Here is a 110,595-nt window from a genome sequence, read left to right as displayed (position 1 = left end):
ATTGGCGTTCCAGCTCGAGGACTTCCTGATGCACAACTGGAACCGCACGGCCTTCGGCCGCGACTACGACACTTCCTCGACCAAGGACGTCGTACACATGTCGGTTGCCGCCAACATCCGCTTCCTGCGTTACCGGGTCGAATTCCACCTGGACGAGCAGCTCACCCTTTGGTCAGTCGCAGTTGTCGCAGAGGTCTGTCGCGGGCAGTTGGAGCCCGCAGGACGCGCAGACCGGGCGCTCCCGCGGCTCGGGCTTGTTCCTCCGGCTGAGGTGGGCCTTGTACTCACGCGTCAGGTTGGGCTGAGCGTTCTCGGGCAAGTCCGGGCAGAACCGCCGGTAGCACTCCAGACGCTCCTCCGCGGCGACGACCTCTAGCTGCTGCAGGTCCTCGATCCGGTCCCGGCCGGAACTGTGCAGGGCCCCTTTGAAGCCGTCTCCGACTCCGCCGTCCGAGGCCCGCACCACAAGGGAGGTCAGCCGCGGGTGGCCGTCGGTCTCACAAATGCGGATCGTTCGGTTCAGCACCCGGGACGCCCAGGTGTTCGCGAGCTGGTCGGAGGGCAGACGCGTGATGGCTGCGACCCGCTCTTTGAGTTCGGCGTAGGTGATGGTCCTGTTGTACTCGCTGGCGACCTCTTGCAATACGCCGACGGCAGCGCGTGCCTCCGTCTCGGTGACAGTGATGGCGACCGTAGTGCCACCCTGTGACTTAGTTACATCAGTCAACGTCGTCTCCGCTCGGTCGGGGTTCTCCCGATAGTTGCGACGGCTGGGCGGTTCCCTTCGCGCGTGACGTCACTCGATACCAAAATCGAATTCACCTTTCTGGTGGTGCCCGAAGCGTTCCCTGAGGAAGTTGCCCGTGCTGGTCAGTTCCGCAGATGTCTGGCGATGGCGGCTGGAATGCAGTGTGTCGGCCTGACGGGACAGGAGTTGAAGCTGCTCGTCGAATTCTTCATTGGCTGTCTTTCCGTTTGGCTGCCGGTTCTCGACCATTGCAGGCGGTATCGCGAGATACCCCCGAAGAACGGCCGGAAGGTACTCGCGGATGATGGCTGACAGCTCGTACTCGAAACGGGCATCCTTCGAAGGCTGTCGTATCTCGGCGTCGATTACCGCGTCCAACGTTTGCGATGTTTCAAGGATGGTGACGTACGCGCCCGACGGGAGCCGGTGCTTGTTCTGCTTGGCATGCGAAGCAATCCAGACCAGATCAGGGGACAAATCACTCTTGGTGTCATAGCGTCGTAGCAACAACATAACTGGATAGAGGGAGTTGCCTGGTGGGGCGCAGAGCATTGACGTTCTCGGATCGGGCGGACATCGCGGTTGGGATCCGAGCGGGTCATTCCGACCGCCCTACCTCGACGCCATCGCCGACGAACTCAACGACCGACCGAGAGCCACCCTGGGCTACCTCACACCCCGGGAAGTCTTCACCCGACTACTCACCGACAATGTTGCTTCCACCGGTTGACAACAAGACTTGCTGACGGGCCGAACGAGGGCGCATATCCCGGCGCGGGCGGAGCCTGCTGGTAGGCGGGTTGGAAGGGCGCGTGCTGCTGGGCTATTACTACCTCGCGCTGGGGCCGGTGATTCTTTCGGGGCAGCCAGAGATCGCGAAGCATGAAGCACCGCACTGCTGCCACTGCCATCGACCCAAGACCCGCTAAAGCCGTCAGGTTATAAAGGGCACTGCCCTCAGGGCCTGTGAGGGAGAAGGCCAAGATGAAGACGCCTGCATAAAGCGCGCCCTCTATCATCACTTTCTTGTTTTTCGCACCTATGCCGATGAGGAGTACGAAAAATGCAACGAAAACAGAAAAGAGGAGGGCCAGTAGTGCCTTGAAAACGTTTCCGGCAGTGAACCGTGACATTGCTAGCCTCTCGGGGGGAAGGTTGCGACGGCATCGGAAGCGTGGCTGCGTTCCAGTTGCAGTCGGGCCCGGTCGACCTGGCCCTGGAGGACCTGCACGGTCTGCTTCATCGACTGCGCTGCTTCAGCCTTGTACCGGTCGACCTCGTCCATGGCCTGAAACACGTTGTCGAAGGCCTGTTGCAGTTTGGCGGGGTCGATGGTCGCTTTCGCTGCGTTCTGGTGTATCGCGGTACCTTGAGTGCGCAGCAGCTCCGAGGTCGAGACGATCATGTCCGCGGTCGTCGAGTTCAGGGCATCGATCTGTGCCAGCACGATCTTCTGCTGTGCCAGCGCCTGCGCAACGATGACAGCAACCCGCAGTGCGGCCAAGGTAGTGCCCAATGCCCGGTCTACGCCTTTGATGAGCTCCGTGTTGTTCTTCTTTACCACGTCAAGAGCGAGATAGCCCTGTATGGATACGGCCATCTGGGTCATCAGATCCTGGTGGCGCTGGCGGACGTAGAAAAGAGCATCCGCTTCGAGGGCGGTCGCGTCGTCCGTTTTCCCCTGGTTGCGCAGTCCCACGACTCGTTCCTCGAGCCCGTTTCCCAGATGGTTGGCGAGTACCGCGTAATTCGCCAGTTGCCCCATGGCTACCCAGAGAGCGTCCCGCTCGGTCTGGATTGCCGCGTTGTCCTGTCGCAGCTCGTCCTGCCCGCCCTTGAGCGCTTTGGTGATGGCATCAAGCTGCGCTTGCGCTGACTCGTACTTCATGAAGTACCGCTCGATCGCGTTGCCTCCAGGCAGGAACCTAAAGATGCGTTTTGTGCCGGCCAGGTCGTGCCGTTTTGGGTCCAGCGCGGTGACGATCTGGCGCAGTTCTACCAGGGTATTTCCTGTGCGCGAGGCAGGGTCAGCTCCCGTGGCGGCGAGGGCGGCTGCTGGCCTGTTCAGCATGCGGTTGGAAGCGGTACCAGCCTGCTGCATCGTGCCTTCACCCAAACGAGTCAGCTGCGCCATTTTCGTCTGGAATTCCGGGCTCTGCAATGGAGTCGCCAACAAGTCATCAAGGAAGTTCTTCGCGGTCTCGGCGTGTTTGCGTTGAGCGTCTGCATCTACCAGAACCATGCCGCCGACCTTCTCCGGTTCATGGATAGCTACCTCCACCACTGGCTTCGGTGGCTCTAACACAAGAGGACTGTCTACTTCTGGATATTGGGCACTACTGAGGTCGAGTGGATTCGACATGACTTACTCCTCGGTCTCCGGAACTAGCTGAATCCTAGCTGGATTAACTAAGTACGGCGCATGGCTAAGGGTTTCGGTTCTGTAGCAACAGGCACCCCATCACCAGTTGTTATTGCCGATAGTGTTGGTACGAGTGCCGTACGGAGGACTCACCCTCCCAGGTATTCACCGGTGATGGGGTCAACTGTGCCAGCTTCGATGCCTTCGCACTGGGACCTGCCTGCGTCCGTTGACGGCTCATAGCGCAGGCAGAAAGCTTCGTAGTACGGCATGCCGTTGTTGAGAGCTGCCAGTGCTTCCTCGTAGGTGAATTTCTCCGCCGAACTTGTATCAGTAGCAGACTTTTCGGTTGGAGTCGGTTGGCTTGGGGAACTGGTGGGTAGGGCAGGTGGGGCTGGGGGACTGGCGGTTGGGACCGGAGGGGCTTTCACTGAGGGCATCGTTCCGCCTGGTTCCATGGCTACTTCCTCGCTGAGGCCGTTGGGCTGGATGGTGATGCCAGTGATTCGTTCAGGTAGTTCGGTCGTGGTGGAAGCAAGCCATCCAGTCGAGACCTCGAGCTTCGAGGCGTTCGTGCCGTTGAGGTACTGGTTGTGGAGGTCGGTGGACTTCCCGCTGAGGTCGTCCCCGACGTCTTCTTCGAGTATTGTGCCGTCGGCCAAGGTGTATCCGTACTGACCTTCGACACCGCCGAGGGCGTCCGTGTAGTTCGGGCCCCAATCGGCGACGTGGTAGACGGATAGGTCTTGGAACTCGTAGGCAGTGCCGTCTTTGTCGTAGACCGTGACGAGGTAGACGGACACATCTTCTGTGCCTTGCCTGTTGTCGATGCCGACTTTGGCGTAGCTGACGGGGTCAATCTTCAGGTCGGTCCGTAGTTGCTCTATCTCGGGTGGTCCGGCTGCGGGGATCTCGACGGTGAGCGTTGCTCCGTAGGAGGTTGTCGCAGTAAAGCTTTGGCCGAGCTCGTATGTCTCCGGGGCGTTTTCTGCCGTAGCCGAAGGCACCGTGCTGCTGACGGTGGTCGGCGCATCATCGCTTGTCGGATCCGACGAACACCCCACAAGCGAAAGAGTGGTGGCTAGGGCGAGTGCGGCCAAAGCGTTGATGCGGTACATGGATTTTCCTCGGTCATGACGGCTGAAGTATTCAGGCTACGTCTAGATTCGAGCTGAGCGGTTCAATCGGGCTGCTGAATTGAGATCCATTATTGAGCGTCCAGGCTGGCTACGCGCCAGTAGAGGGTGGCCCATGATCTGCCGAGGTCACGGGCGACGTGGGACGCGGGTTGCCCTTAGTTGGGGAGTCAGCGGACATTGGCGATCTGGCTGTCGGAAAAGAACGGGCGTTGTCCGTCGAGATCAATTCCTTAGTTCCGTCTCTTGGTGTTGGAGTCATTGATACGTTCTCACTTGATCTCCAGTTTCATTTGGGCGAAGGCTGCCATGACGTTGAAGACCATGGACCCGGTCGATGTGCCGATCTCGACGTTCCCGCCACCAAGGTTTATAGCCCGCGGGTTCACCTTCTGCACGTGAAGCTCGTCGGTCAGGGCGAGCGTGGTCGACGTTGACCGTCCTAGCGGGCCAAGGGTAGTCACGACCGAAGTGCCATGCTCTTGTACTGCCTCGGGTGCGTTGTCGAACTGGAGGCGGCGGACGCAGCCCGGTTCCGCGGTGATGCGGGACCGCTCAGGAGAACGGCTCTGTGAGAATGGGCCCATGAGCCAGACAGAGATCCGCCACCACCAGGAGTCCGTCACGATTCAGGCATCGGCGGAGAGCATCTACGACCTGGTCTCCGACATCACCCGCACCGGTGAGTGGAGCCCGGTCTGTACACGGTGCTGGTGGGAGGACGACGCCGCTGCGGGCCAGATCGGTGCCTGGTTCACCGGGCGCAACGAGCTTCCGCACCGCACCTGGGAGACCAGGTCGCAGGTCGTGGCCGCCGAGCGCGGCCGCGAATTCGCCTGGGTCGTCGGCGGCGACCGGGTCCGCTGGGGCTACACGCTGAGCCCGGCGGAGGACGGGACGGTTCTCAGCGAGTCCTGGGATTTCCTACCGGGCGGCATCGCCCTGTTCGAGGAGAAGTTCGGGGAGGATGCGCCCGCGCAGATCATCGATCGGACCCGGCAGGCGCTCGACGGCATCCCGAAGACGCTCGCCGCCATCAAGCGCATCGCCGAGTCCGGCACGTCACGTGAGGATGACCGGTCCTAGCGCGCTGACCCGCACCAGGGTCAGGCAATCGCGAACTCCAGGTAGGCGGCGGCACCGGCGGAGGCGACTTCCTGGTCCTGCTCGATGGTTCCCGTGGAGACGCCGATCGCGCCGACGATGCTGCCGTCGCGCACCAGCGGGATGCCACCGGGGAACACCACGAGGCGTCCACCGTGGGCGTCGCTCAGCCCGTGGATGGGGCCGTGCGGCCGGGTGACCTCCTGCAGATCGCCGGTCTCGCACTGGAAGGCGATGGCCGTGTAGGCCTTGTTGGTCGCAATGCTGATGCTGCCGATGTTCGCGCCGTCCATGCGCATGTGCGCCTTCAGATTCCCGCCGGCGTCGACCACCGCGATGTCCATGGGCTGGCCGATCTCGGTGGCCTTCGCTGCCGCGGCGTCGATGACGATGCGGGCTTCTGCGGACGTGATGGTCTCGAGTACTGATCCGGGTGTCATGGGTGTCCTTCGTCGTCGAAGTGGGTGGCCGGGCGGCCGCGGCCCACTCAACCACCGGCGTCCGCTGCTGGCGAGGTGGTGATTTCCCCCAGGCCGGGGGAGGGAGAACCCCCATACCCAACGCGGGAGGGCGCCCCTAGCGTGAAGGACAGCCTGACCAGGAGGAATCATTGTGGCCGTTGTACCCCTGAAAGACATCGTCGACCCGGCATTCCAGGCACGCTACGGCGTGCCCGCCATCAACATCTTCAACGACCTCACCATGGAGGGCGTACTCGCCGGCGCGGTGGAGGCCAACTCCCCGGTGATCCTGCAGACCTCGGTGAAGACCGTGCGCAGCATCGGCTCCCGCGTGCTCTTCGACTTGTGGCAGTCCATGACGCGCGGCATCGAGGTGCCCGTCACCCTGCACCTGGACCACTGCCCGGACCGCGACGTCGTCACCGAATGCCTCAAGGCCGGCTGGAACTCCGTGCTGTTCGACGCCTCCAACCTCCCGGTAGAGGAGAACCAGCGACAGACCATCGAGGTGGTCAGGGAGGCCCGCAGCTACGGCGCGCAGGTGGAGGGCGAGATCGAGGCCATCACCGGCGTCGAGGACGACCACGGCTCCGACGAGGTCTCCAAGCAGCAGAGCCTCGACGTGGCGCTCGCGTTCATCGACGCCACCGGGATCGACGTCTTCGCCCCCTCCATCGGCAACGCCCACGGCAGCTACAAGGCCGCCCCGGTGCTCGACGCGGACCGCGTCACCCGGCTCGTCGAGGCCCGCAATGTGCCGATCGCCCTGCACGGCGGCAGCGGGCTGAGCGCCGAGCAGTTCGCCGACCTCATCGCCCGCGGCTGCGCGAAGGTCAACATCTCCACGGCGCTCAAGGAGACGTACATGCAGTCCAGCCTGGCGTTCCTCAAGCAGGCCGAGCAGAACAACAAGTGGGATCCGCCGTCGCTGTTCAAGCACACGCGGGCCGACGTCGTAACCCTCACCACGGATCTCTGCACGCAGTTCGGCAGCGCCGGCAAGGGTGGCCGCTGAGCATGCCCGCCCTCATCTTCGACTGCGACGGCGTCCTCGCCGACACCGAGCAGTACGGCCACCTGCCCGCGTTCAACCAGACCTTCGCCGAGTTCGGCGTGCCCGTGCAGTGGAGCGTCGACGAGTACGCCGAGAAGGTGAAGATCGGCGGCGGTAAGGAGCGCATGCGCAGCATCCTCACGCCGTCGGTCGCCTCGTCGCTCGGCCTGCACGACGACGCCGGCACAGACGCCGCGATCCTCGCCTGGCACAAGCGGAAGACCGAGATCTACAAGGGGCTCGTCGAAAGCGGCGTCATGCCCGCCCGGCCGGGCATCGCCCGCATCGTGCAGGAGGCGCACGACGCCGGGTGGACGCTCGCCGTCGCCTCCACCTCCGCGGAACCCGCGGTCCGCGCCGTCCTGACCCACGCCGTCGGGCAGGACCTCGCCGCGCACTTCGCCGTGTTCGCCGGCGACGTCGTGCCCGCCAAGAAACCGGCGCCGGACATCTACCTCCTGGCGTTGCGGGAGCTCGGGGTGTCGGCCGACGACGCGATCGTCGTCGAGGACAGCGGCAACGGACTCCGCGCCGCCTTCGCCGCCGGACTCCGGACCGTGGTCACCGTCAGCGGGTTCACCCGCGAGGAGGACTTCACGGGCGCGGCGCTCGTCGTCAGCTCCCTCGGCGACCCCGACGGCGACCCTGTCGAGGTCCTCGCCGACCCGCACGGTGCCGGCGTCCGCGGCGTCGTCGACCTCGCCACCCTGCAGGCGCTGCTTGCCACCTCGTCCACCGGAACGGAGACACCATGAGCACCACCGCCCTCGCCGACGTCGAGTACGTCGTCCACTCCCTGGCGCAGACCGCCGTCGAGAAGGAGAAGGAATTCGGCGACCTCGACGCCGTGGTGGGCGACGGCGACCTCGGCTACTCCCTCGCCCGCGGCTTCGAGAAGGTCCTCGCCGACTGGGACTCCCTCAAGCGGGACGACGCCGCCACGTTCCTGCAGCAGATCGCCCTCGCCATCTCCAGCCGCATCGGCGGGACCTCCGGGCCCCTGTGGGGGACGGCGTTCCTCCGGGCGTCCGCCGCCGCGAAGGGCGCCGACACGATCGACGGAGCCGCCGTCGTCGCCATGCTCCGCGGCGCCACCGACGGCATCAAGGCGCGCGGCAACTCGGACCTCGGCGACAAGACCCTGCTCGACGCCCTCATTCCCGGCACCGACGAACTGGAACGACGGCTCGCCGCGGGCGCCTCGCCCGAGGAGTGCCGCACCGCGTTCGCCGCGAAGGTCCGCGAGTGCGCGGATGCGACGTCGACCATGGAGGCCAAGCGCGGTCGTGCCAGCTACAGCGGGGAGCGCAGCATCGGCTCGCCCGACGCCGGGGCGGTGGCCGTGGCCGTCATCATCGAGCGGATCGTGGCCGACTGGCCCTGACTCTTCCGTCTACCCGTCCCAACTCACAACGATGTGGAGCCCCCATGAAGAAGTTCGTCAATGATCCGCAGCAGTTCGTCCCCGAGATGCTCGAGGGCCTGGCGCTCGCCAACCCGGACACCCTGAAGTACGTGCCCGAGTACAACCTGATCATGCGCGCCGACGGCCCGGACGAGAGCAAGGTGTCGATCGTGCAGGGCTCCGGCTCAGGGCACGAGCCGGCGCACGTGATGATCGTGGGCAAGGGCATGCTCGACGCCGCGTGTCCGGGCGACGTCTTCGCGGCCCCGCCGTTCGATTACGTGTACGAGACCACCAAGCTCATGGCGTCGCCCAAGGGCGTGCTGCTGCTGGTGAACAACTACACGGGCGACAAGATGGTCTTCGAGATGGCTCAGGAGATGTCCTCCGCGGACGGCATCGAGGTGAAGACGCTGTTCATCAACGACGACGTCTCCGTGGAGGACTCCACCTACACGATCGGGCGCCGCGGGGTGGCGGGCAACTTCTTCGTCATCAAGGCCGTCGCGGCCGCCGCCGAGCGGGGCGCGGACCTGAACGAGGTCATCCGGATCGGCGAGAAGGTGAACTCGGTGACGAGGACGATGGGCGTCGCGCTCACCGCGTGCACGCCGCCGGCAAAGGGCAGCCCGCTGTTCGAGCTGGGCGAGGACGAGATCGAGATGGGCGTCGGTATCCACGGCGAGCCGGGCCGCCGTCGGGCGAAGATGATGCCGGCGAACGAGATCGTCGAGGAGATGCTCGTCCCCATCGTGAAGGACCTGCCGTTCAAGGAGGGCGACCGCGTGGCGCTCATGATCAACGGCCTCGGCGGCACCCCGATCAGCGAGCTGTACCTGCTGTACGGGCAGGCGCACAAGCGCCTCGCGGAGCAGGGCATCAGCGTGGGCCGCAGCTATGTGGGGGAGTACTGCACGTCCCTGGACATGGCCGGCGCCTCCATCACGCTGGTGAAGCTCGACGACGAGATCGAGGGCCTGCTCATGGACCCGGCGGAGATCCCGATCCGCGTGTTCTAGTCCTCTCAACGCACGATGGCGGGGCTCGCATCTTCGGTGCGGGCCCCGCTGTTCTGTGTCGTGACTGCCGATCCACGGTGTCGCTGACTGCGACGGGGGAGAGATAGCCTTACGACGGCGTGCCGCGGAGTTCGGGCGCGCATCGATCTCATCTCTCTGGGGGCATTCCGTGGATCTACTGGGCGGCATGAGCGTGGACGCTCTTCACCTCGGCACGTGGATCGTCCCCGCCGTCATCGCGCTGGTGGCTGGTTTCCTGCTCCAGCGCGCTGTCCACTGGATCGCGCTGGGCGCCGTGCTGCTCTTCGCTGCCCTCAACGCGGCCGCCGCGGTCTACGTCCTGAACACCTTCAGCGATGCGCGGTGGTCCCCGGAGGGGCAGGAGACGCTGAGCGCGCCGTCGCTCTCCGAGACGCCCATGGTCGGGGAGTTCCTGGAGCCGCTGGATTCCGCCCTGGAAGGCGTCGTGGGCGGGGTCAACGACTTCCGGGCCTTCCAGGAGGCCCTCCCCGTGGCGCTGGACTTCCTCGCACTGTCGGGGTGGGCCCTGCTGGTGGCGGTTCCGCTGGTCGTCCTCGCCGGTGTCGTCAGCTTCTTCAAGGCCCAGCGCCGGAAGGCTGACTTCCGGAAGTACCGTGCCACTGTCGACTCACTTCAGGACGAGCTCGAGCAGATCAAGCGGCAGCTTGCGGCCGGGTATCCCGTGCCTCCCGCAGGGGCCCACGTCGTCGATGTGGGACCGCGTCCGGCAGGCCGCGGCTGACCCCGTCGCCGCACACCACGCCCCTCAGGCTTAGAGGTTCAGCAGGCCGGTCGCCGCATAGGCCTCTCGTGCCGGCCCGTCCGTGAGGTGGTCGACGAGGCGTTGCGCGGCGGCCGAGCCTGCCGCGCCGGGGCCGAGGGCAACAGAGAATTCGCTGTGCTGCTGACAGTCCTCCGGCAGCGGGATCACCGTGTCGATACCCTCCACGAACAGCAGTTCGCTGACCTGCTGCACGGCGAGATCGGCTCGACCGTCCATCAGCGCAACGCCCGTGAAGCCGGAGTCCAGGGCCGTCGCGCGCGCGAGCACCGGCTCCGCGATGCCGAGCCGGGCGAGCAGGTCCCGGAAGAAAATCCCGCTCTGTCCGGCGCGAGAGAACGCGACCGACCGCGCACCGAGCAGCGCGTCGGCGAGGTCGCGCTCGGTCGCTATCGCAGGAGGCCGACCGCCGGGGGCCACGCCGACCCCGATCGCGGATCTCACGAGGGGCACCACTCGTCCACCGGAGAGGAGGCCCGCGGCGTCGAGCCTCTCCAGCGCCTCCCGGGTGGCGATCAGGACGTCCGGCGCCGCACCGGCGTCGAGCTCCTCGACGAGGAGGCTGGTCGGGAGGTACTCCGTGCGGACCGGGAGGCCGGACGTCCGCCGGAAGGCCGGGAGGACGGTGCGGTCCAGGGCCTTGCGGACGACGAGGGAGCTCATCAGGTGGACATCCGGGCGGTGCGGGGGAGTCGACACGAGTACGTCCTTCGCTGGGTCCTGCGAGGCGGGGTTCCTGACGCGGGCGGCCTTGCCCGTGTGCCAACTCTATATTGTTGCTCATAGAGATATAGAGTTGGCCGAAGGTGATAATCATCAGCGACGACGATGTCAGTGAGGACACGGGTATGAAGAGCTCCGTAGTAGTTGTGGGTGCCGGGATCGTCGGGCTCGCCACCGCGTATGAACTGGGGCTGCGCGGTCACCGCGTGACCGTCGTCGACAAGGAGCCCCGGCTGGCGGACCACCAGACCGGGAACAACTCGGGTGTCATCCACTCCGGGCTGTACTACGCGCCGGGGAGTCTCAAGGCCACCCTCGGGACTGCGGGAGCCCAGTCGATGCACCGCTTCGCGAAGGACCACGACGTAGCCGTGGACATCTGCGGGAAGCTCGTGGTCGCCACCCGGCAGGACCAGCGTCCCGCGCTCGAGGAGCTCCACCGCCGCGGCGTGGCAAATGGAGTGCCCTGCCGCATCATCTCCCCCGAGGAGGCCCGCGACTACGAATCCCACGTCGCGTGCGTGGCGGCCCTCCGCGTGGAATCGACGGGCATCGTCGACTACCGGGGAATCTGCGACGTGCTCGGGCGGCTCATCCTCGAGGCGGGCGGCGAGATCCGGCTCGGCGCCGAGGTCGTGGGAATCTCCGCCGACTCCGGGTCCGTGACCGTGTCGACCACCACCGGAGAGATCTCCGCCGACGAGCTGATCAACTGCGCAGGACTGCACAGCGACCGCATCGCGCGTCTGGCCGGCCTCACCCCCGATGTGCGGATCATTCCGTTCCGGGGCGAGTACTTCGAGCTCACGCCGGACCAGTCCCACCTGGTCCGGGGGCTGATCTATCCGGTGCCGGACCCGAGCCTGCCGTTCCTCGGCGTCCATCTGACGAGGATGATCGGCGGCGGGGTGCACGCCGGGCCGAATGCCGTGTTCGCCCTGGCCCGTGAAGGCTACACCTGGCTCACGGTCAATCCCCGGGACGTCCTCGAGAGCGCGGCCTGGCCGGGGCTGTGGAAGCTGGGCGCCCGGTACTGGAAGGTCGGCATGTCCGAGGTCGCCCGGTCCCTGTCCCGGAAGAGGTTCCTGGCCAGTCTTCGTGAGCTCGTCCCCGACCTCGGCGACGACAGCCTCGTCCCGACCCACGCCGGGGTCCGTGCGCAGGCGATGCGCAGGAACGGAGACCTCGTCGACGACTTCTCCTTCGACAGGGCGCCCCGCCAGATCCACGTGCTCAACGCGCCGTCCCCGGCGGCGACCGCCGCACTGGAGATCGGCCGGCGCATCGCCGACGAGTTGGAGGCGGGCACGCGGTGAGTCCGGACGCCGTGCGCCGCTTCGACGCCTCCCAGCTGCACGAGCAGATCGTCGCCGTCCTGCGGGCCTGGGGCATGCCGGGCGAGCCCGCGGACGCGACGGCGACCGTGATGGTGGAGACCGACCTCTCCGGCATCGATTCCCACGGCGTCTCGATGCTCATGCTGTACGAGGAGCTCCGGGCCGGGAACCGCCTGAAGCTCGACGCCGTGCCCGAGGTGGTGCGCGACGCTCCGGCCTTCGCCGTCGTCGACGGTGGAGCCGGCCTCGGACATCCTGCCGGCCTCCACGCGGTGGAGCTCGCGATCCACAAGGCCTCCGTCTGCGGGATCGGGGCGGTGGCGGTGGGCAACTCACACCACCTGGGTGCGCTCGGCCACTACGTGCGGAAGGCCGCCCAGCGCGGCCTGGTCGCCCTCATGACGACGACGACGCGGACACCGGTCGTGGCAGCGTCGGGAGGCACGACGCCGATCCTCGGGACGAACCCGATCGCGTTCGCCGCTCCCCGCGCGGGCGGAGGCGAGCTCGTGGTCGACATGTCCACGAGCGTCGTCGCGATGAACAAGGTGAAGGCCTACGCCCTGAAAGGACAGGACCTCCCGTCCGGCTGGGTCTTCGACCGGCAGGGCCGTCCCGTGACGGACGCCGCGCTCGCGTACTCGCTGCTGACGACGCGCGAGGGAACGCTCGGACCGCTCGGAGGGGCCGGCCCCGAGACCGGCGGGCACAAGGGCTTCGGGCTCGGCCTGATGGTCCAGGTGCTCAGCGCGGCGTTCTCGGGAGCCGCGCTTCCCCTGGACGACGCCGACAGCGACAACCTCGGCCACTTCGTCCTGGTGATCGATCCGACGGGGGCGGGGGAGAGCGGCGCGACCGCACGCTACGTCGACGACCTCCTCGGCCTCCTGGTCCGGGACGAGCCCGACGTCGTCCTTCCCGGCAGCCCCGAAGCGGTGGCCCGCGCGGACCGCGGCCGGAACGGCATCCCGATCCCGGAGAGCCTCCTCGAGCATCTTCGCGGGATCTGCGACAGGGCCGGGACCGACATGATCCTCACACCGCTCGGCTGACGCGCCGGCCCGCGGCCGGAGCCCGCTGCGGGTCCCGTCCTCACTCGTCCGAGGCCACGACCTGGCGGTCCCGAAGGGCGCGGCCCTTCGCGTTCTCGATGTGCGTCCGGATGGCCGAGGAGGCGCCGTCCGCATCGCGCCTGGCGAAGGCGTCGAGGATCGCACGGTGCTCGGCCGCGGTGGTGGCCGGCGCCGTCGAGCTGGTCCTGGCGTACAACCGGAACCGCTGCGCCTGACCGCCGAAGGACTTCCAGGCGTCCTCGAGGAACGAGTTGTCGGCCTGCCGTGCGATGGCCGCGTGGAACTGCTCGTCGGCCTGCAGGAAGCTCGTGACCGGGGGCTGACCGGGGACGTGCGCGCCGATCTCGAGGTGGCCGATGGTGTCGGCCAGGTGCTCGAGGAACTCCGGTGTCACCCGCAGGGCCGCCTCATGGGCGAGGGCCGGCTCGAGGACCAGGCGGGCGTCCATGATCTTCCGGAGCGCGTCCATGCTGAACAGCGGCGCCACCCGGTACCCCTTGTGGGCCTCCCGAAGCACCAGCCCCGTATGTTCGAGCCTCGCGAGAGCCTCCCGGATCGGGGTCTGGCTGACCTCGAACTCCCGCGCGAGGTGCACGAGGTTCAGCACCTCGTCCGGTGTCCGCCGGCCGTCGAGAAGCTGCCCGAGGAGCTCGTCGTGGACCTGGTCGGCGAGGGGCTGCCGGCCGGCCGGACGCTGCGGTGTCGGGCTCACTCGACGGTGAAGGACAGGTCGGCGACGCCGTCGATCCCCGCCGTCACCGTGCTCCCGCGGGTCACCGCCCCGACGCCCGCCGGGGTGCCGGTGAAGACGAGGTCACCCGGACGCAGCGTGACGGACCGGGAGAGGTGCGCGATGATCTCGGGCACCGTCCAGATCTGGTCGCCGAGGTCCCCCTCCTGCCGGATCGCGCCGTCCACGCCGAGCCAGATCCGGCCCCGGTCGGGGTGGCCCACCTCGCCGGCCGGCCGCAGCGGCGAACACGGCCCGGAGAAGTCGAAGCCCTTCGCGAGATCCCACGGACGGCGGAGGGTCTTCGCCTCGGCCTGCAGATCGCGGCGCGTCAGGTCCACGCCGACGCCGTAGCCCCAGACGGCGTCGAGGGCGTCCGCCGGGTCGAGGTCGGAGCCGGCCTGCCCCAGCGCGACCACGAGTTCCACCTCGTGGTGGAGATCGGCCGTCTGCGGCGGGTAGGGGACGGCGGGCCCGGCACCACCAGGACCCGACGGCTGCTGCGGCGCGAAGACGGCGTCGGCGGGTTTCAGGAAGAAGAACGGGGGCTCCCTGACCGGATCGGCGCCCATCTCGCGCGCGTGGTCGGCGTAGTTGCGTCCCACGCAGAACACGCGCCGCACGGGGAAGAGGGCGTCGCCGCCACTGACCGGGAGGCTGGGGAGCGTGGGAACCGGGACGACGTAGGTCATGGAGCTCCTTGCGGAATCGGTGGCCGGAGCCACGGGCGAGTGGCGCACGACAAGTGATTAACATGTTACTTATGGCAATGATGCTTTCGGCACCCCGGTCCCTCGCCTCCGAGCTCCGCGCACGTGGCGTGAAGGATGCGCGGGACGACGCGACCTCGCGGGCGGTCTACTCGAGCGACGCCTCGCTGTACCGGGTGCAGCCGTCAGCCGTCGTCTTCCCGCGGCATCTCGACGAGGTGCTGACCACGCTCGAGGTGTGCCGGGAACGCGGGGTTCCCTTCACGTCCCGCGGCGCCGGGACCTCCCTGGCCGGCAACGCGATCGGCCGCGGCGTCGTCGTCGATTTCAGCCGGCACCTGAACCGCGTCCTCGCGTTCGACGCCGAGGCGCGCACCGCCGTCGTCGAGCCCGGAGCGGTCCACGCGACGCTCCAGAAGGTGGCGCTGGCCCAGGGCCTGCGATTCGGACCCGACCCCTCCACCCACACACGCTGCACCGTGGGCGGGATGATCGGCAACAACGCCTGCGGGTCCCGCGCGCTCGCCTACGGACGCACCGCCGACAACGTGACGCACCTCGACGTCGTCACCGGGTCCGGCACGCGGCTTCACCTGGGCCCCGACGGCACCCCGTCGTCGTCGGAGACGGACGCGCTGCGCTCCCTCGTCGGCGCGGAGCTGGGCACCATCCGCACCGAACTGGGCCGGTTCGGGCGCCAGGTGTCGGGCTATTCACTGGAGCACCTGCTCCCGGAGCGCGGGTTCGACCTGCGGCGGGCGCTCGTCGGCAGCGAGGGGACCCTCGCCGTCGTCCTCGAGGCGGGCGTGCGCCTCGTGGCCGACGCACCGCACAAGACCATGGTCGTGCTGGGGTTCCCCGACATCGGGGCCGCGGGCGACGCCCTCCCCGCGGTGCTGCCGTTCGCGCCCACCGCCTGTGAGGGACTCGATTCGCGCATCGTCCAGGTGGTGCGCACCCGCAAGGGCCCGCAGGCCGTCCCCGAACTGCCGGGAGGTGCGGCCTGGCTGTTCGTCGAGGTGTCCGGCGACGACCCGCTCGAGGTGGCCCACCGCGCCGGGCTCGTCGCCGGGATCGACGCCGCGCGGCACTCGAGGATCATCACCGACGCACGGCAGGCCGCCGCCCTCTGGCGCATCCGCGAGGACGGGGGAGGGCTCGCCGGGCGGTCACCGGCCGGCGCCCCCGCGCACGCCGGCTGGGAGGACTCCGCGGTGCCGCCCGAGAGCCTCGGGGACTACCTCCGCGAGTTCGACGAGCTCCTCCTGGCGCACTCCCTCACCGGATTCCCCTTCGGGCACTTCGGGGACGGCTGCGTCCACATCCGGCTCGACTTCCCGTTCCAGCGCGACGACGGCGCGGCGGCGTTCCGCGCGTTCCTGACCGACGCGGCACAGCTGGTCGCCCGCTACGGCGGGTCTCTCTCCGGCGAACACGGGGACGGCCGGGCCCGCAGCGAACTCCTCCCGTACATGTACTCGCCCGCGGCCATCGCCCTGTTCGGCAAGGTGAAGGGGATCCTCGACCCGGACGACATCCTGAACCCCGGCATCCTCGTGGACCCCGAACCGCTGGACGCGAACGTGCGCGTGGCCGAGGCCGGACCGCTGCGGACCGGTCTCGGGTTCGGGTACCAGCACGATGCGGGCGACTTCAGCCAGGCGGTGCACCGCTGCACCGGAGTGGGCCTGTGCCGTGCGGCGCACGCGGACAACAGCGCCGTGATGTGCCCCTCCTACATCGCGACCCGCGAGGAGAAGGACTCGACCCGCGGCCGTGCCAGGGCGCTCCAGGAGATGATCAACGGGAGCGTCACCGGGAGCCCCACCGGGGCGGGCACGCCCAACTGGCGCGCGGCCGAGGTCCATGACGCACTCGACCTGTGCCTCTCCTGCAAGGGCTGCTCCTCGGACTGCCCCACGGGGACCGACATGGCCGCGTACAAGGCCGAGGTGCTCCACCAGAGCTACAAGGGCAGGCTCCGTCCGGCGTCGCACTACTCCCTGGGCTGGATGCCGCGCTGGGCAGGACTCGCGGCGCGGGCCCCGCGGACCCTGAACTTCCTCATGCGGCTACCCGGCATCCGCCAGACCGGTCTGCGCCTGGCCGGCGTGGACCAGCGCCGGACCATCCCGGCGTTCGCACCCCAGACCTTCCACGCCTGGTTCCGGAGCCGCCGTCCGTCCGGGGCGCCCACCGGCCGGCCCGTGGTGCTGTGGGCCGATTCGTTCACCGACAACTTCTCCCCCGAGGTGGGGCAGGCTGCGGTGCGTGTCCTCGAAGCAGCGGGCTACGAGGTGCGTCTTCCCGAGAAGCCGCTGTGCTGCGGGCTGACCTGGATCTCCACGGGTCAGCTCGACTCCGCACGCAGGATCCTGCACTCGACCGTGGAGGCGCTGCACCACTCCGTCGCCGAGGGCATCCCGATCGTCGGCCTCGAACCGTCCTGCACCGGTGTCCTGAGATCCGATGCCATGGAGCTGCTGGGCACCGAGGCGGCCCGTGCCGTGGCACGGTCCACCCAGACCCTCGCGGAGTTCCTCGGGACGGTGCCCGGCTACGAGCCGCCCCGTCTGGAGGGGACCGAGGTGGTGGCGCAGCCGCACTGCCACCACCACGCCATCATGGGCTGGAGTCCTGACGCGGCCCTGCTGGAGCGGGCCGGCGCCACCGTCCGGAAGCTCGGCGGATGCTGCGGGCTCGCCGGCAACTTCGGCGTGGAACGGGGACACTACGAGATCTCCGTCCAGATCGCCGAACAGCAGCTCCTGCCGGCCATCCGGTCGACGACGGAGGACGCCGTGGTGCTCGCGGACGGGTACTCCTGCCGGACCCAGATCGAGGACCTCAGCGACCGTCGCGGCATCCACCTGGCGCAGCTGCTCGACCCGGCGGCGCAGCGGCCGGACTCCTAGGCCGGGTTGCGTGGACCGTCCCGGCCCGGGAGGTCCGTGCTCTGCAGGAACCGGAAGTCGCACCCCTCGTCGGCCTGGGTCACCTCCGACACGTACAGTCTCCGGTACCCGCGGGCGGCCACCGGGGGAGGGGGAGGGCCGAGCTCGTCCTCGCGTCGCACCAGCTCCTCCGGGGGGACGTCGAGGTGGATCGTCCGTCGGCTGACGCTGAGGGTGATGGCGTCGCCGGTCCGCACCAGCCGCAGCGGGCCGCCGACCGCGGACTCGGGCGTGACGTGGAGGACGACGGCGCCGGCCGCCGTGCCCGACATGCGGCCGTCCGAGATGCGCACCATGTCCTTCACCCCCTGCGCCGCGAGCTTCCTCGGGATGGGGAGGTACCCGGCCTCCGGCATGCCGGGCGCTCCCACGGGGCCGATGTTCCGCAGGACGAGGACGTCCCCGGCGGTGACCTCGAGGGCGTCGTCGTCGATCCGCGCCGCGAGGTCCGCCGCGTCCTCGAAGACCACCGCGCGGCCCGTGTGCTCCAGCAGGTGGGCCGACACCGCCGCCTGCTTGATGATCGCGCCGCCCGGCGCGAGGTTGCCGCGCAGGACGGCGAGGCTGCCCTGGGGGTACACGGGGTCGGTGAGCGGCCGCACGATGTCGGAGGGGAAGCCGGGCCCCGCCGCGTCCAGTTCCTCGCCCACGGTCCGGCCCGTGACGGTCGGCGCGTCCCGGTGGATGAGGTCCCCGAGCTCGCGCAGGACGGCGGGGACACCGCCGGCGCGATGGAAGTCCTCCATGTAGTAGGCGCCCGACGGCTTCAGGTCTACCAGCACGGGTGTCTCGGCGCTCATCCGGTCCAGGTCCTCGAGGTCGAGGCGGATCCCGAGCCGTCCCGCGACGGCGGTCAGGTGGATGATCGCGTTGGTGGAGCCGCCGATCGCCAGCAGGACCCGGAGCCCGTTCTCGAAGGCCTGCCGCGTGAGCACGGTGCCCATCTCCGTGCCGCGTGCGGCAAGGGCCACCGCCTGGGTCCCGGTCCGTTCGGCGATCCGCACGCGGTCGGCCGTCACGGCGGGAGGGCTCGCGCTGCCGGGGAGGGCGATGCCCATGGCCTCGGCGAGGCAGGCCATGGAGCTGGCGGTGCCCATGACGGAGCACGTTCCCACGCTGCCCACGAGCCGCGAATTGACGTCGTCGATCTCCTGCCGGTCGACCTCGCCGCTGCGGAACTTCCCCCAGAAGGCCCGGCAGTCCGTACACGCCCCCACGCGCTGCCCGCGGTGCCCACCGGTCAGCATGGACCCGGTGACCAGGGTGATCGCCGGGACGCCGGCCGACGCCGCGCCCATCAGCTGCGCGGGGACGGTCTTGTCGCAGCCACCGATGAGCACGACGGCGTCCATGGGCTGCGCGCGGATCATCTCCTCCGTGTCCATGGACATGAGGTTGCGCAGGAACATGCTGGTCGGCTGCGAGAAGCTCTCGTGCAGCGAGATGGTCGGGAAGTCGATGGGCAGACCGCCGGCCATCAGCACCCCCCGCCGGACGGCGTCGAGCAGGGCGGGCATGTTGCCGTGGCACGGATTGAAGCCACTGCCCGTGTTGATGATGCCGATGACCGGCTTGTCCAGCGCGTCGTCCGAGTACCCGGCGCCCTTGATGAACGCCTTCCGGAGGAAGAGGGAGAACCCCTCGTCGCCGTAGCTGGTGAGACCACGCCGGATGCCGACGGCGGCAGCAGGTTCCGTCACGGGGCTACCGGAACGCGGGGATGCCGGTGATGTGGTTGCCGAGGATCAGCGTGTGCACCTCGTCGGTCCCTTCGTAGGTGCGCACGCTCTCCAGGTTATTGGCGTGGCGCAGCGGCGAGTAGTCCAGTGTGACACCGTTCCCCCCGAGCATCGCGCGGGCCTCCCGGCAGATCTCGATGGCCTCGCGGCAGTTGTTGAGCTTGCCCACGGAGATCTGGTACGGCTGCAGGGTGCCCGCATCCTTGAGGCGTCCCGTCTGCAGGGCCAGCAGGATCCCCTTGTTGATCTCGAGCGCCATGTTGACGAGCTTCAGCTGGGTGATCTGGTAGCCGGCCAGCGGCCGGCCGAACTGCAGGCGTTCCTGCGCGTAGTCGAGGGCGGCGTAGTAGCTGTCCCGGGCGGCCCCCATGGCGCCCCAGATGATGCCGTACCGGGCCTCGTTGAGGCACTCGAACGGGCCGCGGAGTCCCTTCGCCTTCGGGAGCAGCGCGGTGCCGGGCAGCCGGATGTCGGTGAGTTCGACGTCGCACTGGATCGACGCCCGCATGGAGAGCTTCTGGACGATCGGGGTGGCCTTGAAGCCGGGGCTGTCGGTCGGCACCACGAAGCCGCGGACGCCGTCGTCGGTCATCGCCCAGATGACGGCCACCTGCGCCACCGAGGCGAGCCCGATCCACCGCTTGCTGCCGTTGAGGATCCAGTCGTCGCCGTCCCGTTTGGCGACGGTGAGCATGCTGGCGGGATCGGACCCTCCGGTGGGTTCGGTGAGGCCGAAGCAGCCGATCGCCGAGCCGGCGGCCATCTTCGGCAGCCACTCGTTCTTCTGCTCCTCCGAGCCGTGCTTGGCGATGGCGCTCATCGCCAGGGAACCCTGGACGCTGACGAAGGTGCGCAGCCCCGAGTCGCCGGCCTCGAGCTCCATGGCAGCGAGCCCGTATTCGACGGAACTCCGGCCGGGGCAGCCGTAGCCCTTGATGTGCATGCCGAGGAGTCCGAGTTCCGCCATGCGCGGCACGATCTCCAGGGGGAACTCCCCGCGGTCGTACCAGTCGGCGATGTTCGGCTTGATGGCGGTGTCCACGAAACCGCGGACGCGGTCGCGCAGGGCACGCTCGTCCTCGGTGAGGAGGGCATCGATGTCGAGGAGGTCTGATCGTTCGGTCATGGGTCTACTTTCCGGTGGCTGCGGGCTGGAGGGTGGATGTGAAGGATGCTCCGTCGTGTTCCCCGAGGAGCGGGGGGACCCGCGTGTAGCTCGCGGGTGTCCCGGAGAGGCGGATCGGGTTGGCCACCTGTTGACTGGTGCGCCCCGTGGCGGTGTCGGTGATCTCGACGACCGGGGCGAGCCCCAGTTCCTCGGCGAGGTCGAGTGCCTCGGCAATGGAGTTGACCTTCCCGGCGGGCACGCCCGCGGCACTGAGGAGGTGAGCCCATTCGACGGCGCTCCTGGTGCCGAGCTGCCGCTCGAGCAGGACCTTCAGGGCGTCGCGGTGGGCCACACGTTGTGAGTTGTCCCGGAAGCGGGGGTCGGCGGCGAGTTCCGGGACGCCGAGGACGCGGACCAGGGACTCGAACTGCTTGTCGGTCCCGACGGCGATCGCCACCGGGCCGTCGGCCGTCAGCAGGGTCTCGTAGGGGGCGATGCTGGGGTGGGCGTTGCCCATCCGCTGGGGTGCCTCGCCGGTCGCCAGCGTGCTCGAGGCCTGGTTGACCAACCCGGAGAGCAGGGACGAGAGCAGGTTGACCTCCACGCGCTGGCCCTTCCCGGTGGCATCCCTCGAGCGCAGTGCGGCGAGGATCCCGACCACGGCATTCTGGCCGGTGACCACGTCCACCAGCGCCACTCCCACCTTGCTCGGCTCGGAGTCCTGCGAACCGGTGACGCTCATCAGCCCTCCCACCGCCTGGACGAGGAGGTCGTAGCCGGGAAGATGCGCGCCTCCCGTGCTGCCGAAGCCGGTGATGGAGCAGTACACCAGGTCCGGTCGCTGCGCGGCGAGGGATTCGTAGTCCAGCCCGAAACGCTGCATGACCCCGGGGCGGAAGTTCTCGATGACGATGTCGGCTTCCAGCGCAATGGCGAGGGCCCTCGCCAGTCCCTCGGGGTTGCGGAGGTCGCAGACCACCGAGCGCTTGTTCCGGTTCACGCTGGAGAAATAGGTGCCCACCCCGTGCTCGTCGACCGGCGGGACCCAGGACCGCGTGTCGTCCCCGGCCGGGCTCTCCACCTTCAGGACGTCCGCCCCGAAATCGGCCAGCATCATGGACGCGAACGGGCCGGCGAGCACCCGCGAGAAGTCCGCGACCTTCAGTCCCTCCAGCGGCCCGGGCGCCGGGTGTCCTCCCGGTGTGGTCCCGGCCGGTGGCCTGTCCGTAGTCGTGCTCACTGTGATTCCTCCTCCAGGAGAGTCTGCCTGCGGTCCTGGCCGGACGCAGTGACGGGGTTGCTGAGCACGCCGACGCCGGCAACGCGGCACTCGGCCGTGTCACCGGGGGTGACGTGGATGGCGCCGGGCGTTCCGGTGGAGATGATGTCCCCCGGATACAGCGGCATCACCTTGCTGTGGAAACTGATCAGGTATGCCGGGTCGTAGCGCATGTGGGACACCGTGTTGCTGCGCCTCACCTCGCCGTTGACCACGGTGGCGACCTCCATGTCGGCGAGGGTCCCGTGACCCACGGCTTCCGCGAGCGGCACGATCCGGGGGCCGAAGGAGAAGAAGCCGGGGAAGTTCTTGGAGCGGGTGAGGAACCGCGGATTACGCTGCAGGATGTCCTCGGCCGTCTGGTCCAGCACGGGCACGACGCCGGCCAGGTAGTCCAGTGCGTCCTCCGGCTCCACGTTGCGGCAGTACCTGCCGATGACGGCGGCCACCTCGGCCTCCGTGGTGGTGCGCTCGCTCTGCTCCGGGATGGGGATGGCCTCGCCCGGTCCGATGACGGTGTGGTCGCCCTTGATGAACGACGCCGGTTCCTCGGGTACACCCTCGGAGAGGTCGGACGCGTGCTCCACGTAGTTCAGCCCGATACCCCAGAGCATGCGGGGGTGGCGGTAGGGGGCACCGTAGACGGCGTCGTCGGGGCTGCTGAAGACGGCGTCCTCGGCGGTCTCCGCCGCAGCATCGAGTGCGCCCAGGTGGTCCCCCGTGAGGACGTCGAGGATGTCACCGGTGAAGCCGGGCAGGAGATCGTGCACGCGTGCGAGACCGCGTCGGGGGTGGACGACGGCCGCCGTCTCGGTGCCGGCGGTTCCCGGTCCGCCGGCCGGTGCGGCGATCGAACAGAGGTGCAGAATGCTGGGAGCCATGACGCTGCCCTTTCGAGTCGGGGACGGGGTCTAGTAGGAGCGCACCATGCCGCCGTCGCACCGGATCTGTTCTCCGGTGACGTACGACGCCGGCGCACTGGCCAGGAAGGTGACGACGGCCGCGAACTCGGCCGGGGTGCCGTACCGGCGCGCCGGGATCCCGGCCTCGGACGCGGCACGCGCCTCGGCGGGCGTGGCGCCGGTCCGCTTCGCCGCTGCCGAGTCGAGGGACGCGACACGCTCGGTGTCGATGCGGCCGGGGAGCACCATGTTGACGGTCACGCCGTCGGCGGCGACCTCGGACGCCAGGGTCTTGAGGTATCCCGCGAGCCCGGCACGGCCGAGGTTCGACAGCGCGAGGTTGGGCAGCGGCTGCTGCACGCCGCTGGAGCCGACGGCCACGATCCGCCCCCAGCCGCGCCGGCGCATGCCGGGGAGCACGAGGGAGGTGAGCCGCAGGTGCTGGAGGAGCAGCTGGTTCACGGCGGCGAGCGCCTGCTCATCGGTGATGTCGGCCGCTCCGCCGGGAGCGGGCCCGCCGCTGTTGAGGACCAGGACGTCGATCGGCCCGAAGGCCTGCTCCGCGGCCTCCACCAGGGCGGCCGGCGCGCCTTCGTCGTTCAGGTCCAGGGCGATCCCGACGGCGGAGGGCAGGCGGGCCGCCTCGGCCTGCACCACGTCCTCGCGGCGGGCGGCGAGCACCACGTTCGCCCCCTCGGCGCCGAGCGCCTGCGCGATCGCCAGGCCGATCCCGGAGCTCGCTCCGGGCACCAGCACGTTCTTCCCTGTCAGTCCGGTGTCCATCAGGCGATCTCCATTCGTACGGCGTCGAGGTGTGCGTCGATCAGGTCCGCGAGTTCCCGCGGCAACGAGGGTGAGGGCGGCCGGACGGACGCGTCGGCGATGATCCCGCGGCGGCGCAGGATCTCCTTGCGCAGGGCGAGGCCCACCCCGGGCTGGCCCTCGAAGTTCGCCAGGGGAAGCCAGGGGGCGAAGGCATCACGGGCCGCGGAGAACCCGCCGTCGGCGAAGGCCGTCAGCGCGATCTGCAGGCCTTCGGGGTGGGAGAACCCGGTCATGGCGCCGGCCGCGCCCGCGGCGAGCTCGTCCAGCAGGCCCACGCCGCCCAGCCCGCCGAAGACCGGGACGTCCGTGGACCGGGCCAGCTTCGCGATCGCGGCAGCGGTGGGGGGTGCCTCCGATTTCACGGCGACGACGAAGTCACACTGCTCCACGACGCGCAGGATCTGTTCGGCACTGATCCTCACGCCCGAGGCCACCGGGTAGTCCTGCAGCACGATGCCCGCCCCCGTGGCGCGATGGACGGCCCGCAGGTGGGCGGCCAGCACGTCCGGGTCGCCGGTGTTCGCCTGCACCATGAGCGCCGCCAGATTGCTGCCGGCGGCCGTGACGGCGGTGGTCCCCTGCTCGATGGCCACGGCGGTGGTGCGGGCGGACAGGCCGACGACGAGCGGGGTGCTCCCCGCCTCCTCCGCGACCGTACCGACGATGAGGGACTGCTCGGCAGCGGTCAGGGATACGCCCTCACCGAAGACGCCGAGGACCACCATCCCGGTGGCGTGCAGGCCCGTGTACAGCTGGACCTCGCGGCGCAGCGACGCGGTGTCGACGGCGAAGTCCGGTCCGCTGAACGGCGTCGCCAGTACCCCCCAGAGTCCGGGGGAGAGGTGGTCGGTCATCGGGATGTTCCTTTCATCGGTGTTCCTCCGGGACGAGATGGGCGGACCTGCCGGGGTGACATCGTCGGCGCGGGGTGCTCCTCCGGGCCAGCGGCGGATGCCGCCCGCGCGGCGCGGATGGTCCGTCGGCCGAGGCGGAAGGTCACGGCGGCGGCGAGGGAGACGACGGCGGCGGCGAGCCAGGCGGTCCGGTAGGAGGTCGCGGTGACGAGCAGGCCGAAGAGCAGGGGTCCGGCGGCGGCGCCGAGCGAGAGTCCGGTCTGCAGGACGCCGGTGGCCGCGGCGGCCCCCTGCCGGTTGTCGCGTACCACCGCGAAGTGGACGAGTCCGGGCCAGGTCCAGCCCGCGGAGTAGGCCAGTACCGCGCCGGCGAGGAAGGCGAGGGAGGACCCGGTGCTCAGCAGGACGTAACCGACCACCCCCGCGGTCAGCAGGTTGGCTATGAGGATGTAGGGGCTGCGCTGCGGGAAGCGGTCCATGGCTGCGCCCAGTGCTATCCGGATGAGGAGCCCCAGGAGCGCGGTGCCGGCGAAGAGGTATCCGGCCGCACTGGGCGACACGCCGGACTCCACGGCGGAGTCCACGAGGAAGACTCCCATGGCGGTGGCGGCGGCAGCGGCCAGGGCCGCACCGATGGACAGCAGCACCAGGCCGCGCCGGGGGGTTCCGCGGTCGGCCGGCGCGGCGGATTCCGTCTCCGGGCGGGGTGCCTCCCCGGCCGGGAAGGCGGTCCGGAGTGCCAGGCCGACGGCGAGGACCACGCCCAGGGCGAAGGCGTAGCGCCAGCCGAGCACGAGGGCGATCCACGGGACGGCCAGGCCGCCGATCAGGCCCGCAGCGGGGATGGAACACTGCTTGATGCCGAACGCCAGTCCCAGCCGGCCCGGGCTCACGGCCCGGGAGATCCCGAGGTTCGCCGACGGCTGGGCGAGGCCGTTGGCCAGGCCGCCCACGACGAGGGCGGCGATCAGGATCCCGTACGACGGGGCCAGGCCGACGCCGCCGAGGGCGATGGCTGCGAGGACGGCAGAGGCCGTCATGCCCTTCGCCGCGCCGATCCGCTGGACGAGCCGGCCGAGCCGCCGGGCGGTGATCCCGGAGACCGCGAACAGTGTGGCTGCTGCCAGCCCGATCCGGGCGGGTCCGATGTCCAGGTCCGCCCGGATCTGCACGGCCAGGGCGCCGACCAGGAAGGCCGGCAGGACCCCGAGGGTGGTCACCGTGACGGCCCGCAGGAGCGTGCCCCCCGCGCCCGGTGCCTGTGCGGATCTCACGCGGAGTCGGCAGGGCGAGGGCCCCGGCTTCCGGTGGCGGGCGCCCCGTCGACGGCGGTGGCCCCTGCTGTCCCGGCTCCCCCGGGGAGGGTTGCACCGGAGGTGGACCCGCCGGCATCCGTCGGGGTGTCCTTCCCATGCAGCTTGAGCCCGAGGAGGTGCACGACGACGCCGACGGCGATGATCCCGACACCGATGGCGATGTACATCGGTTCCATGACGAGCATCGGCAGCGAGCCCAGCCCCAGCAGGAGGCGTTCGGGCCAGCGGGCCGGCCCGAACAGCCAGGCGCCGGTCGCCACGGCGAGGGCGCCCACCGCCAGCAGCGAGACGCCGAACGCGAGGGCGATGGTGCCGATGCCACCCTGCAGCAGCAGCCCGACGCCCGGGCCGGAGAGCACGAAGATGAACGGGACGAGGAACGCGGAGAGGGTGTAGCGCCAGGTGAGCCACATGGTCTGGATCGGTTTGCCGCCGGTGATCGCGGAGGCCGCGAACGGGGAGAGGGCGGTGGGCGGGGAGACCTCACTGAGTACCGAGTAGTAGAAGATGAACATCGCCGCGGCGTACGCGGGAACGCCCACGTCCTGGAGGGCGGGCCCGATGATGACCCACGAGATGATGAAGCTCGCGGTCACGGGCACGGCCAGCCCCAGCAGGATCACCGAGATCGCCGAGAAGATGGCCGTCAGGAGCAGGCTCCCGCCGGCGAAGTCCACGATGATGTTGGCGAGTTTCAGGCCCAGTCCGGTGAGGGTCATGACGCCGACGATCAGGCCTGCCGCGGCCATGACGGGGATGACCGACAGGGCTCCCGTCGCGCCGGTGGCCAGGGCATCGAAGATGCGCCGGGGGGTCATCCATGACTCCCGGTCGAGGAAGCTGAGGGCGAAGGCGAGGATGGTGGCGTAGACGACGGCGCGGAACGGTGTCATCCCCATGGCCATGAACACGACGATGGCGACGAGCGAGCTGAAGTGGTAGCCGAAACGCAGCAGCAGCTTGCCCACCGGCTTGACGTCGAAGTCCACGGCCTTGGTCTTGAAGCGGCGTGCGTCCATCTCGATGGCCAGGATGATGCCGAAGTAGTAGAGCACGGTGGGGATGGTGGCCCAGATCAGCACCTGGAGGTACGAGACGCCGAGGAGGGCTGCGATGATGAAGGCGGCCGCTCCGAGGGTGGGAGGGGACATGATGGCGCCGATCCCAGCGGCGGCGAGGATGGCGCCGCCGTGTTCCTTCGGGTAGCCGGCCTTGCGGAGCAGCGGCCAGGAGATACCGCCCAGGGTGACGGTGGTTGCCACACCCGAGCCCGAGACCGTGCCCAGGAGGAATCCGGCGAGGGTCACGGTGCGGCCCGGCCCGGACTTGGACTGGCCGAAGGCGGAGAAGGAGAGGTCGATGAAGAACTTGGTTGCCCCCGACGCCCCGAGAACCGCTCCGTAGATGGTGAACAGGATGATGTAGGTCGCTGCCACGTCGGTGGGGACGCCGAAGAGCCCTTGCGTGCCCATGACGTTGTGGCCGACCAGGCGGACCCAGTCGAAGGACGAGGTGTTGAACGGGGCGGGAACGAACGAGCCGAAGGAGGCATAGGCGAAGAAGCCCACGACCACCAGTGGCACGAGGATCCCGACGGTCCGGCGTGATGCCTCGAGGGTCACGAGGATGGCGATCACGCCCATGGCCAGGTCGAGATAGGTGGGCGTGATCGCCCGCCGGAAGAAGCCGTCCCAGTCGGAGATGATGTAGAGGAACGGGACCAGTGCCACGAGCGCGAGCACCCAGTCGACGATTCCCGGGTTGTCCCCCGACTTCTTCGCTTTCGCGGATTCCGACCTTCCCCACCCCCGATAGACGAGGAAGGTCAGGGACAGGCCGATCCCGAGGAACAGCGGGAGGTAGAACTGGGTGGGCATGGGGTTGAAGACCCAGTAGAGGGCCAGGAGTGAAAGCCCTGCACCGCCGATCTTGATCAGCAGGCCAGGGGTCCCGCTGAGGCGCCGCGCAGGTTTCTCCGCCTCGTACTCGGCGATCAGCGCTTCCTCGTCGATGTACTCCTCCCGCTCCAGGGGGCTGACCGGCTCGCCCTCCTTCGGCTTTGCGAGGTCCGTCCGCTCATCCGGCGTCGGGGCCTTGTGCTTCGGGGCATGCGCCTTCACGGCGCCGTTGCCGTCTGGTCGCTCGGTCATGGTGTCTCCTTGAGATCTAACTCGACGAACGGGTTGTCGTCTTCCACTAGGCTCCACAGTTCGAGCGGCGGAGCGCCTTGCACGTGTAGCGTGCGCTGTCCGAGATCGGTCGCCGCGATCGAGAGTTTTTCGAACACCGCCGGACGCGCGGGGTCCGGTTCGACGACCCATTCCCGCCGATCGGCGTCTCCGGCAGCGGACGGGGCGCCGGGAACTGCGTAGTACTCCTCGAGCACCGCGAGCTGGTCGGCGGCGAGCTGATCCAGCACGAAGGTGCCGTCGGGCGCGAGGATGTAGCGTTCCTCGGCCCGCGTGCCGTACAGCGAATTGCGGTAGCTCACGGAGAAGCTGGTCCCGGTGAGCGGGACACGCGCCAGCTCGCCGTCGTCGTTGGTGATGCTGATGAACAGGTCCGGTTCGCCGGACGCGCCGGCGAACCCCACACCCCCCAGCATGCCGAGGCAGGTGAGGGCGACGACGACGGCGGCCGGCTTGCGCATGGCCTAGCCCGCGGCCTCGTCGAAGTAGGCCTGGGCGCCCGGGCAGGTGTCGATGTAGGAGATGTCGCCGGCAGTGGCGGCATCGAGCTCGACAGCGGCGGGGTGGACCTGGACGAGGGCTTCCTCGTTGTCGAAGATCGCCCGGGTGATGTCCTCCTGGAGCTGCTCGTCCATCGACGGGCTGGTCACGAGCAGGTTCGGTGAGGCGATGGCGGGGACGGCTTCGGTCTGGCCCTCGTAGGTGTTGGCCGGGATGTCCTCCGCGACGTAGTAGTCGCCGTACTCGGAGGCCAGGGGCTCCGCGTATTCGCCGATGGGAACGAGCACCATGTCGCCGTCGCTCGCGAGGTCGATGAGCGCACCCGTGGGAAGGCCGCCGGACCAGAATCCGGCGTCGATGGTGCCGTCGCGCAGGGCGGCCACGGTTTCCGCGGCGCCTAGCTGCCGGCGTTCCACCCCGGTCTCGGGGTCGATGCCGGCGGCTTCGAGGATGCGCAGCGCTGCGACCTCGGTGGCGGAGCCGGGAGCCCCGACGGAGACGACTTTCCCTTCCATGTCCTTGACGGACTGGATTCCGGTTCCGTCCACGCTGACGGCCTGCATGAAGTTGTTGTAGATGTTGCCGAGCGAGCAGATGTCGATGGGGTTGCCCTCGAACTCGCCGGCGCCCTCCACCGCGTCGGACACCACGTCGCCCACCGAGAAGGCCAGCTGGGCGGAGCCGTTCTCGATGAGGAGCATGTTGTCCACGGACGCGTTGGTTTCCTGCACCGTCGCGTCGTAGCCTTCGACGTTGTCGCGGATCACCGTGGCGAAGCCTCCGCCGAGGGGGTAGTAGACGCCGCCGGTGCCGCCGGTCGCGATGGACAGCGACCCTCCTTCCCCGGCGTCGGCACCGCCGCCACCGGAGCTGGGCTCGGGGCTGCCGCAGGCGGAAAGGAACAGGGCGGGCGCGATCAGGGCTGCTGCGCAAAGACGCGTCCTGCTTCGTCTCGTACTCATGGGGTTTCTCCTCTGTCGTTGGTGATTGCGGGGTTGTCAGCGAAACGGATGTGGTGGAGCGGGGCTCAGGGTCCGGGGCCCGGCGCGGGGACGTCCCCGGCCGCGAGCAGCCCGGCGAGCATGCGGTAGTAGCCGATGAGCAGGGACAGCTCCGCGACCCCCGGGTGGCCGAAGTGCTCGAGGACCCCGGCGTGGATCTCCTCGCTGACAGCGGTCTGGCGGAGAAGCGCCGCGGTGAAGTCCAGGGCGGCGCGTTCGGCGGGGGAGAGGGTGGGCGGCACAGTGCCGTTCCGGAGGTGGTCCAACTCGGTCTCGCTGACGCCGACCGTCATCGCCACCCGGCTGTGGGCGTACCACTCGTACGCCGAGTCGAGCTCCGCGGAGATCGCACAGATGACCAGTTCGCGCAGCCGCCCGTCGAGGGTCCCGCCGAAGCGCAGGACCGCACCCAATGCCTGGACGGCGTCGCCGATCGCCGGGGCGAAGAGCAGCGCGTTGAACGGGCCCGCCAGGGAGCCGTCGTCGTAGATCATCGTGAAGGCGCCGTTGCCGCGCGGGGGTCCCGCGATGGAGTCATACACGGCACGCTGCTCGTCGGAGAGCTCGGCCGGGATCAGGAGCGGGAACCGCCCTGCGGTCTGCGGCGTGGCGTGCCCGGTGGCGTCAGACAAGGGTCCGGCCCCCGTCCACATACAGGACGTGCCCGGTGACGAATGCGGCCTGCCGGGAGGCGAGGTAGAGCACCGGGCCGGTGAGGTCTGCGACGGTGCCCAAGCGGCCGGCCGGCACGAGGTCCGTGTAGTGCTCTCGAATGCCCGGCCGTCCGAGATGGGCGGTGGTCAGGTCCGTCTCGACGTAGCCGGGTGCGATCGCATTGACTGTCACCCCACTGGCTGCCCACTCACGCGCCATGACGCGTACGAGCTGGTTCAACCCACCTTTGCTCGCGGCGTAGGGCCCGTGGTCGGCGTGGGCGAGCAGGCCCGACACGGAGGAGCAGTAGACCTGCCGGCCGTACCCGGCGTCGACCATGACCCCGCCCGCTGCCCGACCGAGGAGGAAGGCGCTGGACAGGTTGACGGCCATGATCCTGTCCCAGTCCTCATCCGTGGTGTCGAGAATGGGCACACGGTTGTTGATGCCGACGGCGTGGACGAGGACATCGAGGCCGCCGAGTTCCGTCCGGGCGGCGTGCACGGCCTGCTCACAGCCGCTCGTGGTCGTGAGATCGGCGGTGACGATGCCGGCGGTGCCGGCAAGACCTGCCAGGCGTTCGGCGCTCTGATCCGCGACCATCACCCGTGCACCGGCCTCGAGGAAGGCATCGGTGCAGGCCGCGCCGATGCCGCCGGCACCGGCCACCAGCACGCGTTGCTCCTTCAATCCAAGCCAGTCAGCCAAGGGAAGCATCTCCGATTCGATGGGCGGAACGAGGTCCTTCGGTGCACCTCTCTGGAGACTGTATACAATTCGAGGGCAAAATGTAACCCTCGTCACATGCTTTCGGTCAGGAGGCCCCTTGTGGCCCGCCCTCCCGGGGAGACTCGGCTTCCAGAAACGTCCGCAGAGCCTTGACGGCGTGCTCGCGGTGCTCATCGAGCAGGAGGATGAGCTTCTCGGCGTCCCGTTCAGCGAAGGCGTCGATCATCAGGGCGTGTTCATGCTCCACCCGTGAGCGGTTGGAAGGCGTCCCGTAGTACACGAACCGATAGGCGTCGGTGGCGTCCCACAGGATCTTGATGACTCGTTCCAGACGCGGCATCCCGGCTGCCTCCACGAGCACGAAGTGGAACCGCCGGTTCGCCTCGGTCATCCTCAGCAGGTCGCCCTCGCTGCTCGCCGTCTCGACATCCCGGGCAGCGACCTTCAGGTTGTTCAGGACGGCGCCGTCGGGATTCTTCGCCAGTGCGACCCGCGCGGCCTCTCCTTCGAGGAGCTGCCGGATCCGATACACCTCCAGCAGGTCCGCGAGGGAAAGCGTGGCAACCCGATGGCCACGGTGGGGTTCATAGACGACCTGCCCCTCGGATTCGAGGGTCTTCAGCGCTTCCCGCAAGGGCACGCGGCTTACGCCGAATCGCTCGGCCAGCGCATCCTGGCGCAGGGGCTGCCCGGGCAGGAACTCGCCTGCGATGATCGCGCGCCGAAGCTCTGCGAGCACGAAGGCCTGGGTGGTGGGCGGACGTCTGGAACCTCCGGAGTTGCCACTCGTCATCAAACCAGTCCAGCCTGTTCAGTTCTCATCGTCAGCATTCTAGCTCGGGCGTGGTCGGGCCCACGTGTGTGCCCGGTGGGTCAGCTTCGGTCTTCTTGCGTGGTTCAGAGAGCGGAAATCGGAGGGTCAAAGAATGTCTCCGGAGCACATTGTCCCTGGCGATCGCCGGACGGTCTCGCCAAGCATTGACCTCAGTTGTCCACATAGGAGCTTCGACACGACGGGCCGGCCGCCGGTGTGCTAGTGACGCGCCCTGTATTCTTCGTTCACTTGTCTCATCACGATGACTGTCTGATCATTCGACGTCACCGCCAGCCCCGGGGGTCTCCATCAGTTCTTTCTCGCATTCGCCTGGCCAGAAAAAGTCCAGGCCTTTCACAGCGCGCTGGTCCACGCAGCTTTTCGCCGGGGCGGCCGCCCTCGCCCTCCTCAGTGGGTGCGCCAGTGCGACGGCCCTGGACACTGCTCCGGCGGCTACCACCGGATCCGGCTCTGCAGCGGTGTCCGACCCATCGACGCCGTCGGCCATGCCGACTCCCTCCGCGACGCCGACACCGTCGCCCACCCCGAGTCCGACGCCGTCGGACGTCGCCCCGCTGGATTCCGACACCGTTCCCGAGGCGGACGGGGTGCCCCGCGCGCCGTCGGACCAGCCTGCCTTCAACACCACCGCGCTCGCCGTGCTGGAGACGCTGCCCATCAGGGGTCGGGCCCCGAAGACCGGGTACGACCGCGAGGAATTCGGGCAGGCGTGGCTCGACGTGGACCGCAACGGCTGCGACACCCGTAACGACATGCTGAACCGCGACCTCACGGAGATCGTCCACGCCAACTCGGTGCCCTGCAAGGTGCAGTCCGGCGTCCTGGCCGATCCCTACACCGGGACCACCATCCCGTTCCTGCGCGGCCAGGCGACCAGCAGCGAGGTGCAGATCGACCACGTCGTCGCGCTCTCGGACGCATGGCAGAAGGGCGCCCAGCAGCTGACCTTCGACCAGCGCGTCGCGTTCGCGAACGATCCGCTGAACCTGCAGTCCACGGACGGCCCCATCAACCAGCAGAAGAGCGACGGCGACGCCGCGACCTGGCTGCCGCCGAACAAGGGCTACCGCTGCGAGTACGTGGCCAGGCAGATCTCGGTCAAGGCCACCTACACCCTGTGGGTCACGCAGGCCGAGTACGACGCCATGGCGACCGTTCTTGCCGACTGCAACGGCATCTTCGCGCCGACCAACCAGATCGCGCCGTCGGTCGCGGAACCGGTTGCACCGGTCGAGACGCCGGCACCGGCGCCCGTGGAACCTCCCGCTCCGGCGTCCGCGCCCGTTGCACCCGCCCCCGTCGTGCCTGCACCGGTGGCACCTGCCCCGGTCGCTCCCGCACCCGTGGCGCCAGCACCGGTGGCACCGGCTCCGGTGGCTCCCTACGCGAACTGCGACGCTGTCCGCGCGGCCGGCGCGGCTCCCATCTACGCGGGCAGCCCTGGCTTCCAGCCGAAGCTCGACCGAGACGGCGACGGGGTCGCCTGCGAGTAGCACGATGTTCTGAAGACGACGACGGCGGGGCAGTCACCTCAGGTGACTGCCCCGCCGTCGTAGTTCAGCAGGAATCTACATGCTCCACAGCTCCGCGTGGATGTCCGTCTCGTCCGACCAGTGCCGGTGCAGGGCGAACAGCTCGTCCACGATGTCCTGCGGCAGGGGCGTGATGTCCCGGCTGCAGGCGAGCAGTTCCCGCAGGTTCTCCTCGCGGCTCGCCGAGCCGACCGTGGAGACCACCTGCGGAGTGCTGTGTGCGAAGCGGATGCAGAACTCGGCCCAGCTCTCGATGCCGGAGCGCTCGAAGATCGGGGCCACCTCGACGGCACGCTCCTGGAGGTAGGGCTTCCACGCGGCACCCGGGACGTCCCGCAGCGCCTGCACGGGTGCGCCGGCAACGGTGCGCATCGAGATGATGGCCTTGTCCTGCGCCAGCAGTTCGTCCCACAGCTCGTTCGACGCGAAGCGCTGCAGCGGGTTGAGGTAGAAGATGTAGCCGTCGACCAGCCCGTCCAGGTGCCCGGCCAGCAGCGCCTTGAGCGGGGCTTCCGACGTCCACGGGAAGATCTCGAGGACGAAGCGCCTCACCAGTCCCTCGTCCTTGATGCGCTGCAGCTCGGCGAGCGTGGGCCCGCCCGACGGCATATCGTCGGCGAAGGCGCCGACGCCGGTGAGCTGCCCGATGTCGATGGACCGGATGCCCAGGGGCTCGATGTTCTCGGCGATGGTGGCGCGGACGTCGTCGGCCGTCCCGCCGCCCAGCTTCACGATCACCGGCGGGACCTTGCTGCGGTTCTCCTCGAACGCCGCGCCGAGGACTTCCAGGGCGTGGTCGTACTGGCGCGAGGTGTGGAGCCAGAGGCCGGCGTCGATCGCCGTGCGCGCCATGTGCGCCTGCTGCTCGCGGGGGACGTCGTCGTGCCCGAGCCGCGTGGTGCCGTAGATGAACGGGGGGAGGTCTGCCAGGAGTTTCATTGCCTCAGGCTACCGGTCCCACGCCAACACCCAGGCCGCGGCGTCGGGCGGGAGGAGCCCCTCCGCCGTCAGAGGCGAGGAGGCCAGCACGACGTCGCCGGCGGGGAGGCGCGCGGGCCCATCGCCCATCGCGACGGCGACGAGAAAGCGGTCCGACCGCTCGCAGACGAGCAGGCCGCCGTCCTCGACACGCCAGCTGCCGCCGTCGTCGGGCGACAGGACCTCCTTCTCGGTCAGCTCCCTCCGCAGTGCGAGGGCGGTCCTGACGAGGTGCAGGGTCGACCCGTCGCGGCCGTGATGGGCCTCGACGGAGTGCGAACCCCACGTCTCCGGCGCCGGCAGCCAGGGCTCCGAAGCGTCCGCGGAGGAGAAGCCGAACGTGCCGTCCGGCGCGACGGTCCACGGCAGCGGCACCCGGGCGCCGTCGCGTGACACGCCGCCCCGCGTCCACATCGGGTCCACCCGGGCTTCGAGCGGCACCTCGACCTCGGGCAGTGTCAGCTCCTGGCCCTGGTAGATGTACGCGCCGCCGGGCAAGCCGAGGACGGCGAGCAGGCCCGCCCGGGCACGCCGGGCACCACGGTCACCGCCGCCGAACCGCGTGGCGGACCGGACGAGGTCGTGGTTCTCGAGCGCCCAGGTGGGCGGCGCCCCGTGCTCCCTGCGGGCGGCTTCGAGGTCGGTCCCGACGGCGGCCCACACGGCCGCATCCCAGTGGAGCTTGGCGAAGGAGAACGCGAAGGCCTGGTGCATCTCGTCGTGCCGGGTATAGCGGGCGGCGCGGTGGGGCTCGAGGTTCACCTCCCCGACCAGCACCCGCTCCTGGGCGTAGGACGCGGCGAGGCGGCGCCACCGCCGGTAGACCTCGTGCACCTCCTCCTGGTCGGAGACCTGCGGGTTCGAGCGCAGTCCGTCCACCACCGCAGTGGTACTGGCGCTGTCCGGCAGGCCCTCGGCCTTGAACAGCGCGTGGGCGACGTCGATACGCAGGCCGTCGACGCCCTTGTCGAACCAGAACCGGAGCACGTCCTCGAAGTAGTCGCCCACTTCGGGATTCCGCCAGTTCCAGTCCGGCTGCTCCGGCGCGAAGAGGTGCAGGTACCACTGCTGGTCCGTGTCCGATCCGGGGTCCACCCTGCTCCAGGCGCGGCCGCCGAAGACGCTCTGCCAGTTGTTCGGAGGAGTGTCGCCGTCGGCCCCGTCCGCGAAGTGGAACAGGGCGCGCTCGGGGGAGCCGGGGCCCGCCGCGACGGCGGCCTGGAACAGCGGATGCTCGGAGGAGCAGTGGTTGGGCACCACGTCGAGGAAGAGCCGGAGCCCGAGGGCGTGTGCGGCGTCGAGCAGGGCGTCGAACTGCGCCATGGTCCCGAACAGCGGGTCGACGCCGCAGTAGTCGCTGACGTCGTAGCCCTGGTCCACCTGCGGGGAGGGCTGGAACGGCGTCATCCAGATGCCGTCCACGCCGAGGGACGCGATGTAGGGCAGGCGGGTCAGCAGACCGGAGAGGTCGCCCACGCCGTCGCCGTCGCCGTCCGCGAAGGAGCGCGGATAGACCTGGTAGACGACGGCGTCCTGCCACCAGCCCCGCGTGTGGGCGGGAGCGGGTCCGCTCACTTCGTGGCCCCGGAGGTCAGGCCCTCGACGATGCGACGCTGGAAGATGAGCACCATGATCACCAGGGGGATGGTGACGATCACGCCGGCTGCCATCTGCTCCCCGAAGGGCGCCTGGAACTCGGTGGCTCCCGTGAACTTCGAGATGGCGACGGTGGCGGTCTGCAGGTTGGGGTCGTTGACCATCGACAACGCGATGATGAATTCGTTCCAGCTGTGGATGAAGGTGAGGATCGCCGTCGTGAAGACCCCGGGCGCGGCCAGGGGCAGCAGCACCTTGCGGAACGCCTGCCACTTGGTGCAGCCGTCGATCATCGCCGCCTCCTCGAGGTCGAACGGCAGCGACTTCATGAAGGTGGTGAGGTTCCAGACCGCGAGGGGGATGGCGAAGGACAGGTTGGGCACGATCATCGCCTGGTACGTATTGATCCAGCCGATGTCCGTGAAGAGCCGCAGCAGGGGCACGACGACGGAGATGCCGGGGAACATGGACGTCGCGATGATGACGCCGAGGATGACGGACTTGAAGCGGAAGTCCAGACGGGAGATCGCGTATGCCGCGAAGATGCCGAGCACCAGCGCCGCCGTCGTCGTGATGCCGGCGACGATCAGGCTGTTGAGCAGGGCCTTGCCGAAGAGCGTGGAGCCGTCGAAGACCTTGAGGTAGTTCTCGGCCGAGAACGGCTGGGGGAGCAGGGTGTTGTCGAAGATGTCGGACGTCCGGCGGAAACTCGAGACGAGCATCCAGTAGAACGGCGACAGGCAGTAGACGAAGATGGCCACGAGGCCGAGGTACGTCAGGTACTTCATCCGGCTGCGCTTCTTCGGCCGGCGCTGCGGGGCGTCGTCGGGCGCTTCCGTGGGTGTGAGAACGGGGATCTGGGTCATCAGACGGCCTTTGCCTTCCGGGCACGGCCGACCTTGCGGAGGGCACGCACCTCCTTGGTTCCGGCGACGTCGGCGCCGAGCAGCTTCACGAACACGATGGCGACGAGCGCCACGTAGAGGAACAGGATGACGGCGAAAGCGGACGCCGAGCCGTAGCGCAGTTGATTCGATTCGTCCCACGCCAGCATGGAGAGGGTCTCGACGGATCGTTTGCCCGGCCCGATCAGCACGAACGGGAGGTCGAACATGCGGAGGGCGTCGAGGAGCCGGAAGAGGACCGCGACGAGCAGGGTGGGTTTCACCAGCGGCAGGGTGATCGACCCGAGCTGGCGCCACCAGCCCGCTCCGTCGATGCGGGCTGCCTCGTAGACCTCCTCGGGGATGATCTGCATGCCGGCCAGGACGAGCAGCCCGATGAACGGCGCCGTCTTCCAGACCTCGGCGATGATGACGGCGGCCTTCGCCTGGAAGCCCTCCGCCGTCCAGAGGATCTCGCTGCCGATCAGGTTGTTCGCGATGCCGTCGGACTGGAAGATCCAGCGCCACAGCAGGCCCGAGACGGCCGTCGGGATGGCCCACGGGATGAGGATGCTTGCACGCAGGAACGCGCGTCCCCTGAATGCCCGGTTCATCGCGAGGGCGAGGCAGAGGCCGAGGACCGTCTCCAGGGCGACGGTGGTCAGGGTGAAGAAGGTGGTGTTGGCGAGGGCGTTGAGGAACCGTGCTCCGGTTTCGCCGACGAACAGGTCGGCGTAGTTCCCCAGACCGACGAAGGTCTCGCCCTGCGCCACGAAGCCGTTCTCGTCCAGCCCGGAGGACTCCCGGAAGAGCGACTGGTGGACGGCGGAGATGAGGGGGTAGGCGATCACCAGTGCGAGCACCAGCAGGGTGGGGGAGAGCAGCATCGCCGCCATCCGGCCTTCCCCGGAGGTTCGGCCGCCGGGCTTGCGCTCTCCGGCGGGGGTGCTGCCCGGGGCAGACGGGCGCGGGCGCGCCGGGGTGGTGGTACTCATGGGGTCCTCAGGGAGTCGTCGTGGGAACGGGGCCGTGGCCGCCGGCGCGCCGGCGGCCACGGTGGTGCCTATTCGGCCGAGAGTTCTTCGAGCTTGGCCTGCATGTCGGCCAGGGCCGTCTCGGGGTCCTTCTCTCCGGTGAGGGCGGCGTACGCCTCCTCCTGGATGGCCGTGGTGGTCGCGCCGTACTGGACCACCTTCGGGCGGGGCTGTGCCTTCTCGAGTGACTCGAGGAGGGTGGGGTAGAACGGCCGCTGCTCGACGACGGCGGGGTCCTCGAGGAGCGAGGGGTAGACGGGAGCGCGTGAACTCTTGTCCAGGCGCGCCTCCGACTCCTCCTCGCTGGTGAAGAACGTGATGAAGTCCAGGGCGGTGGCCTTGTTCTCGGTGAACGGCGAGACAGCGAGGTTCCTGCCGCCCAGGGTGGAGACGCCGGGATTGTCGCCGATGCCCGGGATGGCGCTGATGCCGAACTTGTCGACGACGCTGCTGGAGCCGTCCGTCGCGGTCAGCGAGGAGTAGACGAAGGGCCAGTTGCGCAGGAACACGACGTCGCCGTCCTGGAAGGCGCGGCGCCCCTGCTCCTCGAGGTAGGTGATGGCGTCGCTGGGGACCAGGCCCTCCTCGAAGGCCTCCGTGAGCTGGGTGAGGCCCGCGAGGGCTTCCGGGGTGTCCACGGTCGGGTTGCCCTCGGCGTCGAAGACCTGGCCGCCCGCGGAGCCGACGGCTTCGGTGAAGTTCACCGTCAGGGCCTCGTTCTTGTCGAACTGGCCGGCGTAGCAGGACATGTCGGCGGCCTCGGGGAGGGCGAGGACCTTCTCGCAGGCCGCCGTCATCTCGTCCCACGTGGTGGGAGGACCATCGATGCCGGCCGCCTCCAGGAGATCGGAGCGGTGGTAGAGCAGGGCGCCGTCCGTGTAGTACGGGGCGCCGTAGAGGGTGTCGCGGTAGCTCGCGGCGTCGACCGTGGCGGGGATCATTGAGTCCGTGGGCAGGGCGTCCTCGGGCAGCGGCATGATCCACTGGTTCGCGGCGAACTCCGAGGTCCACACGACGTCGAGGTTCAGCACGGAGAAGGTCTCCGACTCGATCTGCGCGTTCTGCACGAGTTGCTGGCGCTGCTGGTCGGCGGAGTCGGGCAGCTCGATGAACGTGACCTGCTCGTCAGGGTGCTCCGCGTTCCACTTGGCGATGCTGTCCTCTGCGGCACCTGATGCGTCGCGCGACGAGACGTAGTTGATCGGACCACGGCCCTCGAAGGCCGCCGCCGCATCCTGCTCCTGCTGCGGCTCGGCGTCGCTGCCGCCTGCCCCGCACCCCGTGAGGGCGAGGACGGAGATGGTCAGTGCTGCGGTCCCGAGCAGGATGTGCCGGGCATGGCGTCGTTGCCTCATGTAGTGCTCCTTGCGAGTGGTGAATCGGATCGGACTGGTATTACGGGCGGGGTGGACCGGTGGAGCCGCGCGCGACGATCGAGTGCGGCACGATGCGCGGCCCGAGGTCACGGGCGCGCAGGAGCTTCCGGACAGCGGTTCTGCCCATGTCCTCGAGGGGCTGGGCGACGGTGCTGAGCGGTGGGTGGACGTGCTGTGACGTCGACGTGTTGTCGAAGCCGAGGACCGAGACGTCGTCGGGGACGCGCCGTCCGCGCTCCTGCAACTCGTTCACCACGGCGGCGGCCATCTCGTCACTGACCGCGAAGACCGCCGTGAGATCCGGATCCTGCCGCAGCAGGTCGTCGAGGCCGGGGGCTCCGCTGTCGTAGAAGAACGTCCCGTGGGCGACGACGGGCGTGAGGCCGGCCTCCGTCATGGCGCGTTCGTAGCCGCGCCGGCGGGGATGTGCGACGAACACCGACGACGGGTCCCCGGCCAGTAGGCCGATCCGCACGTGGCCCAGGTGCAGCAGGTACCGCGTGGCGTCGTAGGCTGCGCGTTCGTCGTCGATCGAGACGCTCGGGGAGCCGGACCTGTCGCTGATCGCGACCGAGATGATCGGGATGTTCGGTCCGAGGACCTGCCGCATCTGCTGGCTGATGACGGCGGAGATCAGGATGACCCCGGCGGCCCGGTAGGTGCGCAGCGTCCGCAGGTAGCCGTCGATGAAGACCGACTGTGATCCCGTTCGTCCCAGCATCACCGCGTACCCGCGCTCGCGGGCGGCTTCCTCGACGCCGCGCATGACCTCGGAGGCCAGGGCGTCGGACACCATGGGGGCGAGCAGGCCGATCACCGACGTCTGCCGTGTCTTCAGACCACGAGCCAGGGAGTCGGTCTCGTAGTTCAGCCGCGCCACGGCCTCCTCGACGCGCTGGCGCGTCTCCTCGGAGTAACCGACGAGACCGTTGACGACCCGTGAGACGGTGGCGGGGGACACGCCCGCGTGGTGTGCCACGTCCCGGATGGTCACCATGTGTCGCCCCTTTCCGGTTCGGCGTAAACGGTTTACGTAAACGGTTTCGTGATCTGCCGCACTAACACTAGGCAGGCATCAGCGGGATTCGTGAACGTTTCGTAAACGGGGTATCGCACCGGGGTGGCTACAGGAGGAGATGGGACTCCACCAGTCCCAGCGCAGCAATTTCTGCTCCAGCCGGACGGACGGCGTGGTTCGCGCAGGGACGTGGGGCCTGCGGTCTAGGTGCCGGGGCGGGAGGAGGAAGCAGTTGGTCCTGCTCCATCGGTGAAGTGGGTGCTGGCGGGTTCATCGGTCACCGTGCCGATGAGCTGTTCAGCGACGACGCGCAGTTTCAGGTTCCGGTGGTTCGACGCGTCCTTGAGGATCCCGAACGCCGCGACCTGGGAGCAGCGGTTCTGCCCCATGATGATGCCGACGGCCAGGTCGATGATGGTGCGGGAGGCCATCGCAGCCTGCAGATTCAGTGCGTGCTGCTTTGCGCCCTGTCCGCGCAGCATCACTTGCAGGGTGCTCCCGGCCTGCTGTGCGAAGTCGTTCACGGCGTCCTGCATCGGCTGGTCGAAGAAGCCGGGACCGTTGGCGTAGAGGTTCAGTGCCGCCGCCCCAAGCTCACCGACCCATAGGCGGGTGCCGAGCACCGAACGGAATCCGACGTGCTGGACGGCGCCGAAGAATACGGGCCACCGGAGATCAGTGGTGACGTCCTGAACATCCGTGCTCTCACCGGTGCGGAGTGCGTGCAGGCACGGGCCGTCGTCGGTGGCGTATTGCGCTTCGTCCATGAGCACGACGGCGGCACTGCTCGAGGCAACAGTAAGAACGCCGCCGTGCGCCGGCTGGTAGGTGATACCGCACTCCACGCGCACGGTGGCGCTGAAGGCCCGGGCGGCGAGGTACGCCAGTTCCTGGAGAAAGACTTCCACGCTGTCCTCGGACAGCATCAGCTCGTGCAGGGAGTGTGTGATGTCCTTCAGAACGCTGATCGGATTGTCCATGCCTGCATCCTAGGAGACAACACTCCTCCACGGTGCGCCCACTGTCCCATGGGTCACCCGCGTTCCGGCCGATCAAAAGTGATCTCGTGGCGGAGGGGAGCGCGTAGTTTCGGTGGGATGTCGTCGATGAGCTCGTTGATGGCGTGGGCGAGTTTGTCGCACTCCATGGGAGGTAGGGCGATCATGCGGTTGAGGTAGGCGTCGATCTCGTACTCGTCGACGCTGCCGGTGATCGAGAAGTAATGGAGCCACACCTCGGGCAGGGACAGACCGGCCTGCGTCATGGCATCGCCGATCTGTCGACGCTGAGCGTCGTCGACGGTGCTCGTGTGGTCGTTCGGGTTCACGGTGTACCACCGGATCGTTTCGGACGCCCATCGCGCAGGAGGACGATCCGTGCGACGTCACGCAGTGAGATGCCTTCGTCCCCGGCCCTCTCCAGGAGGTAGGTGAGGGCCTCGTCCTCGGGCACGTCGTGCTGTTCCATGATGATTCCCCGGGCGATGGCAATCGTGTCCCTGGTCCGCAAGGTTTCCTTGAACTTCTCGCTGAGGCGCTGCGGGGTGTCGTTGGCCTGGATGTGTCCGAGGAGGACCGCAGCAGAGAGCGCGAGGTGAGCCAGGATGTGCTGGTCCTGGCTCGTGAACGCGTCAGGCGTTGCAGCATAGATCTTCATTGCGCCGAGCCTGCGCGGGCCCTCCTGGAGGGGGACGCTGTAGCAGGAGCGGATGCCGGCGCTGACCGCTGACGCGCTCCAGTCATGCCAGTGTCGATCGGTCTCCGTGTCCTCGATGTACATGGCCTTGCCCTCGGACCATGCGCTCAGGCACGGCCCGTCGCCCAGGTCGTACTGGAGCTCATCCGCCTGGAGCACAAGGCGGTCGGTCGCCCCGACGCTGGTCGGTTTGTTGTCCTTGATGAGGCTCACGCCGGCGCCGACCGCATGGGGAACCGCTTCCTTGGCCGCCGCTGCCAGGGCGGAGACCGCTTGTTGCGCGGTCTGCTCGGTCAGCAGGACCCCCTGGGTGCGCCCGATGATCGGGGCGATCTCATTCAGGGATGAGGGGTCATTCATTGTTCAGCTTTCTCGGGTCGAACGACAGTCCACTGACTTCTGTCCTATCAGTTCCGCGCGAACAACTCCACTACCCGGCCGCCCGATGCCGGAATGCTCTCGCGGAATTCACTATTCCGGAATGAGGGGGAGCAGGGAATCGCCTGGCGCGGGATACCGGCCGGACCGGTACGCGGTCTCGATGATCGGTTCGAGTGCATCGAGTACCGTGCGGTTACCGGGCAGAACCACATGGGCCAGGAATTCCGATTCCAGCGTGGCGATGCCCGCCGCGACCGCTCCCAGTTTGGCGTCTATCAGCAGGGTCATGGCGTACCACGTCCTGCGGGTGGTGCGCTCGAAGTCCTTTGCCTCCGCCTCGCGGAGGACGCCTCGCGGTGCGTCGTCCCGGAGGCTCCCGGCCCCGTCTGCTCCGGGCACCGAGACAACGATGCGGAATTGCCGCCCTCCACCCCGGAAGGCGATCGCGCTCCGCTTCCCGTCGTGACCGAAGCAGACATCGGTGGCTCCGTGGTCCACCAGGGCTCGTTCGATGTGCTCCCGGGACGCTCCGCTGCTCAAGGAACCACCACGGGTGTATGGACTTGTCATGGGCTAACTATGGACCCGTTGACAACCAAAGCGGTGCTACGTCGATGATGTTTCGACCTCGGGTAGGTATGAGGGTGGCGGCGGACGGGGACATTCCGGCAATCGGAAGTCGGGTAGCGCCCGGGTAGTGGGCCGACCTCGGCGGCGTGGAACCATGGGGGAGGAACAAGGCCTGTGCATCGTGACCGGAGTGGGGGCGTCCCGTGGCACCGAGGGCTGAGCGCAGTCGCAAGGCTTCTGCGGCGGACGGGGAAGGTGCCTCCGAACTGCCCGTCGGCGTCAGTGCCCTGATCGGAGCGTTCGATGCGATGGCCGAGGACATCGACCTGGGTGTTGTCCTTGAACGGGTCGCATCAGCCGCCTGTGAACTGGTGGACGCACGGTACGGGGCGCTGGGCGTGATCGGTCCCGACCTGCTGCTGAGTACGTTCATCACCGTCGCAGTCGAGAAGGGTGAGATCGGAAGAAGCACATCACCGCCCCAGGGCGGCGGGGCCGTGGGCGTGCTGGGCGCTGACCGGCGGCCAGTGCCCCCACGCGAGCGGGCAGCCGAGTTCTCCGCGCAGCATCCGGAGGGGAGCTCCTTCCTCGGCGTCCCCATCCGGATCCGGGACAAGGTCTTCGGGAACCTGTACCTCACCGAGAAGTACGGAGGAGCAGCTTTCACCGATACCGACCGACAACTCCTCCGTACCCTCGCCGCAGCTGCCGCCGTCGCGATCGCGAACTCCTACCTGTTCGACCACTCGATACGCCGCACACGGTGGCTCGGGGGCGGCCTCGACGCGGTCCACGAGATCCTCGAGCAGACCAGCCCGGCCAGGAGCGCGGCCGAGACCGTCGTCTTTCACGGGTTGCGGGCATCGCAGGGTGACCTCGCCCTGGTTCTTCGCGAACTCGGCGATCGGCGCGGGCTCCTGTGCGAGGCAGCCGAGGGCATGGGCGCCGAATCCCTCCTTGAATCGTCCTGGGAGTTTCCGTCGGTGTTGAAGAACCTGACAGTGGTAGGACCTCCGCTGCTCCTGACTCCCGAGGGTATCGACCGACTGCTTCCCGGCTCCTCGCCTGCTGCCCCGACGACGGCGCTGTGCGTCCGTCTCGCCGGGCCCGGGGAGCGGCGATACATCCTCTTCGTCCGGCGGGCGGAGTCCCCGTTCATCGACGTCGACCATGAGATGGTCCAGACGTTCACCTCGCACGTGTCGCTGGCCCTGGAACTGCTGCAGGCCCACCGGCAGCGGGAACACGACGTGGTGTTCGGGGACCGGGACCGGATTGCCCGCGATCTCCATGACCTGGTCATTCAACGCCTGTTCGCTGCGGGTCTGAGCCTGCAGAGCCTGCGCAAACACCTCTCGAACCCTGACGCACTCGCACGTGTCGGTCTCGTGACCGCGGAACTGGATGCCACGATCAGGGAACTGCGGGATACCATCTCCTCGCTGCGACTGGTTCCCCAGCTCACACCCACCTTCAGCGCCGACATCTTCGCGCTCGTGGCCGAAACAGCCGAAGTCGATGCGCTTCAGCCTGTCCTTCACCTCTCCGGGCCCCTCGACGCCATCGACCCGACGCTGGCCCAGCACGTGCGGGCCGTTCTCCAGGAAGGCTTGTCCACGGCCCTCCGGCATGGTCCGCTACAGGCCCTCTCGATCACGCTCAAGGCCCTTCCAGACCGCCTCGAGATGGGAATCACCGACGGTGGCTCCGCGACCGCCGATCAGTCCTTCGGCCTCGGCCTGACGGAGATGCGGCGCCACGCCGAACTCTGCGACGGCACGCTGTCGATCTCGCACACCCCCGACCACCGAACGCGCGTCCTGCTCACCGTTCCCCTGGCTGCCCGGGCGAACTGAACGACGAGCCGAGCCGGCCATGGCCGTCGCCGACGACGCCAGGACGCCGGGACCAGACCAGCAGGACCCGGTGAATCCGCTGGTTCATCGCTGCACGGGTTGGTCGGATGTCCCTCCGCGTCGTGCGGTCTTCGTTCCGGGGAGTTCGCCGCTGCTGATGAGGTGGTCGGCGACCTTCCAGAGTTTCAGGTGGTTGCGCTGGCTGGCCATGGACAGCACGATGAACGCCTGCTCGCCGGTGATCTTGTGCCGTTCCATGAGGATGCCCTTGGCCTGGCCGATGACGTCCCGGGAGTTCACCGCTTCCCGTAGCTGGCGGTTCTTCTCGGCCTCGGCGAACGCGACGGAGGCGTGGGAGGCGACCAGCAGGCCGATGTTCTCGGACTCGTCGGTGAAGGCGCCGGCCCGGTACGAGTAGAGGTTCAGGGCGCCGAGGTCGTCGCCCTCGACCCACAGCTGGATGGAGAGCATGCCCCGGGCGCCGGCCTGCGTGGCGCGTTGCGCGAAGAGCGGCCACCGCGTTTCGTGCGCCATGTCGGGGACCCGGATCGTGGTGTGCTCGTAGGCCGCTTCCAGGCACGGGCCCTCACCGGTTTCCATCTGCAGTGCGTCGATGCGTGCGGGCAGGTCCCCGGAGGCGCCCCGGGATCCGATGTTCCTGCGTCCCAGGACGATGCTCACGGAGCCTTCGTCGACCCCGGGGATCAGGTCGATGGCGGCGTGGACGAACCCGGCGATGATCGCGTCCGAGTCCGTTTCGCGCTGCAGGGATCGGGCGAGCTCGGCCAGTTCCGTGGCGAGATCGCGTACCCGTTCGCTGCCGCCGTGGTGGGACGACGGCATACCCCTCTTCACCCTGAGCTCCACGCCCATTTCACACCTTCTAGCAATGGGACCATGACCGATACGGGCGGTCGGGCATTATTTTAGTGCTCGTCGTTGTCGCGCAACACCCGCACGGGCGTGCCCCATGAGAAGATCCGGAACGGACCGCAGCGGGACCCGCTGATCGGCACACAGCTGATCGCATCGAGCGAGGACCCGTGGGCGCCGCGAGCGACGTGATCCCGACGCGACCACGACGCTCGTCGACCAAGCTTCGTCTCTGCTCGCCCGAAAGGACACCATGACCTTCGACACCGACGCCTTCGAGCTCACCGATGCCCACACCACTGCCATGCACGAGCTGTACCGCCACCTGCACGCTCATCCCGAGCTCTCCATGCAGGAGACGCACACAGCCGCGTTCATCCTCGAGAAGCTGAACCACCTCGGGCTCGAGACGTTCCTGTGCGGCGGGACCGGCGTCGTCGGGATCCTCCGCAACGGCGACGGACCCGTGGTCGGCTACCGTGCCGACACCGACGGCCTGCCCATCGCCGAGGACACCGGGCTGGACTACGCGAGTACGACGACGGGCACCCTCGCGGACGGCACGGAGGTCCCCGTGATGCACGGCTGCGGCCACGACACCCACGTGACCGTAGGCCTCACCGCCGCACAGCTGCTCACCGAGAACCGCGACGCCTGGGCCGGCACGGTGGTGTTCATCTTCCAGCCCGGCGAGGAGACCGGCGAGGGCGCGGAGGCGATGGTGGAGGACGGGCTGTGGGACAAGGCGCCCGTGCCGTCCATCATCTACGGGCAGCACGTGTGGCCCGGCGTGAACGGCACGGTGAACATCAGCAAGGGCACGGCCATGGCGATGGCCGACTCCTGGAAGGTCACCGTGCACGGCCGGCAGGCGCACGGGTCGCAGCCGGACGAGTCGATCGACCCCATTGTGCTCGGCGCGCACATGGTCGTCCGGATCCAGACGATCGTGGCGCGCGAGGTGCACCCCATGAAGTCGGCGGTCGTCACCATCGGCACCTTCCACGGCGGCCTGAAGGAGAACATCATCCCGGCGTCGGCGGAGTTCACCGTCAACGTGCGGACGTTCGACGTCGACGTGCGCGAGCGCGTGCTCGGCTCGCTGCGACGCATCATCGGCGCCGAGGCCACGGCGTCGGGGGCGCCGGAGCCCGTGATCGAGGAGATCACCAGCTTCCCCCAGTGCTACAACGACCCCGCCGCCACCGAGGATCTCATGGTGGCACTCGGCGAGGTTCTGGGCGAGGACGCCGTCATCGAGTCCCCGCCCGTGATGGGCAGCGAGGACTTCGGCCTCCTCGCCGAGGCCATCGGCGTGCCGAGCGTCTACTGGTTCTTCGGCGGGCACCCGCAGGGACTGCTCGACGGCGACGGCCCCGTGCCCGGCAACCACTCGCCGTACTTCGCACCGGCCATCGAGCCGACGCTGACCACCGGCGTCCGGGCCGCCATGACGGCACTGCTGTCGAAGGTGGGCACTGCGTGAGCGGTGCGCTGCACGAACTGTCCGCCGTCGAGCTGACCGGTGCCATCCGCAGTCGCGAGGTGTCCGCGCGGGAGGCGCTGGACGCGCACGTCGCCCGGATCGACGCCGTCAACGGGCGCATCAATGCGGTGATCACCGAGGACCGTGAGGGCGCCGTCGCGCTCGCAGCCGCGGCCGACGAGCTGACGGCGTCGGGCGCGGACCTGCCGCCGCTGCACGGGCTGCCGATGACGCACAAGGACACGCACAACACCCGGGGCCTGCGCACCACGCAGGGCTCGACGATCTTCCGGGACTTCGTGCCGACGTTCGACGACCTCATCATCGGGCGCCTGAAGGGGGCCGGAGTGGTCACGACGGGCAAGACGAACGTGCCGGAGTTCGCCGCCGGCTCGCACACGTTCAACGAGGTGTTCGGGACCACCGTCAACCCCTACGACACGAGCCGCAGCGCCGGCGGCAGCAGCGGGGGAGTGGCGGCGTCGATCGCAGCCCGCATCCAGCCGCTGGGGGACGGCAGCGACATGGGCGGCTCGCTGCGCGTCCCGGCGTCGTTCTGCAACGTGGTCGGGTACCGGCCGTCGATCGGCGTCATCCCGTCCCTGCCCACGCGCAACGCCCGGGCGTGGCTGAGCCGCAACGGGCTGATGGCGCGGGACGTCGAGGACATCGCGCTGGGCATGACGGCGATCGCCGGGGCCGATCCGGCGATCCCGTTCGCCTACCCCGTGCGGGGCTCGTTCGGCGCCGGGCTGCAACGGGACCTGACCGGTCTGCGGATCGGCTGGTCGCCGGACTTCGGGCTCGACGTGCCGGTGGACCGTGAGGTGCTGCGCGTCCTCGAGGGGCAGTTGCAGGTCTTCGCGGGACTGGGGGCGATCGTCGAGGAAGCGGCACCGGACCTGCGGGATGCCGACCAGGTGTTCGGGACCACGCGGGCGTTCGACTTCGTGCTCGGCCTGGGCGACCTCGTCGCCAGGCACGGGGAGGCCATCAAGCCCGAGATCCGCTGGAACGTGGAGCAGGGGCAGCGGCTGACGGCTCAGGAGCTCGTCGACGCCGCCGTCGCCCGGACCCACCTCGACGCCGGTGTGCGCCGCTACTTCGGGCGGTACGACGTGTTCGTGAGTCCGGCCGCGCAGGTGCTCCCGTTCGACGCCGCCGAGCGGTATCCGACGTCGCTGAACGGCGTCGCGTTCGAGACGTACCTCGACTGGATGCGCTCCGCCTGCCTGATCTCCGCGACGGGTCTGCCCGCCGTGTCGGTGCCGGCGGGGTTCAGCGCGGACGGCCTGCCGGTGGGGCTGCAGATCGTGATGCCGCACGGCAGCGACGTGGAGCTGCTGCAGGTGGCATACGCGTTCGAGCAGGCGACGGGCTGGGCGAAGCGGGCGCCGGAACTCAGTCCCGCCAGTGATCGGGAGCATGCAGGTCCTCAGGGATGAGCGTGCGCGAGTCGCCCCCGGCGGCCTCGAGCTGCGACTGCGTCAGATAGAGGGCCCTGGCGAGATCGGCGCCTCCGAGACGGGCATCCCGGAGATCGGCACCGAGGAGATCCGCCCCGGAGAGGTCGCACTCCCGCAGGTCGGCGGCGATGAGGTAGGTGCCTCGGAGGTTCGCTCCCTGCAGTGGTCGGGACCTGAGGTTCTGACCCATGAGATCCGCGCCGGGAACGAGCGTGGCACCGAGATGATCGTCCCCGGTCGCGAGATAGGACGCTCTGACCTCATCGCTGACGTCCATCAGCGTCGAGCGCACGCGCGCGTGAAGAGAACCGAGGTCCAGGGCGAGCACCTGCTGGGCCCCATCACCCATGGCGCCCTCGATGACTGACCGCAGGTCGTCGACCCGGTGCAGGGTGTCCGGGTCGTACGTCCTGCTGCCGGCCTCGGCCAGGTACCAGAGCATCTCGTGGAGCTGCCGGATCACCGTGAACGCCGCGAACATCTCCAGCGCCGTCTCTGGTGCCTCCCTCCAGCTGACACCGCGGAAGAGATGCTGCGAGACGTTCTGGCCGGCGCCGAAACAGTCGAAGACCGTGCACCCCCGGAAGCCCCGCGGCCGCAGACGATCGTGGATGGTGCAGGAAAAGTCGGAGTCCAGGTTCCGGCAGGGAGATCCTGCGGGCTTGTCGACGGCGAAGTCCGCCGAGCGGGAGAAACCGAGGGCTGTGCAGCAGAGCGCGAAACAGCTGCTGCAGTCCGGACGGAGGTCAGTCCTGGCCAGCGGCGAGTCAGCTGCTGGGTTGGGTGAGGTGGAGGGCATGGAATCTTCTCTGGGTGAGTTCGGTGAGGGACCGGGTGTGAGGGGAACTCGCGGGGGAGTTCCCTCCGAGGGCGCACGAAATCACCGCTTCCGGGGGAAGCGCACGGGAACCGCTGCCTGAACTCTGGATCACAGAGAGAAGAAGAATGTCACTCCGGCCAAAATACCACCCCGGATCACCGTGGTGTGGTGGGTCAGTCCTCCACGCGAATGCGCCGGGCGAGCTGGGGATAGGCGTAGCGGACCGATGTCCCTGCTGACGCCGGTCCGGTCGCGTAGACCTGATCGCCACCCCGCTTCGACCTCGAGTTGCCAGGAGCTGGCATAGGACGGGGTCAGTGAGACGCCGTGCCCGGGGTGACCTGCCCAGTGAGGTAGCGGGCGCTGCGTGGTTGGTTCACCTGTTGATGAGGTGCCACAGGATCACGTCGTGGGCGTGCTTGGCCTTCTCATCGCCGCGGAAGTCGGCTTCGAAGGCCTTCGATCCGGCCGACACGGCGATCGAGGAGCTGGATGCGAACTTCCCGAGCATCGACTTGTTGGTCAGCATCGATACCGCCTGGATGTTCCGGTAGGGCAGGGAGGTCAGGGCCACCTTGTTGCCCACGAAGCTCTTGTCCTGAAGGATCACCCGCTGGTTGGTGAGTCCGATAAAGCCCGTCCCGACTCCGATGCAGTCGTAGACGGCAACGGCGTGCTCGCCTTGCAGGAGTCCGGACAGGATCATCTGGAGCTGTTCCGGGCGGTCGTGGATGATCTGGGTCATACGGCTTCCTTCTGCGAGTTGGTCGGGCGGACGGTCCTGACGACGGAGGGCTCCCGGGCATCCTTGACGATGCGGATTCCTGCTGCTTCGGCCTGGGCATGGCACCACTTGGTCAAGCCACCGGGTGCGAGATCGGTCAGCTTCACCTCGCCAGTGAGGTGTTGGCCCACGAAGGAGCCGAACAGGCCGATGTGGACGCCGCTGCTCTTGAGCTGGCCGTCCTGCAGGGCGGCGAGGAAAGCATTCCGGAGATTGTCCGACGTCGGCTTGGACGCGGGTACGAGGCGGGTCACATGCCCCTTCAGGTGACCCGAGGCTGAGGTCTTTGCCGCCTTTATGGCTGGCGCCGGTGGCGCGGATTTCGTCGCCTTGGCGATGAGCGAGGACGGCACATCATTTCCCTGCGACAGCAGGGGCGCCGGAACAAGCGTGGAGGCTGAGATCGGAGCCGGAGCCGCCACTACCGGCTGCGGATCGAGCAGTGACGCCAGTTCGAGGTGCAGCGCGGCCAGTTCGCGATGGATGGCTGCAATGCGAGGGGAGGGCGCAGCAGGCACTGCAGCCGGGGGATCGAGCTTCCGGCGTACAGCCGCAGGCACCGAGCACCGGAAGAGGTCGGCCAGTGTCCCGGCCAGGACGAGCTGCTCCGGTTGCGACGAGAGAATCAGGGGTGTCGGTGTATAGCGCCGCTCGATGGTCTCCACCAGTCCCTCCAGTGACCCGTGTACGGCGCCGAAGCGGAGACGCTCGACCTCGGTGCCGGGGCCGATCTGTGGCGAGTACACGCTCTGATAGGGATTGATGTCGTGCGGATCGAGCGCTGGGAAGTGCAGCGGTGCCACCGTGAGCCTGAGCACTCTGCGGACGGCGTCGAGCTGTCGGGCCACCTGCTCGACCGGATTGCCCACCGTCGTGCCGCCCGCGAGGACCCACGGTTCACCGACGTCGCTGACTCGCTGCACCCCGGCCGGGAACCGCTTCCACTCACTGAGGATGAAGGTGCCCTTCAGGGAGTTGTAGAACAGCCAGTCCACCTCGGCGACCGGCAGGGGCGGGGCGTCCGCCCGGCAGTTGCTGAACGCCCATACATGATCACCCAGCAGCTGATGCAGGCGGGTCACCTCGGCCCGGTCGGCTGTGTGCGCGGCGGTGTTCTTCGAGGGGAAGTGCAGCACGGGAGGACTTTCGGGTCGGGAGGGTCAGAAGGGCAGCGCGCCCACGGCGGACGCGAGGGCCGCCGGCATTGCGAGCAGCCAGCCGACGCGCCGCCGTCGTGCCTGTTCCACCAGCCGGTGCAGGGCCTCGAAGGAGCGCGCGACCTCCGCGGGGTCACGGAGCTCCGACGGCGCACGCCGCCAGGTCGACGGCTGCGCTGCGGCCGCTGCCAAGAGGGCGACCTGCTCCTGGGTATGGACGACAGGTCGGCGGGTGATCCAGCGCAGCAGCTGGCGCTCGGTGAGTACCGCGACGGACCGGTGCTTCTCCTTCACGGTGACCTGCTGCGCGCCGACGACGACGATCGCGGCCTCCGCGGTGACGTGGTGGCGGACCGCCGCCGAGAGGAGCTTCCCGGCCCGGACCGCCTCGTGCTCGGAGTTCCGGAGGTAGGGATACCGTGTCCCGGCGACCATGAAGGTGCCCTTCGCCGTCCAGATCTTCTGGCCGGGGTGTCGCTTCGTGTTGAGGGTGAAGACCCCCGTGGGTCCGATGACCACGTGGTCGATGTCGGCCGACCTCTCGCCGACCGGAACAGCGTGCAGGACCGTCCATTCCGGGCCGAGGGCGGAGAGGGTACGTCCCACCGCGCGCTCGCCGAGTGCACCCCAGTACCAGGGGCGGCTCGCGGCATCGAGCAAGGAGACACCGAAGAACCGGGCGACGGCACCCCGCGCGTCACTGCTGCCGCGCACCGCGAACAGTTCCTCCATCACGGACTGGCCGGGGGCCCGGCGCCGCAGGAGGCCGAGGCCCTCCGGCTCGATGTAGCCGGCCTCGCTGTCCAGGGGCTCGGCGGCAGCACTCATGGCGTCGTCCTCGTGCACATCCGGGTCCCCGTTCGCCTACCGCTCCACTCACGCATCCTGGCGATCGGGGCAGGCTGAGCCCCGCCCCGATCACCTCGAACCTATCGGTCGCGGTTCAAGGGCCGGTCGCGCCGAGGCGCCGTTTGTCGGCAGGATTACGTCAGCATTTCCGCACCGACCCACAGGGCGGTCCTTCGGGGGAGGAATGACCGGTGGCGGCTAGGCTGTCCAGGGCCACCGGAACGGGTGGTGACAGCGTCAGGGAGAAACAGTGCACGGTCTCAATTTCACGGCGATCGACTTCGAGACGGCGAACAGCAAGCGCGGCTCGGTCTGCGCCGTCGGGCTGGCGAGGGTGATGGACGGCGTCGTCGTCGAGTCCACGTCGTGGCTGATCAGGCCGCCGCGCGCCGTCAGCGAGTTCTCCCCGATCAACATCGGCGTCCACGGCATCCGCCCCGCCGACGTCCGCACGGCACCGGGCTGGGCGGAGAGCCTGCGGCGCATCATGGATTTCTCCGGGGAAGACCCGTTCGTGGCCCACAACGCGCCGTTCGACCGTTCCGTGCTTCGCGGAGCGTGTGCGGAGTCGGGGCTGGCTGCGCCGGAGAACCCGTTCCACTGTTCGGTGGTCCTCGCCCGCCGGCTCCTCGGCCTCGAGGTGAACAAGCTGCCGCACGTCGCCAAAGCCCTCGGCCTCGGCGGGTTCAAACACCACGACGCCGGGAGCGACGCCGAGATCTGCGCCGCCGCCGTCGTCGCGATCGCGCGCATGCACGCGCTGCACTCCCTGGACGTGCTGTGGCCCTCGGCGGGACGCGCGTCGTCGAGCGGTGCCCGACGAGCCTGAGGGACCGGCCGAGTGCCTCATCCGCCCCGGCCGTGCACCGGTCTGGCGTTCGCCGGCGGCTCCCCGACCTCGTGGACCGTGTGGTCGCCGCACGTGATCGTGGTGACGTCGGCCCGCTCGATACGCGACACGGCGAACCAACGCATGGCGTCGCGTAGTCGGCACCACCCGACGAGGTACCACTGGCCGTTCCTGGACGCGAACAGCACGGGCTCGACATCGCGGGTGGACGTGGTTCCGTCCTTCGAGGTGTAGAGGATGCGGACCACCCGCTGCTCGGCCATCCCTTCCTCCAGGGCCGACCTGATCCTGCGCGACGAGGAGGGGATCGTGGTGACCCACACGCGGCCGGCCAGCTCGTCGGCTCGTGCCCTGGTCCTGGGATCGAGGACATCCAGGATCTTCTGCACACCTGCTGCGGCGAGGTCCGCGTACGGAGCATCGGGTGCAGCGGACACGGCCGCCATGAGAGCCACAGCCTGCGCCGGGGACAGGCTGACAGGTGGCAGGGACGCGCCTGACGCCAAGCCGTAGCCGCCGCCCGGACCGGGACGCGACCATACGGGCGCGCCACTGCTCTCGAGCGCCGCGAGGTCCCGCTTGACCGTGCGTACGGACACACCGAACTCTCGCGCCAGCCGCTCGGCTGAGCAACCCCGCGATCCGTTGCGGCGCAGCATCTCGGAGAGGGCATGGAGCCGCTGGACTCGCTTCACGAGTGGATACCCGCCATATTCATGACACAAATAGTGACATGCCGTTGTCCAGGACGCCTGCGAGGGTGGTGACATGACAACGACTACGAGCAGTCCGCCCATCATTCTCATCGCCGGCCACTGGCTGGGCGCGTGGGCCTGGGACGACGTCCTGGAACACCTGAACGACGGCCGAACCAGCGCGATCGCGATGACACTGCCCGGTCTCGACGAGAACGACCCAGACCGTGCGGCGAGGAGTCTCGACGATCAAGCCGCAGCGATCCTGGACCTCCTCGCTCGACTCGGGGTCTCCGCGGATCAGCCGGCGGTCATCGTCGCCCATAGCGGGGCGAATGCCCCCGTCAGCCTCGTCCTCGACCGGTGCCCTGAGCGTGTCCAGCGAGTGGTGTGGGTCGACTCCGGCCCTGTGGCGCCGGGAAGTGCCTTCGCCCCGGACCTCCCCGAGGGGGTGGAGGAGCTGCCGCTGCCGTCCTTCGAGCTCCTCGGGCAGCAGGCGAGCCTCGAGGGCCTGAGCGCAGAGGCCCTCGAACGGTTCCGTGCCCGAGCTGTCCCCGAGCCCGGCCCCGTGCTTCGTCAGCCCGTCGAGCTCACGAACGATGCCCGCCGCCAGGTCCGGACCACCCTGGTGTGCTGCTCGATCCCGAGCGCGCAGATGCTGGAGCTGGCCCGGGCGGGCCATGCCATGTTCGCGGAGGTCACGACCGTCGAGCACCTCGACGTCGTCGACCTCCCGACGGGGCACTGGCCCATGTGGAGCCGCCCGCGCGACCTCGCCGAGGTCATCCGGTCGGCGGCTTCCCGAACCGACTGAACCGCACACGGTGGGACGGGATCAGCGATCACCGCGATCCCGTCCGCACCCCGGACCGGACCTACGCCGTCAGCTGCCGCTGCCGCCCGGTGCGCTCCCGCCACCGTGACCAGGCCGTCGGCAGCCACGAGCACAGGGCCCAGTAGGCGACGCCGACGGGCAGGCAGCCGACCACCGCGACGACCGGCCCGAGCGGCATCAGCACCGGATAGACGAGCCAGTGCGTCAGGTAGATGTACAGCGACGCGGCGGCCAGCCAGCCCGTCACGCGGCGCAGGACCGAGGGCACGGGCAGCGCCGGCACCCAGGTGATGAGCAGCAGGCCCACGATGATCGTCACCTCCCGCAGCGGGTGGTCGAAGAAGCCCGGCACGGTCAGGACGGCGACGGCGGACACCAGCAGGCGGCGGGGCATGCTGTCCGCCCGCGCCACCGCCCAGCCCAGCAGAAAGAGCCAGAACACGGGCAACGGCTTGGGCAGGCCGGGATCCACGATGTCGTACCGGCTGAGCAGCGTGACCGCCAGCAGGCCCAGCGCGAACCCGAACGGCACACGGCGCTCCAGGCGGTCCAGCCAGGGGATCGCGAGGAGAGCCATGACGGCGACGAGCACGTAGACGAGCATCTCCACGAACCAGAAATGCCACTCGCTGGTGACCTCCTGCGGCCCCACCATCCCGTTGAGCAGGAAGATGTTGGCCACGCTGTAGTCGTCCGTGACCACGTACGCGAACGCGATGAACGCCACGGACGGGACGACGATCCTCGCGAGGCTCCGGGCGTGGCGCCGGAGCCGCCCGGTCCGCGTCCCGGTGAGCTGGAACCGGGCGAAGTTGAAGCCGGCGATGACGAAGAGCAGGTGCGCGGTGTGGAACGTGAACAGCTCCACGTGGGCGGCGACGATGCAGACGGTCGCGACGGCGCGCAGCACGATCGAGGGCTCCAGGAAGGAGACGAGGCGACGGCGGCGCCGGGGCGTGCCGCGGCCGGACAGCTCCCCGACGGTCCGGAGGTGCCAGTCGGCGGGGAGCCGGCCGAGGGCCGCCTCCAGCCGGACCGACAGCGCCACGTAGGAGAGCGAGTCGCCGTCGAGCGTGACGAACGTGTCCGTGGCGCGCACATCCGGGCGGTCGAGGCACTCCGCGTAGATCCGTGCGACGTCGGCGGGCCCCTCCCGGCCGGGACGCTCCACCGGAGCGTCGGGCTGAGGGATTGCGAGGCGGAGGACGGCGGGGTAGTCGATCTTCCCGGTGCCGAGCCGGGGCAGGCTCTCCACTGGGTGCACCCCGACGGCGGCCCGGGGCAGCCCGAGGTCCGCGGCGAGGATCTTCGCCAGCATGCCGCCGTCGTGCTCGCCCTCGACCGCGATCACCAGGCCGCCGTCGTCGGAGCCGGCGACGGCCGCGACGGCGCCCAGATCGGCGAGGATCCGTTCCACCTGCCCGAGGTCCACCCGCAGCCCGGCGATCTTCACGAAGCGGCTGCGTCGGCCCACCACCTCGTAGAGGCCGTTCGGGTGCTGCCGGGCGAGGTCGCCGGTCCGGAGTTCGTGCACCTCGCGCCCGAGGGCGAAGTCCTCCGGGCTCTCGGCGTACCCGAGCATGACGTTCGGCCCGGAGTAGACCAGTTCCCCGTGCGGCAGGCCCTCGACGGGATCGATGCGGAAGGAGCCGCCGGGGATCGGCACCCCGATGGTCCCCGGGTGCTCCGCCGCGAGGTCCGGCGGGAGGTAGGCCATCCGGGCGGTGGCCTCCGTGGCCCCGTACATGACGAACAGGTCCCAGCCCCGCCGCTGCCCGGTCTCCGCCCAGAACCGGACCTTCTCCGGTGCGAGCCGCCCGCCGGCCTGCGTCATGTAGCGCAGGCTCGGCAGGTCCATGTCCGCGAAGCCCACGCGGTCCAGCAGATCGAAGCTGTAGGGGACGGCCGCGAACGAGGTGGCGCCGCGTTCGCGGACGAGGTCCCAGAAGCAGGGGTCGACGACGGACAGGTCCGTGAGGACCAGACCGGCGCCGCGGGCCAGATGACTGTTGACCACGGACAGCCCGTAGCAGTACGAGAACGGGAGGGTGGTCGCGGCGCGGTCGTCCGGCCCGATGCCCAGGTACTCGGCGATGGACCGCGCGTTCTCCTCGAGGTTCGTCCGCGAGAGCCGGACCAGCTTGGGGGAGCCGGTGGACCCCGACGTGCTGACCAGCAGCGCGAGGTCGGGGTGGAGCGCGTGCCGGGTGCCGGGCCGGCGCTCGTCGAGGTCGAGGGAGCCGTCTGCGGTCCGGAGCACCACGTCGGGGTCGTAGGCGGCCACGAGCGACTGGAGGGCGGCCGGCTTGTCCGCCGGCACCAGCAGCAGGGGATGGCCGGCCGTGACCGCGGCGAGGTACGCCACGAGGGTCTCGACGTCGTTGCGGGCGGCGAGCAGCACGAGCCGGCGCTCCGTGCCGAGGCGGACGACGACGTCGTCGACCCGCGCCGCGAGCTCGCGGTACGAGAGTACGCCGTCTGCGGTGAGCACCGCGGGCCGGCCGCCGTGGCGGGCGAGATCGGTGAAGGTGGCCTCGGAGAGGTGCGGGTCGATGCTCACGGGACCACCGGGGGCCGGGGAGCGTTGCGGGGCGGCGTCGTGACGGCGCGGTCGCCGACGAGCAGCGTGGGGGAGGTGCCGGGGGCCACGGTCACGGTGACCGCCGTGCCGACGGGATGGCGCACGTCGTGGGGCTGCCAGGACCGCAGGGTGCGCCCGGAGGCGAGCGCCACGTGGTGGAGCACGAACGCGCCGTGGTACTCGACGGCCGTGACGTGGGCGGTGGCGTCCGGGGCGGCGCGCAGGGCCACCTCGTGGGGCCGGAGGACCACGTCGACGTCCACGTCGCTGTCCGCCCAGCCCGGGACCGTCGACACCACGCCGATCTCGCAGGTCAGCAGGGCGCGGTGCACGTGGGCGGGCAGGAAGTCGGCGTCACCCATGAACGAGGCGACGAAGCGCGTGGCGGGCTGCTCGAAGACCTTCTCCGGAGCATCGGCCTGCTCGATCACGCCGCCGTTCATGACGACCACGCGGGTCCCGACGGACAACGCCTCCGTCTGGTCGTGGGTGACGAGTACGCCCGTGGTGCCGGTCTCCCGCAGGACCGCCACCGTGTCGCGGCGCACCTGGGCGCGCAGCGACTCGTCGAGGCTGGAGAACGGTTCGTCCAGGAGGACGACGGCGGGGCGCGGCGCCAGCGCGCGGGCGAGGGCCACGCGCTGCTGCTCACCACCGGAGAGCTCGTGCGGATACCGCTCCGCGAGGTGCCCCAGCTGGACGAGGTCCAGGAGGTCGCCGACGCGCTTCCGGCGCTCGCCGCGCGGCAGCCGGTCGAGGCCGAACGCCACGTTCCGGGCGACGCTCAGATGCGGGAAGAGGGCATGGTCCTGGAACACCAGTCCCACGCGCCGGCTCTCCGGGTTCACGAACCGCGAGCGGTCCGCGACCACCTCGCCGGCCACGGTGATCCGCCCGGCGTCGGGCCGCTCGAGGCCTGCCACGAGCCGCAGCGTCGTCGACTTGCCGCACCCCGAGGGGCCGATCAGGGTGACGAGTTCCCCCGCGGGGATGGCGAGGTCGAGCGACTCCACGCCGCGGGCGGACCCGTAGCGCTTGGTCACCCCCTCGAGGGTGAGCGCCGGTGGGGCGCCCGCAGGGCCGGGACCGGCCGGCGGTGCGCTCTGCATCTGTGCCGTCACTGTCCCTCCTTTCCGGACGTGGTCCCGAGGACGTCGCGCCGCCGGGTCTGGCGGACGAGGACGAACACGGGGATGATGGCTGCTGCCACGATGACGAGGGCGGGGAGGGAGGCCTTCTCCCAGAAGTTCTCGCGGGCGAGCTCGTACACCCACACCGACGCCGTCGTGAACCCGAACGGCCGCAGGAGCAGGACGATGGGCAGTTCCTTCACGGCGTCGATCACCACGAGCATCAGGGCGACGGCGACGCCCGGGCGGGCGAGAGGCAGGTGCACCCGGCCGAGGATGCGTCGGGGGCCCGCACCGAGACTGAGCGCGGACGCCGTGACGGCGGGGCTGATCTTCTCGAGGCTCGCGCTGACGGACTGGTAGGCCGGGGCGAGGAACCGGATCACATAGGCGTACAGGATGCCGATCACCGAGCCGGTGACGATCAGCCCTGTCCCGCCGGGGACGCCGGCACGCTCCAGGGCGGTGTCGAGGGTGGCGAAGGACAGCAGGACCCCGATCCCGATGACGGCGCCGGGCACCGCGTACCCGAACGTGGTCAGCTGCGCCGCGACGGAGACGACACGGCCTCCGCCCATCCGGACCGCGTGGCCGATGCCCAGGGAGATGGCCACGCAGGCGACGGCGGCGATCGCCGCGACCAGGAGGCTGTTGGCCAGGTACTCGGCGAAGCGCGGGTCGGCGAGGAATCCGGCATCGGCGGCGATCTGGCCGAAAGCCCAGATCAGCAGCTGCCCCACGGGGATGAGGAACCCTGCGGACAGGGCCGCGAGGCAGGCCGCCGTCGCGCCCCAGGCGCGAGCACCCCGCAGGCGTTCGGGCTGGAAGCCCTGCCGGCGCCCGCCCTGCTGGTGGTAGCGGGCGCGGCCCCGCAGTGCCCGCTCGGCGGCCAGGACGGCCACGGCGAACAGCAGGACGAGGACGGCCAGCTGCGTTGCGGCGTGGAAGTCGAACGTGCCCTTCCAGACGAGGTAGACGCCCACCGAGACGGTCTGCACGTTGAAGTACTGCACCGTGGCGAAGTCGGTCAGCGTCTCCATCATCACCAGGGCCAGTCCCGCCGCAAGGGAGGGCCGGGCGAGCGGCAGCACCACGCGGCGCAGGGCCTGCCCGCGCGTGGAGCCCAGGGTGCGGGCGGCGTCGTACGTCCCCGAGGACTGCTCGATCAGCGCCGACCGCGCCATGAGGTAGACGTACGGGTACAGGGAGAGCGTCATCACGAGGATCGCGGCGGGCAGCGAGCGGACCTCGGGCACCCACACGTCCGTCCCGAAGACGGCACGGAGGAGGGACTGCACGGGGCCGGCGACGTCGAACACGGACAGGAAGACGAACCCGAGGACGTAGGCCGGCACGGCCAGGGGCAGGACGAGCAGCCATACCAGCACGTTCCGCAGCGGGAACCGGTAGGCGGTCACGAGCCAGGCGAGGCCCCCGCCCACGAGCAGCGCTCCCGCGCCGACGCCCAGCATCAGGGCGAGGGTGGTGAGGATCATCGGGACGAGATCCCGCGGCGGGGCGGTGCTCCCGAGGCTGCCCAGGCCGTCGACGACGACCGCCAGGACGGGGGTGGCGACGACGACGGCGACGGTGACGACGAGCATCGACCAGGCCGGCCGGCCGACGCCGTACGCCCGGTACCGACGGCGGGGCGGCCGCGGCTCGGCGAGCGCCGCCGTGTCGGTCACTTGTATCCGGCCTCGGCGAGCAGGTCGACGGCGTCGGCGTTGAGCGTGCCGTAGGCCTCGGCGTTGAGCGGCATGCGCGTGAACTCGCCGAAGGCCGCGATGACCGGCTCCGGCTCGACGGTCGGGTTGACGGGGAACTCGTGGTTGGCGTCGACGAAGGCGTTCTGGCCGTCGGTGGCGAGCCACTCGATGAGCTTCTGCGCGTCCTCCGCGTTGTCGGAGCCCTCGACCACGCCCGCGCCGGAGATGTTCACGTGCGTGCCGGCGCCCTCCTGGCTCGCCCAGAACAGGTCCACGTTCAGGTCGGGGTTCTCCTCGAGGGTCCGGGCGAGGTAGTAGTGGTTGTTGATGCCGACGTCGCACGTGCCGGCGTCGATGGCCTCGAGCAGCAGGATGTCGTTGCTCATGATCGCGACGTCGTTGGCCACCCAGCCCTGGACGATCTCGAGGGCCCGCTCCCGGCCGTGGAGGTCGATCAGGCTGGCGACGAGGGACTGCGTGTAGGCGGAGGTGGCGTCCCGCATGCAGAGGCGGCCCTTCCACTGCGGGTCGGCGAGGCCGGCGTAGGTGTCGGTCGCGTCGAAGGCGGCAGGGTCCACGGCGTCGGGGTTGTACGTGACGGTCCGTGCGCGCAGCGCGAGCCCGTACCAGCGGCCCTCGGCGTCGCGCAGGTCGTCGGGGACGGCCTCGTCGAGCACCGGGGAATCGGTCGCGGCGAGTTCGCCCTGGCGTGCGCCGTTCCAGAGGTTGCCGGCGTCGACCGTCATGAAGACGTCCGCGGGCGTGTCGTCGCCCTCGGCCTTGAGGCGCTCGAGGAGTTCCGCGTCGTCACCGGTGATGAACTCGACGGTGATGCCCGTCTCGTCGGTGAACTGCCCGAACGCACCCTCGAGGTCGTAGTGGCGCGCCGAGTAGATCTGCAGGTCGGCGGAGTCGCCGCCGATGGCGCTGCACCCCGTGAGGATCGAGGTGAGGGCGGTCAGGCCGACGAGGGTCTTCGTCAGGGGGCGCGCGTGCATCAGGGTCTCGTCTCAGGCAGTGGGGGAGTCGTCCGGAGGGCCCTGCCCTCCGCTACCAAGGGTAGCCTAATCTAACTCTGCGGTGCCATTCGCCCCGTCAGCTCAGGATGTCCTTCGTGCTGAACCGCCCGTAGGCGAGGCTCCCGAACACCGCGATGTAGCCGAGCTGCAGCAGCGCGTTGTCGAGGAAGCTGGTCCAGACGAGGGGTTGCCGCAGGAAGTCGCCGAAACCCAGCCAGTAGTTGGTGAACAGCCAGGGGTGCAGCCATTCGAGCTGGGGGAGCGCGCCGAGGATCTGCGCGACGGCGGCCAGGGCGGCCGTGGCGGCCATTGCCCCGACGGGGATGGTGGTCAGCGTGGAGATGAACAGGCCGATGGCGCTGAGCCCCATCAGCGACACCGTCACGTACAGGGCGAGCAGCAGCAACCGGCCGAAGTAGCCGGCGATGCCCACGGTGTCCCCCGACAGGAGCGTCACCGGGCCCACGGGGAAGAGCAGCGCCCCGATGATCGCGCCGGTGACCACCACCGTCAGCGTCGCGACGAGGCAGAACAGCGCAGCCCCCGCGTACTTCACGAGCAGCAGCCGCAGGCGTCCGGCCGGGGCGACGAGCAGGTACCGGAGGGTGCCGAGATTCGCCTCGCCGGCGATCGTGTCGCCCGCGACGACGCCGATGGTCAGCGGGAGGAACAGCGGGATGGCCACGGTCAGCGCCGTGAGCGACACGAACAGGCCGTTCTGGGTGATGCTGTCGAGGAACGCGGGGCCGCGGCCGCTGCCCGAGCCGTCGGAGGCCACACGCACGACGACGGCGATGAGGATGGGGATCAGGGCCAGCGCCCCGATCATCGCCCACGTGCGAAGCCGCCGGAACAGGATGGTGATCTCCGACAGGACGAGCGAGAGGCCCAGTGAGCGTTCAGCCGGCAACGTCGAACCCCTCTCCGGTGAGGGCGACGAAGCGGTCCTCGAGCGAGGCGCCGCTCGCCTCGAAGCCGCGGACCCGCACGTCGGCGTGGACCAGGGCCGCGTTGACCGCCTCGGGCAGGAGTCCGGGGACGGCCAGTTCTGCGGCGACGACGTCGTCGCGCCCGTGGGGTTCGGGGTGGAGGCCCAGCCCGGAGAGGATCCGGCGGGCGTCGGCCACATCGGGCGTGGTGACGCGGACCCGGACGGTGCCCTCGGCGCGCAGTTCCTCCAGCGAGCCCTGGGCCACGAGCCTGCCCGCGCTCATCACGGCGACCATGGTGCACATCTGCTCCACCTCGGCGAGCAGGTGGCTGGAGACGAAGATGGTGGTGCCGTCGTCGGACAGGGAGCGGATGAGGCTGCGCACCTCGCGCGTGCCCTGCGGGTCGAGGCCGTTGGTGGGTTCGTCGAGGATCAGCAGGTCCCGCGGGGCGAGGAGCGCGTTGGCGATACCGAGGCGCTGCTTCATGCCGAGCGAGTAGGCGTGGGCCCGCTTCGTCGCCGCGTGGCCGAGGCCCACGCGCTCGAGGGCGGCGTCCACGCGCCGGTCCCGCGTGGCCGGGGAGGTGTGGCGGTCGGCGGCGTCGAACCGCTGCAGGTTCGCGCGCCCGGATAGGAACGGGTAGATGGCGGGGCCTTCGACGAGGGCCCCGACGCGCGGCAGGACGGTGCGCGCCTCCTTCGGCATGGCGCCGTCGAGCAGCCGGATGTCGCCGCTGGATGCCTCGGCGAGGCCCAGGAGGACGCGGATGGTGGTGGTCTTCCCGGAGCCGTTGGGGCCGAGGAAGCCGAACACCGTGCCGCGGGGGACGGCGAGGTCGACGTCGTTCACCGCCTTCTGGCGGCCGAATACCTTGGTCAGTCCGCGCGTCTCGATGGCCAACGCACCGGCGCTCACCCGCGGACCCGCGGCGGGTGAGCGGGGCCCCTGCGGATCACCGCTGGGCTGCGGCGACGAGCTGGTCCACGCCGACGGCGCCCGCGAGGACGCGGCCGTCGTCGGTGATGAGCACCGAGACCAGGGAGGTCTGGAGGGCCCTGCCGCCGTCCACCTCGGTGAGGGCCTGGTCGAGCAGCGCCCCGGCTCCGGCGACATCCTGGGGATCCATGCCGGGCTTGATCTCCATGATGTCGGCCATCCCGGCCGCCTCGCCGCTGCCCGGGGCGACCCCGAGCTCCGCCGCGGTGCCGGCGGGCAGCTCCACGATGGCGCTCCAGCCTTCGCCGAGGACCACGGGCTCGTCCGCCGCGGCGGGCTGGTCCTTCGCCTCCATGCGGGCCTCGACGTCCTCGACCGTGGGTGCCTCGGTGACGGTGGCGCCGGCGGGCGGCGTGAACTCGAAGACGCCGGCGTCGGGGGTGCTGAAGTCCACGGCGCTGAAGCCGGCCTGGAACGCGGCGTCCTCCTGGCCCTTGGCCTGCACGGTGACGCTCAGCGGGACGCCGGTCTCGGAGTCCACGGCGACGGCGATGGAGCCGATCAGGGTCGCGGTGTCCTCGGGGGTCAGCCGCAGCTCGTAGGCGCTGCGGCCGGCCACGCGGCTGGTGCCGTCGACGGTCACCTCGGTGGTCGGATCGATCTCTGCGAGGAATACCTCGGCGAGCTCCGCGGGGGTGCGGGGGACGTCCTGCAGCTCGGGGTGCTCGACCGCCTTCTCCTGCAGTGTCGCTTCGAGCTCCGCCGTGGCGGACGCGCGGTCGGGCAGCACGGCGTGCGTGGCCTCGTTGGTGCTCGAGTCGTAGAACCAGACGTCGTCCTGGTTGACGACGACGTTGCGCTCGGCGAGCTGGTCGAGCACCTGGACCCGTGCGCGGTCCGGACCGTCGACGTACACCTGCGCGGTGTGGTCGGCGGTGAGGAGTTCGAGCGCCGTGGTGGTGGGGTCCGAACCGGACGTACCGCCCGGGGGCGTGGCCATGCTGATGTCGGGCAGTCCGAGGTCCGAGGACTGCTCCACGGTTCCGGAGTAGGCGTCATCGGTACTCGCGGCCACGAACTCGAGCAGCTCCTGCGCGGTCTTCGCCGGGAGCTGCGGCTGGGCTTCGGCGACCGCGGATCCGCCCACGGCGGCGGCGACGATGACGACCGGGACGATGCCGGCGGGAAGCCAGCGCCAGTTCTTGTTCATGATTGAGCCTTCCGAACGAATCTGTGCCCCATCTGGCGCCTACGCTACACCCGCAAGCTGGACGTTCCGTGGGCACGGGTACTGCATGAACGAGCGGGACGGCCGGGGTGTGCCGGGTACGACGAAGGGGCGGCCGGAGCCGCCCCTTCGGTGCTGCGCGAAACGATCAGTGGGTGACGCGACGGCGGCCCGAGAGGCCCTCGGCGACGCCGATCAGGAGCACGGCGGCGATGACCGAGACGATGAAGCCGAGCACATTCAGCTCCATGATCTGTCCGGTGCCGAGGAAACTCGCGATGGTGCCGCCGATCAGCGAACCGACGATTCCCAGCAGGAGCGTGGCGATCAGGCCGAGGTTCTGCTTGCCGGGCTTGATGAGACGGGCGAGTGCGCCGATGATGAGGCCGGCGATGATGAATCCGATCACGATGAATCTCCTTCTGGGGGCCCGCGCTGCGCGGGAAGTGTGTGGTCCTGCCGGTCGGGATCCCCTGCCGGCCGCGCTCCGGGCCATAGGGCAACCCCGGTACGCGCGGCCGTGGTCCTTGCCTCCGGCATCGATCTGAATCCATCATAGAGGAATGCAAAGCCTACTGAGTACTTCGGATGCATTTCCGTAGCCACCGGGTGCGGTTCAACGGCTCCAGCTCCGCCGGCCGGACAACACCCCGGGGTGCCGCCCGGATTCTCGGCCTCCTGGTGGGATGGCTGCTGGTGCTGGTGGGCCTCGCCGCTCTCGTCCTCCCGGGGCCGGGGTTGCTGGCGCTCGTCGGCGGGCTCGCGGTTCTCGCCCAGCAGTACGACTGGGCCCGCCGCTGGCTCCGGCCGGTGAGGCAGAAGGCCTTCGCCGCCGCCGCCCAGGGGGTGCAGAGCAGGCTCGGCATCACCTTCAGCTTCACCGGAGCACTCGTGCTGGTGCTGCTCGGGGTCCCCTGGGTGGTCCAGCCGTCGGTGCCCGGCTGGTGGCCGCTCGAGGAGCGGTGGTGGTTGCCCGGCGGGTGGAGTGCCGGATCGAGCCTGATCCTCTCCGGTGTGCTCGCCGTCGCGTTCATCGTCTACAGCATCCGGCGCTTCCGCCCGGATCCGTGACCCGACGAAGTGGATTCATCCGGTCGAAGGGTGGCAGCGCGCCAACTGCTAAGCGTACTGTCGAAAAAGAGCAGCACCCCATAGCCGGAACCGATCGAAGGAGAGAATCATGTCCAACGCCCGCGCCATGCTCGACACCTATCCGAAGGATCGCGACGGTTTCGACAGCGATCTGCTCGCCCGCTGCATCGAGGCCTGCTTCGACTGTTCCCAGACTTGCACCGCCTGCGCCGACGCCTGCCTGGCCGAGGACATGGTCGCCGAGCTGCGCAGCTGCATCCGCACAGATCTCGACTGCGCCGACATCTGTGCCACGACCGGACGGGTGCTGTCCCGCCAGACGGGCTACGACGCCGGCGTGACGCGCGCCCTGCTCGAAGCCTGCCGGACGGCCTGCAAGACCTGCGGCGACGAGTGCGCCGGGCACGCGGAGATGCACGAGCACTGCAAGGTGTGCGCCGAGGCGTGCCGCCGGTGTGAGGAGGCGTGCGCCGCCCTGCTCTCGTCCATGTCCTAGGCGCAAGCCGTGTGGTTCGATTCGTGGGCGAACATCGCCCGCGTCCTCATCGTCGGTGCTGTTTCCTACGCCACCCTCGTCGGCTTGTTGCGGCTGTCGGGCAAACGGACGCTCGGGCAGCTCAACGCGTTCGACTTCGTGGTCACGGTTGCCCTCGGCTCCACCCTGGCGACGATCCTGCTCAGCGGGGACGTCGCATACCTCGAGGGTCTCGCCGCCCTGGCCCTGCTCGCGGGACTGCAGCTTGCGGTGGCCTGGATCTCCGCCCGCTGGCCCGCTGCGCGCACCGCGGTCACCGCCAGACCCGTGGCGCTCCTCGTGGACGGGGAGTTGCAGAAGGACGAGTTGCGCCGGAACAGGCTGACGGAGTCGGAGGTCCTGCAGGCCGTCCGCGGCACGGGATCGGGTGACGTGTCCTCGGTCGCCGCCGTCGTGCTCGAGACCAACGGCAAGCTCAGCGTCATCCCGGCCGGCAAGCTCGGGAGCGCGTCTGCACTCAAGGGCGTCCTGAGCTACCCGGACGGGGGAGGATGAGTCCTTCGACGACGGCGACGGAGGGCACCGGGCGCGTGGGCCTCGACCGGGCCGACGCGGTGGCGCAACGACTCGACAGGCCCATGGGCCTTCTCGGTGTGATCTTCCTGTTCGTCGTGCTCGGACAGTTGCTGGCGACGGATCCCGGCATGATCACGACCTTCACCGTGCTGGGGTGGGTGTTCTGGGGGATCTTCGTCGCCGAGTTCCTGCTGCGCGCGTACATCGCCGGCTTCGGCAGGACCTTCTGGAAGAGGAACTGGTGGCAGGTGGTCTTCCTCCTCGTGCCGTTCCTGCGCTTCTTCAGGGCCCTGCAGGCACTGCGCCTGGCGCGCCTGGCACGCTTCGCCCGCTTCGGCGGCATCGTGTCCGCCGGCGTGCGCGGCTCCCGATCAGCCGGTCGGTTGCTCTCGAGCCGCATCGGCTGGCTCGCAGCCGTGACCGCCGTCGTCATCCTGGCCTCGAGCCAACTGCTGTATGCCACCGGTTCGCACGGTTCCTACGCCGATGCCCTGTTCGAGGCCGCGATGGCGACGATCACGGGATCGGGCCTCACCCCGACCACCCCGTTCGCGCGGATCCTGCAGGTACTGCTCGCGGTGTACTCCGTGGCCGTCTTCGCGACGCTCGCGGGGTCGCTCGGCGCGTTCTTCCTGCGTGGGTCCGATCCGGCGCCAGGAACCACCGGGACCGATCCGGCGCCTGGGGGCGTGCGGTGACGTTCCAGGAAGGTATGGAGCTCGCCGGCAAGGCGATCGACGTGGCCGGCGTGGCGGCCATCGTCATCGGGGCGATCGTCGCCACCCTGATCGCGGGCATGGCTCTGCTGCGCCGACACGGAGAGGACCGCATCTACAGCAGGTATCGCCAGCGGCTCGGCCGGTCGATCCTGCTGGGCCTCGAACTGCTCGTGGCCGCGGACATCATCCGGACCGTGGCGGTGACACCGACGTTCGAATCGGTGGGTGTCCTGGCGCTGATCGTCCTCATCCGGACGTTCCTGAGCTGGTCCCTCGAACTCGAGATCAGTGGGCGCTGGCCATGGCAGAAGGAGCCCGCGGCGTCGGGGCGCGCCGGCGGATGAGCGCCGCAGGCCGCCGCCGGCGGCCCTCGCTACGCGACGACGCCGCGCCCCGATCCGGGCGCGGCGTCGCGGGTCCTCCTACCGTTTGCCGTACTCCAGGCGCGTACGCTCGAGCGTGCCCTGAGGCTCGGCCGGGGCCGCGCCGGACTCGGGTTCGGCCGGCAGTGCGCGGGTCGTCGCGTAGAGGTACTTGCCGTCGACCTCGACATCCGCGGGCTGGGGAGCCTCGCGGAAGAGCACCGCCTCCTCGGTGCCCGCCGGGATGACCGAGATCCTGTTGGCGAAGAGCTCGGCGACGAAGAGGTTGCCGCGGCGGTCGAACGCCAGTCCGGTGGGCGAGGTCAGCCCGGAGACGACGAGCTCGACGTCACCGGACTCCGGATCGAAGCTGCGCACCGATCCGAGCGTCGGATCCTCCGGAACCCCGGGCAACGACGTCAGGTAGAGCAGGCCGTCCGGACCGAACTCGATGTCCGTGGGGACGGGCTCGGAGTTGTAGGTCCGGCCGAGGACACACTCTGGCAGCTCGACGCCCTGCTGCGCCTTGACGGAGGCGAGGAGCTCGGGTGTGAAGGTCGTCGCCACCGGCTCCAGGACCGTCGCGTCGGCTGTGTCGCGCCGCGTGTCCACGGTCCAGATGACGTTGGCCCCGGCATCAGCCACGTACACGTAGCGTCCCGAGTGGGATGCCGCTGTCGCATAGGGGTGCGAGTAGACCTCCCCGCCGTGCGGCAGGACGAAGGAAAGCACGTCCGGCGGGAGCTGTTGCGTGAGTTGTTCCGTGCAGTCAGCAGGAAGGTCCTGGAACCCGTACTCGTTGCCGCCGTCGTAGTTGTTCTCGGTCTCGAGCGCGGCGAGGTCGGCGATCACCCGGGGCGTGCCCTTCTCCAGGACGCTGAGGTTCGCGACGAACGGATCGTCGGGGCTCATCGGGCCGCCCGCGCTTTCCGTGAAGTACACGTCGCCCTTGTTGGTGGACACGCCGCCGATCTCGATGCCGGGACGGTCGAGGAGCGTGGTGGCCGTCCCGTTGCGGTCGATGCCGGTCAGCTTGCCCACGAAGTTCTGCGAGACGTAGGCGGTGTTGCCGCGGCCGGTCGCCACCCGGAGCGGGCTGACGAGTCCGGTGGCGACCTCGGCCGTGTCGCCGGCCGTCACTGCTCCGCCGCGGTGGGCGGAGACGGTCACCGCGGGGGACGCCGTGGCGGCTCCGGCGGTGGACAGGAGGACGGCGGCGAGTGCCGCCGCCACGATGGGCGTGCTTCTACCCTGCATGATGGATGTCCTTGGGGTGCGATGCATGTCGAGACGCTGTGGCCGGCCCCAGCACCGAGAAGCGGCGGGTGGGCCGCTCGTCGACGAGCGCGGCCCCGATGTCCAGGGGCATTCGCGCACCTGCCATGGTAGGACCACGCCGGAGGAGTGTCGACGGTCCCACGGCCCCAAAGGGGGTGCCGATCAGCCGGAGAGGTCCTGGATCCGGTCCAGAAGCTCGCGTGCCTTCTCGTCCGCGCCGGCCTCCGAGTGCAGCCGAGCGGCGGCGGCGAGGTGGTGGGCAGCCTGCTTCGGTGATTCGCGCGCCGCGTAGTACAGGCCGAGGCACTCCTCGAGATCGGTCTCGGCTACGTAATCGAGCAGATCCCGCTGGTTGATCAACCCCTTCAACAGGCTCTGGGCCGCGTCGAGGTCGTCGGTGAGGAGGGCGTATCGGGCCTGAGCGAGTTCCAGTTCCTGCCGGTGAGTCGTCGTGCCTACGAGCTGGAGCCCGAGCGCCGCGTTGTCGAGCGCGGTTCGGACGGAGTCGTCCACGATGCCGGCGTGCAGCTTGTAGTCGGCGCTCGCCCGGTGGAACTCGGTCCAGGCCTGCAGGTCCGCCTGCGGCAACAGCAATTTGCCTGCGAGCCCGTGGTACGTCTCGCCCACCTCCACATCCCCCCGGCGGAAAGCGACGTTGCCGATCGCCCACGCTCCCTGGGCGATGAGGAGGGATGGAGCGGGAGATGCCCCATCGGTGATGTCCAGACTCGTTGCCACGTCCCACGCCTCGTCCAGTTCGCCTTTTACCGAAAGCGCGGCAATGAGGATGAAGGCCGCCTGCAGGCGGGCCGGCGCATGGTCGGGGAGCCCGCCGGTCAGTTCCACCGCCCGGCGCGCGAGCTCGACGGCTTCGACCAGCCGTCCCGAGCTTCGTGCCACGACGGACAGCCGCCCCTGGACGATCGACCGCAGTTCGGGCGTGGGAGACATCAGCGACGACCTGTCCATGGTCAGCAGGACATTCTCCGCCTCGTCGAGCCGGCGCAGGCCGATCAGCGATTGCGCCTGGAGCATGGACATGTCCCACCAGACCGGCGCGTTCCGCTGCTCGAACGCGATGCTCGCGGCATGCTCTGCCTCGCACGCCGCCAGGCCGTCGTCGCGCATGTCGCGTGCGTAGTTCGCCGCGAACACGGCGGTGGTGAGGGCCGGCTGATCATCGGCGGGAGGCTGCTCGACCCACCAGGTCAGGGTGCGGGGGTCCATGCCGAGCCGCGCGGCGAAATGCTGCACCATGTCGGGTGTGGGTTGGCGCAGGCCGCGCTCGAGCAGGGAGACGAAATGGGTCGAGTAGACGCCGTCGCCCAGTTCGGCCTGCGTGAGTCCCGCCGTGGTGCGCGCCTGGCGCAGCATGTCGCCGAATCGCATGTCGTTCATCCCCCATAGAAAGCGGCCACGTCGGCCTGCTCCCAGCGCGACCCGTTCCGTGACTCCCCTTGTCTAGCAGATGCCACGGACGATCAGGAAAATCAGTCGTCGTCCTCCTCAGCCGAGCCGACTGAGGTACGTGGAGAAGCCGGCCGGCACCCGGCCGACGGTGCGCGACGACGTCGTGACGGTCAGCGCGCCGGACGCGGTCCACCGTGCGCCGTGCGCCTTGGCGCGCTCGACGAGGCTCACGTCCTCGTCCTGCTCCAGCGGGCCGAACCCGCCCAGCTCCTGGTAGGTGGTTCCCCGGATCCCGAGGTTCGCGCCGTGGACGTGGTGGTGCCCGTCGTCGGGCACGTAGGCATCGGACCACAGCCGGAACCGTTCGCCGTTGTCGGGGGTGAGCGTGGGGCGGACCGTCCCGAGGACGAGGTCGTTGTCACTGCCGAGGCGGTGGTGCTGGAGGAGCCAGTCCCGCGGCACCGTGGTGTCGGCGTCGGTGTTGGCGATCCAGGTGCGCAGTGGCAGGCTGCGGGATTTCGCGAGCGCGAACCTCGCGCCGGCGTCGCGCGCCGCCCCGACCGAGCCGAAGCTGCCCGAGATGACGGAGATGCCCGGCACGGTGCGTGCCTCGGCGGCCGACCGGTCCGTGCAGCGGTCGAGGACCACGGTCACGGAGACGAGGATCCTCGGCACCGTGCGCAGGAGGTGCGTGCGGGCCGCGTCGAGCGAGGTGAGGCAGGCTGCGAGCCGCTCCTCCTCGTTGCGGGCGGGCACGACGACGGCCACCTGGCCGGGGATCACACCAGGCCCTCCCGCCGGGCGACGGACAGGGCGGTCCCGGGGACGAGGATCTCGAGCAGGAAGTCCTCCTCGGTGTGGAGGGAGAGCGTGGCGAGGCCCGCCCGCTCCCGCACGCGCTGGTGGACGGTGTCCCCGTCCAGCTCCCAGCCCTCGATGGGGTGGCGCCAGTGGCACAGGACCAGCACGCCGTCGTCGTCGAGGGATGCGCCGATGAGCCGGATGACCTCGTCGAGCTGGTCCGAGGACAGGAAGTAGCCGGTCTCCGAGAGCACGATCAGGTCGAACGGCCCGTCCTCGCGGGGCCAGTCCCGGGGGACGGTGGCGAGCCGCGCGGTGGCGGCGGCGTGCTGGATGACGGCCTCGTTGGTGCGGCGCACCGCCGTCTCGCTGGTGTCGAGCGCCAGCAGGTTGTCCGACACCGCGGCCAGGTCCTTCGTGAGGGCTCCCACCGAGGACCCGATCTCCAGCGTCCGGCAGAAGCGGCGTCGTGGCAGGCTCGCGACCGTGAGGGCGCGCTTGCGCTGCTCGTAGAACCGCTCGGCGACCTCCCAGGGATCCGCCCGGTCGCGGTGCAGGCGCTCGAAGGTCGACGGGCCCCCGGTGACGAAGAAGGACTCGAAGCTGCGGCTGAAGTGCTCGAGGACGCCGGGCGTCAGCAGCACCTCGTCACCCGGCGCGTCCGACAGGGGCTGGGTCTGCGAGGCGTGCGTGGCGAGGGCGGAGCCCTTGCGGGCGTGGTCGTCGGCGGCGAGGTGGTGCAGCGACAGGTCGGCGAGCTGTTCGGCCTGCTCCTCCGCCGTTCCCCAGTGCCAGAGCCAGATGGGGTACTCCAGCAGCGTGACGCCGTGATCCTCGCAGAATCGCGCAGCGGCGGCACCGACGGCGTCGTGATCGGCGTGCCCGTCGTGGCGCCACGGTGCGGCCACCAGGGTTCGGGCGGTCTCGCCGTCCCCGAGCTCACGGGTCAGCACCGCCGCGACGTCCTCCGGCGTGATGCCGCCGTCGGGCAGCCCCTCGAAGGTGATCCGCGCGGCCGGAGCCAGGACCTGGAGCGCGTTCGTCACCTCGCTGCGCCGCAGCTCCGCGAGCTGCCGCGGCGAGTAGGTGGGGGAAGAGGGGTGGGAGGCCTCTCCGTCGCTGAGGACGACGACGTCGCACTGCACGCCGTCACGTGCGAGCCGGGCGAGCAGGCCTCCGGCGCCGAGGGTCTCGTCGTCGGGGTGCGCGGCCAGGAGGACGAACCGGGAGGGCAGCCGCCCGTCGAAGAGTTCCTCGATCTGGAGATCCCCGCCCGGTTCGCGGTCCTGCTCCCAGGTGCGCCAGTGGCTCTCGGGGGTCCCCTCGCCGTCGTGCGTGAAGCTCACCACGCCGCACCGCCCTGCTCCGACGCCTCGAGGACGCGCCGGCCGAGTGAGGCGTCGTCACGCTCGGCGTGATGCTGGCGCAGGTAGAGGTGCAGGTCCGCGACGCGGGCGGCGTGACGCTCGTCGAAGGCCAGCGGCGCGGGGCCGAGAGCGTGGGCCGCAGCCTCCAGGACCCGCTCGGCGCCGTCGAAGGACAGGGAGCGCACGCGGGCCGCGAGGAGCGCCCCCTCCTGGCCGCCCGCCCGTCCGTCGTCGACGGCGTCGGCGGCGGCGGCGAGCGCCGTCCGGATCCCGTGGAGCGCGGCGTCCACGCGGCCGAGGTGCAGCAGCGCGATCTGGTCCGGCGCACGGTGCCGTGAGGCCTCGACGAGGGTGCGTGCAATGCCCAGGGCGCCCCCGAACCAGCAGGCCGCGACGCCGATGCCGCCCCACGCGAAGCCGTCGCGGGTGAGGTACCAGTCGGCGTCGCCGACCGGGACGGCGGCCGCGTCCTCGAAGCGCACCGAGCAGCTGGTCACCGCCGCGAGGCCGTGGCTGATCCAGGCGCCGGCCGGCTCCGGGATGACGCCGTCGGCGCGGAGGTCCACGGCGAACGCCCGGCGCTTCCCCTCGCGGACATGCGCGGTGACGATCGCGGCGTCGAGGTGATCGGCGAGGGAACACCACGGCTTGACGCCCGTAAGGGTCCATGTGCCGTCCGGTCCCTCGGACGCCGTGAGCGCGACGCCGGGCGCCTCCGCCGCGAAGACCCCCCACGTGCCGGCGGGCAGGCCGGCCGGTCCGGCGGGGGAGCCCATCCCTGCCTGGTCGAGGATCGCCAGGGCATCGAGGTGGGGTTCGACGACGCGCGCCACGGTGAGGTCGGCGGCGGCGAGCGTGGTGAGGAGCTGCCAGGTGAGGGCCGTCCTGCCCGATCCCGGCAGCGGGACCGCGGTGCCCAGTTCTCCGGCGAGGGCCAGGGCCCGGGGCAGGGAGCCACGCGCGGCATCGACCCGGTCGGTGAGGAAGTCCAGCGGGTCGCCGTCGGCGTCATGGCGCTCGGCGTGCTCCGGCGTCACAGGGGAGGATTCGTCGGAGCGCAACATATCCGAAGTCTACTGACGCGCAGGGCCCCGCGCGCACCGTCATGGCGCCATCCCCCTGATGGGACGCATCTCCCGGGATGATGGCCATGGCCGCCGATGTCACCTCGCACGGGTGAGGTCCGGCGGCGGCGCCGGTAGGAAGCTGGCCGGGTCCGTTCTGACAGGAGGTTCGTGATGCAGCGAGCGGGGACCGCGGACACCTCTGCGCAGCTCACCGGGGCGGGGCGGCCGACCGCGTCGACGGCCGCGGTCGGCAAGGACCTTCGGAAGCGCGTGCCCCGCCGGAGTCACGGCGAGTGGTCCGCATCCCCGGACCGAGCGAGCCCGCTGGAGATCCTCCGCGACCAGGAGAAGGATCGCGTGCCCGAGCTCCTCCCCCTCCGGCACGAGCGGATGGCCGCGTCCCCGTTCGCGTTCTTCCGCGGTGGCGCAGCCATCATGGCGGCGGACCTTCGGGAGACCCCGGTCACCGGGCTGCAGGTCCAGCTCTGCGGAGACGCGCACATCAGCAACTTCGGCGGCTTCGCGTCCCCGGAGCGGCGCCTGGTCTTCGACGTCAACGACTTCGACGAGACACTGCCGGGGCCGTGGGAATGGGACGTCAAGAGGATGGTGACCAGCGTCGAGATCGCTGCCCGCGACCGCGGCTTCGGCGGGGCGGAAGGACGCGCCGCCGTCCTCGAGACGGCCGGGGCCTACCGGGACGCCATGAGGTCCTTCGCGGCGATGACCCCACTGGAGGTCTGGTACGCATCGCTGGACGTCGAAGCACTGCTTCCGGACATCGAGGAGAACCTCGGCGGCCATGCCGCGAGGGACGCCGGCCGCCGGATCTCCCGGGCGATGGGCAAGGACAGCGCACGGGCTGCCCGCAAACTGACGGAGGTCGTCGACGGCCGTCCGCGGATCGTCGACGAGCCTCCGCTGGTGGTGCGCCTCCAGGACCTCCTGCCCGATGTCGAGGCGCAGCAGCTCGAGGAAGGCATCCGCGGCATCATCGCCGACTACCGGCAGACCCTTTCCCCAGACCGGCAGGTCCTGCTCGATCATTACGTGTACGAGGACGTCGCTCGCAAGGTCGTCGGTGTCGGCAGCGTCGGGAGGCTCAGCTGGATCGTGCTGCTGATGGGTCGTGAGCACGCGGACCCGCTCGTGCTGCAGCTCAAGCAGGCCGCGTCCTCGGCGCTGGAGGCCCACCTCGGGCCCAGCCGGTACCCCAACCACGGCGAACGGGTGGTCCGGGGCCAGCGCCTGATCCAGGCCTCGAGCGATGTGCTGCTGGGCTGGCTGCGGACCGCGGGACTCGACGGCATCGAACGCGACTTCTACGTCCGCCAGCTCTGGGACTGGAAGACCTCCGCGGACCTGACCACGATCTCCGCATCGGGGCTCGCGGCCCACGCACGCCTCTGCGCCTGGACACTCGCGCGGGCCCATGCGCGCACCGGCGACCCCACCGCGATCGCCTCCTATCTGGGACAGGGAGCGGCCTTCGACCACGCCCTGGCCGTCTTCGCCGCCGTCTACGCCGACCAGAACCAGCGGGACTACGACGAGTTCATCCGGAGCGGCGGCGACAGCCCGGTCGGTGGGCGCTGAGGGGCAGACCGCTCAGGCCTCCGGCGGCAGCGCCTCGTGGTGCTCGAGCCCCTTGGTGCGGCGATCCTCCTTCATCTCCGCCTCGAAGAGGTGGCGCTTGCCCTCGACCAGGGAGTCGCGCGCCTGCTTCTCGAAGGACTTGAACTCGGAGTAGTAGTGGTCGTCGTAGTCCTCCATGATCTGGAAGGTCCACCGGCCCTCGATCACGTTGCGGCCAATGATCTCAGTGGCGAGTCTGTCCGCGAGCTCCGTGTGCCCGGCCTTGCGGAACAGGTCCTCGGCCTCGGAGAGATTGAGGTCCGCCTTGCCGGTGAGGCGGTGGAAGCCGTAGAGGTAGCCGCGCGCATGCTCCACCACCTCGAGGGCTTCGGAGAGTTTCCCGAGGGCCTCGACGGTGAGGTCGGAGACGCCGTCGGGGCGCTGGTGGGTGGAATCGGGACCGGGAGTGTCTGGGGTAGCCATACCACGTACCGTACCCACCCCCACCGACGTCCAGACAGCCTTTCCCGGCCCGATCGCGCGGCGCGGCTACCCCAGTTCGGGCTTCGCGACCACGGCGATGTCATCGTCGCCCGCGCCGGCACGCTGGGCCTCGGTGAGGGACTGCAGGAGCGCCGTCACCGCCGGCAGGGGGTCGGGGGTGGATCGCAGCACGAGCCGGGCATCCTTGGCGAGCAGGTCCACGGAGAACTGGGTGTCGCCGAACGAGCCCTCCGTGATGACGGCCCCCTTCATTCCGGCGATGGCGCCCAGGCCCGTGCCCTGCAGCAGGTCCAGGACCGCGGCGGCGTCGAGCCCATTGGCCCTGCCGAGGCGCAGTGCCTCCACGAGCCCCTGGAGCGTGACGCCCAGGGCGAGGTTGGCGAGCAGCTTCCCGGTGGCGGCCTCGGCGGGCGACGCCAGGCGGCGCACGCGCCCGGCGTCGCCCCACAGCGCGGCGAGGGGTGCGACGACGTCGAGATCACCGGTCGCGCCGCCGAGCAGGACCCCGAGCGTCCCCGCCCGCGCCGGGGCGAGGCTGCCGATGACGGGCCCGTGGACGTACCGGATCCCCGCCGCCGCGGCGTAGTCGGCGAACTCGCGCGCGTCCTCGGGGGAGACCGTCGTGACGTCGAGCCAGACGGCTTCGGCCGGGATCGCGAGCCCGGAGAGCACCACGTCGCGGACGGCATCCGGTCCGAAGAGCACCGTCAGCACGACGTCGGCCCCCTCCACCGCTTCCTCGGCCGATCCGACCGGGATGGCACCGGCGTCGTGCAGGCGGTCGACGGCGCTCGCCGTCCTGTTCCAGGCCGTGACGTGGTGGCCGGCCTGCAGCAGGTGCAGGCCGAGTTCGTGCCCCATGCGTCCGACGCCGAGCAGTGCGATCTTCACAGTGGTCCTCCGGAGAGTAGGTGTGCCGGGACGGTTCGAGGAGTCAGTCGGCGCTGACCTGGTGGCGGAAGGTGTCCCGCCGGACGTGAAGACCCCAGAGGAGGTCCGCGAGGATGTTCGGGTCCTTCTCCGGATCACCCTCGACGATGCGGCCGCCGATGATCAGCTGCGAGACGTGGATGCCTTCCTCACCGAGCACCTCGTGCAGCAGTTGCGCGTAGGCGGCCTGGCCGGCGAAGGCCACCGAGGTCCCGGTCACGGAGCGCCCGGGCTTCACGGCGGAGCCGCCGTTCACGAAGAGGATGGTGCCCCGGTTCTCGCCGAGGAAGCGCATGCCGGGCACCACCTGGTGCACGGCGGCCACGGGTCCGTAGATGGAGAACTCGACCGGGCCCCTGAGGTCCGCCGGCGTGGTCTCCAGGACGGGGCGCATGAAGTCCTTCTGCGGGAGGGGACTGTACTGCAGTACCTCGATGGGCCCGAGTGTCTCGGTCGCCGCTTCGAGGGCCGCGGCGATCGATTCGGGGTCGCGGACGTCGGCCGCGAAGCCGCGCGCCTGGATGCCCTCCTTGCCGAGGTCCTCCGCCAGCGCGTCGAGCTTGCCCTGGCTCCGGGAGATGAGGGCCACCGAGAAGCCCTCCGCTCCGAAACGGCGTGCCACCGCGGCGCCGAGGCCGCGTCCTGCTCCGATGATTGCGAGTGTAGTCATACCGGGTGCAATCGATCAGTGTGCTGAATAATTCCGACGCTCGGCCCCCGCCCGGATCATGCGGTGCCTCAGCGCAGCGTCCCGAGGATGGTGCGCTGGATGACGACGGCGGCGGCGCCACGCGCCCACTGCGCGAAGTCGGTGGGCTGCCGACTCAGCCGGACCGGCGACGCCTCCGGGTCGCGGTAGTAGTCGATCGCGGCGTGCAGCGAGGGTGCCGCGGCGTCGGCGAGGTCCATGCCCTCGCCGGAGAGGATGACGAGGTCCACCATCGTCAGGTTCGCGACGGCGGACACCAGCAGCCCGAGGGCGGCGCCCGCGGCCTCCACGATGCCGCCCGCCACGGGGTGCCCCTCACGCGCGAGCGCGAGGATCTCCTCGTAGGAGCGCTGGTCGCCGGTGGAGGCGGCGAACTGGGAGCAGATGGCCGGGATGGTGAGGACGGCCGACGAGCACCCGCGGTGGCCGTCCATGCAGCGCGGTCCGGTCGGGTCGAGCGGATAGTGGCCCACGAGGCCCAGCCCGGCATCGGGCGGGGCGATGACGACGTCGTTGATGACGAGCCCGTATCCCACGCCCGCGCCGACCGTCAGCACGGCGAAGTCCCTCTCGCCGCGGCCTGCGCCGAACCACTGCTCGGCGATGGTGAGGGCGACGACGTCGTTCTCGACGACGACGGGCAGGCCGGTCCGCTGCTGCACGAGGTCGGCGAGGGGGACGTCGCGCCACCCCAGGAATGGGGCGCGGAGCACGGAGGAGTCGGCGTTGACCCTGCCCCCGATGCTGATGCCGATGCCGCTGAACTGCCCGATCGGGCCGAGATCGGCCACGGCATCGACGATGGCGCCGACCACGTCCTCCACGGCGTGGCCCGGCAGGGCGCGCTCGCCGGTCCCGACGACGTCGGCCTTGAGGTTCGTCGCGACCGCCGACGCGGTGTCACCGGTGAGTTTGACGCCCACGAAGCGGTGCGCGTCCGGACTGACCTCCAGGGGGCGGACGGGGCGTCCGATGGAGGCCGTCCCGGCCTCCTCCGATTCGCGGAGTACCCCGGCGTCGAGGAGCGGCTTGCTCAGGCGGGTGAGGCTGGCGACCGACAGGCCGAGCCGCGTGGCGAGGTCACCGCGTGAGATGGGACCCCGGATCAGGACCTCGCGCGCCAGGGCCCGGGCGGGGCTGGAAGGGGCGAGCGAGGTGACCGCGTCCATGGACATCCGTTCCGGAGGGAGTAGTTATTTCCAAAATACAGCTAAACAGGCAATCCGGACGCTCCTCCCCGGATCGAATTCCTGGCAACGCGCGCTGTGAGTGACGCTTGACACAGCTGTTAATTCTATCGTAAAAATAAATTGTGCCGCTGAAATGCACGCCTCGCAGCCGGCCGCTCATCAACACCGCACGAAGGAGAGCCTGTTGTGAAGCTTCCACCCGGCCCCGCGCCGCGCGCCGTCCGATGCCTGGTCGGAGGGACGGCACTGGCGCTGGTCCTCTCCGCCTGTACGCCCCAGGACGACGTCGTCACACTGGATTTCTTCCAGTTCAAGCCCGAGGCGGTGGCGAACTTCGAGGCCATCATCGACCGGTTCGAGGCGGAGAATCCCGGCATCCGCGTGGTGCAGAACCACGTCCCCGACGCCGACACCGCGATCCGCACGCTGCTGGTGAAGGACAAGACCCCGGACGTCCTGACGCTCAACGGCAACGGACGGTACGGGGAGCTCGCCGAAGCGTGCGTGTTCGCCGATCTCTCCGACCTGCCCGTCGTCGAGCAGGTCCGTCCGGCTGTCAGCGACATCGTCAGCGAGCTCGGCTCCTGCAGCGCTGACGAGGTGAACGCGGTGCCGTTCTCGAGCAACGCGAGCGGCATCCTGTACAACAAGGACCTCTTCGCGCAGTACGGCGTCGAGGTCCCGACCACCTGGGACGAGTTGCTGGCCGCCGCCCGGACGTTCGAGGACGCCGGCGTTCCGCCGTTCTACACCACCCTCAAGGACGCCTGGACCGTGAGCCCGGCCTTCGTGAACCTCGGCGGGGCCCTGCAGCCCGAGGACTTCTTCGACCGGCTCCGCGCCGAAGGATCCGAGGTGGCGTCGGGTGAGGTGTCCTTCTCCAAGGACTACCCCGAAGCCATGGAGAAGCTGACGACGCTCTACGGCTTCGGACAGGACGGCGCCGCGAGCCGGGACTACAACGCGGGCAACGCGGCTTTCGGGGCGGGGGAGTCCGCGATGTACATGCAGGGCAGCTACGCCATCCCCGCGATCCGCGCCTCGAACCCGGACGCCAACATCGGGTCCTTCCCCTACCCGGCCACCAACTCGCCGGAGGACAGCGTCGTCGTGTCCGGTGTGGACGTCGCCGTGTCGGTCGGACGCGACACCGAGCATCCCGCGGAGGCGCGGGAGTTCGTCGAATTCCTCATGTCGCCGGAGGTGGTGCAGCAGTACGCGCAGGAGCAGAGCGCCTTCTCCCCGCTCGCCACGGGGGCCGACGCCACCGACCCGGCGCTGGCCGGCCTCGCGCCGTACTTCGAGGACAACCGGATCATCGGGTTCATCGACCACCAGCTACCCGCGAGCCTGCCCCTCCCGCAGTACCTGCAGGAGCTCGCGCTCGGCGGCTCGGTGGAGGACTTCCTGTCCGTCATGGACCGCGAGTGGAGCAAGATCGCCGCCCGCACCATCCCCAACGAGAAGGACTGACATGAGCACCGAAGTGAGCCGACCCGCCCGCCGGGGCACGCCGCCTCCTGCGCTGCGGCAGGACCGGCGGGTGCCGAGGGCCTTCTACCTGATGGTCCTGCCCGCCCTGGCGCTGTTCGCGGTGTTCCACACCCTGCCATTGCTCACGGGCATGTTCTTCAGCCTCACCAACTACGCCGGGTACGGCGAGTGGTCCTTCGTCGGTCTGCGGAACTACGCCAACCTGTTCGGCGACGACCGCATCTACGGCGCCTACGGGTTCACCTTCCTCTTCGCGATCGTGTCCACGATCGCGGTGAACATCATCGCGCTCGCGGTCGCGATCGCCCTCAACGGGCGGATCCGCTTCAAGACCGGGTTCCGGGGGATCTTCTTCATCCCGAACATCCTGTCGATCCTGATCGTCGGGTACGTCTTCAACTACCTGTTCTCGAACTCCGTGCCGGCGATCGCCGAGGCACTGGGCATCACCTCCCTGACCACGAGCATCCTCGCGAGCCCGGACACAGCCTGGATCGGCGTCGTGATCCTGTCCGTGTGGCAGGCGGCAGCGTTCAACATCATCATCTACCTCGCCGGGCTGCAGACCATCCCGACGGAGCTCTACGAGGCGGCCGCACTCGACGGCGCCACCCCGTGGAAGCAGTTCACCTCGATCACCTTCCCGATGATCGGTGCGTTCTTCACGATCAACATGGTGCTGAGCCTCAAGAACTTCCTGCAGGTGTTCGACCAGATCATCTCGCTCACAGCGGGCGGGCCGGGCACCTCGACCGAATCGATCTCCGTGCTGATCTACCGCGGGGGCTTCCAGGGCGGGGAGTACGGCTACCAGACCGCCAACGCCGTGATCTACCTGTTCGTGATCATCGCCATCTCATTCATCCAGCTGCGCATCCTTCAGCGCCGGGAGGCCTCGTTCTGATGACCGCCACATCGCAATCCGCGAGCCGCCGCGTGCTCGCCGACGCCCGGCCCGACGACGTCGCGCAGGTCCACCGGCCGGACCGCCGCCAGGTGAACTGGTGGCTGACCGCGCTCGTCGCGGTCTGCTCCCTCACCGTGCTCATCCCGCTCTACCTGACCGTGGTGACGGCGCTCAAGACGCCGGACCAGCTCGGCGGGACGGGCTTCGGGCTGCCGACGTCGGCCCGCTGGGAGAACTTCGCCGAGGCATGGACGCTCACGAGTTTCCCCCGGGCACTGCTCAACACCGGCCTGGTCACCGTGGGCGCGGTGCTGCTGACGCTCCTGACCAACTCGATGGTCGCCTACGCGATCGCGCGCAACCTGCACCGCCGGTTCTTCAAGGGCCTGTACCTCTACTTCATTGCCGCCCTGTTCGTGCCGTTCCCGATCATCATGCTGCCCGTGGTGAAGCAGACCGCCATCCTCGGACTCGACAACCAGCTGGGCTTGATCCTGCTCTACACGGTGTACGGGCTGTCGTTCAACATCTTCGTGTACGTCGCCTACATCCGGTCCATCCCGCTGGAGCTGGAGGAGGCCGCACTGACCGACGGCGCCTCGACCTGGACGGTCTTCTGGCGCATCATCTTCCCGCTGCTGGGCCCCATGAACGCGACCGTCGGCATCCTCACGTGCCTGTGGGCCTGGAACGACTTCATGCTGCCCCTGGTCATCCTCTCCGAGTCGTCCGCACAGACCCTGCCTCTGGCACAGTTCATCTTCCAGGGCCAGTTCAATACGAACTACTCGGTGGCATTCGCCTCCTACCTCATGGCAATGGCACCGTTGTTGATCGTGTACATCTTCGCGCAGCGCTGGGTCATCTCCGGCGTGATGCGCGGATCCTCGAAGTAACCCCGTCCGAACGACCAACGAAAGGGACCACCTTCGTGACCTCTACCGTCAATCCCGCCACCGACTCCGCCGTGGACGCCACCGCCGGACTGCCCGACGACGCGCTCGCGGAACGCATGCAGGATCCGGACTGGTGGCGCCAGGCCGCCGTGTACCAGATCTACCCCCGGAGCTTCGCCGATTCCAACGGCGACGGTATCGGTGACCTGAAGGGCATCACGTCCCGCATCCCGTACCTCAGGTCCCTCGGCGTGGACGCCGTCTGGCTCAGCCCCTTCTACCCGTCCGCGCTCGCCGACGGCGGGTACGACGTCGACGACTACCGCGACGTCGACCCCAAGCTGGGCACGCTCGAGGACTTCGACGAGATGGTCGCCGCCCTGCACGCGGCCGGCATCAAGCTCGTCGCGGACATCGTGCCGAACCACACCTCCGACCGCCACGAGTGGTTCAGGGAGGCGCTCGCCTCGCCCAGGGGCTCCGCCGCCCGTGCCCGCTACATCTTCCACGACGGGAAGGGTCCCGACGGGTCGGAGCCGCCGTCGGACTGGGACTCCGTGTTCGGCGGGCCCGCGTGGGAGCGCATCGAGGACGGCCAGTGGTATATGCACATCTTCGCCCGGGAGCAGCCGGACCTGAACTGGGACAACCGGGAGGTCCGCGACGACTTCCTGAAGACCCTCCGCTTCTGGTCCGACCGCGGCGTGGACGGCTTCCGCGTCGACGTGGCGCACGCGCTCACCAAGGACATGACCGAGCCGCTGCCGTCCAAGGCCGAGCTCGGCCCCGAGGGCGGCAACAACCGGGGCAAGCACCCCTTCTGGGACCGCGACGAGGTCCATGAGGTCTTCGCGGAATGGCGCACCGTGTTCAACGAGTACACACCGCCGCGCACCGCCGTCGCCGAGGCCTGGGTCCACGCCGACCGCCGCGCCCGCTACGCCAGCCCCGAGGGGCTCGGCCAGGCGTTCAATTTCGACCTCCTCAAGGCCGACTGGAACCCCGGCCAGTTCCGCGACATCATCACCAAGAACCTCGCCGAGGCGACCGCGTCGGGTGCGTCGTCGACCTGGGTCTTCTCCAACCACGACGTCGTCCGCCACGCCACGCGCTACGGCCTGCCGCCGGTCGGGGACGACGCCTCGGAGGGCAAGGCCGGGCAGGGCGGCCAGGGCGGTCAGGACGGCTCGGCCTGGCTCATGAGCGGCGGGCAGGAACCCGCCCTGGATCGTGCGCTCGGCGAGCGGCGGGCCCGCGCCGTCTCCCAGCTCATGCTCGCGCTGCCGGGCTCCGCCTACCTGTACCAGGGCGAGGAGCTCGGCCTGCACGAGGTCGCCGACATCCCCGACGAGCACCGGCAGGACCCCACGTTCTTCCGCAACAGGGGCGTCGACGTGGGCCGTGACGGCTGCCGCGTCCCGCTGCCGTGGACGCGGGACGGGGAGTCGTTCGGCTTCGGGTTCCAGGGTGCGCACCTGCCGCAGCCGGCGTGGTTCGGCGAGTACGCCGTCGAGGTGCAGGAATCCGACCCCGCCTCGAACCTCAGCTTCTACCGCCGCGCGCTCGCGCTGCGCCGTGATCTGCAGGGCGAGGAGGACTTCGAGTGGGTCGACGAGCCCACCGCCGACGTCCTGCACTTCACGCGCCCGGGCGGCTGGCACTCGGTAACCAACTTCGGGTCGTCGCCGGTGGACCTGCCCGAGGGCACCGTGCTGCTGAGCAGCGCACCGCTCGAGGACGGCAGGCTGCCGGGGGACACGACCGCCTGGCTCGTCCGGTAGGTCCCGACGCCCGACGACGGCGGGTCGCCCTGTGCGGGGGCGCCCCGCCGTCGTCGTCCCTGCGGGCGTTCCGCCGCGGCGGGTGGCCAGACCCGTGGTGCAGTTACCCCGGGTCTGCACCGCCGCGCCGGGTGTCCGCCCCCGCGCCGGGTGTCCTCGCGCCGGGTGTCCGCCCCCGCGCCGGGTGTCCGCCCCCGCGCCGGCCGTCGGCCGGATGACCCCGGAGCGGGCCGTTCGTCCGCAGGGGAATCGGTTGCGACCGGATTCGGTGCCTCGGAATACTGGGGGGACGGCATACGCGAGGGGGAGGGCGGCGTCATCGGCAGGTCACAGGAACACGAGGAACGGCTTCGCAAGGCCGCCCAGTACCGTGCTGCCCAGGGCGACGAGGGCGCCGCCATGGCGGAGCTGGAACGCCAGAACGACGACGGGCCGCCGGCGGACGGCGAGATGGCGCCGCTGCGCCAGGGTGAGGACGAGGCCAGACGCGCACGCCTCATCGTCGACCGTGCCGTGGCGCGCGGCGACTTCGACAACCTGTCGCTCGCCGGCAAACCCATCCCCGGCCTGGGAGAGGCCCACGACCCCGACTGGTGGGTCAAGGGCCTGATCCAGCGCGAGAACATCACCGGCCTGGGCCCCCGCGCCATCCTGCTGCGCGCCGAGGACGCCGAACTCGACGGCCGCCTCGACCGCCAGTACACCGAGCGCCAGGTCCGCGACCTCCTCGAGGACTTCAACTACCGCGTGGTCGACGCCAGGCGCCAGCTCCTCGGCGGCCCGCCCGTCATCACGAAACTCCGCGACGTCGACGCCGAGGTGCAGCGCTGGCGTGAGCGGCGGGCGGAAGCCCGCCGCGCCGCCGAGGCCGCGGCCCCGCCGGCCCCGCCGAGGGCATCGTTCTGGCGGAGGCTCTGGCGGGGCGGCACCTAGTTCGGCGCTGCCCCGGCGTCCTGCCGGGCCTTCGCCGCCGCGATGTCCGCCTGGTAGTGCTCGTAGCCGCGATAGCGGACGGCCTCGATGATGACGCTGAAGATCACGAGGTCGAAGACCACCCATGCGATGTTGACGGACGTCCCGAGGATGTCCGCGTGCCCGAGGGACAGACGGACGACGCCGACGACCGCCGCCGCGGCCAGCAGCCCCATCGCCCAGAGCTGTGGCTTCACGAGGTCCCAGCGCAACGCGCCGTCCTGCTGCAGGGTCTTCGGCGTCACCGCGAAGTCCAGGTCGCGGCCCAGATAGACGTTGCCGAACGCCGAGGTGATGGACCGGATCCAGACGGGGAACAGGGCGAGGGAGTACTGCTGCCCCCGCCAGGTCCTGACGCCCTTGCCGACGACGGCGAACAGCAGCTGGTTGACCAGCAGGAACGGGATCAGCCGGACGAAGAACTCCGTGCTGATGGAATTCACCGGGAGGACGCCGAAGAGAAGGTAGATGATCGGCGCCGCGATGTAGACGATCGCCGCGAACCCGGAGAGGTAGCTCCACATCGTGGCCCCGTACATGAGCTTCTGGGCGAAGGACAGGCCCTTCTGGGCGAACGGGTTCTCGCGGAACATCACCTGCATGGTGCCCTGCGCCCAGCGCAGGCGCTGGGTCAGCATGGAGCTGAGGTCCTCGGGGGCCAGCCCGTCGGCGAGCTTCTCGTGGTGGTAGGCCGACTCCCACCCCAGGGCGTGCAGCCGCATGCACGTGGCCATGTCCTCGGTGACGGAGATGGTGGCCATCGGCATGACGGCCTGCGCCTCACCGGAGCGGTCGGCGTCGACCGACTCGATGAGCACGCGCACGGCGTCGATCGCCGCAAGCGGGGACCAGGAGCGTTGGGCCAGCTGGTCGAGGGCGGTGTCGTCGACGACGGCGAGGCCCATGGCGCCCGCGCCCTGCACGGTGTCGTCCAGGCCCTCGATGCCGAGGTCGGCCAGGGAGGCCAGGTCGTCGTGGAACGCGGCAATGTCCCGGGCCACCAGGGTGCGGGTCACCGCCACGACCCGCTGCTGGAACTCGTAGGTCACCTCCGAGATGCCGTCGCCCCTCTGCAGGCGACGGCGGACCCGGCGGAGGTCCTTGGCCACCAGGTCCAACGCCTCGGCGACCCGCTCGTTGTCCGCGCCGAGGTTCTTCTTGGCCTTCGCAATGACCCGGTCGGAGGTCCTGAGCGCCTTGTGGAGGGCGAGCTCGATCTCCGTGACGTAGCGGGAGACCCCGAGCTGCATGAGCGCCTCGCGGCGGATGACGGCGTTCGAGCCGCAGAAGAACGCGGCGTTCCAGCCGTCCTTGCCCTGCTGGATGGGCCCGTAGAAGAGCGGCGCCTGGCTTCCCAGGGGGTCCGAGTCCGGCACATTGACGAAGACCTGCGGGGTCTGGACGAGGGCCATCTTCTCGTTGGTGAAGTACCCGAGGGTCCGGTCGAGGAGGAGTGGGTCGGGAATCTGGTCCGCGTCGAGGATGACCAGGAACTCGCCGTCCGTGGACATGAGGGCGTTGTTCAGGTTGCCGGCCTTGGCGTGCCGGGGCATGTCCTTCCAGTCCGCCGAGCGGGTGATCCACCCGATGCCCTCCGCGTCCGCGGCGGCCCTGACGTCGGCGCGGTTGCCGTCGTCGAGGATCCAGGTCCGGTGGGGGTAGCGGATGGCCTTCGCGGCCCGCGCCGTGGTCAGGACGAGGTCGAGCGGCTCGTTGTAGGTGGTGATGAAGACGTCCACGGTGAGGCCCGCGGGCGCCTCGGGTGGCTCGCGCCGTTTGAGCCGCCACACGGTGAACCCGAACAGCAGCGAGTCGATCAGGGAGTACGTCTCCGCGAGGACCAGGGGGATGGCGATCCACCAGGCGTCCCAGTTGATCGAAAAGAGCCACCGCCAGGCGATGTAGTTCACGCCGAGGACCGCCGTCACGAGCACGATGGCCCGGATCAGCAGGGCGCGGCCCCCGAAGGAGTCCCTCCCGCGTGAGGGCTCGACGTTCGGATCCCTTGTTCCTGTCCCCACAGCAGCACATTCCACTTCTGCTTCGTGCACCCAGGCACTGTCGGTGACTTATGTGCGCCGGGTCGGCCGCACTGAGACGCTCACCGGGTCACGGAGGACCATGAAGCACTGGAACCAAAGTACCCGAGGGAACACCGGGCGGCCGGGTGGCGCTACATGTCGGCGTAGCGCCTGGCCCGGCCCAGCGCCTCGCGCAGGCCGTCGGCGTCGAGCACGGCCCCGTAGGCGGGCGTGTCACGCTGGAACCGCCAACCCTCGGCGAGGGCTCCGGCGTCCACGGCGTCGAAGCCGAACTCGTCGAGGAGCCCGACCACGGCCTGCTTCGCGTCGGAGTCGTCCCCGGCGATGGGCAGGGCGCGGCGCCCGGGTGTGCCGGCGGGCGTGCCGTCGGTGGTGAGCTGCGCGAAGTGGATGTTGTTGAACACCTTCACCACGGAGGATCCGGGAAGGTGGCGCTGCACGAGGCCGCTCGTCGTGGTGGTCTCGTCCTCGAGTTCCTCGATCCGGCCGTCACGCTCCGGATAGTAGTTGCAGGTGTCGATGACCAGTTTGCCGGCGAGGGGCTCCACCGGGACCGCGTCGACGCTCTTCAGCGGGACGGTCACGACGACGACGTCGCCGTCCTTCGCCGCGTCCTCGGCCGTGCCGGCGCGGGCGGCGTCGCCGAGCTCGGCCACGAGGTCCTGCAGCGTCTCGGGGCCCCGCGAATTGCTCATGATCACCCGGTAGCCGTTGGCGACGGCGAGGCGGGCGAGCTGGGATCCGATGTGGCCGCTGCCGATGAAGCCGATCGTGCTGCGGGGGACGACGGCCTGGTTCGTGGTGTTCTCACTCATGCCTTGCACAACCTCCCGGGGGCGGCGTTATTCCTCACCCGGGCGGGGGTGTCCACACGTAGAACTTCTCCGGCCGGCCCGCGGATCCGTACTGGGGGACGATGCGCGCCTGCCCCCGCGCGACCAGGAACTCGAGGTAGCGCCGGGCGCTCACGCGCGCCATGCCGAGCCGGGCCGCGACCTCGGACGCCGACGTGCCCCGGCCCTGCCCCGCCAGGTCCAGCACGACGGCGTCGAGCGTCGGCGCGGAGAGGCCCTTCGGCGGTGCGATCGTGGTGGTCGCGGCCGGCGTCACGCCCCCGCCGGTCCCCGTCGTCGTGCGCAGGAGCTGGTCGATCCGCTGCTGGTCCAGCGCTGCCGAGCTGTCGCCGGCGTGGGCGTCGAGCTCGCGCCGGTACGCCACATAGTGGTCCAGCCGCTGGTTCAGGACCGCGGCGCCGAACGGCTTCACGAGATAGTGCAGCACCCCGCCGGCCACCGCGGCCCGCACGGTGTCGAGCTCGCGGGCCGCGGTGATCGCGACGACGTCGAGGGGCTCTCCCGGCCGGTTCCGCAGCGCCCTGAGCACCTCGATGCCCGACATGTCCGGCAGGTGGATGTCCAGCAGGACGAGCCGTGGCTGCAGCTCCTCCACGAGCTCGAGGGCGTGCGCTCCGGTATGCGCCGCCCCGACGACGTCGAAGGCGCCGTGGGCCAGCAGGAACCCGGTGTGGATGCCGGCGACCTCGCGGTCGTCGTCGACCACGAGGGTGGGGATCAGCCCGGCGGTGCTCACGGCACCTGCAGGGTGGCGCGGGGGACATCGGCGGAGGAGGGGGCGAGCCAGACCGTGAATTCGGCGCCGCCGAGCTCGGCGTCGTCGACGACGACGTGCCCCGAGCGCCGGCGGGCGATCCTGTCAACGAGCGCGAGGCCGAAGCCGCGCGTACCGGCCCGGCCGCCGTCCTTCGTCGAGTAGCCGGAGGAGAAGATACCGGCGGCGTCCTCGGGCCGGACACCGGGCCCGTCGTCGGAGACCGTGATGCGCACGCCGTCGTCGGTGGTCGCGAGGTGCACCCCGACCCGGCCGTGACCGCCGTCGGCCACGGCCTCCAGGGCGTTGTCGATCAGGATCCCGAGGACGGTGACGACGTCGGTGGTGCCGTCGGGCGCGAGCGTCGAGGTGTCGTCGATGGACAGCGTGATGCCCTTCTCCGCGGCGATGGTGCTCTTGGTCATGAGCAGGCTCGCGGCGTCCGCGTCCCGGATGCCCGGGGCGATCGAGCCGGAGACCAGCGCCCCGCCGTGCCCGGACCGCGTGATGAAGTCGACGGCCTGTTCCGTGCGGCCGAGTTCGAGCAGGCCGGAGATGGTGTGCATGCGGTTGGCGAACTCGTGCGCCTGGGCGCGGAGGGCCTGCGTGGCGTCGCGCTCCCCGTCGAGGTCGGTGAGCAGCTGGTGCAGCTCGGTGCGGTCGCGAAGGATCATCACACGCCCCACGCGGACGCCGTCCACGAGCGCGTCGGAGGTCCGGGCGAGCAGCACGCGCTCCCCGGAGAGGACGGTCTCGTCGGTGTCCGCCGGATCGGTGAGGAGTCGGGCGAGGGCAGGTTCCACGACGTCCGCGGCGGGCCGGCCGGTGGCGTCGTCGTCGAGGTCGAGCAGCCGCTTCGCCTCGTCGTTGAGGAGCGCGATCCGCTGCTGTGCGTCGACGGCGACCATGCCGTCGCTGATCCCGTGGATCATGGCGTCGCGGGTCTCGAGGAGGGAGGCGATCTGCTCGGGCTCGAGCCGGTAGATGCGCCGCCAGACCAGCCGTGAGACCCAGATCGCGCCCGCCGACCCGACCAGCGCGGCGACGATCAGCCAGGCGAGCAGGCGGGGGAGGTCCTCGTACAGGTCGGCGTCGAGCTCGGCTTCGAGGACGCCCACCGACGCCGTGCCGATGATCTCCCCGGTGGTGGCGCCGCCGGCGTAGACGGGGACCTTCACCCGCCAGGATTCGCCGAGCGTGCCGGTCTGCGTTCCAACGAAGACCTCCCCGGAGAGCGGGACGGAGGGATCGGTGGAGACGGGCTCGCCGATCAGGTCCGGGTTCGGGTGGGAGTACCGGATGCCGTCGGCATCGGTGACGACGACGTACGTCACCCCCGTGGACTGGCGGATGAGGTCGGCGATCGGCTGGATGGTCGCGCTGGGGTCGGCCTGGTCGAAGGCCTCGACCACGGAGGGCAGCTGCGCGACGGACTGGGCGACGCCGACCATGCGGTCCTGGTACTGCTCCCGGATCTGCAGGCGCTGCATCGCGACGGCGGTGGATCCCGCGACGGCGACGATCACGAGCACGACGGCCAGCTGCAGCAGGAACAGCTGCGATCGAAGCGGCATCGTCCTGACCATCCCCATAGTGTGACACGCGCGGACGCGTCACAGGCCTCCGCTTCCCCCGGGTGCCCGTGACCACAAAGACCACTACGAGCACTACGACCGCATGCTTTACCCTCGTCCCGGCGGCTTCCTAGCCTGAGACCAGCAGTGGTGACCCGCATCACATCCGCACCCCTCTCAAGGAAGAGAACACCCATGACGATCGATCGCACAACGGCGCGCCGTTCGACCCTCACCGCCCTTGCCCTCGTCTCCGCGCTCGCCCTCTCCGCCTGCGGTTCCATGACGGAGAGCACCACAGCAGGGGACGCGGACGCGACCATCGACAAGCTCAACATCGTGGTCCCCGCCGATCCGGGCGGAGGCTGGGACCAGACCGGCCGGGCCATGGAGACCGACCTCAAGGAGAACGACCTCGTGGGCAACGCGTCCGTCGTCAACGTCGGCGGCGCCGGCGGCACCAACGGCCTCGCCAAGCTCGCCACCGAGACGGACCCGAACACCCTCATGGTCATGGGCTACGTCATGGTCGGCGCCGTCGAGACCAACAACGCGGCCAACCGCATCGAGGACACGACGCCGATCGCCCGCCTCACCGAGGAGCCCCTCGTGATCGTGGTGCCCGCAGATTCGCCCTACCAGACCGTGCAGGACCTGCTCGACGACATCGAGGCCAAGGGCCAGGGCGTCTCCATCACGGGCGGTTCGGCCGGCGGCGCGGACCACATCCTCGCCGGATCCGTCCTGAAGGAGGCCGGCATCGCGGCCGACAACCTCAACTACATCCCCTACTCGGGCGGCGGCGAATCCCTCGCGGCCCTGCTCGGGAACAAGGTCAATGCCGGCATCTCGGGTGTCGGCGAGTACGCCGAGCAGGTGAACTCGGGCAAACTGCGTGCCCTCGCGGTCTCCGGCGAGGAGGCCGCACCGCAGCTTCTCGACACCCCCACCCTCACGGAGGAGGGCATCGACCTGGTGCTCACCAACTGGCGCGGCGTCGTCGCCCCCGGCAGCGTCGACGACGCGCAGGCCGAGGCCCTCACGCAGCTCGTCACCGACCTGCACGCCACCGACACCTGGAAGGCCACCCTCGAGGAGAACAACTGGGCCGACGCCTTCCTCGCGGGTGAGGAGTTCGAGGCCTTCCTCGACGAGGACATCGCGAGCGTCAAGACGACCCTCACCGACATCGGGCTGCTCTAGGCCATGAGTACCTCGGTTCAGAACGCGGGGAGCGGCACGGCGGCCGCTCCCGGGAAGCCGATCGGCGAGCTGGTCTTCGCGCTCATCATCGTGAGCATCGGCGTGCTCGGTTTCGTGGCGGGCGCCGGCATCCAGACGCCTCCGTCGGCCAGCGACATCGGGCCACGGGCCTTCCCGTTCGCCGTCTCCGCGCTGCTCCTCGTGGTGGGGGCGGGCCTGGTGTTCCAGGTGCTCCGCGGCCACCGGGGTGCGGCGGACGAGGGCGAGGACGTGGACCTGGAGGCCAGGACCGACTGGCTGACCGTCGGGAAGCTCGCGGGGTTCGTGCTGCTGCACGCCTTCCTCATCGTCCCGCTCGGCTGGCCCCTCGCCGCCGCCATCCTGTTCTTCGGTGCGGCCTGGTCCCTCGGCGCCCGGCCGTGGTGGCGCAACCTGGTCACCGCCGTCGTGCTGGCGCTCGTGCTGCAGTTCGTCTTCGCCGGACTCCTCGGCGTGTCGCTGCCGCCGGGCTTCCTCGAAGGGTTCGGTGTGTTCGGTGGATAACTTCTTCCTGCTGATGGAGGGCTTCGCCACGGCGATGCAGCCCATCTATCTGCTCTTCGCGCTGGGCGGCGTGCTCGTCGGCACCGCCGTCGGGGTCCTGCCGGGCATCGGCCCGGCGATGACCGTCGCGCTGCTCATGCCCATCACCTACAGTCTCGAGCCGACGGCGGCGATCATCGTCTTCGCCGGCATCTACTACGGCGGCATGTACGGCGGATCCACCACCTCGATCCTGCTGAACACGCCCGGGGAGTCGTCCTCGATCGTCACGGCGCTCGAGGGCAACAAGATGGCCAAGGCCGGCAGGGGAGCGGCAGCGCTCGCGACCGCGGCGGTCGGCTCGTTCGTGGCGGGCACCATCGCCACGGTCCTGCTGAGCTTCGTGGCACCGTACGTCGCCGCGTTCGCCGTGCAGATCGGCCCCGTCGAGTACGTGGCCCTCATGGTCGTCGCGTTCCTGACGGTCGGTGCGCTCCTCGGATCCTCCGTGCTGCGCGGCCTGGCGTCGCTCGGTCTCGGCCTGTTCATCGCCCTCGTCGGGTTCGACGCGCTCACCGCCCAGCAGCGCTACACGTTCGGCAGCCCGTTCCTGGCGGACGGGATCGACGTCGTCCTCGTGGCCGTCGCGCTCTTCGCCGTGGGCGAGGCGCTCTACGTGGCCTCCCGCCTCCGGCACGGCCCCATCAAGGTCATCCCGGTCACCGGCGGCTGGACCAGCTGGCTCCGCAAGGAGGATCTCCGACGCTCCTGGAGGCCCTGGCTCCGCGGCACCCTGATCGGGTTCCCCGTGGGCACCATCCCCGCGGGCGGTGCCGACGTCGCGACGTTCCTCTCCTACGCCTCCGAGCGCAAGCTCGCGAAGGGCGAGCACAAGAAGCAGTTCGGCAAGGGGGCCATCGAGGGCGTCGCCGGTCCGGAGGCGGCGAACAACGCCGCAGCGGCCGGTGTGCTCGTGCCGCTGCTGACGCTCGGCATCCCGACGACGGCGACCGCCGCCATGATGCTCGTCGCGTTCCAGCGCTACCAGATCCCTGTCGGGCCGCAGCTCTTCGAGTCCAACAGCACGCTCGTGTGGGCGCTCATCGCAAGTCTCTACGTCGGCAACCTGATGCTGCTCGTGCTGAACCTGCCGCTCGTGGGCATCTGGGTCAAGATCCTCCAGATCCCGCGGCCCTACCTGTATGCGGGCATCCTGGTGTTCGCGGTGCTGGGGGCGTTCTCGGTCAACTTCACGCCGATCGACGTCATCATCCTGCTGATCGTGGGCATCCTCGGGTTCTTCATGCGGCGCTTCGGCTATCCGATCGCGCCGATGGTGGTGGGGCTGATCCTGGGGCCCATCTTCGAGAGCCAGCTGCGGCGGTCGCTCGCGATCTCCCAGGGGGATCCCGTGGCGCTCGTGCAGTCGCCGGTCGCGGCGACGATCTACGTCGTGCTGATCGTCATCTTCGCGCTCTCCCTCCTGCTCAAGCGGCGGCAGCGCCAGTTCGAGGCCATGGTGGCTGCGAACGCCGACGCCTCCGCCGTCGTGCGGAGCACGGCATCCGACTCCGCGTTGGCGGATGCGGTCCCGACCACCGCGACGTCCGCGGACCCGACCGATCGAGAGGACACCGGCCGATGAGCACGATCGTGGTGGGCTACGTGCCCAACGCACTCGGGGAGGCCGCCGTCTCCGAGGCCGTCGAGGAGGCGCGGCGCCGGCAGGCGGACCTCGTGGTCATCAACACCACGCGCGCCGACCGCCTCGTGAACCCGGCCTATGCGGACGACGATGACGTCTCGAAGCTCGATGCCCTGCTCCGGGCCACCGGGGTGCCGTTCTCGGTCCGCCACAGCATCTCCGAGGCCACGGCGGCCGAGGAGGTCGTGGACACCGCGGAGGAGCTGGGCGCCGAGCTCATCGTCATCGGGCTGCGGCACCGGACGCCGGTGGGGAAGCTGATCATGGGCTCGACGGCGCAGACCATCCTGTTGTCGGCGCGCTGCAACGTCCTGGCGGTCAAGCTGCCCTAGCGGGGGCTTCCACCGTCGAGAGACTCCGTGCGCCGGGCGGTCCCTCGACTGAGGGCGAGATGGCCACCGAGGAAACCGGCTCCCGCCATGACGGCGTTCCCCGCGAGGCCGAGTCTCGTGCCGAGGGCGAAATGATCCCGCCTGCGGGCGATCAGCGACCCCAGGAGGAGGAAGACGGCGATGTCGGTGCCCAGTGCGTGGACCGCAGCGATCCGGCGCTCGGTTCCTTCCATGCCCGCCCAGTCGCCGGCGCCGGAGATCGCCGTCGGCACGGACGCCACCACCCCGGTGCCGACCAGCAGTGTGGCACTGCTGCGGGCGGATTCTCCACCACCCAGATCGAGGATGGATGCACTCAGCCAGCACCCGAGCGTCACGTCGGTAAGCACAGGATGGATCGAGTGGCCCAGAACGCCGGTGTGGAGGGGGCTCCGCCGTGCCCAGCCGATCACCGGGCCGTAGATGATTTCCTGTGCCCGGGCCACCTTCTCCGACACAGGGCTGGCCCCGACGGACCTGGCTATTCGCTGCGGAAACGGCAATTCCTTCACGCTGCAGGACGCTAGGCGCGCTCGGCACGGCAGGACAGGGCCGTAGGTCCTGCAGGGGTCGAGGAGCGGCCCGCCATCATGCTGCTGCCGGGTAGAGGATGAGGTCGATCACCGAGTGCATCGGTCTGGGAGTCCTCCTGGACATGGCCATCCTGGGCCGGGATGCTCCGGGCAGACGTGTCCCGGGCAGTGGCGGCGAGGTCGAGACGTAAGTGTGGCCGGTGGGGGTGCGTCGTTCGATCCCGTTCGCCGAACCAGGCATAGTTCGGGACGACCAGCCGGTGGCTTCCTTGATGTAGTTGCAGTTCTCGCACAGCCCCTGCCCACCATCGGCACTCGTGGTACCGGTGAGGCGCCACGGGACGACGTGGTCGGTGTGCCTGATCGGCGCATCGCAGTACGGGGTGCGGCAGGTCGCGTCCCTCGCGGCGATCAGGCGGCGCAGTCCGGGCGGAAAGAGCCGGGCCCGCGATTCCATACCCACCAGTTGCCCGGTCTCCGGTGCGGTATAGAGCCGCCGGAGCCAGACGTGTGCGGCGCGCCCGTCGAGCGTGCCGGACCCATCGGCGCCACGCTTCTCTGCATGTTCCCGGAGGAGGTCGCGGGCGATCTGCGCCGGGACCGGACCGTAGCCGGGCAGGTACGCCGGCTCACTGTCGCCCTGGAACAGGGTGCGGTCGGTCATGATGAGGTGCACGTCGGCCTTCACCGATCCGGCGGGCGCGCCGGTGACCCGTTCGACGAGGGCATCGGCCATGAGCTGCCCGCGCCCGAGCCCGCGATTGCTTCCGGCGGTGGTCAGGGTGTCGGCATGACGGGACAGGGCCGAGTAGGCACTGATCGCCTCGGTCGCGGGAAGCAGGGCAGTCAGGTACGCCATGGCGTCCGGGGCCGGCCGACAACTGACGTAGCGCTCGCCGACCGCCTTGCGGGCCCTTGCCACGGCGGCCGCCGGCTCGAGACGCAGGGCGATCCTCCGGGCCCGGTCCTTCACCCCCTGCGTACCGACGCCCTCGAGGGCTCCGCTGTCGGCGGCCAATGCCGTGTCCACGGCATGCCGGTTCTCGGCGCTGAGGCAGATGGTCTCGCGAACGATCAGGGTCGCTCGCCACTCACTGATGACCCCGGATTCCAGGGCTGCGAGAGTCCGGGGCATATCGGCGACGAGCGTTCGGGCCAGTCCCAGCAGACGTGACCCCTGGTGCGGGGATTCCCGCCTCGCCAGGGCGACTTCGGCGGCCACGCCCCGACCCCGCTGATCCGCAGGCACGCCTGCGGCAGCCTCCGCTCGCCGTCGGGCAGTATCCAGGTCCAGCGCCGCACGGGCCTGCGCAGCCGCGGCTGCGCACTTCAGGTCCTCGAGAGCCCGCAGTTGCGATACGAGTGCTTCCTCATGACCTTCGACGGGTTCCGCGGGGGAGGCCGCCGTCGCGGACACTCGAGCCGACGGTGTCCGGGGATCGAGCGCCCTGATCCACCCCCGCACGACGGAGGCGGCTGCACCCGGCGCACACGCACCGAACGGAGATTCCCGGACGCCTTCTTCGGACATGTGTTCTATTTTACGGGACATGCCCTAGAACACAATAGCGAATGACTCGTTCGTGGATCTCCGATGCCGCGCGTCCTGGAGCTCGGCCTCAATCCGTGCGGAGGCTCCGCCAGGGCACCAAACTGCCCGTCGCGTCGTGGTTCCAGGCCTGAGGACACGACTGGATCACGTCCGGCCCCGGCACGGACGGACGCACGAGCAGTGCGGCGCGGTGCCGCCCCGGGAATGCGGGAGGGTGACGCCGCGCTGCACAAGGCATGACAAAGATCGGGTTCCTGTCCTTCGGGCACTACCAGGACGTGAGGGGCTCGCTCGTCCCCACCGCGCGGGAGTCGCTGGTCCAGGCCATCGACCTGGCCGTGGCGGCCGAGGAGCTCGGTGTCGATGGCGCCTACGTGCGCGTGCACCATTTCGCCCCGCAGTATTCGGCGCCGTTCCCGCTGCTCGCCGCGATGGCCGCGCGGACGAAGACCATCGAACTGGGCACCGGGGTGATCGACATGCGCTACGAGAACCCGCTGTACATGGCCGAGGAGGCCGCCGTCACCGACCTCGTCAGCAACCGGCGCCTGCAGCTCGGGATCAGCCGGGGGTCGCCCGAGACGGCACTCGACGGATGGCGCACGTTCGGGTACCTCCCGTCCGAGGGCTCCGACGACGCGGACCTGGCACGCGACAAGGCGGCGCTCTTCCGCCACGCGATCGCCGGCCGGGGGATCGCCCAGCCCAACCCGCGGATGTCGGGCAGCGTCGGCAGGCTCCCGATCGACCCGATCTCGCCCGGACTGTCCGAACGCATCTGGTGGGGATCGGGCACGCGGGCGACGGCCCGGTGGGCGGGGGAGCAGGGGATGAACCTGATGAGTTCGACCCTCCTCACGGAGGACACCGGCGTCCCCTTCGACGAGTTGCAGGCGGAGCAGATCGAGGTGTTCCGCACGGCCTGGTCGGAGGCCGGGCACGCATGGGCCCCGAGGGTGTCCGTGAGCCGCAGCATCCTCCCGATCGTCAGCGAGACCGACGAGTACTACTTCGGCGTCCGTGCCCAGCGCGAATCACGGGACCAGGTGGGTCTCCTCGACGGTGCCAGGTCCCGTTTCGGCCGCAGCTACATCGGCGCCCCGGACGTCATCGCCGAGGAGCTCGCGGCCGATGCCGCCGTGCAGGCCGCCGACACGCTGCTGGTGACGATCCCCAATCAGCTCGGCGTCGACTTCAATGCGGCGCTGCTCGGGAACATCGTGCAGCTGGTGGCTCCGGCGGCCGGGTTGCGATGAGATCGCCTCCGGGCTTTTCCCCGGCCCGATCCTCCGCTACCGTAGAACAATAAGCATGCTGATCTTCTTGGGGGACAGCATGACCAGGGCCTCGAGGAGAGAAGCCGTGCACCAGGTCCACCGGGAGCTGTGATCACAGCGCCGGTGGCAGCCGGCTTCTCCCCTCGGGGACATCCGGCGGGACCGGGCAGCGAGCGTCATCCCTCCAGGAGTGCACGGGCTGCAGCCTCCGCCCCTTCCGCCTCTTCCACCGAACGTTCGGCGGTCTCCGTCTCGTGGGCGAGGGCGCTGCGCTCTTCGTCGACATCGGCCAGCTCGCGGCGCAGGGTGCCAAGGCGGTCCTCGAGGTCCTCGATCGAAGCGGTGACACCGTTCCGCCGCACGTCGATCCGAGCCGATGCCTTCGCCGCTGCCGCCAGCCGCTCCCTCGCGCCGGCGACGGCCTCGCGCGCCGCGGCCAGCTGCGCCTCGGCCTCCCTCCGCCGACGCGCCGAAACCTTCCGTCGGGTCGGCCGCTGCTGCTCGCCGTCCTCCGCCGACCCGGACGCTGTCCCGGAGGCCGGCCCGGACGTCGCATCAGCGGCAGTCGTCGGCGGTGTGAAGGGGCCGGCGACGGCGCCGTCGAGGTCCACCGGATCCCACCCGCTCGCCTCGAGGGTGCGCACGAGCCGCCCGGTCAGGACGGCGGCTGCCGCCGCGGGGTCGGCGAGGGCGGCGCGCAGGGTCTGTTCGACGCCGGGCAGTGCCGCGGGGCCGACGTCGTGCCCTGCTTCTGCGGCGGCGTCCAGCGCCTGACGGGCGACGTCGGCCAGGAGGCGCTGTCGCCGCTGGCCCAGCGCATGCACCTGTGCCCGGTCGAGGCTCGCCTGGGCCTCCCTGAGGGACGCGGCGAGTTCCAGCACCTGCTCCACCTCCCCGCGTCGGCGGTCGACGAGCACGTTGACGAGCCACGCGGCCGACGACGGCTTGGGCAGCGCGCGCAGGGCTGCGGCGAGGTCCCGGTCGCCGTCCTTCGCCGCGTCCTTCGCCGCGGCGTTGCGCGCCTGCGTGAAGCGGTCCAGCGGCAGGACGTAGAGTGCTGCGCTCCGTTCGGCCAGGTCCATGACCGCTGCCTCCTATCCGGGTGCCCCGCTCGGCGCACCCTCCGGTGCGAGCTCCTCCAACCGTCCCACGGGGAGGGCGATCCAGCCCTCCCGGCGCGCCTGGTCCCGGTACTCCTCAGGGACCGGGTGGGTCCGGCCGAGGGCGTGCGCCCGGGCGGCGAGGGCGGCGATCACGGCGTCGAACGCGTCGTCCGAGGAGACCAGGAGCTGCCGGGTGGCACTCCCGAGGTCCAGCCACGGGGCCCGAGCCAGGATCCGGTCCAGCAGGGCCTCACGCACGCCGCCGTCGCTCTTGTAACCGCGCGTGTCGAACCCCCACCCGCGGAGCGTGGCCGCGGGATAGACCTCGACGGCGGTGCCGCCGCCCGAGCGGTCGACGGGTGTGCCGACGGCGTCGCCGATCGCGTCCAGCAGCACGGCGCAGTGCATCGCCGTGAGGCCCAGCCGGTCCGTGGCGACGCTCAGCGGCCACCGGCCGGTGATGTCCCGGGTGGCGCGGTCCGTCGCGCGGTAGGAGAGGCGGCGGCGCCACGCCAGGCCCTCCTCCCTGCTCCCGTCCACGCGCAGCCCCTCGGCGTGGCGCGTCACGAAGGAGACGAAGTCGTCGGGCCACCCGAAGGCGCAGTCGATGCCGAGGCGGTCGACGTCGGGGGCCACCCGCGCGATCGCGGCGTCCGGGACCCCCAGGCCCACCTCCACGGTGGCCGCGCGCCGGGACCAGTCGATGACCGCGAGGGCGGTGCCCTTCGATTCTGCTGCGAGATCCACGCCGGCTGTGAGCACGCCCGATTATAGGCATCCGCGGGGGCGCTCTCCAGTGGTTCTCCGCTCCTGTCCCGGACCGCGGCATGCGGGTGGTAAGAAATGATCACGCGAAGGAAGGGAGAAGAACTGATGGATGCACGATGCCCCAGCTGCGGTTCCACGCTCGTCGAACTCGGTGAGGACCAGTGGCCCGCCGAAGGGCCGGTCCCGCCCGGCACGCTCGCCGTCTTCCAGTGCGAGCAGAACCACCGGATCACCGTGGGAACGAGCCAGGTGCAGGCCTAGTCGTCCCGGGGCCGAGCGCTTCCGGCGTCGTCGATGATGCGCGTCAGTTCGTCGCGCAGCGCCACGGCCTCGTCGAGGGTGAGCCCGAGCTGCTCGCCCTGCTCCACCCAGCCGACGCTGACCAGCGGCCGGCCCCCGGCGTCGGTCGAGGAGGACAGGCCGATCGCGAGGGCGCGACCGCCCGTGTGCGTGACGTCCCCGACGATCAGTTCGCCGCCGTCGTCCCCTGCAACCGCCATGACTCCTCCATCTCCGTCCGATCCTGGTGTCCCATGCTAGGCACGTGCGGAACGGAAGTGTCCACCACGTCCTGCACGGAGGACGGTTCGCAGCGCCGGTTCACCCCGCGTCGGCCGGACGGATCGCCAGGTTGGGGTGCAGCAGCTCGAAGCCGTCGTCCGCGAGGGCATTGCGGTCGATGTCGTCCGGCAGCAGCACCACGGTGGCCCTGCTGTCGCGCATCACCGCGCCCGCCGAGCCGGGTGCGAGCGGCGTGCATTCCAGGCCCACGCCGATGCCCTCCTCCGCGAGCAGGCAGACGGTGTCCTCGGTCGCGCTGCCGGCGGTCGGCCGGGCCGCGAAGTACTCGACGCCGTCCTGCTCCGCGAGGAACCGGGTGGTCGCCAGATCGATGCCGTCGAGATCCGTCCGGATGGTCAGGACGTCCTGGTCCGTCTGGTCCTGCTCCAGCACGTCGATCACGGGCCCGCCCGTGCAGCCGGACAGCCCGAGAACCGCGCCCGCGCATGCCGACAGGAGGCGGACTCTCGTGGTCGGGCGCATGGATCTCCTCGGCGCGGCGGGTCGGTGGGTGGTGCCTCCAGCCTAGCGAAGCCGCGGCCCCTAGGCTGGGCCCATGGACTCCTCCTCCGCCCTGGCCGGACGCACCTACGTGGTCACCGGCGTGAGCCGGCGCCAGGGGATCGGCTACGCCGTCGCCTCCCGTCTCGCCGCCATGGGCGCCAGCCTGTTCCTGCACCACTTCGCACCCCACGACGCCGAGCAGCCCTGGGGTGCCGACAGCATCGACGACGTGGTCGCCGGCATCCGCGGCACACTGCGGGACGGCGCGGACCTCGCCCACGCGGGCATGGACCTCGCCGAGCCCGACGGCGGCGAACGGCTCGTCGCGGCGGCGGCGGGCGCCCTCGGCCATCTGGACGGCCTCGTCTGCAACCACGCGAAGAGCGGGGGCGACGGTCGGCTCGGGGACATCTCCTGGCAGGACCTGGACGCGCACTGGCAGGTCAACACGCGATCCACCCTCCTGGCCACCAGGTACTTCGCCGAGCAGCACGACGGGCGGGAGGGCGGCCGCGTGATCTGGATGACCTCGGGCCAGGTGGTCGGCCCCATGCCGGGGGAGATCGCCTATGCGGCGTCCAAGGCGGCGCTCGCCGGACTGACGGCGTCGGTCGCCGACGACCTCGTGGACCGGCGCATCCTGCTCAACACCGTCAACCCGGGGCCGGTGAACACCGGATACCTGGACGAGGGCACCGCCGACCGCCCGTCGGAGGTGCTCCGGGGCGTCCTCGAGCACTGCCCGTCGGGGCGCTTCGGCGAGCCCGACGACCCGGCACGGCTCATCGCGTGGCTGTTGAGCGACGAGGGCCGCTGGATGGTGGGGCAGGTGCTCAGCACGGAGGGCGGATTCCGCCGCGGGTGACCCCGGGCTCCGGCTACCGCTCGAAGACCACGCGGCCCCCCGCGATCGTGACATCCACGCCCACCGCATGCAGGTCCGCCGCGTCGATCCCGAACGGGTCGACGGTGAGGACCGCCAGGTCCGCGGGCAGGCCCTCCCGGATCAGGCCCGCCGTGGACCGCGTGACCCGGGCGGAGCCCGCCGTGTAGGCGGACAGGGCCGCCTGGAAGGTCAGCGCCTCGTCCGCCACCAGGGGCGGGACGCCCGGATGGTCGGGGTGGGTCCGGTTGACGGCCACGTGGATGGCCTGCCACGGATCGGCGTCGGACACGGACCAGTCGGAGCCCATCGCGAGCGGGGCCCCGCCGGAGACCATCGACGCGAACGGGTACTGCCACTGCGCGCGGTCCTCGCCGATCAGGGGTACCGTGAGGGAGCGCATCTGCTCGTCGCTGCACGCCCAGAGCGCCTGCGCGTTGACGGTCACGGCGAGCTCCCCGAAGCGCGGGACGTCGTCGGGATGCACCAGCTGCACGTGTGCCATGGTGTGGCGTGGCCGCCAGGACCTGTCCGGCGGCACGACGCTCCGGGCGTGTGCCACGGCGTCGAGGCCCGTGCGGACGGCGCGGTCGCCGATGGCATGCAGGTGGAGGTCGAACCGCGCGGCCTGCAGGGCAGCGACCACGGCGTCGAGCACCTCCGGTGGCAGGTAGGTGGGCCCGCGGTCCGCGTCGGAGGCGGCCACGCATCCGCAGCCGACGGGCTCGTAGGGATCCAGCAGGGCCGCGGTCCGGTTCTCGGGCACGCCGTCGACCATGATCTTGGCGCTCGACGTCGGGAAGCCCGCCTCGGCGTTGAGGCGCCGGCGCTCGCGGAAGTCCTCGATCAGGTCCGGGATGTCCCGCACCGTGAGGGCCCGCGGAACCCAGAGCGCGCCGGTCGCGCGGCCCGTCAGCCGGCCCGAGGCGGCGAGCGAGCGGTAGGCGGGGGCGGCGTCGGGGTAACCGGCGTACTCGCCGATGATCGCCTCCTGCCAGCCCGTCACGCCGAGCGCGTGGAGATGGCGCTGGCCGTACAGGATCCCGGCCTCGACGGCGGCCCGGGTGACGGGCGGCAGCAGCCGGGCGACCAGGGCCATGGCGCCCTCGTGCAGGATGCCGCTCGCCGATCCGTCGGCCCGGCGGTCGATCCGCCCGTCCGGCGGGTCGGGGGTGTGCGCGTCGATCCCGGCCCGCCCGAGCGCCGCGGTGTTGACCCAGGCGCTGTGGTGGTCCCGGTTGATGAGGTAGACCGGTCGGTGCGGGGCGACGGCGTCGAGCACGCGGGCGTCCGGGAAGCCGCCGTCGAAGTCGCCCTTGTACCAGCCGGCCCCCGTGATCCAGTCCTGCCCCTCGCCGGGGCCGGCGGCGTAGGCCGCAACGGCGCGCTGCACCCCGGCGGGTCCCCGGTGCGCCTCGAGGTTGCATGCAAGGGCTTCGATGCCGCCCATGAAGGTGTGCGCGTGGGCGTCCGTGAAACCGGGGGTGACGAGGCGCCCGCGGAGGTCGACGACGCGGGTGCGCGGGCCGGCCGCGGCCAGGACCTCGGCGTCCGTCCCGATGGCCGAGATGGTGCCACCCGCGACGGCGACCGCCGTCGCGGTGGGGTGGGGAGCCAGGCCGTCGAAGACGCGGCCGTTGTGGAGGACGAGATCGGCGGGCATGCGCGTCAGCCGCCGCCGGGAAGGATGGGCATCAGAACCCTACGAGGGGGTGGGGCACGTAGTGCTCCTCCAGGGCGTGCACCTCGTCGTCCGTCAGGTGGAGGCCCAGGGAGGCCACGGCGTCCTCGAGGTGCCGGGCCTTCCCGACCCCGACGATCGGCGCGGACACCACGGGGTTGCGCGACACCCAGGCGAGCGCAACCTGGGCGCGGGGCACGCCGCGCGCCTCGGCCACCGTCCCGACGGCGTCCGCGACGCGACGGTCGGCGTCGAGGGTGCCGTAGAGCGTGCTGCCGAAGGAGTCCGATTCCGAGCGCGACGTCGTCTCGTCCCACGGGCGGGTGAGCTTCCCGCGGGCGAGCGGGCTCCACGGAAGGACGCCGATGCCCTGGTCCGCGCACAGCCCGTACATCTCGCGCTCCTCCTCGCGGTTGATCAGGTTGTAGTGGTCCTGCATGGTGACGAACCGGGTCCACCCGTTGAGGCGCTGCAGGTAGAGGGCCTTCGAGAACTGCCACGCGTACATCGAGGACGCGCCGAGGTAGCGCACCTTGCCCGCCTTCACGACGTCGTGCAGGGCCTCGAGGGTCTCCTCCAGGGGCGTCGCGGGGTCGAACCGGTGGATCTGGTAGAGGTCCACGTAGTCGGTGCCGAGGCGGCGCAGGCTGTTGTCCAGTTCCGCCAGGATGGCCTTGCGTGAGAGGCCGGCGCCGTTGGGCCCCTCGTGCATGCGGCCGTGCACCTTCGTGGCGATCACGGTGTCCTCGCGGCGCGTGAACTCGGCCAGGGCCCGGCCCACGATCTCCTCGCTGGACCCGTCCGAGTACACGTTGGCGGTGTCGAAGAAGTTGATACCCGCCTCCACGGCGGCGCGGATCAGGGGTCGGCTCTGCTCCTCCGGCAGGGTCCACGCGTGGTTGCCGCGGTCGGGGGAGCCGTAGCTCATGCAGCCGAGGGCGAGCGGGGAGATGTCGAGGCCGGTCGAACCGAGTTTCACGTAGCGCATGCGTCACCTTTGCTGGCGTCGGGGAGGTCCGGCCAGCCTAGTTCGGGCGGCCCACGGTTGCGAAGCGCAACCGTGGGCGCCCGGGGCACGGGCCCTGACGGACCGGGCAGGGTGCTTCCCCCACGGAGACCCTGCAGTGCCAGCAGCAACAGTAGCGACGACCGGGGGAAAAACAAACCGTTTGACCGGTTTTATTCGGGGGGCCCGTCCCGGAACAGGGCGACGAGCTCCGGGACCCGTGCCCGCCGGTCCGCGCCGAGGACGCCGGGCAGGAGCATCCCCCACAGGTCGGCGAGCCGCTCGACGACGTCCGCGCGGCCCGTGAGGACGTTCGAGACCATCTGCACGCCCGTGTAGGAACCGACGACCATTCGGGCGAAGGCGTCGGCGTCGAGGTCCGCGCGCAGGTCGCCGTCCTGCTGGGCCGACCGTGCCAGGTCGCCGAACCGCGTCACCCAGTCGAGGTAGGGCCGGCGGACATCGTGCCCGAAGGCCGACGCCTCGAAGGTCAGCCGGATCCCGGCGCGCATGACGGAATGTTCGATCAGCTGCAGGGTGAAGCCCCGGCAGATCAGCACGATCGTCTCCAGTGCCGGCAGGCCCAGGGCCTCGGCGCGCGCTCCGTCCGCCGACGCGATCGCGTGCTGCTCCTCGATCACCGCCATCGCGAGCGAGTCCTTCGACGCGAAGTGGAAGTACAGGGCGCCCTTGGTGACCTGCGCGGCGGTCGCGACGGCGGCCAGGGAGGTGTTCCCGTATCCGTGCTCCTCGAACACGCCCGCTGCCGCGTGGATGATCGCGGAGCGGGTGGATCGTGCGCGGGCCTGCTGCCGGGGCGCCGGGGGATCTGGTGCGGAACTCATGGGGGTCATTCTCCGTCACACCCGGGTGGTAAGGCAGGATGGCTGTGTGACACGCGAGACTCCCGACGGCCGCAGCGGCCCGGACACGACCCCCACCGATGCAGCCGCCCCGGGCGATGCAGCCACCCCGGCCGCCGAGCCGCACGGGTCCACGGTGGCCCGCCGTTTCCGGCCCCGTGCGCTCGCGGACGGCCTGCGCGTGAGCGCCGCCTGGACGGCCCGGGCGCTGATCGTCCTCGCCGGCCTCGTGGTCCTCTGGTACGTCATCGGGGCGCTGTGGTCGATCGTGCTGCCCACCCTCTTCGCGCTGCTCCTGGCCTCGGTGCTCTGGCCCGTCAACCGGTTCCTGCGCAGGGGACTGCCGAAGGTCCTGGCCGCCCTGCTGACCCTCCTCGGCTTCATCGCGGTCGTCGTCGGCATCGGGGCCGCGACCCTCCCCGCGATCGCGAGCGGCGTCACCGAGCTCTCCGGCCTGGCCCGCGACAACGTCGCCGACCTCGCGGACTTCGTCGCCGGTCCGCCGCTGAACCTCGAGGCGGCCAGTATCGACGACGTCGTCGACACCGCCCTGACCCAGCTCCAGGCGAACGTCGGGAACGTCGTCTCCGGGATCACGGCGGGGCTGAGCGAACTGACCTCCCTGACCGTCGTCGTGCTCCTGGCGCTCGTGTTCACGTTCTTCTGCCTCAAGGACGGCGACCGCTTCATGCCGTGGGCGTCCCGCTGGACGAACTCCGCCGCCTTCGGGCACGCCTCGACGATCGCGAGCGGCACCTGGAAGACGCTGTCCTCCTACATCTTCGCCCAGGCCACCGTCGCCCTCGTCGATGCGGTCTTCATCGGGCTCGGCCTCGTGCTGCTGGACATCCCGCTCGCCATCCCGCTGGCCGTCCTCGTGTTCTTCTCCGCCTTCATCCCCGTGGTCGGCGCGATCGTCTCGGGGCTCCTGGCGACCCTCGTCGCCTTCCTCGCCTACGGCTGGGTGAGCGCCCTGCTGGTGCTCGGCCTCGTGGTGCTGGTCCAGCAGCTCGAGAGCAACTTCATCCAGCCGCTGCTGGTGGGGCGCACGCTCGAGATCCACCCCGCCGTCGTCCTCGCCGCCGTCACGGCGGGCGGAACCCTGTTCGGGCTCGTCGGCGCGTTCCTCGCGGTGCCGACGACGGCGGTCGCGATCGTGGTGCTCCGCTACCTCCGCGACCTGTCCACCGAGTACCGGCCGGAGCGGGGCGCGGGGGCCTCCGACGGTGCGCCGCAGGCCGCCGGGACGACGACGGAGGCGGGGCCCCTGGCGCACAGCCCCGAGCAGACCGGTGCCTGAGCGGCCGGTGGTGGCCGTCCTCGAGGGGGCGCGGCCCGTGAGGGGGCTCGAGCGCGTGGCCGGGCTCGCCGAGGTGAGGGTGGCGCAGGCCGCCGACCTCGACCGCGCCCTCGACGGCGCCGACGTGCTCTACCTGTGGGACTACTTCTCCGGGGCGCTGCCCGCCGCCTGGCATGCCGCCGGATCCCTGCGCTGGCTGCACGTCGCCGCGGCCGGGGTGGACAAGCTCCTCTTCCCCGGCCTCGTGGCCTCCGACGTCGTCGTCACGAACGCGCACGGCGTCTTCGACCAGCCGATGGCCGAGTACGTGCTCGGCGCCATGCTGCACGCCGCCAAGGGCTTCGGTGAGCTGCGCGACCAGCAGCGGGCCGGGCAGTGGACGTGGCGCGAAGGCCGGAACATCGCCGGGACCCGCGCGCTCGTCGTGGGCACCGGCAGCATCGGCCGCCACACGGCGCGGCTCCTGCGCGCGGCCGGGGTGCGGGTGGAGGGAGCCGGCCGCACCGCCGTCGCGCTCGACGCCGACTTCGGCCGCGTCCACGCCAGCGCCGACCTGGCGGGCATCGTGAGGGACGTGGACTGGCTCGTGCTCCTGGCCCCGCTGACCCCGGCGACCGAGAACCTCGTGAGCGCGGAGGTCATCGCGGCGCTACCGCCCTCGGCGGTCGTGATCAACGCCGGCCGGGGGCGGCTCGTCGACGAGGAGGCACTCGTCCGGTCCCTCGCGGACGGGGCGATCGCGGGCGCCGTGCTGGACACCTTCGCCGTCGAGCCGCTCCCGCCGGAGCATCCGCTGTGGTCCCTGCCGACGGTCCTCGTCACCCCGCACATGGCGAGCAACGCCGATTCCTGGCTGGACGACCTCGCCGCCCAGTTCGAGCGGAACTTCCTGCTGTGGCGGGAGGGCCGGCCGCTGCCCGGCGTCGTCGACAAGGCGCTCGGGTACGTGCCGGGCGCCTGCAGGTGACGGCCCGGCCCGGGGGAGATTGGCGCGCGCCGGACGGCGGGTGAGACGATTACCGCTGCCGCCACCCGCCGACCAGGAGCCACCCGTGCGCATCCGCCCGCCCCGCCCGGAGACCCGCAACAGCGCCCGCTCGGTCTGGCTGTTCTTCGCCCTCGTCCACGTCGGGTTCCTCGCGCGGCTGCTGCCCTTCATCCTCGGCGGGGGAGTGCTCAGCGACGTCCGCTTCTACCGTGAGTGGGCCTACCAGGCCCTGGGCGACGGCGTCTGGCAGGGCATCGACACCGCGTGGGTGTACCCGGCCGGCGCCCTCGCTCCGATGCTCGTCGCCGCCGTGTTCGGGCCCCACCTGTACCAGCTCGCCTGGTTCCTGCTCTTCGCCGGCCTCAACGCCGTCGGGGTCGCCGCCCTGATCCGCCGGGCCACGCCGTCGTCGTTCACCGCCGCCTACTGGTGGCTCGTCGCGACCGCGCTCCTCGGCCCCGTGGCCGTCGGCAGGATCGACGGGCTGACCGCGCCGCTGGTCGTCACCGCGCTGCTGATCGTCGCCGCGCGCCCGTTCGCCGCGTCCCTCCTGCTCAGCGCCGCCACCTGGATGAAGGTGTGGCCGGCCGCCGTCGTGCTCGCCGCGCTCGTCGTCGTCCGCGAGGGCCGGCTCCGAATCCTCGCCGCGGGTGCCGCGCTCACCGCCGGCATCGCCGTCGCCGTGGCGGTGTTCGGCGACGCCCGCAATCTCACCGGCTTCCTGGGGGCCCAGGGCGCCCGCGGCATGCAGCTCGAGGCGCCGCTCAGCACCCCGGGTGTGTGGCAGGCGATCACGGGGACCTCCGGCGCGTACTTCTTCGAGGACGAGGTGATCAACACCATGGAGGTCCGGGGCGCCCTCAGCTCTCTCGTGGGGGACCTCATGACGCCGCTGCTCGCGCTCACGGTGGTCCTGGTGGCCGTGTTCCTCGGGATCGCCCTGCGCCGCGGCGCCGAGCCGGCCGCGCTGCTCGCCACCGGGTCGCTGGCCCTCGTCAGTACCCTCGTGGTGTTCAACAAGGTGGGCTCGCCCCAGTTCATGCTGTGGATCACGGCGACGATCGCCGCGGGGCTCGTCCTGGACCGGGCGTCGGAGTGGCGCTACCCGGCGATCGCGATGCTCGCGACGGCCGCGCTCACCACCCTCGTGTACCCGGTGCTCTACGACGCCCTGCGCTACGACCTGAATCCGGCCGTCGCCGTCCTGCTGACGTTGCGCAACCTGCTCGTGGTGAGCATCTTCGTGTGGTCGCTCGTGCGGCTGGGCCGCCTCACGGCGCGCGCGCGTGCGGTCGCTGAGGTCGCCGCGCCCTAGGGGTGCCTGGCGCCCTGCCCGGCGAGCACCGCGCGGTAGCCCTCGCGGTAGGTCGGGTAGCGGAAGGTGAAGCCGGTCGCGCGGAGCAGGCTGCTGTCCACGCGGCGCGCGCCGCCCCGGCCCGACGGCGCCTCGCCGCGCGGCGGGTCCGGGAGCCCCAGTTCGGCGGCCAGGAATCCCAGCACCTCACCGAGGTCCACGGGCTGTTCGTCGCTGCCGAGGTAGATCGGCGCGGGGGACGCGACGGCGGTGACGAGGTGGACGATCGCGGCCGCGGCGTCGTCGCGGTGGATGCGGTTGGTCCACTGCGGTTCCGGCGGCAGCACGGCCCTCCCGCTGCGCACCTGGTCGATCAGCCGGGTCCGGCCGGGGCCGTAGATGCCCGAGAGCCGGAGGACCGTCCCGTGGGCCGAGCCCTCGAGGAGGACCTGCTCGGCCTCCCGCACCAGCCGGGCCGTGGGGGCGGTGCTCTCCGCCGGCGACTCCTCGGTGACGAACGCGCCGTCGAAGTCCCCGTACACCGCGGTGGAGGAGACGAAGAGGATCCGCCGGGGCGTGACGCCGTCGCGCCGGAGCGCGGAGAGGATGTTGCGGGTCGCGTCCACGTAGGCGCTGCGGTAGGCGGCCTCGGTGCGGTCCCCGGCGGCGGTGGCGATGACCACGACGTCGGTGTCCGCCGGGATGGGCGGGAGGTCCTGCGTGAGGTCCGCGGCCACGCCCTCGATCGCGGCGGGGAGGCGTCCGGGGGAGCGGCGCCAGCCGACCACGCGCTCGCCCCGGGCGGCCAGCCGCAGCCCCACCTCGGTCCCCAGATCCCCGCAGCCCGCTATCAATACTGTCATCGCACCACCCTAGTCGCGGATCCGGACCGCGGTCTCGCGCAGGTACAGGTCCACGCGCGTGTAGGCGTCCCGGGTCAGCGCCTTCCAGAGTTCGACGGCGAGCTTCGGGTCCTCCTGCTCGATGTCCCGGATGGCCGAGGCCGTGAGGACCTTCACGTGCACGTCCTCCAGGGCCTTGACGGTCGTCTCCTGGCGGTCGTCGCTGCCGAGCGCCAGTTCCCCGAACGTCATGCCGGCACTCAGGGTGGTCAGCTTGAGGCGCTCGCCCGAGGGGCCGGGCACCGACGTGACGATCTTGCCGGAGAGGATGAAGTAGACGCCGCCGAAGGACTGCCCCACGCGCCGCACCACGTGGCCCTTCTCGTAGGTGCGGTCCTCCATGCGCAGGGTCAGGGCCTCGATGTCCTCCGTGGTGAGCGGGCTCAGCGCCGGGCACTGCGAGACGTCCACCGTCGCGGGGAGCAGGAGGTCCCCGCCGTAGCGCGTGATGAGTTCGTTCTCGCACCATTCGACGGCCGCGGTGCGCGTGTCGAACGTGGGGACCGGGCGGTCGACGTCCTTGAAGGTCTCCGCGAGGGTGCCCTCGCCGTCGATCAGCACGAGGTCGCAGCCCACCTTCGCGAGGTTCTCGCGGGCCTCGCCGAGCAGGCGCAGCGAGACGTCGGCGACCTCGTCGACGCGGCGCAGGTCGAGGATCACGAAGTCGACGTCGTCGTCGAGTCCGCTCAGCTCGCGGACCATGGACTCCGTGCCCGCGAAGAGCAGGTCGCCGTTGAGCTCGATCACCTGCGCCCGGTGCCCCCGGTCGCGGAGGAGGTCCATCGCCTCATCCGTGCGCCGGACGCCCGACGGCGTGGCCCGGATGTCGTAGGTGGCACGGATGGCGGACTTCCCCGCCCGCGCGGCCCGGACGAAGTGCAGCTCCATGTCCCGGGAGAGCCGCTGGCTCGCGGCCATGCCGCGCACACTGCTGCCGTGCTCGTCGAGGGGCGGCGAGTAGATGGCCAGGCCCACCTGGCCCGGCAGGACGGCGATCGTCCCGCCGGCCACCCCGCTCTTGGCGGGCATGCCCACCGTGCTGATCCAGGACCCGGCGTCGTCGTACATGCCGCACGTGGTCATGACGGACAGGACACGCTCGACCGAGAGCAGGTCCAGGACCTCCACGCCCGTCAGCGGGTTGCGCCCCGAGTTCGCGAGCGTCGCGGCCATGACCGAGAGGTCCATGCAGTTGACCATGACCGAGCACTGGCGGAAGTAGTCCTCGATGACCGGCGTGGGATCGTCCTCGATGATGTCGAAGGACCGCAGCAGGTAGGCGAGGGCACGGTTGCGGTGGCCGTGTTCCACCTCGGAGCGGAAGATCTCCTCGTCGATGCCCAGCTGGCGGCCCGCGAACTGCGAGTACGTGCTGAGGATGCGCTTGAAGCGCGTGTTGCCGCCGCGCGAGCGGACGAGGGACGTGGCGGTGAGCGCTCCCGCATTGATCATCGCGTTCGAGGGGCGGCCGCTCCCGGGGGCGAGGGAGATCTCGTTGAAGGTGTCCCCGGACGGCTCGACGTCGACCTTCGCGTCCACGGCCTCCATGCCGAGATCGGCCAGCGCCAGGCCGTATGTGAAGGGCTTCGAGATGGACTGGATGGTGAATTCCTCGCGCGTGTCACCGACCTCGTACATGTAGCCGTCCACCGTCGTCAGGCAGATCCCGAAGTTGTCGGGGTCGACGTTCGCCATGGCGGGGATGGTGCTGTAGGGCTTGCCGTCCTTCAGATCGGAGATCTCCCGATGGATGGTCTTCAGGTAGCTCTCGATCGGTGATTCCATGCCCTCCACATTACGGGGGCGGCGCCGGGCAACCGGACGGCGGCCGACGGGTCGACGGCCGCCGTCCGGTCGGGAGCGTCAGCGGGCCCCACCCCGACGGTCGGCGAGCGTCTCGAGGAGCCGTTCCTCGGCGTCGTGCCCGGGGGCGATCCCGCGGGGGATGCGCAGCAGGAAGACGAGGCCGAGGACCCACCACAGGCCGAACAGGATCCAGGGCGGCGGCGTCAGCGCCGCGGGCATGCCGGGCAGGTACAGGCTGAGCAGGGCGACGCAGAGGACCACCGCGACCCAGCCGATGACGGTGCCGCCGTTGCCCGCCCCGCCGATCCGCAGCGGCCGCTCCATGCCCGGTTCACGGCGACGCAGGATCACGAAGACGAGCGAGACGAGGATGTACGCGAGGACGATGCTGGGAGCGCCCGAGTCGACGAGCCAGCCGAGCATCTGCGTGCCGAAGAACGGGGCCGCGAAGGACAGCGCGCCGATGAAGATCAGTGCGTTGACGGGGGTGCGGTAGCGCGGGTGCAGCACGCCGAACCAGCGGGGGAGCATACCCGAGCGGGACATGGAGTACATCAGCCGGGACGCCCCGAGGAGCAGCGAGTTCCAGGAGGTGAGGATGCCCGCGATGCCGCCGGCGATCAG

109 protein-coding genes and 1 pseudogene (1 of these 110 only partly in view) are annotated in these 110,595 nt (G+C 70.0%); 37 read left to right on the top strand and 73 right to left on the bottom strand.

The window, feature by feature from the left end:
- Nucleotides 1-172: 172 nt before the first annotated feature.
- Both ACSGDB_RS01185 and ACSGDB_RS01180 read right to left on the bottom strand, forming a co-directional pair.
- Nucleotides 173-727 (bottom strand): hypothetical protein, encoded by a 555-nt coding sequence (locus ACSGDB_RS01185; RefSeq protein ID WP_434992147.1) that lies wholly within the window; start codon nucleotides 725-727, stop codon nucleotides 173-175.
- A 69-nt stretch (nucleotides 728-796) separates the two neighbouring features.
- The gene (locus tag ACSGDB_RS01180) at nucleotides 797-1,261 is read right to left on the bottom strand and encodes a hypothetical protein (protein WP_434992146.1); all 465 of its coding nucleotides are present in this window, start codon (nucleotides 1,259-1,261) and stop codon (nucleotides 797-799) included.
- 97 nt (nucleotides 1,262-1,358) lie between these two features.
- Between ACSGDB_RS01180 and ACSGDB_RS01175 the strand changes: the two are divergent.
- Nucleotides 1,359-1,478: pseudogene (locus tag ACSGDB_RS01175) on the top strand (IS30 family transposase); the annotation flags it as partial.
- On the opposite strand, the gene ACSGDB_RS01170 reads toward ACSGDB_RS01175, so the two are convergent.
- The 4 genes from ACSGDB_RS01170 to ACSGDB_RS01155 all read right to left on the bottom strand — a co-directional run bounded on the left by ACSGDB_RS01170 (nucleotide 1,450) and on the right by ACSGDB_RS01155 (nucleotide 4,833).
- The gene (locus ACSGDB_RS01170; RefSeq protein WP_434992177.1) at nucleotides 1,450-1,881 is read right to left on the bottom strand and encodes a hypothetical protein; all 432 of its coding nucleotides are present in this window, start codon (nucleotides 1,879-1,881) and stop codon (nucleotides 1,450-1,452) included. The pseudogene ACSGDB_RS01175 and the gene ACSGDB_RS01170 sit on opposite strands and share 29 nt — an antisense overlap.
- Before the next feature lie 2 nt (nucleotides 1,882-1,883).
- A complete protein-coding gene (locus tag ACSGDB_RS01165) occupies nucleotides 1,884-3,110 on the bottom strand; it encodes a toxic anion resistance protein (protein WP_434992145.1) in 1,227 nt (408 codons plus the stop codon).
- Nucleotides 3,111-3,259: 149 nt separating this feature from the next.
- Entirely contained in the window at nucleotides 3,260-4,228 is a 969-nt protein-coding gene (locus ACSGDB_RS01160) for a hypothetical protein (RefSeq protein ID WP_434992144.1), read from the bottom strand.
- A gap of 290 nt (nucleotides 4,229-4,518) precedes the next feature.
- On the bottom strand, nucleotides 4,519-4,833 hold the full coding sequence (locus ACSGDB_RS01155; protein ID WP_434992143.1) for a recombinase family protein: 315 nt from the start codon (nucleotides 4,831-4,833) through the stop codon (nucleotides 4,519-4,521).
- On the opposite strand from ACSGDB_RS01155, the gene ACSGDB_RS01150 reads away from it, so the two are divergent.
- Nucleotides 4,832-5,332: an SRPBCC family protein gene (locus tag ACSGDB_RS01150; protein ID WP_434992142.1), complete on the top strand. Its 501-nt coding sequence runs from the start codon at nucleotides 4,832-4,834 to the stop codon at nucleotides 5,330-5,332. The genes ACSGDB_RS01155 and ACSGDB_RS01150 overlap by 2 nt on opposite strands.
- 20 nt (nucleotides 5,333-5,352) lie before the next feature.
- Here the strand turns inward: ACSGDB_RS01150 and ACSGDB_RS01145 are convergent, their stop codons facing one another.
- Nucleotides 5,353-5,790, bottom strand: a complete 438-nt coding sequence (locus ACSGDB_RS01145) for a GlcG/HbpS family heme-binding protein (RefSeq protein ID WP_434992141.1) — start codon at nucleotides 5,788-5,790, stop codon at nucleotides 5,353-5,355.
- A 172-nt stretch (nucleotides 5,791-5,962) separates the two neighbouring features.
- Here ACSGDB_RS01145 and ACSGDB_RS01140 point away from each other — a divergent pair, with 172 nt between their 5' ends.
- The 5 genes from ACSGDB_RS01140 to ACSGDB_RS01120 all read left to right on the top strand — a co-directional run bounded on the left by ACSGDB_RS01140 (nucleotide 5,963) and on the right by ACSGDB_RS01120 (nucleotide 10,052).
- Nucleotides 5,963-6,826: a class II fructose-bisphosphate aldolase gene (locus ACSGDB_RS01140; protein WP_434992139.1), complete on the top strand. Its 864-nt coding sequence runs from the start codon at nucleotides 5,963-5,965 to the stop codon at nucleotides 6,824-6,826.
- Nucleotides 6,827-6,828: 2 nt separating this feature from the next.
- Nucleotides 6,829-7,620: an HAD-IA family hydrolase gene (locus ACSGDB_RS01135; RefSeq protein ID WP_434992137.1), complete on the top strand. Its 792-nt coding sequence runs from the start codon at nucleotides 6,829-6,831 to the stop codon at nucleotides 7,618-7,620.
- Nucleotides 7,617-8,249 (top strand): dihydroxyacetone kinase subunit DhaL, encoded by a 633-nt coding sequence (dhaL, locus tag ACSGDB_RS01130; RefSeq protein ID WP_434992134.1) that lies wholly within the window; start codon nucleotides 7,617-7,619, stop codon nucleotides 8,247-8,249. The genes ACSGDB_RS01135 and dhaL overlap by 4 nt, the downstream gene beginning before the upstream one ends.
- A 44-nt stretch (nucleotides 8,250-8,293) precedes the next feature.
- The gene (gene dhaK / locus ACSGDB_RS01125; RefSeq protein ID WP_434992131.1) at nucleotides 8,294-9,289 is read left to right on the top strand and encodes a dihydroxyacetone kinase subunit DhaK; all 996 of its coding nucleotides are present in this window, start codon (nucleotides 8,294-8,296) and stop codon (nucleotides 9,287-9,289) included.
- Between the two features lie 187 nt (nucleotides 9,290-9,476).
- On the top strand, nucleotides 9,477-10,052 hold the full coding sequence (locus tag ACSGDB_RS01120) for a hypothetical protein (RefSeq protein WP_434992130.1): 576 nt from the start codon (nucleotides 9,477-9,479) through the stop codon (nucleotides 10,050-10,052).
- A 30-nt stretch (nucleotides 10,053-10,082) separates the two neighbouring features.
- On the opposite strand, the gene ACSGDB_RS01115 is transcribed toward ACSGDB_RS01120, so the two are convergent.
- Nucleotides 10,083-10,790 carry a substrate-binding domain-containing protein gene (locus ACSGDB_RS01115; RefSeq protein ID WP_434992129.1) on the bottom strand — a complete coding sequence of 236 codons (708 nt, stop codon included), beginning with the start codon at nucleotides 10,788-10,790 and terminating at the stop codon, nucleotides 10,083-10,085.
- Nucleotides 10,791-10,939: 149 nt separating this feature from the next.
- Between ACSGDB_RS01115 and lhgO the strand changes: the two genes are divergently transcribed.
- Both lhgO and ACSGDB_RS01105 read left to right on the top strand, forming a co-directional pair.
- The gene (gene lhgO, locus ACSGDB_RS01110) at nucleotides 10,940-12,130 is read left to right on the top strand and encodes an L-2-hydroxyglutarate oxidase (RefSeq protein ID WP_434992127.1); all 1,191 of its coding nucleotides are present in this window, start codon (nucleotides 10,940-10,942) and stop codon (nucleotides 12,128-12,130) included.
- A complete protein-coding gene (locus ACSGDB_RS01105; RefSeq protein WP_434992125.1) occupies nucleotides 12,127-13,203 on the top strand; it encodes an Ldh family oxidoreductase in 1,077 nt (358 codons plus the stop codon). Before lhgO ends, ACSGDB_RS01105 begins: the two co-directional genes overlap by 4 nt.
- 40 nt (nucleotides 13,204-13,243) lie before the next feature.
- Here ACSGDB_RS01105 and ACSGDB_RS01100 read toward each other — a convergent pair whose 3' ends face one another.
- Both ACSGDB_RS01100 and ACSGDB_RS01095 read right to left on the bottom strand, forming a co-directional pair.
- Complete coding sequence (locus ACSGDB_RS01100) at nucleotides 13,244-13,936, bottom strand: GntR family transcriptional regulator (RefSeq protein ID WP_434992124.1); 693 nt, start codon at nucleotides 13,934-13,936, stop codon at nucleotides 13,244-13,246.
- Entirely contained in the window at nucleotides 13,933-14,646 is a 714-nt protein-coding gene (locus ACSGDB_RS01095; protein ID WP_434992123.1) for a fumarylacetoacetate hydrolase family protein, read from the bottom strand. The genes ACSGDB_RS01100 and ACSGDB_RS01095 overlap by 4 nt, the downstream gene beginning before the upstream one ends.
- A 71-nt stretch (nucleotides 14,647-14,717) precedes the next feature.
- On the opposite strand from ACSGDB_RS01095, the gene ACSGDB_RS01090 reads away from it, so the two are divergent.
- Nucleotides 14,718-17,579, top strand: a complete 2,862-nt coding sequence (locus ACSGDB_RS01090) for an FAD-binding and (Fe-S)-binding domain-containing protein (RefSeq protein WP_434992120.1) — start codon at nucleotides 14,718-14,720, stop codon at nucleotides 17,577-17,579.
- On the opposite strand, the gene ACSGDB_RS01085 is transcribed toward ACSGDB_RS01090, so the two are convergent.
- The 14 genes from ACSGDB_RS01085 to ACSGDB_RS01020 all read right to left on the bottom strand — a co-directional run bounded on the left by ACSGDB_RS01085 (nucleotide 17,576) and on the right by ACSGDB_RS01020 (nucleotide 32,037).
- Nucleotides 17,576-19,318, bottom strand: a complete 1,743-nt coding sequence (locus tag ACSGDB_RS01085) for an IlvD/Edd family dehydratase (RefSeq protein ID WP_434992119.1) — start codon at nucleotides 19,316-19,318, stop codon at nucleotides 17,576-17,578. The two genes, ACSGDB_RS01090 and ACSGDB_RS01085, sit on opposite strands and share 4 nt — an antisense overlap.
- A gap of 4 nt (nucleotides 19,319-19,322) precedes the next feature.
- Entirely contained in the window at nucleotides 19,323-20,483 is a 1,161-nt protein-coding gene (locus tag ACSGDB_RS01080) for an acyl-CoA dehydrogenase family protein (protein ID WP_434992118.1), read from the bottom strand.
- 4 nt (nucleotides 20,484-20,487) lie between these two features.
- Nucleotides 20,488-21,705, bottom strand: a complete 1,218-nt coding sequence (locus tag ACSGDB_RS01075) for a CaiB/BaiF CoA transferase family protein (protein ID WP_434992117.1) — start codon at nucleotides 21,703-21,705, stop codon at nucleotides 20,488-20,490.
- Complete coding sequence (locus tag ACSGDB_RS01070; protein ID WP_434992115.1) at nucleotides 21,702-22,625, bottom strand: fumarylacetoacetate hydrolase family protein; 924 nt, start codon at nucleotides 22,623-22,625, stop codon at nucleotides 21,702-21,704. The genes ACSGDB_RS01075 and ACSGDB_RS01070 overlap by 4 nt, the downstream gene beginning before the upstream one ends.
- Nucleotides 22,626-22,655: 30 nt before the next feature.
- Nucleotides 22,656-23,429, bottom strand: coding sequence for an SDR family oxidoreductase (locus ACSGDB_RS01065; RefSeq protein WP_434992112.1), 774 nt, complete (start codon nucleotides 23,427-23,429; stop codon nucleotides 22,656-22,658).
- Nucleotides 23,429-24,325: a dihydrodipicolinate synthase family protein gene (locus ACSGDB_RS01060; RefSeq protein ID WP_434992109.1), complete on the bottom strand. Its 897-nt coding sequence runs from the start codon at nucleotides 24,323-24,325 to the stop codon at nucleotides 23,429-23,431. The genes ACSGDB_RS01065 and ACSGDB_RS01060 overlap by 1 nt, the downstream gene beginning before the upstream one ends.
- Nucleotides 24,322-25,599: an MFS transporter gene (locus ACSGDB_RS01055; protein WP_434992108.1), complete on the bottom strand. Its 1,278-nt coding sequence runs from the start codon at nucleotides 25,597-25,599 to the stop codon at nucleotides 24,322-24,324. The genes ACSGDB_RS01060 and ACSGDB_RS01055 overlap by 4 nt, the downstream gene beginning before the upstream one ends.
- Complete coding sequence (locus ACSGDB_RS01050) at nucleotides 25,596-27,791, bottom strand: TRAP transporter permease (protein ID WP_434992107.1); 2,196 nt, start codon at nucleotides 27,789-27,791, stop codon at nucleotides 25,596-25,598. The genes ACSGDB_RS01055 and ACSGDB_RS01050 overlap by 4 nt, the downstream gene beginning before the upstream one ends.
- Nucleotides 27,788-28,291, bottom strand: a complete 504-nt coding sequence (locus ACSGDB_RS01045; RefSeq protein WP_434992106.1) for a hypothetical protein — start codon at nucleotides 28,289-28,291, stop codon at nucleotides 27,788-27,790. Before ACSGDB_RS01045 ends, ACSGDB_RS01050 begins: the two co-directional genes overlap by 4 nt.
- A gap of 3 nt (nucleotides 28,292-28,294) precedes the next feature.
- A complete protein-coding gene (locus ACSGDB_RS01040; RefSeq protein WP_434992105.1) occupies nucleotides 28,295-29,293 on the bottom strand; it encodes a TAXI family TRAP transporter solute-binding subunit in 999 nt (332 codons plus the stop codon).
- Nucleotides 29,294-29,358: 65 nt separating this feature from the next.
- The gene (locus tag ACSGDB_RS01035) at nucleotides 29,359-29,964 is read right to left on the bottom strand and encodes a carboxymuconolactone decarboxylase family protein (RefSeq protein WP_434992104.1); all 606 of its coding nucleotides are present in this window, start codon (nucleotides 29,962-29,964) and stop codon (nucleotides 29,359-29,361) included.
- Nucleotides 29,957-30,661 carry an SDR family NAD(P)-dependent oxidoreductase gene (locus tag ACSGDB_RS01030; RefSeq protein ID WP_434992102.1) on the bottom strand — a complete coding sequence of 235 codons (705 nt, stop codon included), beginning with the start codon at nucleotides 30,659-30,661 and terminating at the stop codon, nucleotides 29,957-29,959. The genes ACSGDB_RS01035 and ACSGDB_RS01030 overlap by 8 nt, the downstream gene beginning before the upstream one ends.
- A gap of 139 nt (nucleotides 30,662-30,800) precedes the next feature.
- Complete coding sequence (locus tag ACSGDB_RS01025) at nucleotides 30,801-31,508, bottom strand: GntR family transcriptional regulator (RefSeq protein ID WP_434992101.1); 708 nt, start codon at nucleotides 31,506-31,508, stop codon at nucleotides 30,801-30,803.
- A 295-nt stretch (nucleotides 31,509-31,803) separates the two neighbouring features.
- On the bottom strand, nucleotides 31,804-32,037 hold the full coding sequence (locus ACSGDB_RS01020; protein ID WP_434992100.1) for a hypothetical protein: 234 nt from the start codon (nucleotides 32,035-32,037) through the stop codon (nucleotides 31,804-31,806).
- Between ACSGDB_RS01020 and ACSGDB_RS01015 the strand changes: the two genes are divergently transcribed.
- Nucleotides 32,036-33,043, top strand: coding sequence for a GmrSD restriction endonuclease domain-containing protein (locus ACSGDB_RS01015; RefSeq protein ID WP_434992099.1), 1,008 nt, complete (start codon nucleotides 32,036-32,038; stop codon nucleotides 33,041-33,043). The genes ACSGDB_RS01020 and ACSGDB_RS01015 overlap by 2 nt on opposite strands.
- Before the next feature lie 75 nt (nucleotides 33,044-33,118).
- On the opposite strand, the gene ACSGDB_RS01010 is transcribed toward ACSGDB_RS01015, so the two are convergent.
- The 10 genes from ACSGDB_RS01010 to ACSGDB_RS00965 form a co-directional block, all read right to left on the bottom strand.
- On the bottom strand, nucleotides 33,119-34,021 hold the full coding sequence (locus ACSGDB_RS01010) for an aldo/keto reductase (RefSeq protein WP_434992098.1): 903 nt from the start codon (nucleotides 34,019-34,021) through the stop codon (nucleotides 33,119-33,121).
- 9 nt (nucleotides 34,022-34,030) lie between these two features.
- Nucleotides 34,031-35,635: an alpha-amylase family glycosyl hydrolase gene (locus ACSGDB_RS01005; protein ID WP_434992097.1), complete on the bottom strand. Its 1,605-nt coding sequence runs from the start codon at nucleotides 35,633-35,635 to the stop codon at nucleotides 34,031-34,033.
- Complete coding sequence (locus tag ACSGDB_RS01000; RefSeq protein WP_434992096.1) at nucleotides 35,632-36,522, bottom strand: carbohydrate ABC transporter permease; 891 nt, start codon at nucleotides 36,520-36,522, stop codon at nucleotides 35,632-35,634. Before ACSGDB_RS01000 ends, ACSGDB_RS01005 begins: the two co-directional genes overlap by 4 nt.
- Nucleotides 36,522-37,535 carry a carbohydrate ABC transporter permease gene (locus tag ACSGDB_RS00995; RefSeq protein WP_434992095.1) on the bottom strand — a complete coding sequence of 338 codons (1,014 nt, stop codon included), beginning with the start codon at nucleotides 37,533-37,535 and terminating at the stop codon, nucleotides 36,522-36,524. Before ACSGDB_RS00995 ends, ACSGDB_RS01000 begins: the two co-directional genes overlap by 1 nt.
- Before the next feature lie 68 nt (nucleotides 37,536-37,603).
- Complete coding sequence (locus ACSGDB_RS00990; protein ID WP_434992094.1) at nucleotides 37,604-38,929, bottom strand: ABC transporter substrate-binding protein; 1,326 nt, start codon at nucleotides 38,927-38,929, stop codon at nucleotides 37,604-37,606.
- A gap of 40 nt (nucleotides 38,930-38,969) precedes the next feature.
- On the bottom strand, nucleotides 38,970-39,947 hold the full coding sequence (locus tag ACSGDB_RS00985; protein WP_434992093.1) for a LacI family DNA-binding transcriptional regulator: 978 nt from the start codon (nucleotides 39,945-39,947) through the stop codon (nucleotides 38,970-38,972).
- 224 nt (nucleotides 39,948-40,171) lie between these two features.
- Nucleotides 40,172-40,948, bottom strand: a complete 777-nt coding sequence (locus ACSGDB_RS00980; RefSeq protein WP_434992092.1) for a GAF and ANTAR domain-containing protein — start codon at nucleotides 40,946-40,948, stop codon at nucleotides 40,172-40,174.
- A 53-nt stretch (nucleotides 40,949-41,001) separates the two neighbouring features.
- Entirely contained in the window at nucleotides 41,002-41,295 is a 294-nt protein-coding gene (locus ACSGDB_RS00975) for a hypothetical protein (RefSeq protein WP_434992089.1), read from the bottom strand.
- Nucleotides 41,292-42,023 (bottom strand): GAF and ANTAR domain-containing protein, encoded by a 732-nt coding sequence (locus tag ACSGDB_RS00970; RefSeq protein WP_434992088.1) that lies wholly within the window; start codon nucleotides 42,021-42,023, stop codon nucleotides 41,292-41,294. Before ACSGDB_RS00970 ends, ACSGDB_RS00975 begins: the two co-directional genes overlap by 4 nt.
- Nucleotides 42,024-42,134: 111 nt before the next feature.
- Nucleotides 42,135-42,332, bottom strand: coding sequence for a hypothetical protein (locus ACSGDB_RS00965; RefSeq protein WP_434992087.1), 198 nt, complete (start codon nucleotides 42,330-42,332; stop codon nucleotides 42,135-42,137).
- A 485-nt stretch (nucleotides 42,333-42,817) separates the two neighbouring features.
- Between ACSGDB_RS00965 and ACSGDB_RS00960 the strand changes: the two genes are divergently transcribed.
- Nucleotides 42,818-44,470 (top strand): GAF domain-containing sensor histidine kinase, encoded by a 1,653-nt coding sequence (locus tag ACSGDB_RS00960; protein ID WP_434992086.1) that lies wholly within the window; start codon nucleotides 42,818-42,820, stop codon nucleotides 44,468-44,470.
- A gap of 84 nt (nucleotides 44,471-44,554) precedes the next feature.
- Here the strand turns inward: ACSGDB_RS00960 and ACSGDB_RS00955 are convergent, their stop codons facing one another.
- Nucleotides 44,555-45,343: a GAF and ANTAR domain-containing protein gene (locus tag ACSGDB_RS00955; protein ID WP_434992084.1), complete on the bottom strand. Its 789-nt coding sequence runs from the start codon at nucleotides 45,341-45,343 to the stop codon at nucleotides 44,555-44,557.
- 253 nt (nucleotides 45,344-45,596) lie between these two features.
- Here ACSGDB_RS00955 and ACSGDB_RS00950 point away from each other — a divergent pair, with 253 nt between their 5' ends.
- Nucleotides 45,597-46,829, top strand: a complete 1,233-nt coding sequence (locus tag ACSGDB_RS00950; protein ID WP_434992082.1) for an amidohydrolase — start codon at nucleotides 45,597-45,599, stop codon at nucleotides 46,827-46,829.
- A complete protein-coding gene (locus ACSGDB_RS00945) occupies nucleotides 46,826-48,274 on the top strand; it encodes an amidase (RefSeq protein WP_434992081.1) in 1,449 nt (482 codons plus the stop codon). Before ACSGDB_RS00950 ends, ACSGDB_RS00945 begins: the two co-directional genes overlap by 4 nt.
- On the opposite strand, the gene ACSGDB_RS00940 is transcribed toward ACSGDB_RS00945, so the two are convergent.
- The 4 genes from ACSGDB_RS00940 to ACSGDB_RS00925 form a co-directional block, all read right to left on the bottom strand.
- The gene (locus tag ACSGDB_RS00940) at nucleotides 48,231-49,094 is read right to left on the bottom strand and encodes a pentapeptide repeat-containing protein (RefSeq protein ID WP_434992079.1); all 864 of its coding nucleotides are present in this window, start codon (nucleotides 49,092-49,094) and stop codon (nucleotides 48,231-48,233) included. The genes ACSGDB_RS00945 and ACSGDB_RS00940 overlap by 44 nt on opposite strands.
- A 397-nt stretch (nucleotides 49,095-49,491) precedes the next feature.
- Complete coding sequence (locus ACSGDB_RS00935; RefSeq protein WP_434992077.1) at nucleotides 49,492-49,860, bottom strand: PH domain-containing protein; 369 nt, start codon at nucleotides 49,858-49,860, stop codon at nucleotides 49,492-49,494.
- Nucleotides 49,857-51,035, bottom strand: a complete 1,179-nt coding sequence (locus ACSGDB_RS00930) for a hypothetical protein (protein ID WP_434992075.1) — start codon at nucleotides 51,033-51,035, stop codon at nucleotides 49,857-49,859. The genes ACSGDB_RS00935 and ACSGDB_RS00930 overlap by 4 nt, the downstream gene beginning before the upstream one ends.
- A 24-nt stretch (nucleotides 51,036-51,059) precedes the next feature.
- On the bottom strand, nucleotides 51,060-51,884 hold the full coding sequence (locus tag ACSGDB_RS00925; protein WP_434992073.1) for a nuclease-related domain-containing protein: 825 nt from the start codon (nucleotides 51,882-51,884) through the stop codon (nucleotides 51,060-51,062).
- 271 nt (nucleotides 51,885-52,155) lie between these two features.
- Between ACSGDB_RS00925 and ACSGDB_RS00920 the strand changes: the two genes are divergently transcribed.
- A complete protein-coding gene (locus ACSGDB_RS00920; protein WP_434992072.1) occupies nucleotides 52,156-52,734 on the top strand; it encodes a 3'-5' exonuclease in 579 nt (192 codons plus the stop codon).
- Between the two features lie 17 nt (nucleotides 52,735-52,751).
- Here the strand turns inward: ACSGDB_RS00920 and ACSGDB_RS00915 are convergent, their stop codons facing one another.
- On the bottom strand, nucleotides 52,752-53,450 hold the full coding sequence (locus tag ACSGDB_RS00915; RefSeq protein ID WP_434992070.1) for a helix-turn-helix transcriptional regulator: 699 nt from the start codon (nucleotides 53,448-53,450) through the stop codon (nucleotides 52,752-52,754).
- A gap of 73 nt (nucleotides 53,451-53,523) precedes the next feature.
- Here ACSGDB_RS00915 and ACSGDB_RS00910 point away from each other — a divergent pair, with 73 nt between their 5' ends.
- Nucleotides 53,524-54,264, top strand: a complete 741-nt coding sequence (locus ACSGDB_RS00910; RefSeq protein ID WP_434992069.1) for an alpha/beta fold hydrolase — start codon at nucleotides 53,524-53,526, stop codon at nucleotides 54,262-54,264.
- Nucleotides 54,265-54,325: 61 nt separating this feature from the next.
- Here the strand turns inward: ACSGDB_RS00910 and ACSGDB_RS00905 are convergent, their stop codons facing one another.
- The 8 genes from ACSGDB_RS00905 to ACSGDB_RS00870 form a co-directional block, all read right to left on the bottom strand.
- Nucleotides 54,326-56,845 carry an AMP-binding protein gene (locus ACSGDB_RS00905; RefSeq protein WP_434992068.1) on the bottom strand — a complete coding sequence of 840 codons (2,520 nt, stop codon included), beginning with the start codon at nucleotides 56,843-56,845 and terminating at the stop codon, nucleotides 54,326-54,328.
- The gene (locus tag ACSGDB_RS00900) at nucleotides 56,842-57,987 is read right to left on the bottom strand and encodes an ABC transporter ATP-binding protein (protein ID WP_434992066.1); all 1,146 of its coding nucleotides are present in this window, start codon (nucleotides 57,985-57,987) and stop codon (nucleotides 56,842-56,844) included. The genes ACSGDB_RS00905 and ACSGDB_RS00900 overlap by 4 nt, the downstream gene beginning before the upstream one ends.
- Entirely contained in the window at nucleotides 57,984-59,684 is a 1,701-nt protein-coding gene (locus tag ACSGDB_RS00895; protein WP_434992065.1) for an ABC transporter permease, read from the bottom strand. The genes ACSGDB_RS00900 and ACSGDB_RS00895 overlap by 4 nt, the downstream gene beginning before the upstream one ends.
- Entirely contained in the window at nucleotides 59,681-60,703 is a 1,023-nt protein-coding gene (locus ACSGDB_RS00890) for an extracellular solute-binding protein (RefSeq protein ID WP_434992062.1), read from the bottom strand. The genes ACSGDB_RS00895 and ACSGDB_RS00890 overlap by 4 nt, the downstream gene beginning before the upstream one ends.
- A 97-nt stretch (nucleotides 60,704-60,800) precedes the next feature.
- The gene (locus ACSGDB_RS00885; RefSeq protein ID WP_434992060.1) at nucleotides 60,801-61,634 is read right to left on the bottom strand and encodes an ABC transporter permease; all 834 of its coding nucleotides are present in this window, start codon (nucleotides 61,632-61,634) and stop codon (nucleotides 60,801-60,803) included.
- Entirely contained in the window at nucleotides 61,624-62,571 is a 948-nt protein-coding gene (locus tag ACSGDB_RS00880) for an ABC transporter ATP-binding protein (RefSeq protein ID WP_434992058.1), read from the bottom strand. The genes ACSGDB_RS00885 and ACSGDB_RS00880 overlap by 11 nt, the downstream gene beginning before the upstream one ends.
- A gap of 37 nt (nucleotides 62,572-62,608) precedes the next feature.
- On the bottom strand, nucleotides 62,609-63,802 hold the full coding sequence (locus ACSGDB_RS00875) for a LolA family protein (RefSeq protein WP_434992057.1): 1,194 nt from the start codon (nucleotides 63,800-63,802) through the stop codon (nucleotides 62,609-62,611).
- 166 nt (nucleotides 63,803-63,968) lie between these two features.
- Nucleotides 63,969-64,229, bottom strand: a complete 261-nt coding sequence (locus tag ACSGDB_RS00870) for a GlsB/YeaQ/YmgE family stress response membrane protein (RefSeq protein WP_434992056.1) — start codon at nucleotides 64,227-64,229, stop codon at nucleotides 63,969-63,971.
- Between the two features lie 179 nt (nucleotides 64,230-64,408).
- Here ACSGDB_RS00870 and ACSGDB_RS00865 point away from each other — a divergent pair, with 179 nt between their 5' ends.
- The 5 genes from ACSGDB_RS00865 (at nucleotide 64,409) to ACSGDB_RS00845 (ending at nucleotide 67,026) form a co-directional block, all read left to right on the top strand.
- Entirely contained in the window at nucleotides 64,409-64,891 is a 483-nt protein-coding gene (locus tag ACSGDB_RS00865) for a PGPGW domain-containing protein (protein ID WP_434992054.1), read from the top strand.
- Between the two features lie 109 nt (nucleotides 64,892-65,000).
- Entirely contained in the window at nucleotides 65,001-65,408 is a 408-nt protein-coding gene (locus ACSGDB_RS00860; RefSeq protein WP_434992053.1) for a four-helix bundle copper-binding protein, read from the top strand.
- A gap of 9 nt (nucleotides 65,409-65,417) precedes the next feature.
- On the top strand, nucleotides 65,418-65,942 hold the full coding sequence (locus ACSGDB_RS00855) for a DUF421 domain-containing protein (protein ID WP_434992052.1): 525 nt from the start codon (nucleotides 65,418-65,420) through the stop codon (nucleotides 65,940-65,942).
- Nucleotides 65,939-66,661, top strand: coding sequence for a hypothetical protein (locus ACSGDB_RS00850; RefSeq protein WP_434992050.1), 723 nt, complete (start codon nucleotides 65,939-65,941; stop codon nucleotides 66,659-66,661). The genes ACSGDB_RS00855 and ACSGDB_RS00850 overlap by 4 nt, the downstream gene beginning before the upstream one ends.
- Nucleotides 66,658-67,026: a DUF1622 domain-containing protein gene (locus tag ACSGDB_RS00845; protein WP_434992049.1), complete on the top strand. Its 369-nt coding sequence runs from the start codon at nucleotides 66,658-66,660 to the stop codon at nucleotides 67,024-67,026. The genes ACSGDB_RS00850 and ACSGDB_RS00845 overlap by 4 nt, the downstream gene beginning before the upstream one ends.
- 78 nt (nucleotides 67,027-67,104) lie before the next feature.
- On the opposite strand, the gene ACSGDB_RS00840 is transcribed toward ACSGDB_RS00845, so the two are convergent.
- The 5 genes from ACSGDB_RS00840 to ACSGDB_RS00820 all read right to left on the bottom strand — a co-directional run bounded on the left by ACSGDB_RS00840 (nucleotide 67,105) and on the right by ACSGDB_RS00820 (nucleotide 72,964).
- Entirely contained in the window at nucleotides 67,105-68,301 is a 1,197-nt protein-coding gene (locus tag ACSGDB_RS00840; RefSeq protein WP_434992048.1) for a ScyD/ScyE family protein, read from the bottom strand.
- Nucleotides 68,302-68,484: 183 nt separating this feature from the next.
- Nucleotides 68,485-69,720, bottom strand: coding sequence for a helix-turn-helix domain-containing protein (locus tag ACSGDB_RS00835; protein WP_434992046.1), 1,236 nt, complete (start codon nucleotides 69,718-69,720; stop codon nucleotides 68,485-68,487).
- Between the two features lie 108 nt (nucleotides 69,721-69,828).
- The gene (locus tag ACSGDB_RS00830) at nucleotides 69,829-70,515 is read right to left on the bottom strand and encodes a glycosyltransferase (protein WP_434992044.1); all 687 of its coding nucleotides are present in this window, start codon (nucleotides 70,513-70,515) and stop codon (nucleotides 69,829-69,831) included.
- Nucleotides 70,512-71,882 carry a PIG-L family deacetylase gene (locus tag ACSGDB_RS00825; protein ID WP_434992043.1) on the bottom strand — a complete coding sequence of 457 codons (1,371 nt, stop codon included), beginning with the start codon at nucleotides 71,880-71,882 and terminating at the stop codon, nucleotides 70,512-70,514. Before ACSGDB_RS00825 ends, ACSGDB_RS00830 begins: the two co-directional genes overlap by 4 nt.
- Complete coding sequence (locus ACSGDB_RS00820; RefSeq protein WP_434992042.1) at nucleotides 71,876-72,964, bottom strand: acyl-CoA dehydrogenase; 1,089 nt, start codon at nucleotides 72,962-72,964, stop codon at nucleotides 71,876-71,878. The genes ACSGDB_RS00825 and ACSGDB_RS00820 overlap by 7 nt, the downstream gene beginning before the upstream one ends.
- A 174-nt stretch (nucleotides 72,965-73,138) precedes the next feature.
- Here ACSGDB_RS00820 and ACSGDB_RS00815 point away from each other — a divergent pair, with 174 nt between their 5' ends.
- Entirely contained in the window at nucleotides 73,139-74,563 is a 1,425-nt protein-coding gene (locus ACSGDB_RS00815) for a DUF2252 domain-containing protein (protein WP_434992174.1), read from the top strand.
- Nucleotides 74,564-74,575: 12 nt separating this feature from the next.
- On the opposite strand, the gene ACSGDB_RS00810 is transcribed toward ACSGDB_RS00815, so the two are convergent.
- From ACSGDB_RS00810 to ACSGDB_RS00795, 4 genes are all read right to left on the bottom strand, one after another.
- Nucleotides 74,576-75,025, bottom strand: coding sequence for a hypothetical protein (locus ACSGDB_RS00810; RefSeq protein ID WP_434992040.1), 450 nt, complete (start codon nucleotides 75,023-75,025; stop codon nucleotides 74,576-74,578).
- Nucleotides 75,026-75,091: 66 nt separating this feature from the next.
- Complete coding sequence (locus ACSGDB_RS00805) at nucleotides 75,092-75,937, bottom strand: NAD(P)-dependent oxidoreductase (RefSeq protein ID WP_434992039.1); 846 nt, start codon at nucleotides 75,935-75,937, stop codon at nucleotides 75,092-75,094.
- A 43-nt stretch (nucleotides 75,938-75,980) separates the two neighbouring features.
- Nucleotides 75,981-76,646: an SDR family NAD(P)-dependent oxidoreductase gene (locus ACSGDB_RS00800; RefSeq protein ID WP_434992037.1), complete on the bottom strand. Its 666-nt coding sequence runs from the start codon at nucleotides 76,644-76,646 to the stop codon at nucleotides 75,981-75,983.
- 68 nt (nucleotides 76,647-76,714) lie between these two features.
- Nucleotides 76,715-77,854: an ROK family protein gene (locus ACSGDB_RS00795; RefSeq protein ID WP_434992035.1), complete on the bottom strand. Its 1,140-nt coding sequence runs from the start codon at nucleotides 77,852-77,854 to the stop codon at nucleotides 76,715-76,717.
- Nucleotides 77,855-78,061: 207 nt separating this feature from the next.
- Here ACSGDB_RS00795 and ACSGDB_RS00790 point away from each other — a divergent pair, with 207 nt between their 5' ends.
- The 5 genes from ACSGDB_RS00790 (at nucleotide 78,062) to ACSGDB_RS00770 (ending at nucleotide 83,886) form a co-directional block, all read left to right on the top strand.
- Nucleotides 78,062-79,348 carry an ABC transporter substrate-binding protein gene (locus ACSGDB_RS00790; RefSeq protein ID WP_434992033.1) on the top strand — a complete coding sequence of 429 codons (1,287 nt, stop codon included), beginning with the start codon at nucleotides 78,062-78,064 and terminating at the stop codon, nucleotides 79,346-79,348.
- 1 nt (nucleotide 79,349) lies between these two features.
- Complete coding sequence (locus tag ACSGDB_RS00785; protein ID WP_434992032.1) at nucleotides 79,350-80,273, top strand: carbohydrate ABC transporter permease; 924 nt, start codon at nucleotides 79,350-79,352, stop codon at nucleotides 80,271-80,273.
- Nucleotides 80,273-81,172 carry a carbohydrate ABC transporter permease gene (locus ACSGDB_RS00780; protein ID WP_434992029.1) on the top strand — a complete coding sequence of 300 codons (900 nt, stop codon included), beginning with the start codon at nucleotides 80,273-80,275 and terminating at the stop codon, nucleotides 81,170-81,172. The genes ACSGDB_RS00785 and ACSGDB_RS00780 overlap by 1 nt, the downstream gene beginning before the upstream one ends.
- A 71-nt stretch (nucleotides 81,173-81,243) precedes the next feature.
- Nucleotides 81,244-82,953 (top strand): glycoside hydrolase family 13 protein, encoded by a 1,710-nt coding sequence (locus ACSGDB_RS00775; RefSeq protein WP_434992173.1) that lies wholly within the window; start codon nucleotides 81,244-81,246, stop codon nucleotides 82,951-82,953.
- A 399-nt stretch (nucleotides 82,954-83,352) separates the two neighbouring features.
- Nucleotides 83,353-83,886, top strand: a complete 534-nt coding sequence (locus ACSGDB_RS00770; RefSeq protein ID WP_434992027.1) for a DnaJ family domain-containing protein — start codon at nucleotides 83,353-83,355, stop codon at nucleotides 83,884-83,886.
- Here the strand turns inward: ACSGDB_RS00770 and ACSGDB_RS00765 are convergent.
- The 4 genes from ACSGDB_RS00765 to ACSGDB_RS00750 form a co-directional block, all read right to left on the bottom strand.
- Nucleotides 83,883-85,877, bottom strand: a complete 1,995-nt coding sequence (locus ACSGDB_RS00765; protein ID WP_434992171.1) for a glycosyltransferase — start codon at nucleotides 85,875-85,877, stop codon at nucleotides 83,883-83,885. The genes ACSGDB_RS00770 and ACSGDB_RS00765 overlap by 4 nt on opposite strands.
- A 221-nt stretch (nucleotides 85,878-86,098) precedes the next feature.
- Nucleotides 86,099-86,782: an NADPH-dependent F420 reductase gene (locus ACSGDB_RS00760; RefSeq protein WP_434992025.1), complete on the bottom strand. Its 684-nt coding sequence runs from the start codon at nucleotides 86,780-86,782 to the stop codon at nucleotides 86,099-86,101.
- A 34-nt stretch (nucleotides 86,783-86,816) separates the two neighbouring features.
- The gene (locus ACSGDB_RS00755; RefSeq protein ID WP_434992023.1) at nucleotides 86,817-87,557 is read right to left on the bottom strand and encodes a response regulator; all 741 of its coding nucleotides are present in this window, start codon (nucleotides 87,555-87,557) and stop codon (nucleotides 86,817-86,819) included.
- Nucleotides 87,554-89,161: an ATP-binding protein gene (locus ACSGDB_RS00750; RefSeq protein WP_434992021.1), complete on the bottom strand. Its 1,608-nt coding sequence runs from the start codon at nucleotides 89,159-89,161 to the stop codon at nucleotides 87,554-87,556. Before ACSGDB_RS00750 ends, ACSGDB_RS00755 begins: the two co-directional genes overlap by 4 nt.
- A gap of 183 nt (nucleotides 89,162-89,344) precedes the next feature.
- On the opposite strand from ACSGDB_RS00750, the gene ACSGDB_RS00745 reads away from it, so the two are divergent.
- The 4 genes from ACSGDB_RS00745 to ACSGDB_RS00730 are packed head-to-tail and all read left to right on the top strand — an operon-like array spanning nucleotide 89,345 to nucleotide 92,911.
- The gene (locus ACSGDB_RS00745; protein ID WP_434992020.1) at nucleotides 89,345-90,352 is read left to right on the top strand and encodes a Bug family tripartite tricarboxylate transporter substrate binding protein; all 1,008 of its coding nucleotides are present in this window, start codon (nucleotides 89,345-89,347) and stop codon (nucleotides 90,350-90,352) included.
- 3 nt (nucleotides 90,353-90,355) lie between these two features.
- Nucleotides 90,356-90,895 (top strand): tripartite tricarboxylate transporter TctB family protein, encoded by a 540-nt coding sequence (locus ACSGDB_RS00740; RefSeq protein ID WP_434992019.1) that lies wholly within the window; start codon nucleotides 90,356-90,358, stop codon nucleotides 90,893-90,895.
- Nucleotides 90,888-92,519, top strand: coding sequence for a tripartite tricarboxylate transporter permease (locus ACSGDB_RS00735; protein ID WP_434992017.1), 1,632 nt, complete (start codon nucleotides 90,888-90,890; stop codon nucleotides 92,517-92,519). Before ACSGDB_RS00740 ends, ACSGDB_RS00735 begins: the two co-directional genes overlap by 8 nt.
- Nucleotides 92,516-92,911, top strand: coding sequence for a universal stress protein (locus tag ACSGDB_RS00730; RefSeq protein WP_434992015.1), 396 nt, complete (start codon nucleotides 92,516-92,518; stop codon nucleotides 92,909-92,911). The genes ACSGDB_RS00735 and ACSGDB_RS00730 overlap by 4 nt, the downstream gene beginning before the upstream one ends.
- Here the strand turns inward: ACSGDB_RS00730 and ACSGDB_RS00725 are convergent.
- Nucleotides 92,908-93,363, bottom strand: a complete 456-nt coding sequence (locus tag ACSGDB_RS00725) for a DUF2231 domain-containing protein (RefSeq protein ID WP_434992169.1) — start codon at nucleotides 93,361-93,363, stop codon at nucleotides 92,908-92,910. The two genes, ACSGDB_RS00730 and ACSGDB_RS00725, sit on opposite strands and share 4 nt — an antisense overlap.
- 175 nt (nucleotides 93,364-93,538) lie before the next feature.
- Complete coding sequence (locus ACSGDB_RS00720; RefSeq protein WP_434992167.1) at nucleotides 93,539-94,900, bottom strand: DUF222 domain-containing protein; 1,362 nt, start codon at nucleotides 94,898-94,900, stop codon at nucleotides 93,539-93,541.
- A gap of 371 nt (nucleotides 94,901-95,271) precedes the next feature.
- Between ACSGDB_RS00720 and ACSGDB_RS00715 the strand changes: the two genes are divergently transcribed.
- The gene (locus ACSGDB_RS00715) at nucleotides 95,272-96,291 is read left to right on the top strand and encodes an LLM class flavin-dependent oxidoreductase (RefSeq protein ID WP_434992013.1); all 1,020 of its coding nucleotides are present in this window, start codon (nucleotides 95,272-95,274) and stop codon (nucleotides 96,289-96,291) included.
- A 197-nt stretch (nucleotides 96,292-96,488) separates the two neighbouring features.
- Here the strand turns inward: ACSGDB_RS00715 and ACSGDB_RS00710 are convergent, their stop codons facing one another.
- Together ACSGDB_RS00710 and ACSGDB_RS00705 are read right to left on the bottom strand one after the other, a co-directional pair.
- Complete coding sequence (locus ACSGDB_RS00710) at nucleotides 96,489-97,394, bottom strand: transposase (RefSeq protein ID WP_434992012.1); 906 nt, start codon at nucleotides 97,392-97,394, stop codon at nucleotides 96,489-96,491.
- 12 nt (nucleotides 97,395-97,406) lie between these two features.
- Nucleotides 97,407-98,177 carry a DUF429 domain-containing protein gene (locus ACSGDB_RS00705; protein ID WP_434992010.1) on the bottom strand — a complete coding sequence of 257 codons (771 nt, stop codon included), beginning with the start codon at nucleotides 98,175-98,177 and terminating at the stop codon, nucleotides 97,407-97,409.
- 111 nt (nucleotides 98,178-98,288) lie between these two features.
- Between ACSGDB_RS00705 and ACSGDB_RS00700 the strand changes: the two genes are divergently transcribed.
- Nucleotides 98,289-98,444: a hypothetical protein gene (locus ACSGDB_RS00700; protein ID WP_167399001.1), complete on the top strand. Its 156-nt coding sequence runs from the start codon at nucleotides 98,289-98,291 to the stop codon at nucleotides 98,442-98,444.
- On the opposite strand, the gene ACSGDB_RS00695 is transcribed toward ACSGDB_RS00700, so the two are convergent.
- Both ACSGDB_RS00695 and ACSGDB_RS00690 read right to left on the bottom strand, forming a co-directional pair.
- The gene (locus ACSGDB_RS00695; protein ID WP_434992007.1) at nucleotides 98,441-98,683 is read right to left on the bottom strand and encodes a hypothetical protein; all 243 of its coding nucleotides are present in this window, start codon (nucleotides 98,681-98,683) and stop codon (nucleotides 98,441-98,443) included. The two genes, ACSGDB_RS00700 and ACSGDB_RS00695, sit on opposite strands and share 4 nt — an antisense overlap.
- A gap of 100 nt (nucleotides 98,684-98,783) precedes the next feature.
- Nucleotides 98,784-99,227: a hypothetical protein gene (locus ACSGDB_RS00690; RefSeq protein ID WP_434992006.1), complete on the bottom strand. Its 444-nt coding sequence runs from the start codon at nucleotides 99,225-99,227 to the stop codon at nucleotides 98,784-98,786.
- Between the two features lie 73 nt (nucleotides 99,228-99,300).
- Between ACSGDB_RS00690 and ACSGDB_RS00685 the strand changes: the two genes are divergently transcribed.
- Nucleotides 99,301-100,113 carry an SDR family oxidoreductase gene (locus ACSGDB_RS00685; protein WP_434992003.1) on the top strand — a complete coding sequence of 271 codons (813 nt, stop codon included), beginning with the start codon at nucleotides 99,301-99,303 and terminating at the stop codon, nucleotides 100,111-100,113.
- 13 nt (nucleotides 100,114-100,126) lie between these two features.
- Here ACSGDB_RS00685 and ACSGDB_RS00680 read toward each other — a convergent pair whose 3' ends face one another.
- From ACSGDB_RS00680 to ACSGDB_RS00670, 3 genes are all read right to left on the bottom strand, one after another.
- The gene (locus ACSGDB_RS00680; RefSeq protein ID WP_434992002.1) at nucleotides 100,127-101,794 is read right to left on the bottom strand and encodes an amidohydrolase; all 1,668 of its coding nucleotides are present in this window, start codon (nucleotides 101,792-101,794) and stop codon (nucleotides 100,127-100,129) included.
- Between the two features lie 31 nt (nucleotides 101,795-101,825).
- Nucleotides 101,826-102,800 (bottom strand): aldo/keto reductase, encoded by a 975-nt coding sequence (locus tag ACSGDB_RS00675; RefSeq protein ID WP_434992001.1) that lies wholly within the window; start codon nucleotides 102,798-102,800, stop codon nucleotides 101,826-101,828.
- Between the two features lie 191 nt (nucleotides 102,801-102,991).
- Nucleotides 102,992-103,663 carry a ScbR family autoregulator-binding transcription factor gene (locus ACSGDB_RS00670; RefSeq protein WP_434992000.1) on the bottom strand — a complete coding sequence of 224 codons (672 nt, stop codon included), beginning with the start codon at nucleotides 103,661-103,663 and terminating at the stop codon, nucleotides 102,992-102,994.
- Between the two features lie 46 nt (nucleotides 103,664-103,709).
- Between ACSGDB_RS00670 and ACSGDB_RS00665 the strand changes: the two genes are divergently transcribed.
- The 3 genes from ACSGDB_RS00665 to ACSGDB_RS00655 all read left to right on the top strand — a co-directional run bounded on the left by ACSGDB_RS00665 (nucleotide 103,710) and on the right by ACSGDB_RS00655 (nucleotide 107,284).
- Nucleotides 103,710-104,981, top strand: coding sequence for an AI-2E family transporter (locus ACSGDB_RS00665; protein WP_434991999.1), 1,272 nt, complete (start codon nucleotides 103,710-103,712; stop codon nucleotides 104,979-104,981).
- Nucleotides 104,974-105,948 carry a D-2-hydroxyacid dehydrogenase gene (locus ACSGDB_RS00660; protein ID WP_434991997.1) on the top strand — a complete coding sequence of 325 codons (975 nt, stop codon included), beginning with the start codon at nucleotides 104,974-104,976 and terminating at the stop codon, nucleotides 105,946-105,948. The genes ACSGDB_RS00665 and ACSGDB_RS00660 overlap by 8 nt, the downstream gene beginning before the upstream one ends.
- Before the next feature lie 85 nt (nucleotides 105,949-106,033).
- Nucleotides 106,034-107,284, top strand: a complete 1,251-nt coding sequence (locus ACSGDB_RS00655) for a glycosyltransferase 87 family protein (protein ID WP_434991995.1) — start codon at nucleotides 106,034-106,036, stop codon at nucleotides 107,282-107,284.
- Here ACSGDB_RS00655 and ACSGDB_RS00650 read toward each other — a convergent pair.
- From ACSGDB_RS00650 to ACSGDB_RS00640, 3 genes are all read right to left on the bottom strand, one after another.
- The gene (locus ACSGDB_RS00650; protein WP_434991994.1) at nucleotides 107,281-108,126 is read right to left on the bottom strand and encodes an SDR family oxidoreductase; all 846 of its coding nucleotides are present in this window, start codon (nucleotides 108,124-108,126) and stop codon (nucleotides 107,281-107,283) included. The genes ACSGDB_RS00655 and ACSGDB_RS00650 overlap by 4 nt on opposite strands.
- A 9-nt stretch (nucleotides 108,127-108,135) precedes the next feature.
- A complete protein-coding gene (gene glsA, locus ACSGDB_RS00645) occupies nucleotides 108,136-109,950 on the bottom strand; it encodes a glutaminase A (RefSeq protein WP_434991991.1) in 1,815 nt (604 codons plus the stop codon).
- Between the two features lie 78 nt (nucleotides 109,951-110,028).
- Nucleotides 110,029-110,595, bottom strand: the final stretch of a protein-coding gene (locus tag ACSGDB_RS00640; RefSeq protein WP_434992166.1) for an APC family permease. The gene runs 900 nt beyond the window's last position; 567 of the gene's 1,467 nt are visible here — the last part of the coding sequence; its start codon lies off the right edge, out of view; it ends in the stop codon at nucleotides 110,029-110,031.

The organism is Arthrobacter sp. Ld5 (genome assembly GCF_051172775.1).
Lineage (GTDB): Bacteria > Actinomycetota > Actinomycetes > Actinomycetales > Micrococcaceae > Arthrobacter_D.
Note: the sequence above shows the minus strand (reverse complement) of the source record. Positions and strands in the feature narration are given on the sequence as shown.

Excerpts from the sequence above, each read along its gene's own strand:
- ACSGDB_RS01180 (WP_434992146.1), bottom strand. The coding sequence starts at position 1,261 with ATGTTGTTGCTACGACGCTATGACACCAAGAGTGATTTGTCCCCTGAT.
- ACSGDB_RS01170 (WP_434992177.1), bottom strand. The coding sequence starts at position 1,881 with ATGTCACGGTTCACTGCCGGAAACGTTTTCAAGGCACTACTGGCCCTC.
- ACSGDB_RS01165 (WP_434992145.1), bottom strand. The coding sequence starts at position 3,110 with ATGTCGAATCCACTCGACCTCAGTAGTGCCCAATATCCAGAAGTAGAC.
- ACSGDB_RS01160 (WP_434992144.1), bottom strand. The coding sequence starts at position 4,228 with ATGTACCGCATCAACGCTTTGGCCGCACTCGCCCTAGCCACCACTCTT.
- ACSGDB_RS01150 (WP_434992142.1), top strand. The coding sequence starts at position 4,832 with ATGAGCCAGACAGAGATCCGCCACCACCAGGAGTCCGTCACGATTCAG.
- ACSGDB_RS01155 (WP_434992143.1), bottom strand. The coding sequence starts at position 4,833 with ATGGGCCCATTCTCACAGAGCCGTTCTCCTGAGCGGTCCCGCATCACC.
- ACSGDB_RS01145 (WP_434992141.1), bottom strand. The coding sequence starts at position 5,790 with ATGACACCCGGATCAGTACTCGAGACCATCACGTCCGCAGAAGCCCGC.
- ACSGDB_RS01135 (WP_434992137.1), top strand. The coding sequence starts at position 6,829 with ATGCCCGCCCTCATCTTCGACTGCGACGGCGTCCTCGCCGACACCGAG.
- dhaL (WP_434992134.1), top strand. The coding sequence starts at position 7,617 with ATGAGCACCACCGCCCTCGCCGACGTCGAGTACGTCGTCCACTCCCTG.
- dhaK (WP_434992131.1), top strand. The coding sequence starts at position 8,294 with ATGAAGAAGTTCGTCAATGATCCGCAGCAGTTCGTCCCCGAGATGCTC.
- ACSGDB_RS01120 (WP_434992130.1), top strand. The coding sequence starts at position 9,477 with ATGAGCGTGGACGCTCTTCACCTCGGCACGTGGATCGTCCCCGCCGTC.
- lhgO (WP_434992127.1), top strand. The coding sequence starts at position 10,940 with ATGAAGAGCTCCGTAGTAGTTGTGGGTGCCGGGATCGTCGGGCTCGCC.
- ACSGDB_RS01095 (WP_434992123.1), bottom strand. The coding sequence starts at position 14,646 with ATGACCTACGTCGTCCCGGTTCCCACGCTCCCCAGCCTCCCGGTCAGT.
- ACSGDB_RS01090 (WP_434992120.1), top strand. The coding sequence starts at position 14,718 with ATGGCAATGATGCTTTCGGCACCCCGGTCCCTCGCCTCCGAGCTCCGC.
- ACSGDB_RS01080 (WP_434992118.1), bottom strand. The coding sequence starts at position 20,483 with ATGACCGAACGATCAGACCTCCTCGACATCGATGCCCTCCTCACCGAG.
- ACSGDB_RS01070 (WP_434992115.1), bottom strand. The coding sequence starts at position 22,625 with ATGGCTCCCAGCATTCTGCACCTCTGTTCGATCGCCGCACCGGCCGGC.
- ACSGDB_RS01065 (WP_434992112.1), bottom strand. The coding sequence starts at position 23,429 with ATGGACACCGGACTGACAGGGAAGAACGTGCTGGTGCCCGGAGCGAGC.
- ACSGDB_RS01060 (WP_434992109.1), bottom strand. The coding sequence starts at position 24,325 with ATGACCGACCACCTCTCCCCCGGACTCTGGGGGGTACTGGCGACGCCG.
- ACSGDB_RS01050 (WP_434992107.1), bottom strand. The coding sequence starts at position 27,791 with ATGACCGAGCGACCAGACGGCAACGGCGCCGTGAAGGCGCATGCCCCG.
- ACSGDB_RS01045 (WP_434992106.1), bottom strand. The coding sequence starts at position 28,291 with ATGCGCAAGCCGGCCGCCGTCGTCGTCGCCCTCACCTGCCTCGGCATG.
- ACSGDB_RS01040 (WP_434992105.1), bottom strand. The coding sequence starts at position 29,293 with ATGAGTACGAGACGAAGCAGGACGCGTCTTTGCGCAGCAGCCCTGATC.
- ACSGDB_RS01025 (WP_434992101.1), bottom strand. The coding sequence starts at position 31,508 with ATGACGAGTGGCAACTCCGGAGGTTCCAGACGTCCGCCCACCACCCAG.
- ACSGDB_RS01015 (WP_434992099.1), top strand. The coding sequence starts at position 32,036 with ATGCCGACTCCCTCCGCGACGCCGACACCGTCGCCCACCCCGAGTCCG.
- ACSGDB_RS01020 (WP_434992100.1), bottom strand. The coding sequence starts at position 32,037 with ATGGCCGACGGCGTCGATGGGTCGGACACCGCTGCAGAGCCGGATCCG.
- ACSGDB_RS01010 (WP_434992098.1), bottom strand. The coding sequence starts at position 34,021 with ATGAAACTCCTGGCAGACCTCCCCCCGTTCATCTACGGCACCACGCGG.
- ACSGDB_RS01000 (WP_434992096.1), bottom strand. The coding sequence starts at position 36,522 with ATGACCCAGATCCCCGTTCTCACACCCACGGAAGCGCCCGACGACGCC.
- ACSGDB_RS00995 (WP_434992095.1), bottom strand. The coding sequence starts at position 37,535 with ATGAGTACCACCACCCCGGCGCGCCCGCGCCCGTCTGCCCCGGGCAGC.
- ACSGDB_RS00990 (WP_434992094.1), bottom strand. The coding sequence starts at position 38,929 with ATGAGGCAACGACGCCATGCCCGGCACATCCTGCTCGGGACCGCAGCA.
- ACSGDB_RS00985 (WP_434992093.1), bottom strand. The coding sequence starts at position 39,947 with ATGGTGACCATCCGGGACGTGGCACACCACGCGGGCGTGTCCCCCGCC.
- ACSGDB_RS00980 (WP_434992092.1), bottom strand. The coding sequence starts at position 40,948 with ATGGACAATCCGATCAGCGTTCTGAAGGACATCACACACTCCCTGCAC.
- ACSGDB_RS00970 (WP_434992088.1), bottom strand. The coding sequence starts at position 42,023 with ATGAATGACCCCTCATCCCTGAATGAGATCGCCCCGATCATCGGGCGC.
- ACSGDB_RS00965 (WP_434992087.1), bottom strand. The coding sequence starts at position 42,332 with ATGACCCTGCTGATAGACGCCAAACTGGGAGCGGTCGCGGCGGGCATC.
- ACSGDB_RS00955 (WP_434992084.1), bottom strand. The coding sequence starts at position 45,343 with ATGGGCGTGGAGCTCAGGGTGAAGAGGGGTATGCCGTCGTCCCACCAC.
- ACSGDB_RS00950 (WP_434992082.1), top strand. The coding sequence starts at position 45,597 with ATGACCTTCGACACCGACGCCTTCGAGCTCACCGATGCCCACACCACT.
- ACSGDB_RS00940 (WP_434992079.1), bottom strand. The coding sequence starts at position 49,094 with ATGCCCTCCACCTCACCCAACCCAGCAGCTGACTCGCCGCTGGCCAGG.
- ACSGDB_RS00935 (WP_434992077.1), bottom strand. The coding sequence starts at position 49,860 with ATGACCCAGATCATCCACGACCGCCCGGAACAGCTCCAGATGATCCTG.
- ACSGDB_RS00925 (WP_434992073.1), bottom strand. The coding sequence starts at position 51,884 with ATGAGTGCTGCCGCCGAGCCCCTGGACAGCGAGGCCGGCTACATCGAG.
- ACSGDB_RS00910 (WP_434992069.1), top strand. The coding sequence starts at position 53,524 with ATGACAACGACTACGAGCAGTCCGCCCATCATTCTCATCGCCGGCCAC.
- ACSGDB_RS00890 (WP_434992062.1), bottom strand. The coding sequence starts at position 60,703 with ATGCACGCGCGCCCCCTGACGAAGACCCTCGTCGGCCTGACCGCCCTC.
- ACSGDB_RS00875 (WP_434992057.1), bottom strand. The coding sequence starts at position 63,802 with ATGAACAAGAACTGGCGCTGGCTTCCCGCCGGCATCGTCCCGGTCGTC.
- ACSGDB_RS00865 (WP_434992054.1), top strand. The coding sequence starts at position 64,409 with ATGCATTTCCGTAGCCACCGGGTGCGGTTCAACGGCTCCAGCTCCGCC.
- ACSGDB_RS00860 (WP_434992053.1), top strand. The coding sequence starts at position 65,001 with ATGTCCAACGCCCGCGCCATGCTCGACACCTATCCGAAGGATCGCGAC.
- ACSGDB_RS00850 (WP_434992050.1), top strand. The coding sequence starts at position 65,939 with ATGAGTCCTTCGACGACGGCGACGGAGGGCACCGGGCGCGTGGGCCTC.
- ACSGDB_RS00840 (WP_434992048.1), bottom strand. The coding sequence starts at position 68,301 with ATGCAGGGTAGAAGCACGCCCATCGTGGCGGCGGCACTCGCCGCCGTC.
- ACSGDB_RS00835 (WP_434992046.1), bottom strand. The coding sequence starts at position 69,720 with ATGAACGACATGCGATTCGGCGACATGCTGCGCCAGGCGCGCACCACG.
- ACSGDB_RS00820 (WP_434992042.1), bottom strand. The coding sequence starts at position 72,964 with ATGTTGCGCTCCGACGAATCCTCCCCTGTGACGCCGGAGCACGCCGAG.
- ACSGDB_RS00815 (WP_434992174.1), top strand. The coding sequence starts at position 73,139 with ATGCAGCGAGCGGGGACCGCGGACACCTCTGCGCAGCTCACCGGGGCG.
- ACSGDB_RS00810 (WP_434992040.1), bottom strand. The coding sequence starts at position 75,025 with ATGGCTACCCCAGACACTCCCGGTCCCGATTCCACCCACCAGCGCCCC.
- ACSGDB_RS00800 (WP_434992037.1), bottom strand. The coding sequence starts at position 76,646 with ATGACTACACTCGCAATCATCGGAGCAGGACGCGGCCTCGGCGCCGCG.
- ACSGDB_RS00795 (WP_434992035.1), bottom strand. The coding sequence starts at position 77,854 with ATGGACGCGGTCACCTCGCTCGCCCCTTCCAGCCCCGCCCGGGCCCTG.
- ACSGDB_RS00785 (WP_434992032.1), top strand. The coding sequence starts at position 79,350 with ATGAGCACCGAAGTGAGCCGACCCGCCCGCCGGGGCACGCCGCCTCCT.
- ACSGDB_RS00780 (WP_434992029.1), top strand. The coding sequence starts at position 80,273 with ATGACCGCCACATCGCAATCCGCGAGCCGCCGCGTGCTCGCCGACGCC.
- ACSGDB_RS00770 (WP_434992027.1), top strand. The coding sequence starts at position 83,353 with ATGGCGGAGCTGGAACGCCAGAACGACGACGGGCCGCCGGCGGACGGC.
- ACSGDB_RS00760 (WP_434992025.1), bottom strand. The coding sequence starts at position 86,782 with ATGAGTGAGAACACCACGAACCAGGCCGTCGTCCCCCGCAGCACGATC.
- ACSGDB_RS00750 (WP_434992021.1), bottom strand. The coding sequence starts at position 89,161 with ATGGTCAGGACGATGCCGCTTCGATCGCAGCTGTTCCTGCTGCAGCTG.
- ACSGDB_RS00745 (WP_434992020.1), top strand. The coding sequence starts at position 89,345 with ATGACGATCGATCGCACAACGGCGCGCCGTTCGACCCTCACCGCCCTT.
- ACSGDB_RS00740 (WP_434992019.1), top strand. The coding sequence starts at position 90,356 with ATGAGTACCTCGGTTCAGAACGCGGGGAGCGGCACGGCGGCCGCTCCC.
- ACSGDB_RS00730 (WP_434992015.1), top strand. The coding sequence starts at position 92,516 with ATGAGCACGATCGTGGTGGGCTACGTGCCCAACGCACTCGGGGAGGCC.
- ACSGDB_RS00715 (WP_434992013.1), top strand. The coding sequence starts at position 95,272 with ATGACAAAGATCGGGTTCCTGTCCTTCGGGCACTACCAGGACGTGAGG.
- ACSGDB_RS00710 (WP_434992012.1), bottom strand. The coding sequence starts at position 97,394 with ATGGACCTGGCCGAACGGAGCGCAGCACTCTACGTCCTGCCGCTGGAC.
- ACSGDB_RS00700 (WP_167399001.1), top strand. The coding sequence starts at position 98,289 with ATGGATGCACGATGCCCCAGCTGCGGTTCCACGCTCGTCGAACTCGGT.
- ACSGDB_RS00695 (WP_434992007.1), bottom strand. The coding sequence starts at position 98,683 with ATGGCGGTTGCAGGGGACGACGGCGGCGAACTGATCGTCGGGGACGTC.
- ACSGDB_RS00690 (WP_434992006.1), bottom strand. The coding sequence starts at position 99,227 with ATGCGCCCGACCACGAGAGTCCGCCTCCTGTCGGCATGCGCGGGCGCG.
- ACSGDB_RS00685 (WP_434992003.1), top strand. The coding sequence starts at position 99,301 with ATGGACTCCTCCTCCGCCCTGGCCGGACGCACCTACGTGGTCACCGGC.
- ACSGDB_RS00680 (WP_434992002.1), bottom strand. The coding sequence starts at position 101,794 with ATGCCCGCCGATCTCGTCCTCCACAACGGCCGCGTCTTCGACGGCCTG.
- ACSGDB_RS00675 (WP_434992001.1), bottom strand. The coding sequence starts at position 102,800 with ATGCGCTACGTGAAACTCGGTTCGACCGGCCTCGACATCTCCCCGCTC.
- ACSGDB_RS00670 (WP_434992000.1), bottom strand. The coding sequence starts at position 103,663 with ATGAGTTCCGCACCAGATCCCCCGGCGCCCCGGCAGCAGGCCCGCGCA.
- ACSGDB_RS00650 (WP_434991994.1), bottom strand. The coding sequence starts at position 108,126 with ATGACAGTATTGATAGCGGGCTGCGGGGATCTGGGGACCGAGGTGGGG.
- glsA (WP_434991991.1), bottom strand. The coding sequence starts at position 109,950 with ATGGAATCACCGATCGAGAGCTACCTGAAGACCATCCATCGGGAGATC.